94 protein-coding genes, 2 tRNA genes and 2 pseudogenes (1 of these 98 running past the window's edge) are annotated in these 115343 nt (G+C 31.5%); 61 read left to right on the forward strand and 37 right to left on the reverse strand.

The features are described 5' to 3' along the window. A partial coding sequence (locus LG649_RS00005) for a hypothetical protein (RefSeq protein WP_317197642.1) occupies nucleotides 1-203 on the forward strand: 203 nt, incomplete at its 5' end. Nucleotides 204-222: 19 nt separating this feature from the next. Here the strand turns inward: LG649_RS00005 and LG649_RS00010 are convergent. The 7 genes from LG649_RS00010 to LG649_RS00040 all read right to left on the reverse strand — a co-directional run bounded on the left by LG649_RS00010 (nucleotide 223) and on the right by LG649_RS00040 (nucleotide 8747). Then, entirely contained in the window at nucleotides 223-738 is a 516-nt protein-coding gene (locus LG649_RS00010) for a hypothetical protein (protein WP_226539454.1), read from the reverse strand. Next, a complete protein-coding gene (locus LG649_RS00015) occupies nucleotides 728-1939 on the reverse strand; it encodes a hypothetical protein (RefSeq protein ID WP_226539456.1) in 1212 nt (403 codons plus the stop codon). The genes LG649_RS00010 and LG649_RS00015 overlap by 11 nt, the downstream gene beginning before the upstream one ends. After that, nucleotides 1939-4137, reverse strand: a complete 2199-nt coding sequence (locus LG649_RS00020; protein WP_226539458.1) for a type II secretion system protein GspD — start codon at nucleotides 4135-4137, stop codon at nucleotides 1939-1941. The genes LG649_RS00015 and LG649_RS00020 overlap by 1 nt, the downstream gene beginning before the upstream one ends. A gap of 20 nt (nucleotides 4138-4157) precedes the next feature. Continuing rightward, complete coding sequence (locus LG649_RS00025) at nucleotides 4158-5228, reverse strand: tail fiber protein (protein ID WP_226539460.1); 1071 nt, start codon at nucleotides 5226-5228, stop codon at nucleotides 4158-4160. Nucleotides 5229-5237: 9 nt separating this feature from the next. Beyond that, nucleotides 5238-6422 (reverse strand): hypothetical protein, encoded by a 1185-nt coding sequence (locus LG649_RS00030; protein ID WP_226539462.1) that lies wholly within the window; start codon nucleotides 6420-6422, stop codon nucleotides 5238-5240. A gap of 4 nt (nucleotides 6423-6426) precedes the next feature. After that, complete coding sequence (locus tag LG649_RS00035) at nucleotides 6427-7836, reverse strand: GspE/PulE family protein (protein ID WP_226539464.1); 1410 nt, start codon at nucleotides 7834-7836, stop codon at nucleotides 6427-6429. 491 nt (nucleotides 7837-8327) lie between these two features. Beyond that, nucleotides 8328-8747 (reverse strand): type IV pilin-like G/H family protein, encoded by a 420-nt coding sequence (locus tag LG649_RS00040; protein ID WP_226539473.1) that lies wholly within the window; start codon nucleotides 8745-8747, stop codon nucleotides 8328-8330. A 220-nt stretch (nucleotides 8748-8967) separates the two neighbouring features. Between LG649_RS00040 and LG649_RS00045 the strand changes: the two genes are divergently transcribed. The 6 genes and pseudogenes from LG649_RS00045 to LG649_RS00070 all read left to right on the forward strand — a co-directional run bounded on the left by LG649_RS00045 (nucleotide 8968) and on the right by LG649_RS00070 (nucleotide 19536). After that, nucleotides 8968-12081 carry an RHS repeat domain-containing protein gene (locus LG649_RS00045; RefSeq protein ID WP_226539475.1) on the forward strand — a complete coding sequence of 1038 codons (3114 nt, stop codon included), beginning with the start codon at nucleotides 8968-8970 and terminating at the stop codon, nucleotides 12079-12081. Between the two features lie 218 nt (nucleotides 12082-12299). After that, complete coding sequence (locus LG649_RS00050; RefSeq protein WP_226539478.1) at nucleotides 12300-17015, forward strand: DUF6443 domain-containing protein; 4716 nt, start codon at nucleotides 12300-12302, stop codon at nucleotides 17013-17015. A gap of 2 nt (nucleotides 17016-17017) precedes the next feature. After that, nucleotides 17018-17527 (forward strand): hypothetical protein, encoded by a 510-nt coding sequence (locus LG649_RS00055; RefSeq protein ID WP_226539480.1) that lies wholly within the window; start codon nucleotides 17018-17020, stop codon nucleotides 17525-17527. Nucleotides 17528-17911: 384 nt separating this feature from the next. Beyond that, nucleotides 17912-18514 carry an REP-associated tyrosine transposase gene (locus tag LG649_RS00060; protein ID WP_226539482.1) on the forward strand — a complete coding sequence of 201 codons (603 nt, stop codon included), beginning with the start codon at nucleotides 17912-17914 and terminating at the stop codon, nucleotides 18512-18514. Nucleotides 18515-18738: 224 nt separating this feature from the next. Next, nucleotides 18739-19320 (forward strand): annotated as a pseudogene (locus tag LG649_RS00065) (transposase). Nucleotides 19321-19338: 18 nt separating this feature from the next. Beyond that, the gene (locus tag LG649_RS00070; RefSeq protein WP_226539484.1) at nucleotides 19339-19536 is read left to right on the forward strand and encodes a hypothetical protein; all 198 of its coding nucleotides are present in this window, start codon (nucleotides 19339-19341) and stop codon (nucleotides 19534-19536) included. Nucleotides 19537-20020: 484 nt separating this feature from the next. Here LG649_RS00070 and LG649_RS00075 read toward each other — a convergent pair whose 3' ends face one another. Then, nucleotides 20021-20695, reverse strand: coding sequence for a response regulator (locus LG649_RS00075; RefSeq protein ID WP_226539486.1), 675 nt, complete (start codon nucleotides 20693-20695; stop codon nucleotides 20021-20023). A 226-nt stretch (nucleotides 20696-20921) separates the two neighbouring features. Between LG649_RS00075 and LG649_RS00080 the strand changes: the two genes are divergently transcribed. From LG649_RS00080 to LG649_RS00215, 28 genes and pseudogenes are all read left to right on the forward strand, one after another. After that, complete coding sequence (locus tag LG649_RS00080) at nucleotides 20922-21746, forward strand: hypothetical protein (RefSeq protein ID WP_226539488.1); 825 nt, start codon at nucleotides 20922-20924, stop codon at nucleotides 21744-21746. A gap of 18 nt (nucleotides 21747-21764) precedes the next feature. Further along, on the forward strand, nucleotides 21765-22298 hold the full coding sequence (locus LG649_RS00085) for an OmpH family outer membrane protein (RefSeq protein ID WP_226539489.1): 534 nt from the start codon (nucleotides 21765-21767) through the stop codon (nucleotides 22296-22298). 4 nt (nucleotides 22299-22302) lie between these two features. After that, nucleotides 22303-22920 (forward strand): hypothetical protein, encoded by a 618-nt coding sequence (locus tag LG649_RS00090; RefSeq protein WP_226539491.1) that lies wholly within the window; start codon nucleotides 22303-22305, stop codon nucleotides 22918-22920. 54 nt (nucleotides 22921-22974) lie between these two features. Beyond that, nucleotides 22975-27972 (forward strand): hypothetical protein, encoded by a 4998-nt coding sequence (locus tag LG649_RS00095; protein ID WP_226539493.1) that lies wholly within the window; start codon nucleotides 22975-22977, stop codon nucleotides 27970-27972. 2 nt (nucleotides 27973-27974) lie between these two features. Beyond that, nucleotides 27975-32561, forward strand: a complete 4587-nt coding sequence (locus tag LG649_RS00100; protein ID WP_226539502.1) for an RHS repeat-associated core domain-containing protein — start codon at nucleotides 27975-27977, stop codon at nucleotides 32559-32561. A 106-nt stretch (nucleotides 32562-32667) separates the two neighbouring features. Next, on the forward strand, nucleotides 32668-33144 hold the full coding sequence (locus LG649_RS00105) for a hypothetical protein (RefSeq protein WP_226539504.1): 477 nt from the start codon (nucleotides 32668-32670) through the stop codon (nucleotides 33142-33144). Nucleotides 33145-33414: 270 nt separating this feature from the next. After that, nucleotides 33415-33996: pseudogene (locus LG649_RS00110) on the forward strand (transposase). A gap of 229 nt (nucleotides 33997-34225) precedes the next feature. Further along, nucleotides 34226-34957, forward strand: a complete 732-nt coding sequence (locus LG649_RS00115) for a hypothetical protein (RefSeq protein WP_226539506.1) — start codon at nucleotides 34226-34228, stop codon at nucleotides 34955-34957. A 7-nt stretch (nucleotides 34958-34964) separates the two neighbouring features. After that, nucleotides 34965-35627, forward strand: coding sequence for a fibronectin type III domain-containing protein (locus LG649_RS00120; protein WP_226539508.1), 663 nt, complete (start codon nucleotides 34965-34967; stop codon nucleotides 35625-35627). An 11-nt stretch (nucleotides 35628-35638) separates the two neighbouring features. Then, on the forward strand, nucleotides 35639-36886 hold the full coding sequence (locus LG649_RS00125; protein ID WP_226539510.1) for a hypothetical protein: 1248 nt from the start codon (nucleotides 35639-35641) through the stop codon (nucleotides 36884-36886). 2 nt (nucleotides 36887-36888) lie between these two features. Then, nucleotides 36889-37890, forward strand: a complete 1002-nt coding sequence (locus LG649_RS00130) for a tail fiber protein (protein ID WP_226539512.1) — start codon at nucleotides 36889-36891, stop codon at nucleotides 37888-37890. 18 nt (nucleotides 37891-37908) lie between these two features. Beyond that, entirely contained in the window at nucleotides 37909-38667 is a 759-nt protein-coding gene (locus LG649_RS00135) for a hypothetical protein (protein WP_226539513.1), read from the forward strand. A gap of 3 nt (nucleotides 38668-38670) precedes the next feature. Then, nucleotides 38671-39504, forward strand: a complete 834-nt coding sequence (locus LG649_RS00140; RefSeq protein WP_226539514.1) for a tail fiber protein — start codon at nucleotides 38671-38673, stop codon at nucleotides 39502-39504. After that, a complete protein-coding gene (locus tag LG649_RS00145; protein WP_226539515.1) occupies nucleotides 39497-39955 on the forward strand; it encodes a hypothetical protein in 459 nt (152 codons plus the stop codon). Before LG649_RS00140 ends, LG649_RS00145 begins: the two co-directional genes overlap by 8 nt. Further along, nucleotides 39952-41217 carry a hypothetical protein gene (locus LG649_RS00150; protein ID WP_226539517.1) on the forward strand — a complete coding sequence of 422 codons (1266 nt, stop codon included), beginning with the start codon at nucleotides 39952-39954 and terminating at the stop codon, nucleotides 41215-41217. Before LG649_RS00145 ends, LG649_RS00150 begins: the two co-directional genes overlap by 4 nt. Beyond that, nucleotides 41205-41546: a hypothetical protein gene (locus LG649_RS00155; RefSeq protein ID WP_226539526.1), complete on the forward strand. Its 342-nt coding sequence runs from the start codon at nucleotides 41205-41207 to the stop codon at nucleotides 41544-41546. The genes LG649_RS00150 and LG649_RS00155 overlap by 13 nt, the downstream gene beginning before the upstream one ends. Continuing rightward, nucleotides 41527-41994, forward strand: coding sequence for a PulJ/GspJ family protein (locus tag LG649_RS00160; protein ID WP_226539528.1), 468 nt, complete (start codon nucleotides 41527-41529; stop codon nucleotides 41992-41994). The genes LG649_RS00155 and LG649_RS00160 overlap by 20 nt, the downstream gene beginning before the upstream one ends. Further along, nucleotides 41994-43127 carry a type II secretion system F family protein gene (locus LG649_RS00165; protein WP_226539530.1) on the forward strand — a complete coding sequence of 378 codons (1134 nt, stop codon included), beginning with the start codon at nucleotides 41994-41996 and terminating at the stop codon, nucleotides 43125-43127. Before LG649_RS00160 ends, LG649_RS00165 begins: the two co-directional genes overlap by 1 nt. Nucleotides 43128-43582: 455 nt before the next feature. Next, a complete protein-coding gene (locus LG649_RS00170) occupies nucleotides 43583-44395 on the forward strand; it encodes an SDR family oxidoreductase (RefSeq protein WP_226539532.1) in 813 nt (270 codons plus the stop codon). A gap of 20 nt (nucleotides 44396-44415) precedes the next feature. Further along, the gene (gene uxuA / locus LG649_RS00175) at nucleotides 44416-45573 is read left to right on the forward strand and encodes a mannonate dehydratase (RefSeq protein ID WP_226539534.1); all 1158 of its coding nucleotides are present in this window, start codon (nucleotides 44416-44418) and stop codon (nucleotides 45571-45573) included. Nucleotides 45574-45812: 239 nt separating this feature from the next. Then, the gene (locus LG649_RS00180; protein WP_226539536.1) at nucleotides 45813-46850 is read left to right on the forward strand and encodes a polysaccharide lyase family 7 protein; all 1038 of its coding nucleotides are present in this window, start codon (nucleotides 45813-45815) and stop codon (nucleotides 46848-46850) included. 11 nt (nucleotides 46851-46861) lie between these two features. Then, nucleotides 46862-47347 carry a gluconokinase gene (locus LG649_RS00185; protein WP_226539538.1) on the forward strand — a complete coding sequence of 162 codons (486 nt, stop codon included), beginning with the start codon at nucleotides 46862-46864 and terminating at the stop codon, nucleotides 47345-47347. Nucleotides 47348-47442: 95 nt separating this feature from the next. Continuing rightward, entirely contained in the window at nucleotides 47443-48720 is a 1278-nt protein-coding gene (locus LG649_RS00190) for an Nramp family divalent metal transporter (RefSeq protein WP_226539539.1), read from the forward strand. Between the two features lie 8 nt (nucleotides 48721-48728). Continuing rightward, nucleotides 48729-51077, forward strand: a complete 2349-nt coding sequence (locus tag LG649_RS00195; protein ID WP_226539541.1) for a chondroitinase-B domain-containing protein — start codon at nucleotides 48729-48731, stop codon at nucleotides 51075-51077. Between the two features lie 401 nt (nucleotides 51078-51478). Continuing rightward, on the forward strand, nucleotides 51479-54661 hold the full coding sequence (locus tag LG649_RS00200) for a SusC/RagA family TonB-linked outer membrane protein (RefSeq protein WP_226539543.1): 3183 nt from the start codon (nucleotides 51479-51481) through the stop codon (nucleotides 54659-54661). 11 nt (nucleotides 54662-54672) lie between these two features. Then, nucleotides 54673-56016 carry a RagB/SusD family nutrient uptake outer membrane protein gene (locus LG649_RS00205; protein WP_226539545.1) on the forward strand — a complete coding sequence of 448 codons (1344 nt, stop codon included), beginning with the start codon at nucleotides 54673-54675 and terminating at the stop codon, nucleotides 56014-56016. A 166-nt stretch (nucleotides 56017-56182) separates the two neighbouring features. Continuing rightward, nucleotides 56183-56893 (forward strand): FadR/GntR family transcriptional regulator, encoded by a 711-nt coding sequence (locus LG649_RS00210; protein ID WP_226539547.1) that lies wholly within the window; start codon nucleotides 56183-56185, stop codon nucleotides 56891-56893. A 44-nt stretch (nucleotides 56894-56937) separates the two neighbouring features. Beyond that, nucleotides 56938-57693 (forward strand): SDR family NAD(P)-dependent oxidoreductase, encoded by a 756-nt coding sequence (locus tag LG649_RS00215; RefSeq protein ID WP_226539555.1) that lies wholly within the window; start codon nucleotides 56938-56940, stop codon nucleotides 57691-57693. Between the two features lie 63 nt (nucleotides 57694-57756). Here LG649_RS00215 and LG649_RS00220 read toward each other — a convergent pair whose 3' ends face one another. The 4 genes from LG649_RS00220 to LG649_RS00235 are packed head-to-tail and all read right to left on the reverse strand — an operon-like array spanning nucleotide 57757 to nucleotide 61838. Further along, the gene (locus LG649_RS00220) at nucleotides 57757-58785 is read right to left on the reverse strand and encodes a UDP-glucose--hexose-1-phosphate uridylyltransferase (protein ID WP_226539557.1); all 1029 of its coding nucleotides are present in this window, start codon (nucleotides 58783-58785) and stop codon (nucleotides 57757-57759) included. Nucleotides 58786-58796: 11 nt separating this feature from the next. After that, nucleotides 58797-59954 carry a galactokinase gene (galK, locus tag LG649_RS00225; protein ID WP_226539559.1) on the reverse strand — a complete coding sequence of 386 codons (1158 nt, stop codon included), beginning with the start codon at nucleotides 59952-59954 and terminating at the stop codon, nucleotides 58797-58799. Nucleotides 59955-59964: 10 nt separating this feature from the next. Then, nucleotides 59965-60846, reverse strand: coding sequence for an aldose 1-epimerase (locus LG649_RS00230; RefSeq protein WP_226539561.1), 882 nt, complete (start codon nucleotides 60844-60846; stop codon nucleotides 59965-59967). Then, the gene (locus tag LG649_RS00235; protein ID WP_226539562.1) at nucleotides 60846-61838 is read right to left on the reverse strand and encodes a GntR family transcriptional regulator; all 993 of its coding nucleotides are present in this window, start codon (nucleotides 61836-61838) and stop codon (nucleotides 60846-60848) included. Before LG649_RS00235 ends, LG649_RS00230 begins: the two co-directional genes overlap by 1 nt. Nucleotides 61839-62025: 187 nt before the next feature. Here LG649_RS00235 and LG649_RS00240 point away from each other — a divergent pair, with 187 nt between their 5' ends. Further along, nucleotides 62026-63621: an alpha-L-fucosidase gene (locus LG649_RS00240; protein ID WP_226539564.1), complete on the forward strand. Its 1596-nt coding sequence runs from the start codon at nucleotides 62026-62028 to the stop codon at nucleotides 63619-63621. A gap of 2 nt (nucleotides 63622-63623) precedes the next feature. Here LG649_RS00240 and LG649_RS00245 read toward each other — a convergent pair whose 3' ends face one another. Continuing rightward, nucleotides 63624-64535 carry a GYDIA family GHMP kinase gene (locus LG649_RS00245; protein WP_226539572.1) on the reverse strand — a complete coding sequence of 304 codons (912 nt, stop codon included), beginning with the start codon at nucleotides 64533-64535 and terminating at the stop codon, nucleotides 63624-63626. Between the two features lie 2 nt (nucleotides 64536-64537). Continuing rightward, a complete protein-coding gene (locus LG649_RS00250; RefSeq protein ID WP_226539581.1) occupies nucleotides 64538-65857 on the reverse strand; it encodes a hydroxymethylglutaryl-CoA reductase, degradative in 1320 nt (439 codons plus the stop codon). Nucleotides 65858-66009: 152 nt separating this feature from the next. On the opposite strand from LG649_RS00250, the gene LG649_RS00255 reads away from it, so the two are divergent. From LG649_RS00255 to LG649_RS00275, 5 genes are all read left to right on the forward strand, one after another. Continuing rightward, entirely contained in the window at nucleotides 66010-68247 is a 2238-nt protein-coding gene (locus tag LG649_RS00255) for a S9 family peptidase (RefSeq protein ID WP_226539597.1), read from the forward strand. Nucleotides 68248-68274: 27 nt separating this feature from the next. Continuing rightward, on the forward strand, nucleotides 68275-69828 hold the full coding sequence (locus LG649_RS00260; protein ID WP_226539599.1) for a peptide MFS transporter: 1554 nt from the start codon (nucleotides 68275-68277) through the stop codon (nucleotides 69826-69828). Between the two features lie 10 nt (nucleotides 69829-69838). Then, nucleotides 69839-71371: a peptide MFS transporter gene (locus LG649_RS00265; RefSeq protein ID WP_226539601.1), complete on the forward strand. Its 1533-nt coding sequence runs from the start codon at nucleotides 69839-69841 to the stop codon at nucleotides 71369-71371. Between the two features lie 91 nt (nucleotides 71372-71462). Further along, nucleotides 71463-72011 (forward strand): thioredoxin family protein, encoded by a 549-nt coding sequence (locus tag LG649_RS00270; RefSeq protein WP_226539603.1) that lies wholly within the window; start codon nucleotides 71463-71465, stop codon nucleotides 72009-72011. A gap of 13 nt (nucleotides 72012-72024) precedes the next feature. Then, the gene (locus LG649_RS00275) at nucleotides 72025-72501 is read left to right on the forward strand and encodes a thioredoxin family protein (RefSeq protein WP_226539614.1); all 477 of its coding nucleotides are present in this window, start codon (nucleotides 72025-72027) and stop codon (nucleotides 72499-72501) included. Between the two features lie 4 nt (nucleotides 72502-72505). On the opposite strand, the gene LG649_RS00280 is transcribed toward LG649_RS00275, so the two are convergent. The 5 genes from LG649_RS00280 to surE are packed head-to-tail and all read right to left on the reverse strand — an operon-like array spanning nucleotide 72506 to nucleotide 77281. Then, complete coding sequence (locus LG649_RS00280; RefSeq protein ID WP_226539616.1) at nucleotides 72506-74545, reverse strand: ComEC/Rec2 family competence protein; 2040 nt, start codon at nucleotides 74543-74545, stop codon at nucleotides 72506-72508. Nucleotides 74546-74592: 47 nt separating this feature from the next. Beyond that, nucleotides 74593-75102 (reverse strand): C40 family peptidase, encoded by a 510-nt coding sequence (locus LG649_RS00285; protein ID WP_226539625.1) that lies wholly within the window; start codon nucleotides 75100-75102, stop codon nucleotides 74593-74595. Nucleotides 75103-75107: 5 nt separating this feature from the next. After that, a complete protein-coding gene (gene lpxB / locus LG649_RS00290) occupies nucleotides 75108-76220 on the reverse strand; it encodes a lipid-A-disaccharide synthase (protein WP_226539626.1) in 1113 nt (370 codons plus the stop codon). A 7-nt stretch (nucleotides 76221-76227) separates the two neighbouring features. Beyond that, complete coding sequence (locus LG649_RS00295; protein WP_262904459.1) at nucleotides 76228-76512, reverse strand: hypothetical protein; 285 nt, start codon at nucleotides 76510-76512, stop codon at nucleotides 76228-76230. After that, complete coding sequence (gene surE / locus LG649_RS00300; RefSeq protein ID WP_226539628.1) at nucleotides 76505-77281, reverse strand: 5'/3'-nucleotidase SurE; 777 nt, start codon at nucleotides 77279-77281, stop codon at nucleotides 76505-76507. Before surE ends, LG649_RS00295 begins: the two co-directional genes overlap by 8 nt. Before the next feature lie 179 nt (nucleotides 77282-77460). Between surE and LG649_RS00305 the strand changes: the two genes are divergently transcribed. Further along, nucleotides 77461-79596 carry a carboxy terminal-processing peptidase gene (locus LG649_RS00305; protein ID WP_226539630.1) on the forward strand — a complete coding sequence of 712 codons (2136 nt, stop codon included), beginning with the start codon at nucleotides 77461-77463 and terminating at the stop codon, nucleotides 79594-79596. A 7-nt stretch (nucleotides 79597-79603) separates the two neighbouring features. Further along, entirely contained in the window at nucleotides 79604-80698 is a 1095-nt protein-coding gene (locus LG649_RS00310) for an ABC transporter permease (protein ID WP_226539632.1), read from the forward strand. A gap of 82 nt (nucleotides 80699-80780) precedes the next feature. Here the strand turns inward: LG649_RS00310 and LG649_RS00315 are convergent, their stop codons facing one another. From LG649_RS00315 to LG649_RS00340, 6 genes are all read right to left on the reverse strand, one after another. Next, complete coding sequence (locus LG649_RS00315) at nucleotides 80781-81485, reverse strand: cupin domain-containing protein (protein ID WP_226539634.1); 705 nt, start codon at nucleotides 81483-81485, stop codon at nucleotides 80781-80783. A 103-nt stretch (nucleotides 81486-81588) separates the two neighbouring features. After that, nucleotides 81589-81810: a membrane protein insertion efficiency factor YidD gene (yidD, locus tag LG649_RS00320; RefSeq protein WP_226539636.1), complete on the reverse strand. Its 222-nt coding sequence runs from the start codon at nucleotides 81808-81810 to the stop codon at nucleotides 81589-81591. Between the two features lie 87 nt (nucleotides 81811-81897). Further along, a complete protein-coding gene (cysS, locus tag LG649_RS00325; RefSeq protein ID WP_226539638.1) occupies nucleotides 81898-83382 on the reverse strand; it encodes a cysteine--tRNA ligase in 1485 nt (494 codons plus the stop codon). 66 nt (nucleotides 83383-83448) lie between these two features. Further along, nucleotides 83449-84126, reverse strand: a complete 678-nt coding sequence (gene folE / locus LG649_RS00330; protein ID WP_226539640.1) for a GTP cyclohydrolase I FolE — start codon at nucleotides 84124-84126, stop codon at nucleotides 83449-83451. A 160-nt stretch (nucleotides 84127-84286) separates the two neighbouring features. Continuing rightward, on the reverse strand, nucleotides 84287-85885 hold the full coding sequence (locus LG649_RS00335) for an OmpP1/FadL family transporter (RefSeq protein WP_226541072.1): 1599 nt from the start codon (nucleotides 85883-85885) through the stop codon (nucleotides 84287-84289). Nucleotides 85886-85907: 22 nt separating this feature from the next. Continuing rightward, nucleotides 85908-86990, reverse strand: a complete 1083-nt coding sequence (locus LG649_RS00340) for a hypothetical protein (protein ID WP_226539642.1) — start codon at nucleotides 86988-86990, stop codon at nucleotides 85908-85910. 100 nt (nucleotides 86991-87090) lie between these two features. Here LG649_RS00340 and proS point away from each other — a divergent pair, with 100 nt between their 5' ends. From proS to rpsT (LG649_RS00365), 5 genes are all read left to right on the forward strand, one after another. Continuing rightward, nucleotides 87091-88569: a proline--tRNA ligase gene (gene proS, locus LG649_RS00345; protein ID WP_226539644.1), complete on the forward strand. Its 1479-nt coding sequence runs from the start codon at nucleotides 87091-87093 to the stop codon at nucleotides 88567-88569. Nucleotides 88570-88682: 113 nt separating this feature from the next. Then, nucleotides 88683-88754: transfer RNA gene (locus LG649_RS00350), tRNA-Glu, on the forward strand. Nucleotides 88755-88787: 33 nt separating this feature from the next. Next, complete coding sequence (rpsT, locus tag LG649_RS00355; protein WP_226539646.1) at nucleotides 88788-89039, forward strand: 30S ribosomal protein S20; 252 nt, start codon at nucleotides 88788-88790, stop codon at nucleotides 89037-89039. A 108-nt stretch (nucleotides 89040-89147) separates the two neighbouring features. Further along, a tRNA-Glu gene (locus LG649_RS00360) sits at nucleotides 89148-89219 on the forward strand. A gap of 30 nt (nucleotides 89220-89249) precedes the next feature. Continuing rightward, nucleotides 89250-89501, forward strand: coding sequence for a 30S ribosomal protein S20 (gene rpsT, locus LG649_RS00365; protein ID WP_226539648.1), 252 nt, complete (start codon nucleotides 89250-89252; stop codon nucleotides 89499-89501). Nucleotides 89502-89613: 112 nt separating this feature from the next. Here the strand turns inward: rpsT (LG649_RS00365) and LG649_RS00370 are convergent, their stop codons facing one another. Next, nucleotides 89614-90330 carry a LytR/AlgR family response regulator transcription factor gene (locus LG649_RS00370; RefSeq protein ID WP_226539650.1) on the reverse strand — a complete coding sequence of 239 codons (717 nt, stop codon included), beginning with the start codon at nucleotides 90328-90330 and terminating at the stop codon, nucleotides 89614-89616. Next, nucleotides 90327-91376 carry a sensor histidine kinase gene (locus tag LG649_RS00375; RefSeq protein WP_226539652.1) on the reverse strand — a complete coding sequence of 350 codons (1050 nt, stop codon included), beginning with the start codon at nucleotides 91374-91376 and terminating at the stop codon, nucleotides 90327-90329. The genes LG649_RS00370 and LG649_RS00375 overlap by 4 nt, the downstream gene beginning before the upstream one ends. 185 nt (nucleotides 91377-91561) lie before the next feature. On the opposite strand from LG649_RS00375, the gene LG649_RS16290 reads away from it, so the two are divergent. Then, nucleotides 91562-91993, forward strand: a complete 432-nt coding sequence (locus LG649_RS16290) for a MotA/TolQ/ExbB proton channel family protein (protein ID WP_394371883.1) — start codon at nucleotides 91562-91564, stop codon at nucleotides 91991-91993. Nucleotides 91994-92141: 148 nt separating this feature from the next. Next, nucleotides 92142-93008 carry a YihY/virulence factor BrkB family protein gene (locus LG649_RS00385; RefSeq protein WP_226539654.1) on the forward strand — a complete coding sequence of 289 codons (867 nt, stop codon included), beginning with the start codon at nucleotides 92142-92144 and terminating at the stop codon, nucleotides 93006-93008. Here LG649_RS00385 and LG649_RS00390 read toward each other — a convergent pair. Beyond that, complete coding sequence (locus LG649_RS00390; protein ID WP_226539656.1) at nucleotides 93000-94619, reverse strand: acetolactate synthase large subunit; 1620 nt, start codon at nucleotides 94617-94619, stop codon at nucleotides 93000-93002. The two genes, LG649_RS00385 and LG649_RS00390, sit on opposite strands and share 9 nt — an antisense overlap. Before the next feature lie 178 nt (nucleotides 94620-94797). Between LG649_RS00390 and LG649_RS00395 the strand changes: the two genes are divergently transcribed. Continuing rightward, nucleotides 94798-95307, forward strand: coding sequence for a peroxiredoxin-like family protein (locus LG649_RS00395; protein WP_226539666.1), 510 nt, complete (start codon nucleotides 94798-94800; stop codon nucleotides 95305-95307). A 44-nt stretch (nucleotides 95308-95351) separates the two neighbouring features. Here LG649_RS00395 and LG649_RS00400 read toward each other — a convergent pair whose 3' ends face one another. Continuing rightward, complete coding sequence (locus tag LG649_RS00400; protein ID WP_226539668.1) at nucleotides 95352-96134, reverse strand: S1/P1 nuclease; 783 nt, start codon at nucleotides 96132-96134, stop codon at nucleotides 95352-95354. Nucleotides 96135-96340: 206 nt separating this feature from the next. Here LG649_RS00400 and LG649_RS00405 point away from each other — a divergent pair, with 206 nt between their 5' ends. Together LG649_RS00405 and LG649_RS00410 are read left to right on the forward strand one after the other, a co-directional pair. Further along, nucleotides 96341-96514 (forward strand): hypothetical protein, encoded by a 174-nt coding sequence (locus LG649_RS00405; RefSeq protein WP_226539670.1) that lies wholly within the window; start codon nucleotides 96341-96343, stop codon nucleotides 96512-96514. A 208-nt stretch (nucleotides 96515-96722) separates the two neighbouring features. Then, nucleotides 96723-97268, forward strand: coding sequence for an RNA polymerase sigma factor (locus tag LG649_RS00410; protein ID WP_226539672.1), 546 nt, complete (start codon nucleotides 96723-96725; stop codon nucleotides 97266-97268). A gap of 6 nt (nucleotides 97269-97274) precedes the next feature. On the opposite strand, the gene LG649_RS00415 is transcribed toward LG649_RS00410, so the two are convergent. The 6 genes from LG649_RS00415 to LG649_RS00440 all read right to left on the reverse strand — a co-directional run bounded on the left by LG649_RS00415 (nucleotide 97275) and on the right by LG649_RS00440 (nucleotide 102832). After that, on the reverse strand, nucleotides 97275-98786 hold the full coding sequence (locus LG649_RS00415; RefSeq protein ID WP_226539674.1) for an ATP-binding response regulator: 1512 nt from the start codon (nucleotides 98784-98786) through the stop codon (nucleotides 97275-97277). Then, nucleotides 98787-99281 carry a Rab family GTPase gene (locus LG649_RS00420; RefSeq protein WP_226539676.1) on the reverse strand — a complete coding sequence of 165 codons (495 nt, stop codon included), beginning with the start codon at nucleotides 99279-99281 and terminating at the stop codon, nucleotides 98787-98789. Beyond that, a complete protein-coding gene (locus tag LG649_RS00425; RefSeq protein ID WP_226539677.1) occupies nucleotides 99268-100086 on the reverse strand; it encodes a cell envelope biogenesis protein OmpA in 819 nt (272 codons plus the stop codon). The genes LG649_RS00420 and LG649_RS00425 overlap by 14 nt, the downstream gene beginning before the upstream one ends. A 14-nt stretch (nucleotides 100087-100100) precedes the next feature. After that, nucleotides 100101-100457 carry a fructose 1,6-bisphosphatase gene (locus LG649_RS00430; RefSeq protein ID WP_226539679.1) on the reverse strand — a complete coding sequence of 119 codons (357 nt, stop codon included), beginning with the start codon at nucleotides 100455-100457 and terminating at the stop codon, nucleotides 100101-100103. Nucleotides 100458-100546: 89 nt separating this feature from the next. Continuing rightward, the gene (locus LG649_RS00435) at nucleotides 100547-101899 is read right to left on the reverse strand and encodes a DEAD/DEAH box helicase (RefSeq protein ID WP_226541074.1); all 1353 of its coding nucleotides are present in this window, start codon (nucleotides 101897-101899) and stop codon (nucleotides 100547-100549) included. A 42-nt stretch (nucleotides 101900-101941) separates the two neighbouring features. Next, nucleotides 101942-102832 (reverse strand): aldose 1-epimerase family protein, encoded by an 891-nt coding sequence (locus LG649_RS00440; protein ID WP_226539681.1) that lies wholly within the window; start codon nucleotides 102830-102832, stop codon nucleotides 101942-101944. A gap of 83 nt (nucleotides 102833-102915) precedes the next feature. On the opposite strand from LG649_RS00440, the gene LG649_RS00445 reads away from it, so the two are divergent. The 7 genes from LG649_RS00445 to LG649_RS00475 all read left to right on the forward strand — a co-directional run bounded on the left by LG649_RS00445 (nucleotide 102916) and on the right by LG649_RS00475 (nucleotide 112623). After that, nucleotides 102916-104214 carry an anthranilate synthase component I family protein gene (locus LG649_RS00445; protein WP_226539683.1) on the forward strand — a complete coding sequence of 433 codons (1299 nt, stop codon included), beginning with the start codon at nucleotides 102916-102918 and terminating at the stop codon, nucleotides 104212-104214. A 154-nt stretch (nucleotides 104215-104368) separates the two neighbouring features. Further along, nucleotides 104369-105691: a tRNA lysidine(34) synthetase TilS gene (gene tilS, locus LG649_RS00450; RefSeq protein WP_226539685.1), complete on the forward strand. Its 1323-nt coding sequence runs from the start codon at nucleotides 104369-104371 to the stop codon at nucleotides 105689-105691. A 95-nt stretch (nucleotides 105692-105786) separates the two neighbouring features. After that, nucleotides 105787-107406 carry an adenine deaminase gene (ade, locus tag LG649_RS00455; protein WP_226539687.1) on the forward strand — a complete coding sequence of 540 codons (1620 nt, stop codon included), beginning with the start codon at nucleotides 105787-105789 and terminating at the stop codon, nucleotides 107404-107406. Nucleotides 107407-107423: 17 nt separating this feature from the next. After that, nucleotides 107424-108380 (forward strand): YheT family hydrolase, encoded by a 957-nt coding sequence (locus LG649_RS00460; RefSeq protein ID WP_226539696.1) that lies wholly within the window; start codon nucleotides 107424-107426, stop codon nucleotides 108378-108380. Between the two features lie 118 nt (nucleotides 108381-108498). Continuing rightward, the gene (locus LG649_RS00465) at nucleotides 108499-109191 is read left to right on the forward strand and encodes a carboxypeptidase-like regulatory domain-containing protein (RefSeq protein ID WP_226539698.1); all 693 of its coding nucleotides are present in this window, start codon (nucleotides 108499-108501) and stop codon (nucleotides 109189-109191) included. A 3-nt stretch (nucleotides 109192-109194) separates the two neighbouring features. Next, nucleotides 109195-110220, forward strand: coding sequence for a transglutaminase domain-containing protein (locus LG649_RS00470; RefSeq protein WP_226539700.1), 1026 nt, complete (start codon nucleotides 109195-109197; stop codon nucleotides 110218-110220). 108 nt (nucleotides 110221-110328) lie between these two features. Continuing rightward, nucleotides 110329-112623 carry an FdhF/YdeP family oxidoreductase gene (locus LG649_RS00475; RefSeq protein WP_226539702.1) on the forward strand — a complete coding sequence of 765 codons (2295 nt, stop codon included), beginning with the start codon at nucleotides 110329-110331 and terminating at the stop codon, nucleotides 112621-112623. On the opposite strand, the gene LG649_RS00480 is transcribed toward LG649_RS00475, so the two are convergent. After that, nucleotides 112604-113644, reverse strand: a complete 1041-nt coding sequence (locus LG649_RS00480; RefSeq protein WP_226539704.1) for a hypothetical protein — start codon at nucleotides 113642-113644, stop codon at nucleotides 112604-112606. The genes LG649_RS00475 and LG649_RS00480 overlap by 20 nt on opposite strands. Nucleotides 113645-113851: 207 nt before the next feature. Here LG649_RS00480 and LG649_RS00485 point away from each other — a divergent pair, with 207 nt between their 5' ends. Beyond that, nucleotides 113852-114772 (forward strand): YHYH protein, encoded by a 921-nt coding sequence (locus tag LG649_RS00485; RefSeq protein ID WP_226539706.1) that lies wholly within the window; start codon nucleotides 113852-113854, stop codon nucleotides 114770-114772. A 62-nt stretch (nucleotides 114773-114834) separates the two neighbouring features. On the opposite strand, the gene LG649_RS00490 is transcribed toward LG649_RS00485, so the two are convergent. Further along, nucleotides 114835-115343 carry the 3' portion of a response regulator transcription factor gene (locus tag LG649_RS00490; RefSeq protein WP_226539708.1) on the reverse strand. Its footprint extends 133 nt past the window's final position, so 509 of the gene's 642 nt are visible here — the last part of the coding sequence; its start codon lies beyond the right edge, outside the window; its stop codon occupies nucleotides 114835-114837.

Below are 115343 nucleotides of genomic sequence, written 5' to 3' on the forward strand. Positions count from 1 at the left end.
CACCCTTGAAGTTAGAACGCGCCTGCATATACCCCAAAGATATCCAACGAATAACCGGTCGAACAGAACGCTACGGCCGTAAGTTATTATCTAAAATTAAGCAGCACTTTAATAAGGAGCCACATCAGTTTATTACCATCAAAGAGTTCGCCGAGTATAGTGGTATTAATGAAGACGTAATAAAAGAATATATAATGGATTAAAATATAGTAAATACTTTAATCAACGTTCAAAGGTTTTTAATAAAACGTGTGCAAGTAAATACTTTTGTCCAGTCCTGAAATTTTTCTTTACTTCAAAATGTATATTTATAACTTCTCCTAATTTGGTATGCTGTTCTATATTATAAATCAATGTCATAATCGAGTTATAATTACCGTTTAAAGTAAATTTAAATACTTTAACAGTTAAATTGTTGTCTCGTGTAATATGAGGTTCATTAAACTCTACAATAGAAAATTCGTGACTATCAGCATATCTGTTAATGGTGTTCAAAAGGCTATGTTGTATAGAATGCTCATTAAGTTGATATTTGGTTAATAAAGAATCATAATACTTTTGTTTCTGTTTTAACAAAAATATTTGATGGGGTGTATTCTCAAATAGGGTTTCACTTTGTACTAATTTTTCATGAGTATAAACTAAGTTTATGGTTTTAGAAAAGGCAAATTTATAACATAAAAACAGGGTTATAATAAACCCCGAAACGGCTAATATGATTCTGTTTCTATTTGTCATTAATTAGTATTTTGATACCAAATGAAGAATGGTTTTTATTTTGATCACTGTAATGAAGTATCTCTAATTGTTTTACCCATTCTAAATTTTCTAAAGTGTTTATCCATTGGGAAAAGGCATTGCTAGAATGCGAGTCTCCAAAAACCAAAACAGACCCATAGTGAACCGCTATAGGTCGATTTACTTTGATAGTTTTTTGTAAGGGTTGATAATTGAGTTCCCTTAATAGAATACTTGAAGGCAAACTTGTAGTAATAGCATTTATATAAAATGAACTTTTTGAGACTTTACTTTTTAAAACATCATCTATCATGACTTTAGATTTTTCTACTTGTGCATTTAGTTCTAGTAATTTGGTTTTGCTAGCTTCATTAACTTGTAATGTTTGTTCTAAATGATTGTTTTTTTGGAAATAATGATTAAAAATTAAAAAGTTGAGTAATAAGCTTAAGAGAATAAACCCTAAACTAGATTTTAAAAATACGTTTAAAAACCGCTCTCTGCTAAAACGATTATACAATGTAGAATTAAGAACTGTTAGATTTGATAAAACATCATGAAGCCCTAGATACAAATGTAAAGCACTAAACAAGGAGAGTATGTGTTTGCTAGAGCTGCTTAAGCCATTAATGTTATAAGAATAGGCCTTAGAAGGATTTGATGTTATTTCTAATAAAGGCGAAGTGTGAAGATTAATTTTAGAATTCGAAGTATAAATAAAAGGATCTTCAATAAATTCACTGTAATTAATTAAATGCGTATGTCCTAAGGATACACTAAAAGGGTGAAGGTTTAAAGATGTAAGCTCGTTTATAATATCGTTTACGTAGGTTTTTCTGCATATAGAAACAAGAGCGTGTTGTAAATGTTTTGGTTGTGAGATCTCATAGTAAAAAGACTCCAAATCAATATTAGGAAATACTTGGTGTATGAGTTCTTCAGCGTTTAAATGTTTACCATGAGTTATGGGTTTAGTAAGTACTTGTTTAGTATTTATAACTAAATAAAAGGGCTTTTTAAAAATACCAGCGGTGTTTAACTCTTCCTTGGTATTACAAGTCCCTGTGTTTACAATGTCTAAAGTGTTCTTTACTTTTTTTAAAACACTAAAATGGTAGATATCCTTATGGGTATTGGTTGTTAATTCAATGCCAATAAATCTTTTTTTAAAAAGTATTAATGTTTTTAGTTGTTGTATCATTAATATATAACCGTAGGTTTTATTAATACGGTTAATTTTGCTTTCGAGTCGGTGCGACTACGTTCACTAAATAACCATTTTATTATAGGTATTCTTGCTAAAAATGGAACGCCTGATCCGGCGTCATTTTTTTCACGTTCTTCTAAACCGCCTAAAACGACTATGTCCTGGTCTTTAACACGAATAATAGAGGTAAACTCTCTAGAGTTTAAGTCAGGCGGAGCATCTTCTGCAACGCGAGTACCAAAACTAGATTGTACTACAAATATCTCTAATGTAACTTGTCCGTCTCCAGAAACCATAGGCTTAATGGTTAAACCTAATTCAGCGTCTATGGGTTGATAGTTCGTAATTTCGGAAGTTTGAGGATTATCAATACCATAAATATTTGTTTGGGTTACCGCATAGTAGGAGGTTTGGCCATTACTGAATGTAGCACGATGCCCATTTAATGTAGATAATTTGGGAGTTGAGCGTACTTTAATGTTTCCATTACTTTCCATGGCCTTTATGGTTGCTGAGAAATTAGGGACAACACTTCCTATATTTACAAGCCCAAAACCATCAAAACCATTTAAAATTTTATTGATAGTTGTCGACCCCAAAGTTAAATTGGCATTAGGGAAGAGGCTGCCTTGAGTTTCAGTTGCACTTTCTCCTATATTCCAACTCACACCAGTTTCTAAGGTAGCCGTTTTATTTACTTCTATTATCATAACCTCAATTAAAATTACAGGTACTGGCTTGTCTATTTTATTTATGAATGCTTTTAAACGCTCAATTTTGCCACTTGGACCGTTAACGTAAAAGCTATTTAATTCAAAATCAACTTTTATATCTAAATCTGCCGTAATTTCATCAGGAAGAACACTAAGTAAGGCTTCTGCTTTACTTGATGCATTGTTGAAAGTATTAGTATTAACATTTAAAGTACGCCGACTATTGTTGCTTAAGTTATTACTGTTTGTATATAGGTTAGAATTGTTATTAGTATTAAAAGAGTTACTATTAGCAGAACTATAGCCATTAGTGTAATTGTTATAAGTGCTTTGACTATTTGTTCTCCCAGCTGTTCTGTTTGTAGATGAAGCCCCATCGGGATTACTTAGCAATTCTACTGAACGATGTTGTAAATGTATAATATCTACAGATCTTACACTCAACTGATTTTCTGTTCCAAAAAAATAGGTGTCATTTTCTTTCTTAAAGGTGAAGGCTGCATTAGAAACGTCCGCATTGGAGGTGGTAGGATTGTTTTTATTATTACCACGGGTGCTTTTAGTTGGTGTATTATTTTGATGAGCCTGTGTTTCAAAAATTTTAACCAATAAATCATCAAAAGTAATAGATTTTGTTTTAAAGGTAATATTACCAGCGTGTTTTAAAGGAGTTGCTGTAAATACATTAAGATTTAATGCTTTACTCAAGTTGTTTATAATACGGCTAATAGGTGTATTATTAAAGTTAACTTCTAAAAGTTTAGTATAAGAATTTAGAATTTTGTATTCATTTTCGTTTTTATTAAAATGATTTGATAAATTGTTATTGGCTGCCTCTGTACTTTCAAATACATAAAAGTTGTCTTTAGTTTTTGTAACAATTAATGTATTTGCTAAAGCTAAGTTTTCCATGGCAACATCAAACGGCATATCTTTTATGTAGCTCGTAATAGTTTTATTTTCTAAACCAGGAGTAAAGACTAGGTTTTTACCAGATTCGTCTGTAATACGCTTAAAAACATCATAAAGTTTATCATTTTTTGCATCAATACTAAGCGTTGAAGTACTAGGGGTATACGTAACAGGAATAATATGTTTTTGCGGTGGTAAGGCTTCCGGAACATACTTTTTGATGGATAATATATTTCCGGTAAAATCAATGGTGAGATTATACTCTTTACATAAAAAAAGTAATAAGTCTGCTACGGTTACATTAGAGAAATTGTTTACAATAGAAATTTGATTAAGTTCTGGTGTTAAATTTAAATTGACTTTATGAACATTTGAAATGCCTAATAAAAAATTGGATAACGATACATTAGCTACGTTTATCTCTGATTTAACAGACTCATTTAACCCCGAGTTATCGACAGCCAAAGCGTCTAGTTGATTTTTTATAGTATGTAAACGAGCCTGATTATGTTGTGAAAAACAAGATCCTATTATTAAAAAAAATAAAAATTGCAGTAACTGCTTCATAAATGGAGTTAAGTAGGTTTTTAATTGCTTTTTTGTATAATTAAATTTAGTTTTTGTTCTAAAGCTTCAATTCTTATGGTGTTTGTTTTTAATGTTTTATTTTCAGTTTCTAATTCTTTAATACGTTTTTCTTGCTCTATGGTGTAAAGTGTAAGTTCTTCTATTTTCTGTAGTAGTTTTGTGCTTATTTCTGCGACTAGCATACCGTTAATTTGCATTTCCTTAGCAGAAGGGATTTCAGGTAAATGTTTGTATTCTTTTATAAAAAGTTCTAAATTTTTAAGAGAGCGTAAATGATAATCATTATCAAAAACAAAATCGGCTCCCGCAGTGGCTGTAACTTTTACTTCTTGAGCATGGATAAGTCCTTTTACAGTTAATGGGGAATCTGGTGATATTGTGCCTATACCAACATAACCATTATCACCTGGGGTTAATATAATATTCCCAGAATTGTTTGCTGAAGCATCAATTTTAATTTGATTTACCATAGCATTACTACTAATATCAAAAGTCCTTTTGTAATCATTGTAATTGGAATGAATGCTACCATAAAAAGATTCACTATTATCAAAACCATAAACTCTTAATTCACTTCTATTTCCATTATTTGATGCTCCAGATCCTAAATATAAGTTTCCTGAATCGATATCTAACGATACACTTGGTGTAGTAGTACCTATACCAATATAGCCTGTTATACTACTTATAAACATTCTAGAGGTAGTGGCATCAGAGAAAGTAGAGAGTCTGTCTGTTCTAAAATCTAGACCATAATTGTATGAATATTTTGATTGACCAACATAAGCACAATCATAATTTGTGTTACTTCCTAACCACCTATGAAATTTTATTCCGGCGGTACCATGTTCACTCCATGATCCAAATTGAGCTCCTATTTTATGTGTTGTACTATAGTTATAAACAGTATTAGCAACAGATATAGATTCATCAGTGCCTTGTAAGGCAAATAATGTTGCAGGATTAGTAGTTCCTATACCAACATTACCATTATCTGGAAACGTATTTTGAGCGGATATTAAAAATGGAACTAAAATTGTTAATACGGTTTGTGTAATTTTTAATTTCATAATATAAAATTATTGGTTTAATAAAGCTTCTAATTTTAATAATCGTGCTTCTAAATCTTTATTAATATTTTGTTGTTTTACCAGTTCTTTTTTTAGAGATAATGTTTGTTTGTCTTGTTCTATGGCGTAAAGTGTTAGCTCTTCTATTTTTTGTAAAAGTTTAGCATCCATTTCTCCTAAAAGTATACCGTTTTTTGCAACTTCTATGGCACTTGGTATATCTTTTAAATGTCCTTTTTCTTTAATATGTTGCTCTACTTGTTTTAAAGTTGGTAGGTTATAGTTTTCATAAAAAACAAAATCGCTCCAGGTTAATGATGAATTTTCAACCTTTACTTCTTGGGCGCCAATTGTACCTTTTACAGCTAATTTATAATTATTGGGATTGTTTGAAAGATCTGTACCAATACCTAGATTACCATTGGTAAGAGCCATTTGAATGTCAGAAGTATTACCCCAATATTGACTTCCAGAATGAGGATCTCTTTCCCACCATGTTTTTGTGTTTATTCCTGGTGACATAAAAGAATTATCTACACTTAAACCATTATGATGCCTTGCAGTTAACCAATCAGATCCATTAGCATCTCTTACAAACCATTCATTTCTCATGACATGATTACTAATAGTACTAATACTATTAATTGTTAAAATTTGAGAGTCTCCTTGACTTGCTCCCAAAGAATTTGATTCATGAATATTTAGTTTTGCATTAGGGTTACCCGTACCAATCCCTATATTTCCTGAGTTTTTGATAAATAAATGTGATTGAGTTGTTGTGCTAGTTTCATCCGTTGAAGTGGAAAAAGCCCAACCATCAGAATCTGTATAAGCTATTAGATTGCCATAATATTCGTTGTTAAGTCCTCTTTTTTGTATAAAGAAGGAACCAATTCCATCTGGTGTTTCAGTTTGAAATATTTGAGTTTGAAAATGATTACCAATACTTACGTCAGGAGATTTCATTCTAATTACTGATCCATCGTATGAGCTTTCCGTACTACTCCCATCTAATTCTAATATTGCTTGTCCGGCATTTGTGATTTTTATAATCCCACCATTAACATGAAGTTTTGCGTTTGGGGTTAAAGTGCCAATACCTACATTGTCATTATCAGGAAAAGTATTTGTTTGGGCATAAAAAAAGCTTGTAATTAGCGCTAAGATTAAAATTAATAAGTTGTTCCTTTTCATAATGTTAGTTAATTAATAATGAGTAAACTTCTTCTATAGAGGTAACACCTTGTTCAATTAACATTAAGGCGTTTTTTTGTAAGGTTGTTATATTATATGTATTCAAATAAGGATCTATTTCTAAATCATTGTTCTTTATATGTGGTATTAATGTCTTGGTAACAGGTATAATTTCATAAATAGCTTTTCTGCCCTTATAGCCTGTATAGTGGCAATGGCTACAGCCCATTGCTGTATAATGCTTGGTTAAGGTTTTTGGTATATTAAAATGTTGGGGAAAGGCTGCTTGAGTTACCGTGGTTTCTTGTTTGCAATCCTCGCATAATTTTCTAACCAAACGTTGGGCGACACTAACGTTTAAAGTGCTTGCAATTAAAAAAGGGGGAATACCCATATCTATTAAACGAGACACAGTAGCCCATGCCGAATTTGTGTGTATGGTAGATAAAACTAAATGTCCTGTTAATGCAGCACGAATGGCCATGTTTGCAGTTTTAACATCCCGAATTTCACCAACCATAATTACATCGGGGTCTTGTCTTAAAAACGTACGTAATGTACTAGCAAAATCTAAGCCTATATTTTCTTTTAGTTGTACTTGATTTATACCTTCTAAAGTATATTCAATGGGATCTTCAATGGTTAGTATATTGGTTTGGTCGTCATTTAGTAGTTTTAAAGTAGCATATAGGGTGGTGGTTTTTCCAGAGCCTGTTGGGCCAGATATTAAAACTATGCCATTGGGTTTTTTTATACTTTCGGTATAAGCATTAAGTTCTTGTTTTGTAAAGCCTAAACCTTTTAAATCAATATGATCTGCATCCTTGCTTAAAATACGTAATACTATTTTTTCGCCATGTAAGGTGGGTAATGTTGAAACACGAATATCAAAAGCTTCATTAAGGTTTTTAAAACTTATTCTTCCATCTTGAGGCAAGCGTTTTTCAGAAATATCTAAATGAGCTTTAATCTTTAATTTATTAATAATTACTGGATATTCTGAGGCGTTAATTATAAATTGTGCTTTTAGTTTTCCGTCAATACGGTAGCGCACCCTACATGTGTTTTCAAAAGGTTCAAAATGAATATCACTACTACCAATTTGTTTGGCTTTTAAAAGCAATTTTTCTAAAAAATCTGTGGTAAAGTGTAGGTTTTCTTCTTTGGTATCTTTTTTTACCCTAAAATTGGTAGCTAGGTATTGTTTTACAAGTTCGGTATCTTCAAGTTCTAATTGTACGTTTTTACCTAAAATAATTTCCAATTCCTGTTGCAACGAACTGTTAACATAATCGGTTTTAAAAATTATGGTATCATTTTTAAGGGCAGAGGGAACAATATTATAGGCGTACGCTTGCTCACTACTTATTAGCTGAGTTAAATGGGTGTCAATATTAAAATTTGGAGTGCTCATAATCCTAATATTGATATAAATTATTAATGATTCCACCCCAAAAGGCTAAGAAAGTAAAATTATAAAACAAACTCATGTAACCTGCTAAAGGTACATTCTTATGCTTTTGATGCTTTGAAGCAAAAAGATGTAAAGTCAAAGAAAATACTAGAGAACTAGTAAATAAAACGATAAACGAAATAGAAGCACTACTAGTACAAAGGGCAAAAAAGATTAAAATATCACCAAGACCAATAACATCTTTAAAGTTACGTTTTAATTTTAGTTTAGTATATAGAAAAATGACGCCTAGAAGAATAAATACTACTAGCAAATTAAGAAATACTGCACTAAAAAAAAGTTCAGCTAGGGTGCTGGTATAAAATATAATACCAAAGCAAATGCCAACTACAGGAAATAAGAACCAATATACTAATCTCGTTTTTAAATCTTGGTAAGTTATACACGTAAGTGTTAGTAGTAATATTAATTTTATAAAGATCATTAAAAATTTAGTCTTTTACAGTTTGTTTAGGGGTGCCGTTTTCATCAATTTCCCAGACATTAAAAATACCGTCTCCATCAAAATCGGTAATGGCAGTAGCTCTAACTTTAAAGCTGTTATTGTCTGCATTTATAATATCGTAATTATAGTTGCTTGTTCCATTCTCGTTTACAGTTTTTGGGGGAGTAAAGTCAATTTCATTTAGGTCTGTAGCATATTTACTGTACATAAACCTATAACTAGTTTGCGAGTTGTAAATGTATTTTAACTGCGTTTGGGCTTCAATACTTTTAGCTTTACTTATTAAGGGCATTAAATTGGGTAAAGCAAGTAATAATAGTATACCAATAATTACCAGTACAATAAGCACTTCTTGTAAATTATAGCTGGGTATTTTAACTAAAAGTGATTTATGCTTTAAGCTCATATTTATAAAATTTATAGGCAGAAAAATAGTAGTAATCTTAATAAATCAAATGTATTTATATGTAACTGAACCCAGCTAAGGTTTAAGCTTATTTTCAGTAAGGTTTATAATGGGGTTTATTTTAAGAATCTAAAAGTTTATCCTTATTAAATTAACGGTATAGCCTTAGTGAGGCGTGTTAAGTTTTTTAGAAATTTACCCTAGAATAAAATGTGTTTTTATGAATTCTAAATTATTACTAGTCCTAATTATTTTAGTTGGTAAAATTGTGATGGCTCAGGATTTGCCTGAAATTGTGCCACCATCCCCTAGAGCTGAGACATTTCATATATATGGAGATGTTCCAGTAAGTTATAATACAGGTGTGCCAGATATTTCTATTCCACTATATACTATTGAATCTGATGGTATTACAGTTCCTATTGTTTTAAGATACCATATCAGTTCTATTAAACCTGGTGCAGATAATAGCAATATAGCTTTTGGTTGGACTCTAGATGTAGGTGGTAGAATTTCTAGAACTGTAAATCAATGGCCTGATGAATATGTTCCAAGACCTAACACATTTAAACTCACAAATGACTTAGACGTTTTAGATGAAAATGATTTTAGTTATTTACATCTAGCATCCGGGAATAATGGGCCTGTTTTTGATACCCAATATGATATGTTTACTTATTCTTTTTTAGGTGAGCACGGTAACTTTATAATGAATAATCAAGAAGATATAAATGGTAATAGTAACATAACTATACATCAATTAATAGAAAGTCCAAAAAAAGTATCATTAAATATGGCATCGAATACAGATTTTCCTGCCGCGGGTAATAATACATCTATTGATTACTTTAAAATTGTTAAAGGTACAGGTCAAACATATTATTTTGGCGAAAATAAAAACTATGAGGTGGTCGAGTTGGGCAGTGAATGGGGTAGGTCTCCTTCTAGTTGGCTTCTTACGCGTGTTATATCGGCAGATAAATCAAGTACTATTGATTTTACATATGATACCGTTCCACTATATTATGTAAGTTCCTATGTCTGGGCAGATATAGGAAGTGCCTCTCCTAATGATGACCGTCACAAGCTTAATAACCATTATGCACAAGCTTTAGATGCTTATTGTAGTTCTGATTATATTAATGACAATTCAATTAGTTACGAAGTAAAAACTATAAAAGAAATTAGTTTTAATAAAGGAAGAGTTGTTTTTAATCTGTCTACAGACAAAAAAAGGATTAATAGTATTGAAGTTAGAGATAATGATAATGTGTTAATTAAAACAGTGAGTTTTACCCGTTCCTATTTTTCGAGTCAAAACGCATATGAAAGATTAGATAAGGTAGATATAAATAATCAAAATGGTTTAGGAATTAAGACTTATGAATTTGAGTACTTCGACTATGGGTTGCCTAAGGAGAACCAAACAGATTTTTGGGGTCATTTTAATGGAAAAGATAATTTTTCTTACGATAGAGAAATAAGGAATTATCCTAATGAATATGGAAGTCAGTTTTTCTGTCAAACAGCATCTAACGAAAAAGATGCTTCGTTAAATCATTCCAAATCTTATGTACTAAACAAAATTATTTATCCTACTGGAGGGGTAACAGAGTTTGATTATGAATTGAATGAATTTATAGGAACAACAGGGCTAATACCTTTGACTTCATCAACAATAAAAGGAGGGGGATTGCGTGTTAAAAGTATCATTAATAAAACAGACGAAACTTCTCAAAACATAGTTAAAACTTATGAGTATACCCCAAGAGTTTTTAATACTCAAACACCAAAAAGTCCTTTAAACCCCTATAATTATACTACAACTAGTTATTTTATGCATGAGGTTCCAGTATCTGATTATGCTTCTTATTATGATAGGTATAGAAGTCGCAGATTTTCACATAATTTTAATAGTGGTTTAGATACCCAAATTAATTACGAAGAGATAACAGAATATCAAGGAAGTACTTTTTTGGATTCAAACATAGGTAAAACGGTTTACAATTATGAATATAGTATAGAAAATCAATATCTAAATAAAAATGTCTTAGATGATAGTTATGGCTGGTCTTTTGGTTCTGATCTAACAAATCAATTGGGTCTAGGTAGAAATAAGTTATGGTATCTATATGGTGCTTCGGGGGGCAAGTTAAAATCTACAGAATACTTTAAAAGTGATGGAAACTCTTATATTCCAATTAAAAAAGTAACTAACACTTATAATTACCTTCCAATAATAAATAGTTTCAAGAATTTAAATGTTGTATTGGTTTGTTCTTATGCACAAGCCGTTACTTCCTTAACAGGAGGGGCTCCTGATAGTTACTTAGATCAGTTTTATGCCAGAAAGAATGGAGAAGCTTTTTTTCGAGGAGATTCGGATCTCTTACCTGTTTTAGGCTGTTACGACAGTTTTATTTGCCAAAGCAGTGCAAATTTAATAAAACAAGAAGTTATAGAGTATCAAGATACAGACACTCCACTTATCACTACAACAGAGTATGCATATAATGATAAAGGCTTAGTAACAGAGCAAAGTACGGTTACAAGTAGAGGCGAAACACAAAAAACTAAAACAATTTACCCCGATGCAATACAAACAGCTTCTATCTTGAGTGATGGCAGCTCTATAGCTGGTGGAAATTTAACTACTTCGGCATATACAGCAGCTATAGGCATGCAGAAAGGTGGAGTATACCATCAACCAGCAACACCTATCCAAATAGAAACTTATAAAAAGGACGAGACTACAGAAACGCTATTATCAGTTCAACGAACAAATTTTAAAGTATGGGATCTAGATCAAGATAATATAATAAATGACATAGATGATGCTGTTTTACCAGAGTTCATAGAAACTTCTAAAGGAGAAAATGTATTGGAAGAAAGAATTGTATTTAAAGATTACTATGAAAACGGGAATGTAAAAGAGGTACACAAAACTGATGGTACTCACGTAGTTTATATATGGGGTTATAACCAAACCCAACCTATTGCAAAAATAGAAAATGTAACTTATGATGATATACAAAGTTATGTGGCTAACTTACAAAGCTTATCAGACGCCGATAACGATAATTGTTTAGATACAGAAAATTGTAATGAATCTGTTTTAAGGGAAGCCTTATCAGTTTTAAGAGCAAACCTCCCTGATACTGCGATGATGACTAGTTATACTTACAACCCTCTTATAGGCATAACTAGCACTACCGATGCCCGTGGCTATACAACATATTATGAGTATGACGATTTTAATCGTTTAGAGCAGGTAAAAGATGCCGAAGGTAATATCATCTCTAAAAGTGAATACCATTATAAAGGGCAACAATAAAATACCATACAGAAGCTGAATTTATGGGTTACTTGTAATAACCGAAAGTAGCATTTAACAGTAATAAATCATTAATACAAAAAAATAATAGGAGAAGAACTAAGTGGTTTTTAAAATAGAAGAAGTTACTCCTTTATCTCCAATAGTCCATCATTTAAAAGAATGTAGTAAACAGTTTAGAGTATTTTTTTAGTTGATTTTTAAATAAAATAGAAATTATGAGCATTAATAACTTAAATAAACACATACAAATTTTATTGGTATTTCTAATTCTAATAAATTTAAGTAATAAAATAGAAGCTCAAAATATAGTAGGTTCTAGTGAAGTAGAAATAGGAGAAACTACATTATACACTTTTCAAGATGCTAATGGAAATGCTTTTGATGGATATGATTTTGAGTGGTACATAGATGAGGGAGGAACAATAGTAGAGTCAGGTAATGAATATTATTATGATTTTAATGATCCGGATATTTCGGTAACTTGGAATACTACAGGAGTAAAATATTTACAGTTAGTTGTTTATGATAATTCTGGTAATTCTTATTACGATGAATTTCTTGTTATGGTAAATGAAGTTGCTATAGAACCCGACACCCCAACAGCGCCAACGGTGCAAAGCGTCAGTTGTGGAAGTACGGTTTTACAACGCGGTACACCCCCCACAGGGGTAACTTGGTATTGGCAAAGTTCAGCTACAGGTACAAGTACATCTAATTCGGCTAGTACTATTTCTCGTAGTACAGGAAATGTATATTACCTACGCGCAAAAAATACAGCTAATGATATCTGGAGTGAGTCCTCAAGCAGTATAACTTACACCGTAAATGCAAACCCAAGTACACCTAATACTCCAATAATAACTAAAAATTGTAACGAAACAGTATTAACTAAAGGCGAAGAACCCACTGGAATAACCTGGTTTTGGCAAAGTACTTCTACAGGAACAAGTACTTCAAATTCAGAGACATCCATTACCCTTACTAGTGGCACAGTATATTACTTAAGAGCACGAAATAATAGCACATTATGTTGGAGTAGTAATTCAAGAGAAATTAATTATACTATAGAGTCTAATACACAAATTTGGTATGCAGATTTTGATGAAGATGGTTTGGGAGACCCTAATAATTCCATTTCAAATTGTAGTCAACCTGAATATTATGTAGCAAATAATACCGACCAATGTCCAACACAATATGGCTCATCGGCTAATAATGGTTGTTTAGATTGTGATAATTTAAGTGATGAAAACTACGTTTATACCATTACACCAACCGAAGCGACTACAACAGTGTCTTCTTTATCAACTAATCAAAAAATTGAGGCGGTAGCATATTTTGATGGTTTAGGCAGACCTATTCAGAATATCGCAATTCGTGCGGGAGGGAATAGTGAAGATATTGTTACCCCAATAAGTTATGACAATTATGGTAGGCAAGATAAAGATTACCTGCCATACGCCAATACCAATAGTTGTTTGTCATATCAAGTCAATGCAGAAACCGATAGTAAGGCTTACTACTACAACGCCACCCGTTACGCAGACGATTTTACAGAATTAACCCTAGAGAGCATCAACCCATACTCCGAAAAACATTTAGAATCCTCGCCATTAAGCAGAGTATTAGAGCAAGCCGCTCCAGGCACCGATTGGGCATTAGATAAAGACACCGATTTAGACCATACCATAAAGTTTGAATACCAAGCCAATACCCACGATACCGCAAACCCAACCGATGCCGCAAACGATAACGTACGCTTATACGAGGTTAATTTTATAAACGATGAAACCGATAACCCAGAATTGGTGTTAAGTAGCACCAATAGCGGCTATTATTTAGAGGGCGAATTGTATAAAACCATTACAAAAGACGAAAACTGGACAAGCGGGAACAACCACACCACCGAAGAATTTAAAAACAAACAAGGTCAAGTGGTATTAAAACGAACATATAATGAAGCTATAGCTCACGACACCTATTACGTGTACGACGACTTTGGTAACCTCACCTATGTATTACCCCCAAAAGCCGAAGCCCAAACCGCATTACCCAGTACTACAGAGCAAGCAGAACTATGCTACCAATACAAATACGACCACAGAAACCGACTCATAGAAAAGAAAATACCAGGCAAAGACTGGGAATATATTGTTTACGATACTCTAGATAGGCCAGTACTAACCCAAGATGCCAATTTACGAGCCAGCTACCAATGGTTATTCACTAAGTACGATGTGTTTGGCAGAGTGGCTTACACGGGTATTTACACACATTCAAGTGAAAAAACTCAAGGCGAAATGCAAGACATTTTAAATGCCTTTTATACCACAAATACCAGTAATAATTTATACGAAAGCAAGCAAACACCCCAAGGCAGTTACCACTACTACAGTAGCCAAAGCTTTCCAAATACAAGTACAGAGCTATTAACAGTAAATTACTACGACGATTATAATTTTAATATCCCAACCCAAATAACCATGCCTACAGCGGTCTGGGAAACAGGCGATATAACCAGTAATACCAAAAGCTTAGCCACAGGAAGTAAAGTAAAAGTATTAGATACCAATACTTGGATAACCACCGTAACAGCCTACGATGCAAAAGCACGCCCAATATGGGTAGGTAGCCATAACGAATACCTAGAAACCACCGATATAGTAAAAAGCCAACTAGACTTTGTAGGTAAGCTAACCCAAAGTGTAAGCATCCATCGAAAAACTGGAGAAGACGATATTGTAGTAGAAGATAATTTCACCTACGACCACCAAGGGCGCCTACTAAGCCAAACGCAAAACCTGCGCGATACCGAGTTTGATTCGGCAACCAATTTAATATTAAACGATACCGCCACCAACAACCAAACCAGTTATACGGCAAGTAATAGCATAACCTTAATGCCAGGGTTTACCGCCTTACCAGGATTTACAGCAAAAATAGAAAGCACCACAGGAGTAAGCCCCGAGCTTATAGTATTAAACAGCTACGACGAGCTAGGGCAACTAGAAAACAAAAAAGTAGGAGGCGAGGCCGCAACCATAGTAGCAAACTCAACAGGATTACAAACCGCAGATTATGCTTATAATATACGCGGCTGGTTAAAGCAAATAAATAACCCTACAACATTAGGAACCGATTTGTTTGCCTTTAAAATTGGGTATAACGAAGGCGCAAATGCCCTTTATAATGGTAATATAAGCACTACCCAATGGAAAACAGCCAATACAGACAATAGTTTAAAAACCTATAATTACAGTTACGATGCTTTAAACAGAATAACAGGAGCTAAAGACGATACAGACCATTACAACTTAGGAGGATTTAGTGAAAATGGTACGTTAACAAACCCTGTAACTTATGATAAGAATGGTAACATACAATCTCTTATTAGAACAGGGCATGAAGATGAGTTAAACCCAACAACGTTTAATACTATAGACAATTTAAGTTATTACTATTACGGTAACCAACTACATGGGGTAACAGATGCTACAAGTTTTACTACAGGGTTTAAAGATGGCAATGCCTCAGATACTGTATTTAATAATGGTAACGACGATTATGAGTATGATGACAATGGTAACATGACCCAAGATTTAAACAAAGGCATAACCAACATAACTTACAACCATTTAAACTTACCAACCCAAGTAATAATTAACGATGGAAGTACTAATGTGGGCACAATTTTGTATTTTTACGATGCCACAGGCGTAAAACTAAAAAAAGAAGTGAGTACAGGAACAGCTACCGAATATGCAGGAAATTATATTTATGAAGATACCGGCTCGGGCAGTACCTTAAAATTCTTTAACCACCCCGAAGGGTATATAGAACCTAAAAACCCTAGCGATATATCGCAAGGATTTAATTATATTTACCAATACAAAGACCATTTAGGTAATATAAGGTTAAGCTACCAAGATACTGATGCCAACGGAAGTGTAACAAGTTCTGAAATATTAGAAGAAAACAACTACTATCCTTTTGGACTTGAACACAAAGGATACAATAATGTAGTGAATGGCACGGAACATCCTTACAAATTCGGAGGAAAAGAACACAATCAAGAACTTGGTTTAGATTGGTATGATTTTGGAGCAAGAAATTACGATGCAAGTTTAGGACGTTGGATGAATCTTGACCCATTAGCGGAGCAAATGAGAAGACATAGTCCATATAATTATGCTTTTAATAATCCTTTAGTTTTTACTGACCCAGACGGAATGGCGCCTTTTACGGATTTATTTGATAAAAATGGCACTAAAATTGGAGATGATGGAGTTGATAATGGAGTTAACGTAGTAGTGAATAATGAAGAACTAGTAGACCAAGTAAAAGATGTTTACAAAAAAGATGGGAAAGTAGATTTATTAGATGACCAATTCTCTTTTACAGGTTCTGATATTAGTTTCTTACCTAGTGATAAAGCTTTAGGAGAAGCTTTAAATGTGTTAGATAGGACGATTGAGAATGGAGGTTTAAGTGAGGAAAGCTCGTTAGTTTATAATAATGGACAAGTAGTGCAAGGTTCTCAAGGAGAAGCAATACAACTTGGAGTAGATAGTCACGCCAAAGCGAGTTTGCCAGGGCTTTTTCCAGGCACAACGCCAGCAGACGTAGAAGTGTCTATACATTCGCATCCAACAGAAGCAAAGGTGGTAGGTAATCAAGTTTTTGGAGGTAATGCCACAGTTGCTACGCAAGGACAAGGAGCAGACTCGGAAACCTTTGCTCAATATAGGACAAATATAATAGTTGGACCTTTAGGGCAAGCAACCGCTACTCAAGGAATTGACAAACAAACTGGTAGAAATGCTACAACCATTAATAAACCCAAAAACGGTGTGGTAATATATAATAATGGAGGAACAACACCATCTTTCCAATTTAGCCGTAGAACTGTGAATAAAATTATAGGTAATTAGGAATGAAAGAGATAAAGAGAATAATATTGTTTTTCTGTATTGTAAATGCTTCTATAGCGTATTCACAGAATAAAGATTTTAATTTTATCATATCAGTAGATAATGATTTAAGAAATATTTATGTAGATAAGTTTGTTGTAACTGACAAAGAAGGCAATAACCAGTCTGTAAGAGTTAATTATGTACAAGGTAATCTTTCTATCAAAGAGAGTGATTATAAAAAATTGACTTCTGATAACGTCACAAATATAAATTTGAATACTCGTTACGTCAAACAATGCGGAGATAATACAGAAACTTTTAATTATGACATAGAAAACTTTAAATTACCTTGGTTAACTAAAGGGAATCACTTTGTTTTATATATCTATGATACCACAAATAAGAAGTATAAAAAAATCTACGACCCTTTACCTGATAAGGATTTTACGTTTGAATATGATTGGAGCGAAGGCTCAATGCGTAGAGTTCAAAAGAAGTTGACGAAAGAACAAAAAAGATGTAATAAATAGTAATCTAAACCACCTTTAACGAGGTGGTTTTTTATTTATAAGCCTGTTGTGTTTTGTAGTCACGCAGACACATATCAATAAAATCAAAAATATACTTCTTCTTATCTTCCGAGAGATTAGAAATATCTTCGACACCCCCGCTCTGCGAAGTCTGTGACTTCGTAGCAATAAAATATAAAATGATAGATAAAAGCTTTTACAGGATGTAGAAGCTTTTTTATCCAGCTCTTCGAAGTTTGCAACTTCGAAGCATATATAATAAAAAGAATAGTAAATTTAATTAAGCTACATTTCAAGAAAGTGTAGTTTTATATTTTTTGTGGTTTTGAAATGATGAGAAGTTTTAAACTTCGCATAGCAACTATTATTTTTATATATTTAAATATGGAAACAGATGGTTACAAAATACGAGACCAAAGTAAACCGCATTATGTAACATTTACAGTTGTAAATTGGGTAGATGTATTTACGAGACAAGTTTATAAATATATTTTAATAGAAAACTTAAACTATTGCATTAAAGAAAAGGGAATGATTGTTTTTGGTTATGTTATAATGAGTAACCACCTTCATTTAATTGTTCAAAGCAGTATGAATGATTTATCTGGAGTTATTCGTGATTTTAAAAAGTATACAGCCAAAGCAATTATAAATAAAATAAAAGTAGATAGGGAAAGCAGACGCGAATGGATGCTGGAGTTATTTTCAAAAGCAACAGAAAGTCATGGTAGAAACAAAGCCTATCAATTTTGGAGATATGGTAATCATCCTGAAGAAATTTACAGTCAAAAATTTCTATGGTCTAAGTTAGATTATATGCATTTAAACCCAGTGCGAGCAGGATTGGTTGAAAAAGCGTCTCATTATAAATATTCAAGCGCATCAAACTATGTTTTTGGCGAAGGAGAATTAGACGTTTCACTCGTTGATAGTCCCGTTATTGATGTGCATAGCAACTCTAAATTCTGGAAAAGTATTGTTTGGTAATTGAAATCAAAATAAACATATTAAAAAACTAGGTTAAAAGGCACCCCCCCCGCTAGCGCTAGTTTATAACTAGTGCCGTCAAAGCTAGGTAAAGAACAGTAGCTACTTTAAAGACAGCATAGCATAAAGTTAAGAATAAACTACATTAGCTTTAGCATCACACAAAGAAGATAAAAAAACAAAAAGCTATGCCATTAAAGTATAGCTTTTTGTATGTTGTGATTATGAGCAGGAAATACAAGTTTAATAACAAGAGCGGTTTATATTTTATAAGTTTTGCCACAGTAAATTGGATAGACGTATTTACAAGGCAAGTATATTTTAATGTATTAACAGACAGTATAAATTATTGTAGAAAAGAAAAGGGAATGGAGTTCTATTGCTATTGTTTTATGCCAAGTCAAGCCTTTCCTGAGCGAAGTCGAAGGGTACATTTTATATTTCGGTCATCTAGAAACCAGCCATCAGAATTAATTCGTGATTTTAAAAGGCATATAGCTAAAAAAGTAATAGAAGCCATAGAGAGTAATCCACAAGAAAGCAGAAAAGAATGGCTGTTATGGATGTTTGAACGCGCAAGAAAAAAGAATGCAACAACAAGTAAATATCAATTTTGGCAACACCACAACAAACCCATTGAATTATGAAGCGAAAAAGTAATTAAACAAAAAATAGAATACATACATAATAATCCTGTAGCTAGTGGTTTTGTTACAAATGAAGTAGATTGGAAATATTCAAGTGCCAGAAATTTTCAAGAAGATCATACCATAATAGAAATAGATAATATTGGATTTTTGGCATAGATTAATAATAATATGAAGATGAAATTATCAGATAAATTTAGTTATAGTTTAATTGGATTAATGGCTTTGATTATTGGATATTATAAGATGAATACAGCTTTTGATAAGCCTGGTTATGAAGATTCCCGCAATTTTTTGTTAAATAGCTTTTACAAAGGTGTGGTAGAGGGAAAGGATTATGATAAAAAAATCATAATAACCCAACAATATATTTAAATAATGGGGTAAAGGTTATAACTAATGATTTTTGGAATATTATCAATTTAAAAGATTCTTTAGTCAAGAAAAAAGGTGAATTAATTATTCATGTTTATAGAGGTAAATCAGAGTTCATTCTTGATTATAAACCTGTTTTAAATGCTTTAAAAAACCTTAAAATAATGAATTAAATAGTCATTAATATTATCACACGCTAGCGCTAGTTTATAAATAGTGCTGTCAAAGCTTAATAACTTTCTACTCGCGCTATAGAGCAAAGGCTACGGCTAGTTTTCAACTAATAGCGTTATGAGTTAGAAAAAGAAATGTAATTAAATATTTTACAACTCTGTATGAACAAAAACAATTTTAAAAACTGTACAAGTACATTACCATAACAACTAAATTATTTGTTACTTAAAATAATTTATACTTGTACAGAATAAAACGGTTTTACTTAAAATGTAGTAGAACACATGTTTTTTAAATACGTAAATAAATTTTAAACAAAGCCTTTTTGTTTAGCACATTCAATTAACGCTCTATCGTCTTTTTTTGGCGTGTTAAAAATATCACGAAGTTGCCTTTTACGGCGCTCTATACCAGCAAGCGAAAGGTTAATTAATTTGGGCAAATCTTTCATTTTAGCCCCAACCGATAGGTGATAAAGTATATCTCTATCAATTTTATCTAAAACAATCTGGCTCGACATGTGGTTTCTAATAAGTTTAGTAACGGTTTTGCTGTAATAGGGAGTGTCGTTTAAAACATCGGTAATGGCTTTAATTAAATCTTGATTGTCAATATCGCTTTTAATTAAAAAAGCATCAGGATTTAAAGTTTTAAAAATATTATACAGCACATGGTTATCGTTAAGAGAGGTCATTACTATAATTTTAACATCTTGGTTTATAGCTTTAATTTTTAGGCCAATGTCTTCTCCAGAAAGCAATTTAGCATTTTGAGAGGGCGGTATACTAATATCTAAAATGGCTAAATCAAAAGGGTTAATAATAGCAGCATTATTAATTTTTAATTCAGCAGTATCACCATCATTAGCAGTTTGAATATTAAAAGAAACATTGAGCTTTAAAGCAACCTGTTGTAAGGTTAGTTTAAGAGCATTAACAATAATGGGATGATCGTCAAGAATCAAAGTATTAACTACGTTGTTCATATGATTTGGTTTGATATGTTATGGTTTGCAGGCTAACTTAAAAAAAAGTTAAAATTTAAAATAAGGAAAAACCATATTTTGACTAAGGTTATTGTGTTTTAACATAATTTTTAAGAAGAAATACCCTTCATTTGGTTGTATTTTGCCTTATTTAATGCAAGGCTAAACCTTACATGTTGCTCGATAGGTTGTACTAATTTTATGTTAAAATTTTAATACAATTATTATGCGGAAAATGTTATGTTTAGTAGGGGTGTTATTTTATTTAAATAGCAGCTATTCACAAAATTCTGGTAATGGAGAAACTTGGTACAAAATAAATACAAAAGGTGAGTTTGTAACTAAAATTACAGCAAGAGGTAGTTATGCAGAACACAATGTTATAGTACATATTGTTAATAAATACTGGAATACAGCCGAGGTACAATATATAAGTGAATTTAACTACAATCATACAAGAGTTAAATTGGAGTGGGGGTATGTTGGGTCTGGATCAGATAGATATCTAGCAGTAAAAAATACAGCAGTTACATCAACAAGTGCTGGGACTATAATATTAACAGATATTATAAATCCTGATTTAGATTACGTTTTAGAAGCAATAGACGAATCGTTAGTAACTCCCATCACTCCTAAAAAAATATTTCATGTAGATGAATGGAATGGCAATGTGGGTATTGGTACAGACTTATCATCAAACCCAAACAATTACAAGTTAGCCGTAAAAGGTACAATAGGAGCTCAAAAAGTTAAGGTTGAAAATTCATCCTTAACATGGAGCGACTTTGTTTTTTACAAAGACTATAATTTACCAACTCTTAAACAAGTAGAGCAGCACATTAAAGAAAAAGGTCACTTAAAAGATATTCCAAGTGCCAAAGAGGTAAAACAAAACGGCATATACTTAGCCGAAATGAATGCCAAACTTTTACAAAAAATTGAAGAATTAACACTTTATACAATTCAACAAGAGAAAAAAATACAATCTCAAGATAAAATTAATACAGAGCTTTTACAACGTGTATTAAAATTAGAACAAATATTAAATTAAAAACAGTTAAAAACTTTCATGAAAAAACTAGCATTACCATTAGCTATTATAGCTTTAGTACTATCTCTAATCTCCATTTTTTACTTTAAAACGGCATCACAACTTGTTTATGTCGATGTTAATAAACTAGTAGAAGGTTACAAACGTACAAAAATTGTAAGAGCAGAGTTTGAAGAAAAAGCAAAAACCTTAAACGCAAATGTAGATAGTTTGATGAGCGATTGGCAAAAAGAACTTAAGCTTTACGAAAAAGAACGTGCTAAAATGAGTAAAAAAGAGTTAGAGTTAAAGCAACAGCTCTTGGGTAATAAGCAACAACAAATAAACAATTACCAACAAGCCATACAAAAGCAAATACAAGAAGAAGATAAAAAATCTACCCAAACCGTAATAAACGATATTAACGATTTTATAAAAGAATACGGTAAAAAAAATAATCATGAAATTATTTTTGGAGCAAGCGGAGGCGGAAACATTATGTACGCTAGTGATGCAACCAATTTAACAGAAGATGTTTTAAAGGGTTTAAACTCAGAATTTGAAGCCAAATAAAACAATGCATAATTTATTTAAGTTAAAATATGCTGTTACGGCTATAGTAATGGTTGCTCTGTGTAGTTGTAAACAAAAAAGCTTTGATAATGAAACAGCATTGCTAGAATATTTACAAAACGAAACCAATGGGTATACACAGTATAAAACAGTAAATGGTGTAAATTATACTATAACCTATAGGCCTACAGATGCTTTAGTAAATCAAGAATTAGCTGGAAGTAAAAACACCCATAAAATAAAAGCATTACGCAACAAGTATAAAAAATACATGTACTTTAATTTAAGTATGAGTGCTAATAACCAAGAGTTGCTTAGTGTAGCTCCAAAAAACAGAAACGAATTCGGGGCTATGGTTAATCAACTGGCATTTGGCATGGGTGAGAAAGTGCATGTCTATACTCCAAATAAAGATACCCTAGAAATGGCAGATTTTATTTATCCGCGTATGTACGGCATGAGTAGAGCTACCACAATCATGTTTGTATACCCCAGAGATAAAAAAGCTATGAAAAGTGAGTATATAAACTTTACCATTGAAGATTTGGGTTTGTATACTGGCGAAGTAAAGTTTAAAATACCTATAAAGCGAATAATTAACGAACCAAAATTAAAACTATAATATTTTGTTATCTGCAATGCGTTTCAGGATAACATAAAAAACAAACGAGTTCTCATGATAAAACAAAAGCTCTCAAAACAAATACGTATTGTTTTTGCAATATTCATTATTAGTTTATTTACTAACAAAATAAATGCACAAGGGCCAAATGCACCAGAGGCAGCCAGTTTCGAGCCTGTTGATGCTACAGATATGGTAAATCTGGTAACGGGAGATTTAAGTTATGTATTACCTTTATTAAATGTGCCGTCTCCTGAGGGGGGATACCCTATTGCTTTGTCTTATCATGCTGGTATTGCGATGGAACAAGAAGCATCTTGGGTAGGATTAGGTTGGAATGTAAACCCTGGAGCAATAAATCGATCTGTTAATGGAGATCCAGATGATTGGAGAAATGGGAAGCAATTTAATTTTGTTTACTCTGATTTAGGTGAAGAGGAAGAAATAACAATTGGAATAGGAGCAACATTTAAAATATTTAATGTGGCAATTGACTATTCTTTTATTAATGGTAAAGCATCTGGTGGGACTATAGAATTTGGTATAGGTTTTAAAAATAGTAGCGGTTTTTCAGGACTTAATTCTTACAAGGCAGGTGTATCCGTTGGATATGGAGGTAAAAGCGGTGTGTCTTTTAATACTACAGTCAATAATGTTTCTGTTGGTATGAGTAGTAATGGAAACATAAGTTTAGGGGCTCAAAAAGGTTTTTTGCAAAACACTCTATCTTTTAATCAAAAAAGTGGATTGTCCTTTTCTCAACAAGGAAATGCTTTAGGTATTTCGCTGAGATCTGGTGGAATAGGTTATAGTTTAGGTCGTTATGGTTTTAATAGTATTGTTAGTAATCATATTACAGCTGGAGGTGTTTCGGTTAACAGAAAAGGGTTTATTTCTGCTATTCCCATAAGTAAAATTTTCCATGTAAAGTTCAGTTATTTTAAAACAACTGCTCATATTTTTGATTCAGAAAACAACTCTATTTATGGGGCTTTATATTCTAAAGAAGGTACATATTCATATTCTAATTCAATAGAAGCAGTTGAAAGAAGGCACATGGATGTTTTAGGTAGTTTTATGTCTGGAAACCATTCCCCAACAAATGTAAGTTATTCAGCAAATTTTGAAACTTTAAATTATGATGATTATGATGTATCAGGACAAGGTATTTCAGAAAAAATACAACCCTATGTATATGAATATGGATATTTAACAGGTAAAAGTCCTTCACAAGGTAAATATATTTATTTTGACAATCCATTTAGTAAAGAATTTGGAGATGAAAGTAATAATATCTATTTCTATTCAACTGTAAGTAATAATTCCTTTCTAAAAATTGACAACTCTACATGGAATATACCTCAAAGTATAGCAAATATAACAGATGTAACATCTAATGAAATATTAAATTATAATTTCAATAATCAATTAGGGTATAATAGTTCTTCAAAAAGAAAACGATCAGGAACCTTGGTAGAATCATATACTAATTTACAAATAAAATCTAATCCTAGTTTGATTTATGAAGCTACAAATTTTACAAGATACACAATAAACGGAGATGGTAGTATTGATTTTCATTATCCAAATAGAGGTATAGGAGCTTTTAAAGTAACAACTGAAGATGGTAAAACGTATCATTATTCTTTACCTGTGTATCAATATGAAAACATGACAAAAGGTTATGATAATATAAGAGGAAAAGAAAAAAGTTTTTCTGAAATACAAAGAGTTACTCCATATGCAACTCATTGGTTGTTAACGGCAATAACTGGACCTGATTACTTAGATAATAATTCAGATGGTAAGATAAATGATGATGACTATGGATATTGGGTAACTTTTGATTATGGAAAGTGGACAGATTCTTTTATGTGGTATAGAGAGGTTAAAGATGGTAAAAGACAAAGAGGAAGAATAGATGTTTTGGCAGATGAAAAAGAAAATATTGTAGAAAGCTGGGGGATAAGACAACTTTATTATTTAAATGCAATTAACACAAGAACACATTCTGCATTATTCTTAAAAAGTGTAAGGAATGATAATATGGGAACTCATTTAAGTAAATCTTGGACATATAATGATGTTAATAAAGGTATTGTACAAGATTATGCTAATCTAGCAACAGGACTTTATTTTCAGGATAATAAATATACGTATGATGCGAATATTTCCTCTTCCTCATCTTTAAAATTAGATAAAATTTTAATAATAAAACATAAAGACTTAGATAAGTTTAATTTAGTTCACTCTCAAACACCAAATATTAACCAAACATCAAATAGTATAGACTTAAACGTTTCGGGAGATAGATATAATGTTATTGGTCAATACTTAGGAGAAACTAACAAAACTTTACATCAAAGAACATGGTTGTCTGGTAATTATGAAGATAATGTTTATTTGAGTAATAAGTTTAATCAAACTTACATTAATGAATACGCATTAAGCTCAACAGATTTTGAATATTCATATGATTTAGCGAAAGAAACTAGTTCTAGTAATGGTAAGTTAACACTTGAGAAAGTTTTAAGTAATGGAAAAAATAATATTTCTTTAATACCACCGTATGAGTTTTTATATTACAATAATGGAGCAACTTATGATGAAGATAATTTTGATCTATGGGGATATTATAAGTCATATCCAGAAAATTGGAGTTTAAAACAAATCAAATCTCCTACAGGAAATGAATTAATGATTAAATATGAAAGAGATGATTTTAAAACGGTTTTATTAAATGGAAATGGGGAATCAAATTATGATATGACTCCTAAACCAAAAACTTTTTTAAGATTAAATAATGGATATAGTGGAAGTTTAGAATTGATTCATACTAACCCTTGTTATGAAATAGGTGAAATATATTCATGTATTACTATTAACAATAGTATCGATATTGAATTTAATGAAAGTGATTATAATGGAAGTACATCAACTGTAATTGGGGCAACCATTACAGGTGTATATAATGATTATATTACAGTAGATTTTGATACTCAAGTTCCCTCTAATTTTTCGGGAGATTTTTATGCAGATCATTTTAATGGTTGGTCAAATATTTATAATGTTACATTAGATGTTGAAGATTGTTTTAGTGAACAAGCAATTGGAAAATGTAATGATTCTAGAGGAGGTTTGAGAGTGTCTGAGATAGTAAATATATACGATAATAATTCTAATAGTACTTTTTATGAATATACTAATCCTACAACTGGTGAGTCATCTGGTATGACAGCTCAAACCCCATATGTAAACTTTTCTAGCTTAAAAAATTTAATTCCTGGTTCTGGTGTTATGTATGAATATGTTACTGTTTTAACAAAAGATGAAAATGATAACCATATTAATAAAGAAGTTTATAATTTTCATTCTTTATCTCCATTAAACTATAGTATTGGGCTTACCTATGGGCGTTTATCTAGCAGTGAAAATGTAATAGATCAAATAGATAATTATTTAAAAATAGAATACGACGAACAAATTGTAAATACTAACATAGTTAATAGTACTAGTGATGAAGATGAAATTAAATTAATGGATTTAAAAGTGTATAATAATTATTCTTTGCTCGGAACTTTGAAGTCTCGCAAAGAATATAATTCTAAAAATCAGATAATTAATTCATTACAATATGATTATGGGGATACCCCATTTGCAAATAAATTAGGAACAAGTGCTGAATCATTCAAATCATATTCAGTATATGAAAGTGATGGAGGAACTAGAGGAAATAGTATAAGTTATTATGACCTTACAAAAACCAGTTTTATAAAAAATCCATCAATTGTCAAAAGCACCACCACCACCCAAGGCGGTTTCACAACCACAACAACTTTTAATAAACATGATTTTCTTACAGGACAAGTACTAGAAACCACGACCACAGACAGCAAAGGCAACGAATTTAAAACCGAATTAATTCCAGCTTACACTATTGCAGAATATTCTGATGAATTAAGCGGTTACGGTATGGGAAGCAAAGTAGACAACCCTACAAATTACAATATGCTAACCCAAGAAGCCATGACAAAAACCTATTTAAAAGTAGGTAACGAATGGAAAGAAACAGGAGTTGGCATTACCACTTGGAATAACCAATGGGATTACACAGAATTTGACGGTAATAAAACGTTAAATTCAACAATTCCTAATGAAGAAAAAATATGGCGTAAGCACAAAAGTTTTGTTTGGGATGGTGGTTTAAATCCTGATGGCACATTACAAGGCTTCACAAATCCAAACCCGGAACAAGATGATGAAAGTTTCGACTGGACCGTTAATCCAACATTGGAACAACCTAATACCGATTGGAAAAACGTTTCAACCACCACTCAGTACAACCATTATTCTATGCCTTTAGAGGTTAGAGATATCAATAACAATTATGCCTCTACAAAAATGTGTGACGATAATACTAAAGTCTTGGCAGTAAGTAATGCCCAATACACCGAAATGTATTACTCTGGTGCAGAATATGTAACAGATAATACGTCTTATTTTGATGGCCAAGTAAAATCTGCAGGTCAAAACCAAACCACAGCACATACAGGAACACATTCCGTAACCGTGTCTTCAGGTGGTAAAGGTTTTGAGGTTAATATGATTGATAACCAACACCGTGCTGGTAAATATAAAGTTTCGGTTTGGGTAGAAAAATCAAATCATGCACAGGCCAGAATAAGTATTAACGGTAACACCAAGCCTTTTAATGGAGAAGAAGTATATGCGGGTAACTGGGTGCTAAAAACACATTATGAAGATTTAAGTACCGCTGCAGAAACCGTATATATAACCTCGGCTGGTAGCACTATTTATATAGACGATTTCCGCCTTCATCCTATAGCCTCATCCATGACCAGTTATGTCTATAACGAGTGGGACGAACTCTGGTATATTATAAGTAACAACGGTTTAGCCAGTAAGTTTGAATATGATGCTGCTGGTCGATTAATTACTACAGAAACAGAAGTTGCCGATTTTAATGGTGAAGGTACAGGAGGGTTTAAAACCATAAGTAAAAACAGTTATAATTATAAAAATAACCAGTAATTATGAAAAAAAGTATTTTAACATTATTGGTAGTGGCATTTACAGGCATAAGCTATGCGGGTTTTGCTCAAAACGAAGGAGAAATAATAGAAGATCCTAAAGATCCTGCTATTTCTATAATTGTAGAGCCTATTGAAACCCCTGTAGATCCAGTAGACCCGGAAGATCCTGGTAATTCAGATGAAATAATTGAAGATGGAAATGTTTTCTGCCCTCTTTATATATATCAAGATGCTCAAAAGGTACTTTCAATTAATGTATATAATGGTTCTAGCGTATTAAATTTAGTTGCAGAATTAGAAGGAAGTGGTTGTAAAATTTTGTCTCAAGTACAAAATAATGCAACTTGGCTAAGTTTAAGTCAGTTTATATTTTCTGCTAATACAAACTTTACCGTTACCATAGCGGCCAATAATACACCAAACACGAGAAGTGAAAGTATAGTATTTTATCAGCAATATAACGATGAAACATATCTGTCCGGTTCACTTACAATAGTGCAAGAGGGTAACCCTAATTATAAAGCATATTATGTGGATTCCGATGGCGATGGCTATGGCGATTATAATAGTAGTCCTAAATATGGAATAAACCCACCTACTGTTGGTAATTTTGTTGAGAATAATTTAGATTATTGTCCCAACGAATATAGTGTTATAAATAATGGTTGTATAGATTTATATACCGATAATAGTAATTATAATTGGATTAAATCATATTCATACAATATAAACAACGATTTAACAGGGGCTTCCAAAGCTTATTTTGATGAGTTAGGTAAAGCCATACAAACACAAACCTTAGATGTAAAAAAAGGACGAACATGGGCAACCCAAATATTATATGACAGTCAAGGAAGACCAGCGATAAATACCTTAAGTGCTCCGGTTAGAGACGAAAGCGCCTTCGGTTATAGCGATACCTTTATGCAAAATAAAAACGGCAATACTTATAGTGTTACCGATTTTGAAACCGACCCAAACACTCCAGAACCAGTTGGTAAAACAGCTAATACGTTAGGGTTTTATTACAGTGAAGATAATGAAACCGTTACCACCGACCCTGACCCTGTAAGACCAAAAGGTGATAGTTATCAAGACATTACAGAGTATCCCTTTTCCAGAACTGTTTACAGCCAACTTAACCCTGGCACTGTTTTAAAAACTATTGGGGGCAATAAAATAAATGGTGAATGGAAACAAGGCTATACCTTTAGTATGCCTGCTGGCGATGAGCTTACCCAATCGGTAGCCTTTGGTGATGCAAGTTATAAAGTAAGTAATACCAATACCAGAAAAATAATAAAAACAGTAAGCAGAGATGTACATAACAGGGAAGCCGTAATATTTACAGACACCGATGGTAAAACTCTAGCAGCAGCACGCGTTGGAGGTACTGTAGTTAGAGATACCGATATTACAATTAGCCAACAAGGTTTTGTAGATGTGCATGTACCTGCCGGAACAGTTGGTTTTAACATAAGCGGTGTAGCAGGAATAACAACCGAAGTTTATAATTTAATAACCGAAGTAAAGGAAACAGGAGCTACTACCTCTTTAAATCCTGGGTTTTACAGAGTTTCCATCACTAATTTAGAAAATTATAATCCAACAAATAGTTCTAATACCGTAACTGTTATCTGCAAAGAAAACTACTACGATTATAGCCTAAACGAATACGACGAAAAAGGACGTTTAATCGCATCCTATCAACCTGTTGGTACAACAAAAGCAGATAAACCAGTAAGCACCTTTCAATATAATGCATTGGGTCAACTAACCCATACTAGTAGCCCAGACGAAGGCGACGCTTGGTTTTTATACCGAAAAGATGGGCAAATACGCTTTTCAATAAATAGCAAACAATGGGAAAACTTAGAGTTTTCGTATACCAATTATGATAATTTGGGTAGACCTATAGAAAGTGGTGTGTATTCAGACACGTCAAGCTTTTTAAACAGCTATGTACTACCCGAAAATGTTACAAGTACAACAAATCCTTTTAAAACAGCTTTATTAAATATCGTAGATGATGTAGATGGTTTAAATGATGCTAATTGTTCTGAAGTTCAAAACACAGCATATGATTATATAAATGATTCAGATTGGGATTTTTTAAATGACTTGTGGCATGATTCTAATAATCAAGCTATCTATGGGAGTCCAACATTTTTAGCAGGAAATGTAGCTAAAACCCATAACGATAATACCACAACGTATTATAGTTACGATATTTATGGACGTGTAAAATGGATAGTACAAAATATAGCAGGATTAGGAACAACATGGTTGGGAAGCGTAAAAACCATAGATTACGAATACGACCCCATAACCAGCCAAGTCACTAAAGTAATTTATCAAAAAAATGAAGCTAACGAGCGTTTTATACATCGATATACTTATGATGCTATAGATAATAGCCTAATAACCGTAGAAACCAGTACAGACGATGTTAATTACACAACACAAGCAGAATATAAATACTACGAAACAGGCGCTTTAAAACGTGTAGAACTTGCACCACAAAGTGGTATACCATTACAAGCCATAGATTATGTGTATAATTTAAACGGCCAACTTAAAGCCATAAACCCAACAGGTGCAAAACAATCAAGCGATTTAAACGATTTGTTTAGTATGCAAATAGATTACCATAGTACAGACTATAACCGTACAGAAAATCCAGATATTATTACAGCTACCTATGGCGAAGACCAATTTAACGGTAATATAAAAGGCGTACGCTGGACTAATACAGAACTAGCAAACAACGAAGAAACCTACAGTTATTATTATAACAAAAACAACTGGCTTACAGATGCCATATATGGAACATATGCTAACTCTGGCGATACAACCTCTAAGGTAAGTATTGTAGATAGCGAAACCTATATAGGTGTAACTAAAAACTTAACAGCAACATCTAGTATAACCCTGCTACCAGGTTTTCATGCCCAACCTAATGAAGGTACAACAGTTACAGCAACTATTAGCGGAACAGCCAGTGCGTTTCAATCGGGCGAATATAATGTTTCTGATGTTACTTATGATGCCAACGGGAACATACGCACCCTAAACCGAAATAAAAATGGCGATGCTACTAGCAATGCTATGGACCAGCTAACCTATGCCTACAACCCCCAAAAACCCAACCAGTTATTACGAGTAGACGATGCTGTAGGCCAAGTTTTAGCAAATACAGATATTAACGACCAAGATGGCGAAAATTACGAGTACAACCAAATTGGGCAACTTATTAAAAATAATGAGGAAAATATTACTTATATTTACAACGCAAGTGGTTTAGTTACCGAGGTAAAACAAAGCGACTATACACGTGTTAAGTTCTTTTACAACGATAAAGGTTACCGTGTTAAAAAGGAAGCCTACGTAGCCAATAGTACAACACTAGATTATACCGAGCATTACATACGCGATGCCGCAGGTACAGCCTTAGCCATTTACCGTAATGGTGTCGCAAAAGAGCATACCATTTATGGGGCTAGCCGTTTAGGGGTGTTTAACCGCAATACTACGGGTACAAGTGGCTCTAGTGTGTACCAACTTACAGACCATTTAGGTAATGTACGTGCGGTAGTACAATGGTCTGGCACTAACGCAGCGGCTTTAGTAGCTACCGATTATTATCCTTTTGGTATGCCGATGCCTAACAGGAACTTGGAAGGGAATTACCGTTACAAGTATCAAGGGCAAGAAAAAGACCCGGAGACAGGTAAGGAAGCTTTTGAGTTAAGGCTTTGGGATAGCAGGATTGGACGTTGGTTGACGACCGACCCTGCGGGGCAATATGCTAGCCCTTATCTGGGTATGGGGAATAATCCTATTAATGGAGTTGATCCTGACGGAGCTTTTTGGAAACCTATATTAAATGATGATGGTACGACAACTTACGTAGCCGAAAAAGGAGATACTGTAGGAACTTTTGCCAAGCAATATGGAGTATCAAGATCTGAAGCTAGAGAGTTGATTGGATCCGAGGCTGTTACGGCAGGTGTTACTAAAGTGTCAGGACAAGATGTTTTTAATATGTTTGGTTCTGAGAAGTTGAAATTGGATTTAAATGGAGGGCAAGCAACAGATCAAAGAATTCTAGACCAATTTATTTATGCCATGCAGCATAGTTCGACTCAAGATGGTAAAACTCATTTTGTTGGATCAGAATATTTTTCGAATATTTTAAAATCTCAAGTTCAAATACCAGTAGATTATAATGGGACTTTCTCAACTATTGATGGAGATATACCTATTAGTATGAATATACAGTGGTATACCTCTCAAGGAAGTTTTTTCAAATCAAAGTCTAAGTATTATTATGCGATATTTTCAAATTCAAATATGAATCAACCTATTAACGCAAATGGTTCTATGCTTGGAGGAAGTAGAGAAATTGTTCATCAAAAAGTTCATTATTATTATAATATTCCAGGAGGAGCAGGAAAGAAAGGGAAATTTAACTTTACTTTTACTTCTCATAAAACGACTAGCAAGAATTTTGTTAAACAACTATTTACACCAAGACCTAAATACAACTATATCAATACAAATGTGCTCAATAGATTTCAAAACTAAATTTATACTTTCAAAACTTTGTTTAATGTGTTTTATTACTTTGACCTTTTCTTGTAAGAGTAATAAAAATTTTTTCAGTGATTTAGAGAAATGTACAAATAAAAATTTGAAGACAAGGTTAATATCTTCTAATAAGATTTCAAATGAAAAGGAAATACCTGAAATAAGTTTATTTGATTCTATTGCTAACTTTGAGGCCTTTTTATTAAAAAATAAATTTCTTTCTAGCAAAGAAAACAAAGACTATCTTTCTTTGATTAGAAATTTAGAGTCAAATAAACATTTAAAAAAAGAAATTTTGGATTCTATGGACTCATCATGTTCTTTTTTAAAATATGTAAATAATCTTGGTCATGTGATGCCACTTATTTATGATGGGTGTCCTGTTCAAGTTATAAATAGAAAAGCTCCTATTCCAGAGGAGTTAATAAAAATGAAAACTATATATGAGGAAATATTTGCCTTGACTTACCCCAAAACTGAACATTTGGAAAGGTTAATATTATTAGAGACAAATTTTGAGGACAAAATTTATAGATTGGGTATTTGTAATTTGATTATCATTAAGCTTTTGCTAGGGTAACATTGCCCGCCCGACCGAGTGATCGCTAGCGCTCCGTCTGTGACGAGTGTCGTATAGAGTGATCAGAAATAAAAACGAGAAAAAGCTTTTACAGAGATGTAGAGGCCCCCGCTAGGTTACCACATGTCGCTACTGCTAACTTGTAGTTAGTAGCGGTAAGAGTAAGCAAGAATAAATTATACAGAAAAGCTACTTGTTATGGTAGCTTTTTGTTTTACCACAAGCTACAAGCTTGCGGCAGCGTTAAGAAGTTTTACTATATTAGTCTTTATGAGTAGAAATTATAAGTTCCATAATAAACAAGGTCTATATTTTGTGTCATTTGCTACAGTAAATTGGTTAGATGTATTTACAAGACAGATATATTTTAACGTATTGGTAGAAAGTGTAAATTATTGCAGAAAAGAAAAAGGTATGGAATTGTATTGTTATTGTTTTATGTCTAGTCAAGCCTGTCCTGAGCGAAGTCGAAGGGTACATTTAATTTTTAGATCCAGCGTAGAAGATCAATGAGGCTTATTAAGGGATTTTAAAAGTTATACAGCTAAAAAAGTAATTTCATGTATTGAAAATAATCCACAAGAGAGTAGAAGAAAATATTTGCTATGGTTTTTTGAGCGAGCCGCTAAAAAGAAAAGCAATGGCTCTAAATATCAATTTTGGCAGCACCACAACAACCCCATAGAGTTATGGAGTGAAAAAGTTATAAAGCAGAAGATAGATTACATACATAATAATCCTGTGGCTAGTGGTTTTGTTACAAATGCAGTAGATTGGAAATATTCAAGTGCCAGAAATTTTCAAGAAGATCATACTATATTAAAAATAGATAATGTTGGGTTTTTAGCCTAATTAAATTAGTTTTTTTAGCTTTAGCATCAACAATCATGGTATTTATAGGTTTTACACAAAACAATTTGAATATTCCCTTACTTTATGTAAAAACTTGCAACGTCTGCACCTAATAAATAATAATATCATTTAAAAAACACCAACAAAAGCCTTATAAACTATAAGGTGTAACCTTAGTATAAATATTAAATTAAACCATAGTTTCGTTATTAATTTTTTAAAAAACAACATGGTTAAAAATGTAATACAGTTACTATGTTTAACAATTCTATTGGTGGGTTGTAAAACAACTACATTACAACAGTTCAATCAAAAAAAAACCACCCAACAAATTACTTTAGGCAGCATAGGTTTAAGTAAAGACTTTGTGTTACAACCTAATTACTACGGTGCAGCCATACCAAATTACATAGAACCGATAAAAGTAATGGTAAGCGCAATACCATTTACAAAACAAAATTACAAGCAATTTTTAAAAGCAAACAAAACACAAAAAACAAATGTAGAGGTGCATTATGTAGATAGTGTAAATATAAAACCCATCTATTTTAAAATACAAATAGCCGATAAAGTAGGGGTAATTAAAGCTTTAAACAATACAGCTAATAACGATGTAAAAACATATTTAAGCTACAATAAAAACGCAAACCTAATAAATGGGATTAGCATAGCCTTAACCAAAAAAGATACAGAACTATTACAAAAAGCCGATGCAGTTTTTTTAGAAATGAAAGCTCATAAAAGTATTGCATTACAATTATACACAGAAAACAAAACTAGCCATACTATTTGGCTGTCACAGGGTGTGGTTTTTGGTTTCGAGAGTTTAAGCTGTTGTTGGCAGCAAGACCAAAGACATAAATTAAACATTATAGATGTAATTAGTCCGTTTACTAATTGCCCAAAAAGTACTTACAAATCGGCAATTCGAGCAATGGATAACACTCAAATATCATATTAAAGCTAAGATGAAGTATAAAGTTTTAAATATCATCATCATTTTTGTATGCATAAGTTGCGACGATATAATTGAAGTTTCCGATATATCCAACCAAAGGGTTAATATTTTAGCCCCTAAAAGTGGTACAGTTATAGAAACGACAACTGTTAATTTTTCGTGGGAAGCTATTATTGAAGCAGAGAGCTACAATTTACAAATAGCTACACCAAGTTTTAGTAATGCCCAACAAATACTTTTAGATTCATTAGTAACAACCACAAGCTTTGAGCACCAATTAGATTATGGCGATTATCAATGGCGTGTTCGAGCAGAAAACTCAGCCTACCAAACGGCATATACCGAACAAAGTTTTAGCGTTGATGCCAATTTAGATACCGATATATCTGAAGAAGAAGTTGTGTTATTATCGCCTGCAGATAATGTAAGTTATGGTACAACAGATACTATAAACTTTAGTTGGGAAACTGTACAAGGCGCAGATGAATATGTATTTCAAATAGCCACACCAAATTTTGATAGTGCTACCGAAATTATAGAAAACCAAACCCAAACATCACTAAGTTTTACAGCTAGTAACTTAAGCGAAGGATCCTACCAATGGCGAGTTAAAGCTGTAAATACAGATTTTGAAACCCTTTATACAACATACAGTTTTACCATAGAAGATTAAATTTTAATAATATGAAACGTACATTTTTTTTGTTAATACTACTCTTGAGTACTAGTAGTATTTTTGCTCAGGCTATAACGGATACAGGAACTAAAGTAGGTATAGGGGATACAAATCCAGATGAAGCAATATCTGTTAATGGTAATATTGAAACAACAACAAATAATGGAAAAATAGGATTTAATGTAGATTCTTCTTTTCTTATTGATGGGGTAGATATAGCTAGATATGGGTTATCTACTTACGGATCAGCCAAAACAAGCTTGTCTGGTTATTTTGGTTTATCATTTATTACACATGATATTCAAAGAATGACTATTTTAAACAGTGGGCAAGTTGGTATAGGAACAACAGAACCTGATGTAAAATTAACTGTACAAGGACATGTAAATATTGGTGGAACAGGAAATTATCATTTAAAAACACGTTATATAGATGGTAAAGAAACCTCCTCCTCAAATATAGACGATTTATATTTAAATTATAATACAGGTAAACATGTTAGAGTAGGTTTTGGAGATCTAGATTCTAATATTTATGTAAGCGGCAAAATAGGTATAGGTACTACTAATCCCAGAGAAAAATTGGAAGTAAATGGCTTAATTAGAATTCCAGCAGCAACAAACGAGAATGATAATTCGCCTGGAATTACACTAAATAGTAATGATGATTTTTTATATGATGAAGAATACATTAACCAATATGGGCTTGGGTTTCATGGTTACCAAGATGGAACATCAACTTACTTAGCCCCTAATAATACATATCTATCAGGTCATTTTGGTTTAGATTTCTTTACGGGGAGCAAAAACAGAATGCGAATAAGCAAGTCTGGAGAAGTTACAATAGGCACAGTTAATATACAAAATGGGTTTAAACTGGCAGTAAATGGAAATATTAAAGCAAAAGAAATAAAAGTAGAAACTGGTTGGAGTGATTTTGTTTTCTATGATGACTACAACTTACCAACCTTAAAAGAAGTAGAACAACACATTAAAGAAAAAGGCCATTTAAAAGATATTCCAAGCGCTAAAGACGTTGAGCAAAACGGTATCTTTCTTGGGGAAATGGATGCTAAACTTCTTCAAAAAATTGAAGAGTTAACGCTTTATATTATTGAGCAAGAGAAAAAACTTCAAAATCAAAATATAAAAATTGAATCACAGAGTGATAAAATAAAAGAATTAGAGCATAAAAACGAGAACTTAAAATCAATTGAGGGGAGACTAAAGAAATTAGAAAAATTGTTAAAACTATAAGCATGAGAAAATTTGTATGGCTTTATTTAATATTACTAGGAAATAACGTTTTTTCACAAGACATATCCGCAAGTGCTTTTTGCAGCGGAGGAAATGTGGAACGTTGGGTTCAGCTTTCTGAAGAATTGGCAGGAACAGATTTTTTAGGGGGGAGCGAAAGAATAGAATTGGAAATTTCAGGAGGTAGCTATCAAATGTATGGGAAAGCGGTGTATTTAATAAGTTCTAGAGATGGTTTAAAAATTAGCGCTCATCAAGTAAATGGTGAATTGTCGTCGCATCATGAAGTTAAAATTTATGACAATGGTGCAGCTTCAAATTCTCAGGACAAATATATAATAGGTATTAAAATTCCTTCAGGGTGGCGCAATATTTGTATTCGTGCAAGAGCCTTAAAAAAACAGGAGTGGTTAAATGTAATTGAAACAACAGAACCCAGTTTAGCAGATGTTACACCAGAGATAAATTGGAGTTATAAATCTTCATATAGTAATGGGTTTATTGTAGAAGGAAATAATACTCCCATAAATTTAAGACCAAGTGCACCAAACGATTGGCAGTATCATTCCATCTATAGTCATTTATCCGGAGGTATGGCAATTCAACCAAAATGGAAAACAGGTAGCGAGAATTTGTTACTAATGCCCTCTGGTACGGGTAATCTAGGTATAGGGACTACTACACCAGACGCTAAACTTACCGTTTCTGGAAAAATACACGCACAAGAAGTTAAAGTGACTATAGATGCTGGTGCCGATTTTGTATTTGGTAATAACTATATATTACCTAAACTTGAAGATGTTGAAAAATTTGTTAAAACAAATAAACATTTACCAGGAATTCAATCAGAAAAAGAAATGCAAGAAAATGGTTTACTTCTAGCAGAAATGAATATAAAGCTTCTTCAAAAAATTGAAGAGTTGACGCTTTATATAATTAAGCAACAGAAGGAAATTGACAATCTCAAATTTGAATTGCAACAAATCAAAGATCAAAGTAAATAATTTTTAAAAGATATTTTTATGAAAAATTTAGTATCAATATTATTCTTAATATTTACTTGTTTAACTTTTGGTCAGGCTATAACCGATACAGGAACTAAAGTAGGTATAGGAACAGATTCTCCGCTATCCGCATTACAATTAGGAAATACTGGGGCAAATAGTGAAAACTACATAACTTTTGGTAAGCGTATATCAACAATAGAAACTAATTTACCATTTATAGGTCATGATTCTTTTGTAGATAGAAATGATTTAGGATTAGGAACAAGAAGTACGGCAGGAGCAATAAATTTTTATACAGGCAATTCTACTGCCTTTGATTCTTCAAAAATAAGAATGCGAATTTTAAGTAATGGAAATATTGGCATAGGAACAGCTTTATCCAATAACCCCAATAATTATAAATTAGCTGTAAAAGGTACAATTGGTGCCCAAGAAGTAAAGGTTGAAAATTCATCCTTAACCTGGAGCGATTTTGTTTTTCATGATAATTATAACTTACCAACCTTAAAAGAAGTAGAACAACATATTAAAGAAAAAGGCCATTTAAAAGATATACCAAGCGCTAAAGACGTTGAGCAAAACGGTATCTTTCTTGGGGAAATGGATGCTAAACTTCTTCAAAAAATTGAAGAGTTGACGCTTTATATTATTGAGCAAGAAAAGAGAATAAAAAAAATAGAAGTCAAGAATAAAAGACTTGAAATTCAAAATCAAAATTTAAGTGTGCTATTGAAAAGATTAGAAATATTGGAAGATAAAATTATTAACAATTAGAATATGAAAAAGTTTATTATATTATTAATTATGATCTGTTGTAAAATGGTTTTTACACAAACAACAGTTATTCCAATACAAGATAACAATTTAGAAGGTGGCGAATTATTATTAATGAATAGTAATTCAAACTATAATAAATGGAGAATTGATAATTATGCTGGAAATCTTCGCTTTTTTCATGATGGAAAAACATATTTTTTTTTAAATTCATCTGGAAATTTAGGTATTGGGGCATATAATCCCTTGGCATTATTGCATGTCAATTCATCTACTCCTAATTCAGAATTAATAAGGCTTGATAATAATGGCTTACGAAGAACCTCTATTTTAAATTACTCAGATGGAACAACTGATAATGCTGGGTTACAATTTAAAAAGGAAAGTACAGTCGGGCAGTTCAAGTTTAGTAATTTAAATGGCGATTTGTTAACTATTTTATCAAATGGTAATGTAGGAATAGGTACAACACTTTCTTCAAACCCCAATAATTACAAATTAGCCGTAAAAGGTACAATTGGCGCCCAAGAAGTAAAGGTTGAAAATTCATCCTTAACCTGGAGCGATTTTGTTTTTCATGATAATTACAACTTACCAAGTTTAAAGGAAGTAGAACAGCACATAAAAGAAAAAGGCCATTTAAAAGATATTCCTAGTGCTAAAGACGTTGAGCAAAACGGTATCTTTCTTGGGGAAATGGATGCTAAACTTCTTCAAAAAATTGAAGAGTTGACGCTTTATATTATTGAGCAGGAAAAGCAATTACAGAAACAATCTTCAGAAATAAATGAATTAAAATCACTAGTTGATAAGTTACTTAATTTAAAAAGTGAATAAGAGGTTAAAAACATCCATTTTATTGGTTGCAGTAGTAATTGTTTGGGGTATTATTGCTTATAAATTTTTTACAACAATAAACCCCGAAACACCTACTTTAAAAGTAGATGCTAAAAGTATAGTGTTTAAACCTGAAACACACAAAATTGACACGTTTTCAATACAATCTTTAAATAAAGATCCGTTTTTAGGTACATACGCTAAAGTCCATAAAGTAGCTAAAATAAAACCTCGTATAACAAAAAAAACAAAACCTAGTATTAACATAACTTATCATGGTTTAATATCTCAACAAGAAGCGGACAATCATATTTATATTATAACCATTTCTGGAACACAGTATTTAATGAAGCTTAAGCAAACAGTACAAGGCGTTAAGTTATTAAAAGGAAATATGAATCAAGTCACTTTAAATTATAATGGCAGCAAAAAAGTAGTTAAGAAACAATGAAAAATTTAAGAGTAAAAGCAGGGGCTCTGCAATTAACAGTTTTTATAGTTGTTGTAGTGGCAGTTTTACTCGCAGGTTTTGTGTTATTAACGCACACACAAAAACAGTTTAAAATAAAAACGGCTTTTATTAAAGAAACTATCACTAATGCCAATAGTGGTATAAATTATATGTTAGCTAATACAATTGTTGAGAAGGATACAACGGAGTTACCTTTAAACGCTCCTGAGTTTAAAACACTAAAAGTGTACAAATCTTATTGGGGTATTTTTCAAAATATCACATCGGTGTCTCAAATTCATCATAATATATTTAAAAAAAGTGCTTTTGTAGGAGGTACTAAAAATAGTATAAACCAAGTAGCTCTGTTTTTAAAAGATAATAATAGGCCATTGGTTGTGGTGGCGAATACTAAAATTGAGGGACTAAGTTATATACCTAAACAAGGTGTGCGAACAGGTAATATTTCCGGACATTCTTACTATGGTAATCAATTAATTTATGGTACAACAAAAACCAGTAGTTCTAAACTACCCCAAATTTCCAATAGAGTTCTGGAAGAGATTAAAAATATTGATAATCAATTCAACAAGGTGGATACCGATCAATTTGTTAATCTAAAAACATCAAGAACACATTATAATTCTTTTTTTAAATCTTCAAAGCTTATCTATAGTGCAAGCCACTTAGTGTTGTCCAATGTTAAAATTAAAGGTAAATTTTTGGTACAATCTAATACTAAAATAACGGTTGAAGCTAATACAGAATTGAATGATATAATACTTATCGCACCAGAGATTGAGGTAAAGAGTAATACTAAAGGAAATTTTCAAGCTTTTGCCAGTAACTTCATAGAAATAGGTTCTAATTGTAAATTACAATATCCTACGGCTTTAATTTTGAATGATAAAAGTAAGGGATTAAATGTTACATCTCAAGATCAATCAAAAATTATAATAAACTCAGGAACCGAAATTAAAGGTGAAATACTGTATTTAGGCGAATCGGTTGGTTATAAACCCAATGTGGTTATTAATAGGAATACAACTGTTTATGGTGAGGTGTATTGCGAACAAAATATGGAGTTATTGGGCACTGTATACGGCAGTGTATTTACATCTAGTTTTGTTGCAAATCAATCAGGTTCATCCTATCAAAATCATTTATATAATGCACAAATAAGTGCCAGCAAATTGCCAGATGAGTATATTGGTGTATTATTTAATAACAGTGAAAAAGGCATAGCGAAATGGCTGTATTAAAAAAAATACCAGCATCAACACTTATGGAAACCTTAGTGGCTTCTGTGTTATTAGTTGTTGTTTTTATGATTGCAAGTATGATTTTAAACAATTTGTTTTCAAATACAATTAAAACAAATAGAAGGGGTATAGAGAGCTATATTAATGAATTACAATACCAATTTAAAAATAATAAAATACGAGTACCTTATACAGATGATTACAAAAAGTGGGAAATAGAAGTAACAAAGGAAGTTATAAATAACCAATTTAAAGTAATTTATCAAGCCATTAATATCGAAACGAAGCAGGAATTAATAAAAATAGATAATGCCCAGAGCAATAACTAAAATAAAAGCCTTTACATTAAGTGAAATGATTATTGTAATGATAATTACTAGTATTGTAGTTGCAATGGCGTTTTCGATATTGCATTTGGTTCAAAAACATATGAGTGTGATTCAAAATAATTTTGCTAATAACTCAGAAATTGATAAACTAGACCAATTACTTTGGTTAGATTTTAATAGGTATTCAACAATTTATAAAAACACATCAGAAGATATTGTTGTGTTCAAAAATGAAATAGATTCAGTAGTATATCAGTTTAATAAAAAATTTATTGTTAAAAATACAGATACAATAAAAGTGTCTTTAAAAACAAAATCTTTTTTTTTAAATGGAAATAAAGCAACAAATTCAATTATTGATGCCATAAAATTGGAAACTGATAGCATATCTCAAAATCAAGTTCTTTTTGTTTTTAAAGAAAATGATGCAACGCATTACATGAATTAATGGCTTTCCAAATAAACGAAATATCAAATTTTAAAACTTCTAATCATAAGGAAAGAAAACGAGCGTCTTTTTTACAGAAAGAAGTAACTTTTTTTAATTCAGTATTTGGAAATAAGGTTAAAGAAGACTTTTACACCGAATTAGGAGTTTTGTTAAAGGCAGGAATAACCTTAAGAGATGGTTTAGAGCTATTAGCTCAATCTATAAAGAAAAAACAAGATCAGAACATATTAAAACATATAATTGGTGATATAGTTTCGGGTAAAACCCTATCTGAAGCGTTATATTCTCAAAAAGAATTTACTAGGTACGAGTATTATTCTTTAAAAATAGGAGAGGAGACGGGAACCTTACCTTTAATTTCCGAGCAACTAGGCTATTTTTATACAAAAAAAAATGAACAACGTAGAAATTTAATAAGTGCCTTAACTTATCCAATTATAATTTTAAGTACAGCAATTTTAGTAGTGTTTTTTATGTTGCGTTATGTAGTGCCTATGTTCCAAGATATCTTTAAGCAACAAAATGTCGAGCTTCCTACCATTACAAAAATAATAATAAAGCTATCCGCTTTAATAGGTGACTATGGATTGTTATTTTTTATAATTTTTGCCATTTTATTTGTCTTAAATAGATTGTTTAAAAGTAATTTACGCTTATCTAAAATTAAGGATAGTATCATTTTTAAAACCCCATACATAGGTAATTTTATTAAAGTTATTTACTTATCACAATTTACCCAGGCAGTATCGCTTTTAACAACTTCTAAAGTACCCATGGTGCAAAGTATTCAATTGGTGAAACAAATGATAGATTTTTTTCCTTTGCAAGAGGCTTTAAGTAAAGTAGAGTTATCGCTTCTTAAAGGAAAATCTTTGAGTAGTAGTCTTAGTGAAAATAAATTGTTTGATAATAAAATGGTGGCGTTGGTTAAAGTTGCAGAAGAAACAAATAAAACAGAATTAATTTTCGATAGACTTAACATGCAATATCATACGCAAATGCAACAGCAATCTAAAATTTTATCTACAATAATGGAGCCCTTAATTATTTTATTAGTGGCTGTTTTAGTAGGTGTAATTTTAATAGCTATGTACTTACCAATGTTTAAACTAAGCAGCGCTATCGGTTAATTTTGCTATAATTTAATTATAAAATTTTATGTCATTGAATTATTAATAATTAATGAGAAGAATAGATAGCAATTCAAGAGTAATGAAAAATAAATTATTAGCATACTATAATGCATTTTATGTTGAATTAATGTTGGTTAAGTCTTAAATTTGTAGACAAGACGTTCTATTAAAACAAACTATTTCAAACTTTTTAAAGGGTTAACTATTCGGTTAACACGGATTGTCTAAACTTTTAAAAGTATTGATTTTACAAGGTATATTAAATTGGGGTGTCATCCTGCCACCCCGACAAAAAAAGCCAGAAACTTATGTTTCTGGCTTTTTTATTTCTATTCTAAAACCATATAATTATTACAAGAAGTTTTTAATCTATCATTAATTAAGTCGGTAATTTATTTAAAGCAGAGCTATAATTTTAATAAATTTGAAAGCAAAATTTTAATAAATTAATAATGAATTTATTCAATTTAGATAATAAAGTTATACTAGTTACTGGTGGAGGCGGTGTTTTAGGCGGTAGTATGGCAGAATACCTATTAACTCAAGGTGCAACCGTTTTAATATTACATTATAAAGAACAAACGGTAACAGATACGGTAATTCGATTACAAAAAGTAAGCACTAAAGTTGATGGCTTTGTATGTAATGTTGTAGATGAAGAAAGTATTAAACAAACCGCCGATAAAATACTTGAAAAATATAAGCAGATAGATGTTTTAATTAATGCAGCTGGTGGTAACATGCCAGGAGCAACTGTAGGGCCAAATCAAAGTGTTTTTGATATTGATATGGGAGATTTTAAAAAAGTGGTAGACTTAAACCTTTTTGGTAGTATAATTCCTTCTATCGTTTTTGGTAAAGCCATGGCAAATCAAAAACAAGGTGTTATAATTAATATGTCGTCTATGGCAGCCGACAGAACCATAACTCGTGTTGCTGGTTATTCAGCTTCAAAAGCAGCAATAGATAATTATACAAAATGGCTTGCTGTAGAATTAGCTTTAAAGTACGGAGATGGACTTAGAGTTAATGCTATAGCTCCAGGTTTTTTTATAGGAAATCAAAATAGAAAGCTTCTATTGAATGACGATGGTAGTTATACAGATAGAGGAAATACCATAATAAATAATACACCAATGAAACGTTTTGGTGATGCCAACGAATTGCACGGGGCATTACATTATTTATGTGCCGATGCTTCAAAATTTGTTACCGGCATTGTAATTCCAGTAGATGGTGGTTTCAGTGCATTTAGCGGGGTTTAATTAAATTTATACGTTTAAAAATGATAGAATCTTTTAGATGGTTTGGGGTTAAGGACTCTGTAAAATTATCAGATATAAAACAAGCCGGAGCAACAGGTGTTGTTACAGCCTTACATCATATTGCAAATGGTGAAATTTGGGAAATTAATGAAATTAATAAAGTAAAACATGAGATTGAAGCTCATGGATTAGAATGGACGTTTATTGAAAGTATTCCTATTCACGAAAATATTAAACTACGAAAAGGCGACTACAAAACACGTATTGAAAATTATAAACAAAGTCTTAAAAATGTAGCGGCCTGTGGTATAAAAAATGTATGTTACAATTTTATGCCAGTTTTAGATTGGACACGAACAGAACTTTTTTGGAAGTTAGATGATGGTAGTACAGCCTTACGCTTTGATAAAGTTGAAATGGCAGTTTTCGAAAAATTTATAATGCAACGCGAAGGAGTAGAAAACGATTATACACCCGAAATTTTAAAACAAGCTGAAAGTCGTTTTAATGCTATGTCGGCCAATGAAAAGCAACGTTTAGAAGACAGTGTATTAAAAGGGTTACCAGGCACTGTAGATGATTTAACCATTCCTGTATTTAAAGAAATGATTGCGCAATACGATGCAATTTCTCATACAGATTTAAAAGCTAATTTGTCATATTTTTTAAATGAAGTTATTCCTGTTTGCGAAGAACATGGAATTGTTATGGCCATTCATCCAGACGACCCACCTATGGATATTTTAGGATTACCTAGAATTATTAAATCTGAAGATGATTTAGATGATTTAATAAGTTTTGTAGATAGCCCTGCAAACGGTATTACATTTTGTACCGGTTCTCTAGGCGCTAATCCAGCAAATAATCTTCCTGAAATGATAAAAAAGTTTGCTAAACGCATTCACTTTTTTCATCTTAGAAATGTAAGGCGAGAAGAAGATGGTAGCTTTTATGAAGATAATCATTTAGATGGCTCTACAGATATGTACGAAGTTGTTAAGGCAGCATTACAGATTGAAAAAGATAGGAATTTGCAAATACCCATGCGTCCTGATCATGGGCATCAAATGCTAGATGATTTAAAAAATAATGATGCTTATGCAGGCTATACAGCCATTGGTAGATTAAGAGGTTTGGCCGAAATTAGAGGTTTAGCTTTGGGTATTTCAAAATCTTAAATACTTATTCAAACAATTAAATATCGGGTTCGCCCGATATTTTTTTTATCTTATTATAAATCAATTATATTTAAAAGGTTTTTTTGTTAAAAGAACCATTATTTCATATTTAATTTCGTTAAATAAATTATTTCGCTATATTTGGTACGCCAATTTGGTGTACCAATTTTTAAACTAACTAAAAACATTCTTTTTTAAAGAGAAAATTATAAATGATGAATAGTAAAAGGAATCTTAAAATGAATAAAATAATTGTTCTAGTTGTTCTATTTTCGAGCTTAAGTGGTTGCTTAAGTTCAAAAAAGAATAATACTAATGCTGTTGTTTCACAGAAAGAGAAAAAAGTATATCCAAGTAATGTAATTCCTTTTATGGATAAATGGAAGATTCTTCTTGGCGATGGCACAAAGTCTGATTCGTTAATAAATTTTGATAAAGAAGATTTTTTCTATGTAGAAAATGATGGAAAAACAAACTGGGTAGTTTATAAAACACCTAATTCAGGTATAACATCTAGAACTTCAAGTAATACAAGAACTGAATTAGGAGAGAAAAAACATTGGATTCCTGAAACAGGCGGAAAGTTAACAGGGACTTTAAAGGTTATGCATGTATCAACATCTGGTGATGCTCGAGTAGCAGCTTCTTACTCGGTAGTTGTTGGTCAAATTCATAGCGATGAAGGGCATGAAAACGAACCATTAAAAATATTTTATAAAAAGTTTCCAGGGCATAAAAAAGGTTCGGTTTACTGGAACTACGAAATTAATACTGATGGCGATAATTCTAAACGTTGGGATTTTTCTACAGCGGTATGGGGTAACGATATGTCTGTTGTCGGAGAAACACCAGATACCTATCCAGAGGAACCAGAAGAAGGTATTGAATTAGGAGAAACTTTTAGTTACGAGGTAAATGTTCATGAAGGTATAATGTATTTAACTTTTACAAGCAAAGGACATGAAACGGTTAAGTTTACAAAGAATTTACTGAAATCAGATTTTTCAACAAAAGCAAATATTCCAGAACAAATTTTAACCTTATATGCTCCAATAGAACGTGATGGTATTGAACGCGATTCGGCTTATGCAGGAGAAATTCAGTATTTTAAACAAGGGGCTTATAATCAAACCAATGGTAAAGATCCGGAGAAAAATATAGTTTGGAACACGGGCTCAGAAACTTATGGTGGAGATATAGCAAAACAATATGCCAATGGTTGTTATGCCGAAGTTTGGTTTAGCAAAGCAACAGTTGGACCAAGTGTTGCACCTTAATATATATAGTTATGAATACTGTGTTTTATGTTATGGGCGTGTCCGGTTCAGGAAAAAGTACTGTAGGTAAATTACTTGCAGAATCTTTGGAGATAGCATTTTTTGATGGTGACGATTTTCACCCTAAAGAAAATATTGTTAAAATGAGTAACGGTATAGCTTTAAATGATGAAGACCGACAAGGTTGGTTATTAACTTTAAATGATTTAGCCGTAAATCAATTAAAACAAAATAGTTGCGTAATTGTTTGTTCGGCTTTAAAAGAAAAATATCGAGAAACTTTAAGCCAAACTATTGAAACCAATGTGAAATGGATTCACTTAATCGGTTCATACAATCAAATTTTAGAACGCATTAAGAAAAGAGAAAATCATTTTATGCCATCTAAAATGCTTAAATCTCAATTTGATACGTTAGAAGATCCCAAAACTGCTATAAATATTGATATAAGTTTAAAACCAGAAAAAATTATAGAGCATATTTTAAATAACATTTAAAAATAAGGCGTAGTTATTTAGCAAAAACACCACATGAGCTAAATATTTTAAAGCGCCAATACCATACCATTTACCAACAAACTAATTAAACTAAAATGATTGAATCCTCTCAGAAAACATCATTATTAAAAAAAATAATAGCTGTTGTTTTAAGTTTTGGCCCAGGTATTTTCGCTATTGGTTATACCATAGGTACAGGAAGTGTAACTTCAATGATAGTAGCCGGAAGTAAGTACAATATGCAGTTACTTTGGGTGCTATTATTAAGTTGTATATTCTCTGGAATTTTAATGTTTGTTTATGGAAATTATGCTTTAATAACAAGTGAAACAGCGCTTTTTGGGTTTAAAAAGCGTTTAAAATACGGAAAAGCTTTAGCTATATTAATTATAATAGGCATTACTTTTGGACAATGGAATTCTTTAATGGGAATTCTAGGAATTTCATCCAATATAATTTTTGAAATTTTAGCTATTAATTTTGAAGGTTTACGTCAGTTACAATATGAAACGGTGTTAATAACCACGATAGTAATTATTGTAGCTTTTTATCTAATTATGTTGGTTGGTAAATACACTTTTTTTGAGAAAATATTAGTCATTTTTGTAACCTTAATGGGGCTATCTTTTGTGTTGTCTTTATGTTTAGTGCAACCATTACCGCTAGATGTTGTAAAAGGCTTAATACCTTCCATTCCTAATGTTCCTGACGGTAAAATGTTGGTAGCAGCATTTGTTGGAACAACAATGGCAGCGGCTACATTTTTATCACGCCCTTTATTTGTTAAGGGGAAAGGGTGGACAATAAACAATTTAAAAGATCAGAAAAAAGATTCTATTACTGCTGCTATTTTAATATTTGTAATTAGTGGCACTATTATGGCCGTAGCTGCAGGCGCACTATTTTATCAAGGTAAAGAAGTAACTCATGTATTAGATATGGCAAATACCTTAGAGCCAGTTGCAGGAAAATGGGCGGTTACTATTTTCTTTTTTGGGGCACTAAGTGCTGGATTGTCATCTATATTTCCATGTTTATTAATAGCACCTTTACTTGTTGCCGATTACCAATCTGGTGAGCTTGATACCAATTCAAAACAATTTAGAATAATAACAGCAATAGCATGTTTAGTGGCTTTAATTGGGCCTGCATTTGGTGCTAATCCTATTGAAATTCAAATTCTATCACAGGTTTTTAATGTATTTATTTTGCCATTGGTAGTTTTGGGTATTATTCTGCTTGTTAATAATAAAAAGGTGATGAAAGGGTATAAAACATCAGTGTTTATAAACATATGTTTATTTGCAGCTTTATTTTTCTCTTGCTTAGTGTCTTACACAGGTGTAGTTGGAATTTTAACTAAATATTTTTAAAAAACTAGATGAAAACTAAACTAAATTTTTCGATTTTAATGTTCGCTTTGTTTGTTTTAATGTCCTGCGATAAAAAGGGTGGTAAAGCAAATTCCAATGCATTATTGGTTAAGGATGTAACTGAATTTAACACAGCTGTAAAAAATGCCAAACCTGGAGATACAATAACTTTGGTTAATGGTGTTTGGAAAGATGTAGAACTAGTATTTGAAGGTAAAGGAACAAAAGAAAAACCTATTACTTTAACAGTGGAAACTAAGGGAGAAGTTACCTTAGAAGGCAATTCAAACTTACAACTTGTGGGCGAATATTTAATTGTAGATGGTTTGGTTTTTAAAAACGGATATACACCCACAAACGCTGTGATTTCTTTTAGAAAAAGCCGAGAGGAAATAGCAAACAACAGCCGATTAACAAATTGTGTTATCGATAATTATAACAATCCAGAACGCCAAGTACAAGATTATTGGATTACTATTTATGGTAAAAATAATCGAATAGACCATAACCATATTGTCGGTAAGAAAAACTTAGGTGTAACTATGATTGTTGGGTTAGATACTGAGAAAAGCAGAGCGAATCATCATAGAATAGATCATAATTATTTTGGTCCAAGGCCAACTTATGGAAATAACGGAGGCGAAACTTTAAGAATTGGTACGAGTCATCATGCTCTTGAAAATTCTAATACACTAGTAGAATCTAATTATTTTGATAGAACCAATGGCGAGCATGAAATTATTTCAAATAAAGCTTGCCAAAACACCTTTAAATATAATACTTTTTTTGAGTGTACAGGAACTTTAACCATGCGTCACGGAAACGAAACTTTAGTAGATGGTAACGTATTTATTGGTAACGGAAAACCAAGCACAGGTGGCGTTCGTGTAATAAACGAATCTCAAACCGTTATAAATAACTATCATATTGGATTAACAGGCTACCGTTTTAGAGGCGCTTTTGTAATGATGAATGGCGTGCCTAATTCGCCACCAAACCGTTATGTTCCGGTAATCAATTCTAAAGTTAATAATAACACATTTATAAACTGCGACCACATTCAATTATGTGCAGGTAGCGATGCCGAACGAAGCACTGCTCCAAAAACATCAGAAATTTCAGGAAATATTTTTTATCACGGCTCTAAAGCTGATTTGTTTACTGTTTACGATGACATAAGTGGAATAACCTTTAAAAATAATATTCTAGGAAATAATTTAAAACCACTTTTAAAAGACGGATTTACTAATACTGAAATTACTTTAGTAAAAAACGATCAAGGGTTTTTAATACCAACATCCAATGCTATAAAACCTATTTCAATAAGTCCTAAAATTGCAACAAAAGAAAATACAGGAGTTTCATGGTATTCAAAAGATGATGAGGATGTTACGTTAAATTCGGGAAGTATAATTAAGGTTAAACCCGGCATTAATACCTTATACGATATTGTCAAAACATCTAAACCTGGTGATATTATAGCATTAGAAGAAGGCGGAGAGTATTTAATCACTAAAACTGTCGCAGTAAATCATCCCTTAACTTTTAAAACCATAGGCGAGAAAAAAGCAACAGTTTTGTTTGAACGTATGATGGCTTTCGAAATTCAAAATGGTGGAAGTTTAGAATTAGAAAACGTGTCGTTCGACGGATCAAAATCACCTGACTATGCTGGTAATTCGGTAATAAGCACCAGTAAAAACTCGATGATTGAAAATTATAAACTTTTTATAAATAATTGTGAGTTTATAGATATGGTTGTCAATCACTCGTTCGATGTACTTCGTGTATCAAAAGGCACCTTTGCCGATACTATAAGCATTCAAAATTCTATCTTTAAAAATATTTCAGGTCATATCGCTGCTTTAGATAAAGAAACTGATGATATTGGTGCATATAACGTAGAGTATTTTATAATGAAAAACAATATAATTACAGATTTACAAGGAACTGCTTTAAGGTTGTATAGAGGTGGTAAAGATGAAAGTACATTTGGTCCTTTTCTTGAAGTAAACCACAATGTATTTAATAATGTAGGTTTTGGTAAAAAGAATAAATACGAAGCAGCAATGTCACTTTATGGTGTGCAAGTAAATACCATAGAAAACAATATTTTTAATAATACTAAGGCTTTAAATATGCATTTAGTGGTTGGTGAACCTATTGTAAATTTGTTTAATAATAATTTTTATAATTCCGAAGAACTTATTGTAACTGGCGACCAAGCTTATGTTGAAAAAAATAGATGGAATTATAATCCAAAGTTTATAAATAATTCTTTTAAATTAAGTAAAACATCACCTTTAATAGGGAAAGCTACTGATGGTTTTAATATAGGTGTTTTAGAAAATGAGTAGATAAAATTTTAGTTTAGTAATAGTAAAAGCCCTGAAGGTTAATTTTTTAATTCTTCAGGGCTTTTTTGTTTAATAAAATTTAAGTTGCTGAAATATAAATGATTACAAAAAGTGAAAATTTCATAAAAATATTTTGAAGCTATTTTTTAATATTATATATTTGGTACACCAATTTGGTACACCAATTGTGTTTCCAAATAAAAACAACTAAAACTAAATTTTATAAAGGCATTATGAAACAAATCTTCAGCTAAAGTTTTGCTTATTATTTATTAAGCTGTAACAACCAATTTAATTCCAATTTAATTCTCTTTTAAAACAATAAAATCAGTCTGCAAATTGAAATTAAATTTTTAAAACCGAACTAATTAAAAATTACTAACAACTAAACAAATTATTAAATGAATTTTAAATTGAAACTAAGCTTATGGCTAATTTTGGTATTTAATATATCATTATTTGCCCAAGAAGGATATCAAATATCCGGAGTGGTAAGGGATGAGGCAGGTATGCCAATTCCTGGAGTAAACGTAATCGTAGCAAACACAACAAAAGGCACTGCAACAGATTTTGATGGCCAATTTCAGCTAACAGTTACAAACGGAGACGTACTGAAGTTTTCCTATTTAGGCTACGTTGGTCAAAGCATAAATATTACAGGGCAAAAATCTATTGAAATTATATTACAAGAAGACGCAAGTACTTTAGATGAGGTGGTGGTTGTTGGTTATGGGGTTAGAAAAAAATCGCATTTAACAGGAGCTATTGCAAAAATAGGAGGAGAAGACGTGGCGGCAGTTCAAGTAGCTCGTGTAGACGAAGCTTTAGCAGGTAAATTACCCGGAGTTTTAATACAAAACCAAAGTGGAGAGCCTGGTGCCGATTTAAAAATACAAATTAGAGCAGCATCCTCTATATCTGGAGACTCAGGTCCTTTAATTGTTGTTGATGGATATCCTATTTCTGGCAATTTAGCAACAGTTAACCCGAACGATATAGAAAGTATGGAAGTTTTAAAAGATGCTGCATCTGCTGCAATTTATGGGTCTAGAGGTGCCAATGGCGTTATTTTGGTAACTACCAAAAAAGGAAAAACAGGAAAGCTTAATTTTAGTTACAACGCTTATACAAGTACATCTAGCAAATATGTAAGAGATATTGAAATGTTAAAAACAGCTTCAGAATGGGCTGCAGAAATACAAACAGGTGCTTACGATCTATCTGAAATAGACCCAGCACTGCTTTCTTACAGATTAGATGCTTACGAAAATGCTCCAGATGTAGTTAGTGTAGAGGATTGGCTATTTAGAAACGGAAACTCTACCAGTCATGATTTTAGTGTAAGTGGAGGTTCAGAAAATTTAAAAGGCTTTGCATCTTTAGGATATTTAAAAACAGATGGTATTGTTAGAGGTCAAGGTTTCGAGCGTATAAATGCACGCATGAATATAGATGCTAATTTAAACGATAAATTAAAAGCAGGAATGAGTATAAATGGGTATTATGGAAACCAAGATATAGTGCCATGGGATATGCGAGATCTTTTAAGAACATATAGTATTAGCCCGATATATCATACTGCAGAATCCATAGCGTTTGTGCAAGAATTAGATGCCAAAAGACAAGCCCTATACGAATCTGGTTTCACTGGAGCAAATGTAGATAGAAGCTTCGATCAAGATAGAAGAGGTATAGGTTTAGATCCTACAAGTATATATTTGTTACAGCCAGGTGACGTTGTACACGATTGGCATTATGGTAGAAACCAAAATGGTATTGGAGGTACAGGAGATGCTGGTGTAGCTGCTAAATTTGATAATTCAAGACGTTGGAAGAAAACATATTTTGCTAACATGAACTCTTATCTACAATACGCCATTTTAGAGGGTTTAAATATTAAGACTGTTTTCGGATCAGATATACAAGATACACAAAATTATTATTACAGAGGTATATTGTCTGATGGACAGCAACGTTCTACACAAACAAACTTAGATATTTCTAACATTAAAAAATCGACCATTTTAAGCGAAACTACTTTAAATTATGCTAAAGTATTTAATGATAAGCATGATGTTTCTGCAGTAGTAGGTTTAGAGTTTCAAAACACATACTTCAAAGGTATTGTAAACGATGGCACAAATGTTCCTTTTGGATTACCTCTAAACTATTCATTCTTTAGTGCAGAAGATGTAGTAACTTATGAAGTAGATGAAACACGATCAAGAAGAAGTATTTTTGGTAGAGTAAATTATGCTTTCGATGATAGGTATTTATTATCATTTTCATTAAGAAGAGATGGCGATTCTAGGTTTGGTGCAAATAAAAAATATGCAACATTTCCAGCGTATTCAATTGGCTGGAACATGCATAAAGAAGCCTTTTTAGCCGATAGTAAAGTTATAAGTTTATTAAAGCCACGTTTTAGTACAGGTTCATTAGGCACAGAATCTTTCCTTGGGTCGTACGATGCATTAAGTATATTAAGTACATCTCAAACAGCTTTTGGTACAGGTTTTTTAATTCCAGAAAACGTTGCAAATCCAGATTTAACTTGGCAAACAAATAAAGAAACAAACTATGGTATAGACACCGGTTTTTTAAATAATCGTATTAGACTTAGTGTAGATTATTATACCTCAGATATAGAAGATATGTTAATTAACCAGAGTGTGTCAGAGGTTTTAGGAACATCTTCAATTGTATTAAATCGAGGTGATGTAAAAAGCTCAGGACTTGAGTTTGAATTGAATGCAGGTATCATTCAAAAAGAGGATTTTAACTGGAGTATTAATGCTAACTTATCTACCGTAAAAACAGAAATTACAAGCTTAGGAGATTTAGATGCATTACCAACCCAAATATATGGTGGACCAAGCGGAAGAGGGCCAGAGTTTAGAAACTATGTTGGTGGAGAAATAGGTGAAATGTGGGGTTACCAAGTAACTGGTGAAGTAGAAACTATTCATATAGAAGATCCATCGAGAAATATAGGTTTTGGAAGTTCAGAATGGTATGTAGTAGATCAAAACGGAGATGGAGAAATAACTTATGAAGGAGATTACGTAAAATTAGGTTCAGCTAACCCAGATTTTTATTGGGGTTTATCAAGCTCAATGAATTATAAAAATTTCGATTTATCATTTCAATTTCAAGGATCACAAGGCGCAGAGGTTTATAACATAGATCCGTTGTATTGGAAATCACAGTTTGGAGGAAGACTAAGAGATAGCTTTGATGCCAATAACGATGGTATTGCAGATGCATCGGGTAAATTTTACGAAGAAACCAGAAACGCACACGGTTCAGGCATTCAAGATGCATCATACATAGCATTACGTAACTTAACTTTTGGTTATACTATAAATCCAGATTTTGTAAATAAAGTAGGTATAGGTTCTATGAGACTATATTTAGCCGCATCAAATTTATTATACATAATGGGAGATAATTATACATCTTTTAACCCTGAAGGTGTAGAAACAGAAAACTCGGGTTATGCGGGGCCAACTACTTACGGGTACCAAGAAGGTGCTAGCCCAATTACTAGAAGTTTTACGTTTGGAGTTAATGTGAATTTTTAAAAAAAAGAATAATGAAAAAAATAGAAATTATATACATACTGTTGTTGTCTGTGTTTTTTGTAACATCTTGTGACAATGATTTAGATCAAACACCACCAAAAGATTTGGAATCTAGTGCGTTAACAGAATATGAACCTGTACTATATGCAGCATATTATTACCAAACAGGAGCTTCTACACCCTTATTAATAATGGGAGATTTTAGAGCAGATAATATGTTAATGATAGAGGAACCTTACCCAGCATTTGATAGATTTAATTCCGATTTAGCTGGAGGCGATTTAGTAGAGCAATTTTTTCGTCCTTTTTACAGCAATTTATACAAAGCTATTTTAAGTGCAAACAATGTTATAGATAACTCTGCCGACGATACAGAAGTGTCTGAAGCTTACTTTTTAAGAGCTTTATCTTATTTTAAATTAGTTACCGTATTTGGAGATGTTACTATTAATTTATCTCCAACACCAAATACCTCAGATTTATCAATATTAGAAAGGCAACCCGCAGACGATGTTTATAACAACATTATTATTCCAGATTTACAAGCAGCTATCTCAGGTTTATCAAATTCAGAAATTAGCGAAGGTCGAGCATCACAATTAGCAGCACAAGCCCTTCTTGGTAAAGTTTACATGTACAGAGGTAATTATACTAGTGCATCGCCAATGTTGGCTGCAGTTGTTAATAATGCATCAGGAGCAGGAGTTACTCTAGAGTCTAATTTTGCAAATGTTGTAGTAGATGAAAACTCAGAAGTTATTTTCGCGACCAAATTTTCATCGTCTATTTCAGATGCTTACAGTTTTGCTTCAGAGTTTCCAATTTGGTTTTCAGGAGCAGATACAAAATCGCCATTACCACTAGATCCTGATTTAACAGCAGCTTTCAATGAAAGTAGTGCAAATGCAGGTACAACAGATTTAAGAAAAGATTTAACTATTGATGAAGTTAATAATACAGGAATAAAATATACTGGAGCCCTAGAGCAAGATCATATAGAAATGAGATTATCAGATTTCATTTTAATGTATGCCGAGGCTTTAAACGAAACAACAAATGCTACTGGAGCACAATCTGCTACAATTTTAGCTTTGTTAGATGATATTAGGTCAAGAGCAGGTTTGCCAAGTTTAGTAGGTACAGCAACTACTCAAGCCGAAGTAAGAACAGCTATAGCTAAAGAAAGACGCTTAGAGTTAGCATTAGAAGGACACCGATGGTTCGATTTGGTTAGAACCAATACTGTTGATGAAGAAATGGGCGAGGTAATTAATAGTAATTATTACATATTTCCAATCCCTACATCCGAAATCACAGCTACTAATGGTGTAATTACACAAAATGAAGGATATTAAAAATTTAGCTTAAATGTTAAATTTGAGTTAGTTTAGTTTTTTATGGGTTAGCCAACGCATCATAGATGTGGAGGTATGTGTTGGTTAACCTTTTTAATTTTATTTTGGTAAATAAAATTATTTGAATAGTTTTACCTACTTTAACTGGCGTACCAATTTTAACAAAATGAACTTAGATATTCTTTCTAAAAATGAAAATCAAGAAATAACAACTAGAGTAAATAATATAATTTCTCAAATTAGTGATTTAATAAAGGAAAAACATTTACAACCAGGAGATAAGCTTCCTGCAGAAAGAATTTTAGCAGAAAAATTTGATGTTAGTAGACGAACTATAAGAGTTGCAATTTTAAAATTAGAATCTTACGGTATTTTAAAAGCCATACCGCAAAGTGGTACTTTTATTGCAAATATTGGAGCTACAGCAATGCACGGTATGATTGAAGATATACTAAGCTTGGGAGTACCCGATTTTAAATCGTTAGTTGAAACAAGAATATTATTAGAACTTAAAGCTGTTAGGTTAGCAGCCTTAAGGCGCTCCGAAGAAGATTTAGTAAGAATTAAAAACGCCTTAAAAGCTCACGAAACTAAACTTAGTTCTGGCGAAGATGCAGTTCAAGAAGATTTATTGTTTCATTTAGCTATTGCTAAAGCAAGCGGAAATGTAACAATTAACCAAATTATGATTGGGATAACACCACAAATTATAGTAGATTTTAAAAAATATCATAAAGATTACAATTCGTTGGATGAACTAAGAATTTTAGAACATGCCGAAATTTATGAAGCTATAAAAGAACGAAATCCGCAATTGGCAAAAGAAAAAATGAAAAAGCATTTTAAAATGTTATATCAATATTGTTATGATATTTAAGAATTAAATGTAAAAAGAAACAATACAAACAAGAATAAACAAAAATGGGAAGATTAAAAGGAAAAATTGCAGTAGTAACTGGTGGGGCTAGAGATATAGGGCGTTCAATATGTGTTAAATTAGCAAAAGAAGGAGCAAAAGTTGTAGTAAATTATTTAAATAGTGAAAAAGATAGAGATACAACTTTAGAAGCTATTAAGGCCGTAGAAGGAGAAGCTATTGCAGTTTATGGAGATGTAACAAAACAAGCAGATATTGATGCCATGGTAGCCAAAACAAAAGAAGCTTTTGGCGATAAAATTGATATTCTTGTTAATAATGCAGGTGGTTTATTTGGAAGAAGAACAGCCGAAGAGCTAGATGAAGATTTTTACAACCTAGTTATGGGTGTTAATTTTAAAGGTGTTGTTTTTGTAACCCAAGCATTTAAAACTATGATGGGCGAAGGAGCATCAATTGTTAATTTAGCATCACAAGCTGGTCGCGATGGCGGCGGCGGCGGTTCTGTTTTATATGCTGCATCAAAAGGTGCTATAATGACACTAACTCGTAACTGGGCTAAAGAGTTTGGTCCACAAGGTATTCGCATAAATGCAGTTTGCCCAGGTTTAATAGGAACAAAATTTCACGATGATTTTACACAAGATGAGGTAAGAATAAAAGTAGCAGGATCAACTCCCTTAAGAAGAGAAGGACACCCAGATGAGGTGGCAGACTTGGTTGCTTATTTAGCCAGTGACGAAGCATCATTTATCACTGGAAATAACGTAGATATTAATGGCGGTCTAGCATTTAGTTAATTTCGGTTATTTACGTTATTTATTAACCCGATAACTTTAATAGTTATCGGGTTTCTTGTTTAATTAGTGCAGGGGTATAAAGTTTTTAATTGTTTTAGCTGCTTTCTCAGCTGTAATGTCTCGCTGTGGAGTACCAAACATTTCGTAGCCAACCATAAATTTTTTAACTGTGGCACTTCTTAATAATGGCGGATAAAAACTCATGTGCCAATGCCAATGGGTATTATCTTTATTATTAGTTGGGGCTTGATGTATACCACTTGAATAAGGAAACGACGTGTTAAAAATTTTATCGTAAGCTTTGGTTAATACCGAGATGGCTTCTGCGTAAAGCAAAGTTTCATCAGAGTTCATTTCTAAAATATTTTTTTGATGCTTTTTTGGAACAATCATAGCTTCAAAAGGCCAAATAGCCCAAAACGGAACCAAAATAACAAAGGCTTTGTTTTTATAAATAATACGTTCATTTTTTTCTAATTCTTGAATTAAATAATCTTTTAAAAGGCTAGTGTTTTTTTTTCTAAAATAATTTAGCTGTTGCGTATCTTTTTTTAAAACTTCATTTGGTAAAGTGGACTGACTCCAAATTTGTCCATGCGGATGCGGATTGCTACATCCCATAACGGCACCTTTATTTTCAAATATTTGTACGTAATTAATAAACGCCTTAGCACCAAGGGTTTTATATTCGTTTTGCCATGCTATAACTACTTTTTTTATTTCTTTTGGCGTCATATCTGCAAGACTTTTAGAGTGGTCGGGGCTAAAACAAATTACTTTACATATTCCTTTTTCGCTTTCGGCAATTAATAGTCCATCATTTAGCTTAAAGTCTGGAGCATCTTTTTGTAACGCAGCAAAATCGTTGGTAAACACAAACACATCTTTATAATCTGGGTTAATTTCTCCATTTATTCTGGTATTTCCAGCACATAAATAGCAGTTTTCATTGTAAGTTTCACGCTTTTTTTTTGATGTTTCTTCGTTTTGTCCTTGCCATGGGCGTTTTGCTCGATGTGGAGATACTAAAACCCATTCGCCAGTTAATATATTAAATCGTTTATGAGAGTAATCTTGTAATTGCGAGTTCATTTGTATTTAGTTTAAGTGGTTTGGCTTATTACATGCGTGCCATTTGTTAATTCTACGATATAAATGGAACAATCTAAATTAAACTTTGATTTATATGCTTGTGAAACTTTGGTTAAAACTTCTGTAGTGTGATTTTTTTCAATTAAATTAATGGTACAACCTCCAAAGCCACCACCCATCATTCTTGCGCCAATAACATAATTGCTTGCTTTAGCTTCATCAACTAAAAAATCTAATTCATTACAGCTAACTTTATATTGTTTTGTAAGGCCTTCATGCGATTTATACATTAAGTTTCCTAAACCTATTAAATCTTTGTTTAGCATTGCTGCAGACGCTTTTTGCACACGATTGTTTTCTTGAATTATAAATAATGCTTTTTGATAATTTTCTGGAGTTAAATCGTTTTCAATTCGTTTCAAATCACCTTCAGTAGCATCTCTTAAGGCTTTGATTTTTAGTGTTTTTGAAATGCTTTCGCAAACAGACCGCCTGTTATTGTATGCACTATCCGATAGGCTATGTTTTACATTGGTGTTAATTAATACTAATTGATAATTCTCAAAATCTATTTTAAAAGGTTTAGCTTTAATAGATCGGCAGTCTAAAAGTAAGGCATAATTTTTTTTACCAAACATACTGGCGTATTGATCCATAATACCGCACTTAACACCAACATAATTATGTTCTGCCTTTTGTGAAATAAATATCATTTCTGTTTTTGTAAGTTTAAGGTTGAAAAGGTTATTTAAACCAAAAACTACACTGTTTTCTAGAGCTGCAGAAGAAGACATTCCTGCACCGGCGGGAATATCGCCTTTAAAAACAAAATTGAAATTACCTATAGGTTTATTTAATTTTAGTAGTTCGGCAACCACGCCAAGTATGTAATTTTCCCAGCTACCTTCAGGCAAAGCGGTTATACTTTTTAAGTTAAATTGAAAACTACTTTTTTTATCTAATGCATAAATAGTTGATTTTGAATGGTTGGTTTTTTCAATAGCTGCATAAATTCCTTTATTTACAGCACCTGGAAAAACAAAACCTTCATTATAATCGGTGTGTTCGCCAATAATATTAATTCTTCCTGGAGAGAAAATTAAGAGCGGTTTTACCTTAAATGTGTTGGTAAACGCTTTTGTTATTTCATTAATTATTAGTTGGTTCATATTAAGTGCTTTAATCTATATCTATAGTCCAGGTTATATTATAGAGTTTATTAGGATTTAATATTTGCAAACCTATTTTGTTATTAAAACTATCGGAAACACCTGTAGTAGGTTCTATGGCCATAATATTAGCTTTTGGAGGCGTGTATAATTGTAAAAAATTTTGCTTTGCTGTACTACTGAATTTGAGACTATAAGTAGGTGTTTTAAATAACACTTCATCGGAATTCAAAATCCAACAATCGTCTAGTTTTTTATCTGAAATTTTAAATTCGTTTTCGGTAATTGTTTTTGTGCCAGTAGTTATATTTCTTTTATCCAGTTTAATTTTTCTTGAGCTATTAAAACGTATTATACTTTCAGATAAATTTTTACTAGAAAAATAAGGATGCCAACCTAAAGTGAAGGGAAAGGCTTTATTACTTGTGTTTTTTATCTTTAGTTGTAATGAAACACGGGTTTCTGTAAAAATATATTCTACTTGTAAATTATAAGTAAAGGGAAAGCCCACAAATGGTTCAATCTCTTTATACTCTAAAACAATTTTAGCTGTATTCTGCTCGGTTTCTGTTTCAATAATATTGAATGTTTTATTAAATATTAAACCATGTAGCGCATTATTGTTGGCTGGTTCGTTGATGTTGAAATTAAAAGTTTTACCATCAAAAATATATTCACCATCTTTTATACGATTGGCAAATGGAAATAGAATAGATGAAGCATAAGTAGTATTATATTTTAAAGGCGATAAATCTTTTATTATCTCATGTCCTTGTAGCGTAAGTTGTTGCAAGCTTGCACCATCGTTTAAATATATTTTGGCAGATGTTTTTGTGTTAGAGTGGGTTACCTCTATAATATTTAGCTTTTTATTGTGTTGAAGTTTGTACATTATATAGAGTTTCTTAAAATTAGTTTACTAGGGTTTTCAATTTGTTGCTGTTGGTTTTTTAAAATCATTTTGGCTAAACGTTTTCCCATATCATTAAAATCTGTTGAAATTGTAGTAATACCACCTTCTACAATTTCTTTTAATAAGGTGTCGTTGTAAGAAATTATTCCAATGTTGTTGGCAAGAATTAGTTTATTGGTTTTTATCTTTTTTAAAATCCGTAATAAGTTTTCATCATCAGGAATAATAAATAGCTCGCCTTTTTTTGGTGATTTTTCAATTAAATTTTTTTCAATAGAATAGTTTATATTATGGCTTTCACAGAAATTGGTGAATCCTTTAATCATTCCCACGGGTTGTTTAAAATCTGTATTTACCAAAATAAAGTGATTGTATTTTGCTACTAGTGTTTTCAATTCATTTAAATGATTGAAAATTGCTTTCTCAAAATTTTGATAAATAGCAGAGTAGTTATTTAAATCGTTGTGAATTTGATCTAAAATAAAGACTTTATCATTAGGTAAATGGGTTAAAGTATTATTCGTGTTTTTAAAATTTGCTGGCATAATAACGTAATAATTGTAGTCGCCAGCTTTATCTTGAATTAATTTATTAAAAACCGATTGGTTAAAGTGATGAAAATAAATATCTACTTCAATGGTGTTACCAAGTTGTGTTATAAAAGCATTGTATAAATTTTCTTTAAACGAATTAAGTTCATCAAACAACAAAAATACTCTTTGTTTAATATGTACATTTTCACTTAAAACATAATAACCTTTACCTACTACAGATTGAATAACGCCTCTGTTTTTTAATTCGTTAAAGGCCATTAAAACGGTGTCTCGAGAAAGTAAATTATCGGTTTTAATTTTATTAATAGATGGTATTTTATCACCTTTTTTAAGTTTTCCTGCAACTATTAATTCTTCAATGGCATTAATAATTTGCTTATACTTTGGTACTCCTATTTTCTTTTTAATCTTAATCATATAATTAGTAGTAAAATTATAAAAATTTAATTAAAAAACCTACTAGACCCTACTAGTTGTTTTTGTTATTTAATACTAATGTTTATTTTGCTTTAGGTAATTTTAAAATTCACTTTATAATACATGGTTTTTATTGTATGTTTAAGCCTTTGTATAATTATTTTTAATTAAGAAGTGATAAATGAGAATGCCAGAAATCCTTAAAAGTATATGTTTAAGCCTGCTTTTTATAGGTTGTAACTCATCAGATTCAACAAAAAATAAATTTAATGTTGTTAATAAACGATATGATGGAAGTTGGGAAGCTCTTCAAAAAATGCCAGTTCCAGATTGGTTTAACGATGGTAAAATAGGAATATTTATTCATTGGGGACCATATAGTGCTATTGGGCACAGAAAAGGCGGAAGTGGGTATGCCGAACATGTTCCAAAGCTTATTTATAAAGATTCTGCTTATTACTATCCTTATTTAAGAAAACGTTGGGGTGCAGCCCCACCTGAGTTAGGTTATAAAGATATTATTGAAGAGTTTAAAGCTGAAAATTGGAATCCGGAAGAATGGGCAAAATTGTTTGCAAAAGTAGGTGCAAAATATGTAGTGTTAACAGCCGAACATCATGATGGTTGGGCTAATTGGGATTCTGATTTAACACCCTGGAATGCCATGGATAAAGGGCCTAAACGTGATTTGGTGGGCGATTTAGGTAAAGCTGTTAGAGCGCAAGGTTTAAAATATGCACCATCGTACCACAGAGAGCGACATACCAGTTTTTTTACCACAGAGCAATACAAGGTTAATGCTATTGCCCAAAACGATATTTTAGAAGAAATTAAAAGAAATCCTGAAGCAAAATCTTTATACGGGCCTTTTGGATTTAGTAAAGAGGCCGTAGATGAGTATGTGGCCAGATGGAAGGAAATTCAGGATAAATATAATCCTGACTTTTTGTGGATTGATGATATTCCAATTTTTACAAGAGATGGAAATAATACGCAAGTTGAGCCCAAAGTATTTAAACCAGAAATTCAATATTATTATGACCAATGTAGATTGATGATTACAGATTTCATGAATAATGGAATAAAGAATAAAAAGGAAGTCTATGTAAATAATAAAGGTAAAAACAGAAACTGGCCAGATGGAATTGGGTGTTTAGAAAAAGATAACTTAAAACTAAAAGTAATTGGTCCTAAATGGCAAAGTTGTACAACATTTGGTACTTCTTTTGGGTATTTAGAAAATGATAAATATAAATCTGCTAATACTATTATTGATGAAATGATAGAAGTCGTTGCTAGAAACGGAAACTTTTTGGTAAACATTGGTCCTAAACCAGATGGAACCATACCAGAAGAGCAAATAGACCTACTAAACAAAATGGGAGATTGGTTAGCTATAAATGCAGATGCTATTTATGGAACTCGTTATTGGAAAGAAAATCACCAAGAAAACGGAAATTTAGCTTTTACTACCAAAGGAACAAAATTATTTGCCATTGCTTTGGATGAGCCAATACATGCAATTTTAATAGAAGCAACTAAAGATTGGACAAATAACGATGTAAAATCTGTTAAATTGTTAGGATCAGAAGCTGATGTGTCTTGGGAAATGACAGCTCAAGGTTTAAAAATTATTCCTCCAGAAAACTTAGGAAAAAGTAACTATGCATGGACTTTTGAAATTGAAACTAATAAAAACCAGCACACACCAAATGTTATTCAAACCGACCCAACAAAAGCATTAAAAGGTACAAAAAAAGTAGATTTAGATGGTGAGCATTAGTCTTACAAAATCATATCATTATAGTTTATTACCGTTTTAAATCCTTTGTTTTTAAAATATTTGCTAGGGTTATTTTCTGATGCTACCAAAACAAAATCGCCACCCCAAGCTCCTAAACTTTTAATACTTCCGTTAAAATCAGAAAAAAGTCTTTCTTTAACAGGAGTTTGGTTTGTAATTTCTGCAATTAATGTTTCATGCTCATTAATAAGTTTAAAAAAGTCATTTAATGTTTTACAAGAAATAATTTTAAGGGTTATTACGTTAATTTTGGCTATAATTTCAGTAACGTTATTTCTGTTGTTTTTGTAGTGTTTTATACCATCTCGACTGTTTTGTTTTTGGTTTAAATGCACAAAGTATAAGTGCTTTTTAAATTCAGGAAGAAAAGAAACAGCTTCAACAATAGGTGTTTTGTTTTGTAAACAATAAGTTATTGGTGTATTGTGTTGTGCACAAGCAATGTCGTAACCACTGCCGCCAAAAGTAAATTTCAACAACTTAAAAGCATCAATATTAGCCCATTGCGCTATGTTATTTATTAAGGTTGATGAGGTGCCAAGTCCCCAATTATTTGGAAAATTTAGTTTTGTGCTCACTTTAAAGCCTTCTTTTTTATTTAAAAAATCAGGGTTTAATTGCTTGGCGGCATTTAAAATTTCTATTAATCTGGTAGAAATAGCATTGTTAGTGCTTTCATGTATTATAAAGCCTTCATTTATATGTATTTCATCAGTAAACCAAAGCTCATTTTCACTGTTAAAACTTTGCCACAATAGAGTTCCTTGGTTGAAGGGTTCAATTTCTAAAGTTTGGCCATATTTTGTAGGTACAGCTAAAGCGTTTGCACCATCGAGCACAACATATTCACCTGTAATTAAAAGTTTGCCGTTACTATAAAAGCGTTGTTTCAAAATTAATTATTTGCTCTTAGGTTAGTAATAGCTTCAACCACTGCGCTGTGGGAAACTGTTTGGTTTTCAAATTGTTTGCTTAGGATTTCTTTTTCGGTTTTAGTAGCTTCAAACTGATTTAAAATATTCATTAAATGCATTTTCATGTGCCCTTGCTGAATACCTGTAGTTGTAAGCGAACGTAAAGCGGCAAAATTTTGTGCTAAACCTGCAACAGCAACAATTTGCATTAATTCTTTAGCCGATGGTTTTCCTAACATTTCTAAGGCTAATTTTACTAAAGGGTGTAAGCCTGTTAATCCGCCAACGGTACCTAAAGCCAAAGGGATTTCCATCCAAAAGGTGAAAACACCATCTTCAATTTTGGCATGAGATAAACTACTATATGTACCGTTTTTACAAGCATAGGCATGCACACCAGCTTCAATGGCTCTAAAATCGTTTCCCGTAGCCAGTACTACGGCGTCAATACCATTCATGATACCTTTATTGTGTGTAACTGCCCGGTATGGTTCTACTTCGGCTATGTTTACTGCTTGTACAAATTTTTCCGCGAAAGCGTTACCTTCAATATTTTTTTCAGTTAAATCGTCTACTTTACAACTAACTTCTGCGCGAACCAAGCATTCTGGAACATAGTTAGATAGAATACTCATTACAATTTCAATTTGTTTTTCTTCTTCAGAAAATAAATCAAAATTTAAAGCTTCAGTTTTTAGGGTTTTTGCAAATTGCTCAAGGCAGGAATTTATAAAATTAGCACCCATAGCGTCTAACGTTTCAAACGAAACGTGAAGCTGATAGTAGTTTGCTAAACTTTCGGTTTTATCGCGTAATTCTATATCTAAAATACCACCACCACGCTTTTCCATATTTTGCGTAATGCTTTTGGCATCTATTAAAAGTTGAGGTTTTACTATTTTAAAAAACTGTTTAAGTTTTTGTTTATCACCTTTATAATTAAAATGAACTTGACCAATTTTTGTGGTTGAAATTACTTTGGTTTTAAATCCGCCTCTTTCCATCCAAAATTTTGCAGCTTTACTTGCGGCCGCCACCACCGAGCTTTCCTCGATAGCCATTGGTATGGTATAAATTTTATTGTTTATAGAAAAATTAGGGGCGACACCAAGGGGTAAATAATAGTTTGTAATGGTGTTTTCTATAAATTCATCATGCAATTGTTGAAGCTTTTCATCGCTATTCCAGTATTGTGTTAGTACGTTTTTAGCATTTTCAGAATCAGAAAAATAGGTGTTAACAATCCAATCAATTTTTTGTGTTTTCGATAGTTTCGAAAAACCAGAAATAGTTTTACTCATAAGGTATTAAGTTGCAGCGCAAAGATACTATTCTTCATTTAGTTTTAAATAACCAATTAATACAAGCTTCTTATTAAAGTGTTAATTTTAGGTAGTTTTTGCATAATTTTTAGTAAACTTGGGCACATTTTGAAAAATAAATATCTTTTTTAATGAATAACCTAAAATTATCCTTTTTGTTTTGCCTTTTTATATCTTCAATAAGTATAGCGCAAACAAAAGAAATTACCCTAGAAGACATTTGGAAAAACAGAACCTTTAGCACAGAACATATGGATGTGTTGCATTCCATGGCTAATGGGCAACAATATTCTGTATTAAATTTTAATAGAGCAGAAAGAAGCACTTCAATAGATATTTACGATTATAAAACACTAGAGAAGGTTAAAACTTTGGTTAGTTCTGCTAATTTAGATGAAATACCGTACTTTACAAATTACACATTTAGTGAAGATGAAACTATGGTTTTACTTGCAACAGAAGAAGAAGCTATATTTCGTCGTTCATCTTTAGGAAAGTATTTTGTGTATAATGTTAAATCAAAAACTTTACAAAGTGTAAGCGATTTTAAAATACAAGAACCTACGTTTTCACCTAACGGGAAATTTATAGCCTACGGTTATCAAAACAATTTATATTATAAAAATTTAGAAACTAATGAAGTTACACAAATAACTTTTGATGGTAAGAAAAATGAAATTATAAACGGTATTACAGATTGGGTTTACGAAGAAGAATTTAGCTTTGTTCGTGCTTTCGATTGGAATTCAGGAAGTAACAAAATTGCATTTATTCGTTTTGACGAAACTAACGTTCCAGAATTTTCAATGGATGTTTATGGTAATGCGCTTTACCAAACTCAACATGTTTTTAAATATCCAAAAGCAGGAGAAGCTAACGCTTTAGTTTCATTACATATTTTTGATGCTGAAACTGGTAAAACAGAAGAAGTAAAGGTAGATAAGGCTTACAATGATTTTTATATTCCTAGAATAAAATGGACAAATAATCCAGATGTTTTAAGTGCACAATACATGAACAGACACCAAAATGAACTAGATTTATGGTTTGTAAATGCAGCAAAAAATACATCAAACTTAGTTTTAGCCGAAACCGATAAAGCTTATATTGACGTAACGTTTAACTTAACCTTTTTAAAGGATAATAGTTTTATCTGGACTAGTGAAAAAGATGGATACAACCACATTTATCACTACGATAAAACAGGGAAATTAATTAACCAAGTTACAAAAGGAAATTGGGAAGTAACCGATTATTATGGGTTCGATGAAAAAACAAAAACTATTTTTTATCAATCTGTAGAAAATGGTTCTATTAATAGAGATGTTTATTCTATTAAATTAAACGGAAGAAATAAAAAGCGCTTAACTAAAACCGAAGGAACAAATCAAGCTGCTTTTAGTGCCGACTTTTCATATTTTATAAATACTTTTTCAAGTGCAACTACTCCTTACGAGTATACTTTAAATAGTGCCTCATCAGGGAATTTAATAAAGAGTATAAAAGATAACGATAAATTATCGCAAAAACTTGCAGATTATAAAACATCAAAAAAAGAGTTTAGTACCATACATGTAAACGGTAACGATTTAAATATGTGGATGATTAAACCTGCCGATTTTGATGAAACTAAAAAATATCCGCTTTTTATGTATCAATATTCTGGTCCTGGTTCGCAGCAAGTGGCTAATAAATGGAACAGTTCTAACGATTATTGGTACCAAATGTTAGCCCAAAAAGGTTATATAATTGTTTGTGTAGATGGCAGAGGAACAGGTTTTAAAGGAGCCAATTTTAAAAAGGTTACACAAAATGAACTTGGAAAATATGAAGTTGAAGACCAAATAGCCGCAGCTAAAAAACTTAGAGAATTACCATATATTGATGCTAACAGAATAGGAATTTGGGGCTGGAGTTTTGGTGGTTTTATGAGTAGTAATTGCTTGTTTAAAGGAAACGATGTGTTTAAAATGGCTATTGCGGTTGCTCCAGTAACTAGCTGGCGTTTTTACGATACCATTTACACAGAACGTTATATGACAACTCCACAGGAAAACCCAACTGGTTACGACGAAAATTCACCAATAAATCACGTAGATAAGTTAAAAGGCGATTTTCTTTTAGTTCATGGTACTGCCGATGATAATGTACACGCCCAAAACGCTATGCGATTAACAGAAGCTTTAATTCAAGCGAATAAACAATTCGATTGGGCTATGTATCCAGATAAAAACCATGGCATTTACGGTGGAAATACAAGACTGCATTTGTATACTAAAATGAGCAATTTTATCGATGAAAACTTAGGCGATAAAATAATATCCGAAAAGCAAGAAGAAACAAAAACCAAATCAAATATTAAAGGATAATAATTAACTAACTATCAAAATATATTTATGACTAACTCTAACACAGAAGCATATAAGCGAGAACTTTTTGGGCAGCCAATAGGTTTGTATATTCTATTTTTAACTGAAATGTGGGAGCGATTTTCCTATTACGGAATGCGTGCACTTTTGGTACTTTATATGACTACTTCTTCTTCAGGAGAAGACCCGAGAGGAGCTGGTTTAGACTGGACAAGTAAAGAAGCACTTGCTCTTTATGGTTGGTATACAATGCTGGTATATGTAATGTCTATTCCAGGTGGTATGATAGCGGATAAAGTTATTGGACAAAAAAAAGCAGTTTTATACGGAGCTGTTGTTTTATGTTTAGGGCATGGTGTTCTAGTTTTAACTGATGTTTGGGCTTTTTACACTGGCTTAGCTTTAGTTATTTTAGGAGTTGGGTTATTAAAACCTAATATATCTACTATGGTTGGGGGATTATATAAACAAGGTGATATAAGACGTGATAAAGGATTTAGTATTTTTTACATTGGTATTAACTTAGGTTCTTTATTAGCAACATTAACTGTTGGTTTAGTAGTAGCTAAGTGGGGTTGGCATGCTGGTTTTGGTCTTGCAGGTATAGTTATGGTATTAGGTTTAATAAATTATATTATCGGACAAAAATACTTAACTCATGTTGGTAACTTGAGTAAAAAAGAAAATAATCAAGAGGTTTCATATGGAAAACTATACGGAAAATTAGCGTCTTCAAGAAAACAATTAATTATTACATTAGCTTTATTGGTCTTGTCCATATTTGGATGGTATAAAATGGGATGGGGTTATGGTATGTTGTTTATGTTTTTAACAGCTATAACTTCTTTATTAATGATGATATATAAAGATCTAAATTCAAATATATATAAAGATAGGTTTGTAGTTCTTTTATTATCATTTATAATGGTTATAATATTTTGGGGAGCGTTCGAGCAAGCAGGAGGTTTAATGAATCTTTATACAGATACCAAAACAGATCGAGTATTATTCGGTTGGACTATACCAACCGTTATGTTTCAAAGTTTAAACGCTGGTTTTATAATTATATTTGCAACAATAGTTGCTGGGTTTTGGGCAAAAAGGAAATTAAAAGGTAAGGAAGCCTCTTCACTTTTTAAAATGGCTTTAGGGATTATTATTATGGGATTTGGATTTCTTTTTATGGTATTTGCTGCAATGGAATATGAAAAATCGGGAAGCTCTAGTATGATTTGGCTTGTTTTAGCTTATTTATTTCATACGTTGGGGGAGCTTTGTATATCTCCAGTTGCATTATCTTTTATTACAAAATTAGCCCCGGTTAAATATGCTTCTTTAATGATGGGGGTTTATTTCGCAGCAACGGGTTTAGGTAATAAAGTAGCTGGAATTGTTGGTGAATCAGCTTCAAAATATGGTGAGTATACTATATTTACAGGAATATTAATTTTTACAGTTATTATAGGTGTTCTTTTTATTGCAATACTTAAACCTTTAAAACGACTTACTCACAAAGCAGAAGATAACGAGCGCAAAATTGGCATAGACGAAGCAGAAGGCTTTGAGTTAGCAGATAATTAAAATTATTTTCATGAATTCAACCGAAAACACTGCAGAATTTAGTCTGTTAGGTCACAAACCGGCTTTATTTGTTTTATTTTTTACCGAAATGTGGGAGCGTTTTTCATATTACGGTATGCGCGCCATATTTGTACTATTCTTGGTAAAAAGCTGGGATTGGAGTAATGAACGCGCCGTAGGATTATTAGCTATTTATACAAGTACGGTATATTTAACACCATTGGTTGGTGGAATTATAGCCGATAAATTATTAGGTTACCAAAAAGCAGTTGCTTTAGGTGCTTTAGCCATGACGTTGGGGCATGCCTCCATGGCTTTAGAAACCGAAATGACATTGTACATAGGTATAGCCTGTTTAATAATAGGAAATGGTTTATTTAAGCCTAATGTAACATCAATAGTTAGTGGTTTATATGAGAAATATCCAGATAGAAAAGATGGGGCATTTACTATTTTTTATATGGGGGTTAACGCTGGAGGCTTTTTAGGAGTTTTACTATGTGGTTTTTTAGCTAGTAACTTAAGTTATTCTTGGGGATTTGGTTTAGCTGGAATTTTTATGTTTTTAGGAACATTACAATTTTGGTTTGGTAGATCTATTTTTGAAAATGTTGGAACAGAACCAAACAAGAAATCAGATATAGAAAAGATAGGAGTTTCAGAAGTTGTTAATGAAGAATTAACGCCAAAAAATATACAACGAGATCGTTATATTGTTGTTGCGCTTTTAGCTTTTTTTACAGTGTTTTTCTGGACAGCTTTCGAGCAAGCCAGTGGTTCTATGACTATTTTTGCTAGTGATTACACGCAAAGAAACTTACAAGGCAATTCAGCACTAATTTTCAAAGTTGTAGATGTATTAGTTTCCACAGTTCCGTTACTTATTATTTCATGGGTACTTTTAAAATTATTTGGGCAAACCTTTAAAAAAATATCATTGTCTAATATTGTTTTAGGTATTAGTTTTTTAAGTATTTGGGCAATTGTAATCTGGAAATTAAGTATAATAATACCAAAAGAAAATGCAGAAATAGAGCCGTCATGGTTTCTAATTTTAAACTCATTATTTATTATTTTCTTAGCACCTTTATTCTCAAAGTGGTGGGAAAGTAAATATAATCCGTCAGCAGCTGTTAAGTTTGGTGTAGGTATGTTGCTTTTAGGTATAGGTTTTGGAGCATTGGCTTATGGTTCTAGCGGAATTCCACAAGGCGCAAAATCGGCATCAGTAAGTTTAATTTGGTTAGTTATTGCTTACTTGTTTCATACTATGGGTGAGTTATGTGTTTCGCCTACTGGTTTATCCTATGTATCCAAATTAGTGCCAGCTAAAAAAATAGGAATGATGTTTGGTATATGGTATTTAGTAAATTTCTTAGGAAACTTAACAGCAGGAACAGTAGGTAAATATATAGATACTATTGTAGAGCAATATTCAATGTCTCATTTTTTCTTAATATTTACGGTTATACCTGGAATTGTGGGTGGTATTTTCTTAATTCTAAACCCATTAATTAAAAAACTTATGCACGGTATTCGATAAATAGCAATAAAACATAAAAAAATATTACAAAATGCTCCTTTTAAGGGGCATTTTTTGTAAGTTCGGAACAACTTTTGTTACTTAAGTAATTATGAAAAAGATACTTTATACATTAATAGTAATTTTAGCTTTTAGCTTTAATTGTAAAGCTCAAGACATAAATTGGTTGAGTTTAAACGAAGCTTTAGAGCTTCAAAAAACAGCACCTAAAAAAATACTCATGGATGTTTACACAACTTGGTGTGGACCATGTAAAATGTTAGATAAAAATACCTTTCAAAACGAAGACGTTTCAGCTTATATAAACGAGCATTATTATGCGGTTAAATTTAATGGAGAAGGTAATGAAGAGTTAATTTATAACGAACAAACTTTTGGTAATGCAGAGTATGATGCCTCAAAGGCTAATTCGAGAAACTCACCTCATGATTTTGCTAGGTATTTACAAATTAGCGCATATCCAACAATTGTGTTTTTTGATGAAAAAGGTAATTTAATAACGCCGTTAAGAGGTTATCAAACCCCGGCACAGATCGAAATTTACTTAAAAATGTTTAAAAACGATCATCATAAAACCATAACATCTCAAGAAGAATTTAATACTTATTACGAGAATTTTAAACCAGAATTTAAGGGTTAAAAAATGAAATGCTATGAAAAAAAATCTACTTATAATTTTTATTACAATTGGTTTTTCTTTTGTAAGTAAAGCTCAAGAAGAAGCATTAACTTGGCATACAGATATGAATAAAGCCTTTGAAAAGGCTAGCTTAGAAAACAAACCGTTGATGATTTTTTTTACCGGATCAGATTGGTGCGGATGGTGTATTAGGTTACAAAACGAAGTTTTTAAAACGCCAGATTTTAAAACCTGGGCAAAAAATAATGTTATTTTAGTAGAGTTAGATTTTCCTAGAAAAAAACAATTAGAACGTGAGCAACTTATGCAAAACTATCAGCTTCAAAAAATGTTTAAAGTAACAGGGTATCCGTCAGTTCATTTTGCATTAGCAAGTTCTACACAAGACGGTAATAAAAATTTAAACAGTTTAGGAAAAACAGGTTATGTTCGTGGTGGCGCAGTAAAATGGTTAGAAATAGCCAATAATATTGTTAATCAAGCCAATTAAAAACTTAATAATTTATAATAAAAGCGCCCTTTTTACTGGTTTGGTGAAAAGGGATTTCTTTTTTTAAACAAATGCGTTCCCAATGTGCTATGTAGCTTTTATAGTTACTTCCATCTGCAATAATCTGTTTAGGTTTAAGCGAATCAATCAATCGGTTTAAATTAATTTTTGGTGATTGCCGCAGTAATACATAATCTGGTTTTACGGATTTATAATTATAAATTCCCAGGCTATCAATAACTAAAACATATTTATCCTTTAGCTTAAATAGCGTTTTTAAATTTTCTTTTTCAACAGATTTAATATGGTTTCCTACGGTATAATCTTTTATAATTTTATTGTTATTTTTTAATAAGCTATCTAAATCATCAAAAACAATAATATTATCATTTTTCACATCTGCAAGTAAACTATATCTACTTTTATGAAATACAATAAATGTATTTGTTGGTTTCTTAAACTTGGTATAAAAAATAGCAAGTTGTACAACTATTATTGAAATTAGAAAAAACTTAAAAGAAGCAACGTGTTTTTTTATTAAAAACCATACTAATGTTATTATAAAAATATATGAAGCAAAAACATACCAAATATTAAAGGGAATGTCTTTAAATATAAAGGCTTCTTGGTAAGATACCCAACTTATAAAATTATTCATTAAGCGTATAATGTACCCAAATGTTGAAGCTACAAAATTGTACGGAATGTTGCATATTGCTAGCAAGATTACTAAAATTCCTAATGCTAAAACAATACCTAATAACGGAATTACAACAAGATTTGAAATAAAAAATAAACCAGGAAATTGATGAAAATAACATAAACTAATAGGTATAATACCTAGTTGTGCAGAAATGGTTATTGTAAAAGTATGCCAATATTTATCTAGAATCCAGTTTTTGGGCTGCCAAATTTTATACAAAAAAGGATCTATTGTTACTATTGAAAATACAGCCAAATAACTTAATTGGAAGCCAACATCAAACAAAAACATGGGTTTAATTAATAAAAGAACAAAAACCGATATAGCCAACGTATTAAATATATTGGTTGGGCGTTTTATGTTCATAGCTATGGCCACAATACTAAACATAGTTACAGCTCGTGTTACAGAAGCCGATAAACCGGCAATAACAGCAAAGCACCACAGTATAAATACCAGAAGAATAGTTTTTAAAATGCTGCCATATTTTAATTGCGTTATAGGTTTTAAAATAAAATTTAATATTATTAAAATAATACCCACATGTAATCCTGAAACGGCTAAAATATGTATTGCTCCAGCATTAGTGTAATTTGTGTAAACAGCTTTACTTATATCTTGACGTTGACCTAAAAATAAAGCATTAATTATTGCCAATTCATCGGTTTTAAAATTGTAAGCCTCCAACTTTTTATTAATAAAAATCCTAATATTATCAGCAAGACCAAGTAAGCTGATTTTTTTTGAGCCACTATAATAAAGCGCATTGTTAGTAGTAAATACTTGATGATAAATGTATTGTTTCTCTAAATACTTTTTATAGTCAAATTGATGAGGGTTTAAAGGATGAATTAAATCTTTAAATTGTAATTTACTAATGTATATATCATCAACTTTTAAAAGATTGTAGGTTGTGTCCTTTTCAATATTTATAAGAATTTTGCCTTTAGTGGTTTCATCCTCAAGACTAAGTATATCAACAATGTATTTATCATAATAATTTCCAGGTTTTAAAACCTCACGCACTTTAAACTTAATAGTATGGGTTGATGTATTGTTTAGCGAGACTTTTTGCGTGTAATGGTTTTTAAAATTAATTGGATTATGAAGCTTTACAGTTAAAGCACCAATAATAATCATAGAAATAAAGGTAAATAAGCCAAACCAAACAGATTGTTTAAACTTATTTTTATTTATTATGTAAATAATAAATAATATAAAAATAAAAACAAAAGCAATTACAAGTAAAAGAGTCAAGTTTATAGAAGTGAAGTAGCCTAATAATATTCCTGTAATTAAGCAAATAGTTAATTTAATTATGGTAAAACTAAGCAACTTCATAGGTCTGTAAGTTAATAAAAATCTTACAGATTTGTGGCTTTCCGAATTTAAAGTATGCTTCGAGCTTCAACAAAAGCATTTAGCCAATACTTCTCATTTAAACCAGAAACAATAACACCTTTACTAGTTGTGGCGTGAATAAATTTAATATCATTATTTCTTATATCAACTATAAGTCCTACATGGTTAATAGTACTACGTTTATTTTTTCCTGTTTTAAAAAATAATAAATCACCTTTATGCACATTTTTTAAACTAATTTTTGTGCCACGTTTAGCCATGTCTCTAGATATTCGTGGTATTTGTACATTGTTAGCTGTAAAAGAGGTGTAAATTAAGCCAGAGCAATCCATTCCTTTTTTTGTAGTGCCACCCCATTTATATTTTACACCTTTAAATTGAGTAGCGTAATTAATAATATTTTGAGCTTTAGAGCTACTTTTAGTAGATTTTGTAACTGTTTTTTTTGTAGATGATTTTGTGCTTTTTGCAGTTTTTGAAGATTTACAGTTGCTAAATGAAATGGTTAAAATAAGTAGGAAAATAATTTTTTTCATGTAGGTTATGAGGTTATAGATTGGTATATAAGTTTGGCTGTTTTTTCGCTTGCACCTTTGCCGCCTAATGTTTTTTCAAGCTCGTAATAGTTTAAAAACATTTTTTTTCTGTTCTCTGTATCTAATATTTTATCAAGCTCTAGTTTTAGTTTTTTAGTATTAAAATCGTTTTGTATAAGTTCGGTAACAACTTCTTTATCCATAACCAAATTTACTAATGATATATATTTAAGTGTAATTATACGTTTAGCTATTTGGTATGAAATATTACTAGCCTTGTAGCAAACAACTTGCGGAATTTTAAATAGGGCAGTTTCTAAAGTTGCGGTGCCAGAAGTTACCAACGCAGCTGTAGATATACTTAGTAAATCATAAGTTTTATTACTTATAAATTTTACATTTTTTGAGCTTATAAAGGTTTCGTAAAAACTATAATCTTGACTTGGAGCACCAGCTATAACGAATTGATAATTTGGGTAATCATCAATTAAACTTAACATTACTGTAAGCATTTTAGTTATTTCTTGTTTGCGGCTTCCTGGTAAAAGGGCTATGATGGGTTTATTTCCTAAGTTATAGGTTACTCTAAACTGTTTTTCTTCAATTTGAGTTCTATCTGCGATGGCATCTATTAGTGGGTGGCCAACAAAGTTTACTTTATAATTATATTTTTTATAAAATTCTTCAACAAAAGGTAAAATAACGTACATGGCATCAATATCACGTTTTATGTCGTGTACACGTTTTGCACGAGAGGCCCAAACTTGTGGTGAAATATAGTAGTTGGTTTTAAAACCTTCTTGTTTAGCCCATTTAGCTATGCGTAAATTAAATCCTGAATTATCTATAAAGATAATTACATCTGGCATAAAGGCTTTAATGTCTTCTTTACAAAAAGTAATAAGTTTAAAAATTTTATTTAGGTTTAAAATAACTTCAATAAAGCCCATAAAAGCACGCTCTTTGTAATGTTTCACTAAAGTGCCCCCAACATTTTGCATAGCATCTCCTCCCCAAAATCTAATGTTAGCATTGGGGTCCTCTTTATATAAAGCCTTCATGAGGTTTGAGCCATGTAAGTCGCCTGAAGCTTCGCCTGCAAGAATGTAATATTTCATTTTAAAATTAAAAGAGTTTAAACACAAAGGTACAAACGGCTAAAATAACTGTAATTAACAGTACGCCTCTTGCTCTGTAATCTTTACGTTTTTTTATAAAAACGAAAAAAGCAATAAGGTTTAAAACGGCACCCAAACTTATTAGTTTTCCTAAAAAACCTTCTTTAGCTGCGGCTTTTATAACTGTTGTAAAATCGTCGCCACCCCCAAGTAAGGTTGCGGCAAGAATTAAACCAATGCTATTTGCAATAAGGCCAACAAGAATACCTATAAAAATATCTTTTTTAATCATTTAAATTCCATGTTTTTAATTCATTTATAAATTTATGTGCAGTTAAATCGAACTGCACAGGAACTACCGAAATATAATTGTTTTCAAGAGCCCACTCATCGGTATCTTTTCCTTCATCTAAATTAACAAATTTACCAGTTAGCCAATAATAGTTTTTGCCTTGTGGGGTTTGCCTTTTATCAAATTCTTCAACCCAATTAGATCGTGCCTGTCTTGAAATTTTTATACCCTTTATACTTTTATAGTTTACATTAGGAATGTTAACATTTAAAACAATGCCTTCTGGCAAACCATGTTTTATAACCTGTTGCGCTATGGTTTTTACAAAAGGTTTAGCTGGTTCAAAATTGGCATTATTACTATAATCTAAAAGTGAAAAACCAATGGCAGGTATGCCTTCTATACCGGCCTCAATAGCAGCACTCATTGTACCAGAATAAATAACGTTTATAGCAGAGTTTGATCCGTGGTTAATGCCAGATACACATAAGTCTGGTGTTCTATCTAAAATTTCTCTTATTGCAATTTTTACGCAATCGGCAGGAGTACCCGAACAGCTATATTCTTTTTGTGGTCCGTTATCAATTTTTACAGGGTCGGCAAATAGTGTAGAATAGAGGGTTATGGCGTGTCCCATGCCACTTTGTGGACTGTCTGGCGCAACAACAACTACATCACCAATAGTATTCATAACAGCTATCAGTGCACGAATACCTGGAGCATTTACACCATCATCATTAGTTACTAAAATTAACGGTTTTTTTGCCATAATTTATGTTTGGTTATTAACTGCTAAAATACATAAATTACACATCAAACAATCAAATTACTCCCTTTAACAAAAAATTAGTAGCAAATGCTTATATTGGCATACTTTTTTCTACTATTTTAGTAAAAAAAGAATGTTATACTTTTTAGGGCGATTAAATTAAATAGATGAGAAATATTATGAAAAGGAATTATAAAGTAGTGCTTTTAGTGTTGTTATTAGCGTTTGCTTCGTGCAGTTTTACCACAAAAAAATTCGATAATCCAAACAAAGACAAGTTACTTATACAGATTATAACCTTTGTTTTAGAACAAGGACATTTTGATCCTATTGAATTTGATGATACATTCTCAGAGGATTTTTTTAATGATTATATAGCAATAACCGATCCTTTTAAACGCTATTTTTACGAATCTGATATCAAAGAATTTGAAAAATTTAAATTAACTATCGACGATCAGTTAAGAGCCACAGATATTACATTTTTTAATGTAGTTAATCAGCGCATGTTGCAACGTATTCAAGAATCAAAAGAAATTTATAAGTCAGTTTTATCAGAACCTTTTGATTATACGTTAAACGAATCTTACGATACAGATATGGAAAATGCTAGTTTTCCTAAAAGTAAAAAAGAAATGAAAAATCGTTGGAGAAAACAATTAAAGTTTTCTTCTATATCAAACTACGATGATTTAAAAGCTGAAGAAAAACAAAAGAAGGAAAAAGACGCCTCTTACACAATGAAAACCGATGCCCAGATTGAAAAAGAAGCTCGAGAAGCTACTTTAAAATCACTTAACATCATTTTTGAAGACTATATAGATGATCAAACTCGTGAAGATTGGTTTGCTGTTTATGTAAATACAATAGTTGAAGAGTTTGACCCACATACCTATTATTTAGCTCCAAAAAGTAAGGAAGATTTCGACCAACGTATGTCTGGTAAATTAGAAGGAATTGGTGCGCGTTTACAAAAAAGAATGGATTATATTAAAGTTGTAGAGCTAATTTCTGGAGGTCCAGCCTGGAAAGGAGAGGAGTTAGAGGTAGAAGATGTAATTTTAAAAGTAAAGCAAGAAGATGAAGACTTACCAGTTGATATTGTAGGTATGCGTATTAATGATGCGATTAACTACATAAAAGGACCTAAAGGAACTAAAGTAACTTTAACAGTAAAAAAAGTAGATGGAACAATAAAAGATATAACCATTACTAGAGATATTGTTGAAATTTTAGATACTTACGCCAAAGCCTCTGTAGTTGAAAAAGAAGGTCAAAAATTTGGTATTATAAACCTACCTGCTTTTTATGCAGATTTTGATGATTATAAAAATGTTAATGCCGCTAAAGACGTTAAAAATGAAATTGAAAATTTAAAAACAGAAGGCATTGAAGGTTTAGTGTTAGATTTAAGAAACAATGGAGGTGGATCTTTACCAACTGTGGTAGATATGGCGGGCTTGTTCATTAAAGATGGACCTATTGTGCAAGTACGTTCAACAGGAGAAGCTAAGGAAGTTTTAAAAGATAGAGATAAATCTATTTCTTGGGATGGCCCATTAGTTATTTTAGTTAACGAAATCTCAGCTTCGGCATCAGAAATCATGTCTGCAGCAATGCAAGATTATAAAAGAGCTATCATAATTGGAAGTAAACAAACTTACGGAAAAGGTACGGTGCAAAATGTTATGAATTTAAATAGCATGTTACGAAACAATGCTGTTGGTGATTTAGGTGCTTTAGCTTTAACTACACAAAAATATTATCGTATTAATGGGGGGTCTGTACAACTTGAAGGTGTTAAAAGTGATGTTACTGTTCCAGGACGTTTTAGCTATATTAATGTTGGAGAAAAAGACAAAGATAACCCATTGCCATGGGATGAAATTGACGCAGCCATTTATACGCCTTGGGAAAATTATTTTGATTATGATGCTACCATAGCTAAAAGTAAATCACGTATGCACAATAACATGCAAATAAAGTTGATAGATGAAAATGCTAAATGGGTAAAAAGTAAAATAGATGAAACTGTATTTTCTTTAAATTATGATGAATATGTTAAGCAAAACGAAAAAAACGAATTAGAAGCTAAAAAGTTTGATGCTATAGATGATTACAAAAACAATTTAAACTTCTATTCAACTACTTACGAAAAATCGTTATTTGAAACAGATTCAACAGACTTAAAAGAGAAAAGAGAACGTTGGCATAATAGCTTAACAAAAGATGTTTACGTAGAAGAAGCTTTAAATGTTTTACAAGATATAAAAACATCTTACCCTATTGAAAAGGTTGCTACAGTAAAAAATTAACTTTTTTATGGTAAAAAAATCAAATTCATTAAAACAATTAGCGCTCCAAAAATTTAAGAAGAATTTTTGGGGCGTTTTTTGCTTTATTTATATTGTAATTGTAGGGTTAATTTCTGTTTTTGCTTATGCCTTAGCACCCGATAATTCACAATACGCCAATCAAATGCATTTGGCAATACATTCAAAAAAACCAGGTTTCACTGTAAAAGTTTTAACCTTGCCATCCGAGTTAAAAACCAATCAAAGTTTAATAGATAAATTATTTTTTGGAAAAATAAATGCTAATACTGAAGTTCCAATATCTAGTTACAAAATAGAAAATGATACATTAAGATATACTGAGTATTCATCAGATGGCTTAACAGGTAATGAAAAGTTACTAAGCTTGAATGTTTTTCCTAAAAATACAGCAGAAGCCTTTATTACCACAAAAAAATTTATTTTAGGAACCGATAAGTACGGACGCGATTTATTAAGTCGTGTGTTAGTTGGAGCAAGAATCTCCTTTTTTATAGGTTTTGTAGCTGTTTTTATTTCGTTAATTATAGGTGTTTTTATGGGTAGTATTGCGGGGTATTTTGGTGGCAAAATTGATGCTGCAATAATGTGGATTATTAATGTTACCTGGTCTATTCCAACTCTACTTTTAGTAATAGCAATAACATTGGCTTTAGGTAAAGGGTTTTGGCAAGTATTTATAGCAGTAGGTTTAACAATGTGGGTGGAAGTAGCTCGTGTGGTGCGTGGACAAATAATATCGGTTAAAGAAATGCAATATGTAACAGCTGCAAAAGCTCTGGGTTATAGTCATTTCAGGATAATAACAAAGCATATATTACCCAATATTATGGCACCGGTAATTGTAATATCTGCAGCCAATTTTGCATCGGCTATTTTAATAGAAAGCGGGTTAAGTTTTTTAGGTATTGGGGCACAACCACCAATGTCTAGTTGGGGAGCCATGATAAAAGATCATTACAATTATATTATTTTAGGAAAACCTTATTTAGCAATTATTCCTGGACTATGTATTATGAGTTTAGTTATGGCTTTTATGCTTATAGGTAATGCTTTGAGAGATGCTTTAGATGTTAAAAATTAATAACTTTTATTAAACAATAATTTTATAAAAAAGCACATAAATTATAATTTATGTGCTTTTTTACTACTATAAAATACTGTTTCTAATTCATTTTAGGATCCGATCTTAAAACACCAGAATTGGTGTGTACATTTCCAACTTCTGTAATAACAGCTCCTTCTGGACCTGCCATTTGCCAATGAGACGATTCAACTTCTTTTAAATAAGCAAAATCCCCTTCGTTAGCTTCAATAATATGATTTGTGTTTACTTTACCGTCCCAATGGTCTTTTGGTACAACAACTTCTGGAAATTTATCACGATTGTTTTCTCCAACACCCACTATATAACTTTTACCATGCCTTACAAGCCAACCTTCCAATTTAGCAGGATTACCATCGGCTGCAAAGTGTTGGTGTTCACCAAGCATTTGCCCTGGTAATAAAAAGATATCCATAAGCATATATTGGTCTTCTTCATTATTAACAAACATTACAGAGGCTAAACCTAATTTTGCGTAATTACCTTTATTATAATCTGTTAGCCATATTTTTTCTCTTAAGCCATCAAAAATAGGGTAGTTGTGGTATTCTAACATTTCAATTAATGCATCTTTAGCTTTTTCTTCCAGAAAGTTACCTTCACTATCGTAAAATTGATCGTTAGTAAATTTTAATTCCTTGTTTTCTTGTTTTAAAGCAATTTCTTGTGCAGGAACTTCAGTTTTGTTGGGTTTTTCAGTTTTGTTAGCGCAGCTATTTAATAGCATGGTGGTGGCTAAAATTGAAGTTAAGAATACTTTTTTCATACAAGTTAAATTTTAGTGTACTCCAAAAGTAGTATTCAATAATTTGTTTTGTAAACTTTTTCTGTTATAATTTTTTTAAAGTTTTTTAATGTATCGTATAGTTTTAAGGAACTGGGTCGTAACCAGAACCACCCCATGGATGACAACGGGATATACGTTTAATAGCTAACCAGCCACCTTTAATTAAGCCATGTTTTTTTAATGCTTTTACTGTATAGTGTGAACAAGTGGGCTGAAACTTACAAGTAGCAGGAGTTAAAGGCGAAATTAGTATTTGATAAACCTTAATTATAAATAAAAATGGTGCTATTAAAATTTTTTTCATCCTTTGTAAGCTTACCTGAAATTTAAAGGAGGTGTTCTATATTTCAGGGTGTTATGAATCTTAATTTTGTAAACTAAATTAGTGAAATTAATTTACACTAAAAGTTGTTCCATCTTTACCGTCTTTAAGCTGTATACCTGCCGATGCTAATTCATCACGAATTTTATCGGATAAAGCAAAATCTTTATTTGCCCGCGCTTCCTGTCTTAGTTTTATTAAAACATCAACAGCTGCTGCTAGTTTGTCGCCTCCAGATTGGTTAGATTCACTTTCTTTTAAAAGCCCTAAAACATCAAAAGTAAAACTGTTTAATGTATCGGTTAATAATTTTAAATCGGTTTCGTTTAAGGTTTGGCTACCTTCTTTTACTTGATTTATAATTTTAGCACCTTCAAATAAATGCGCAATTAGTATAGGTGTGTTAAAATCGTCGTTCATGGCAGCGTAACACTTTTTTTGCCATTCTTCTATATTTATTGAAGAAGTTTTACCTGCTTTTAGGCTGGGTAAAAGCGAAAGGGCTTCCATTAAACGATTGTATCCTTTTTCACTGGCTTTTAGGCCTTCATCTGTTAAATCTAAAACACTTCTGTATGACGATTGCGCCATAAAAAACCTAATAACACTTGGTGAGTAAGCTTTACTCATTTTATCATTATCTCCTGATAATAATTCGTGTGGGTTAATAGTGTTTCCTGTACTTTTAGACATGCGTTGCCCGTTTAGTTCTAGCATGTTTGCGTGCATCCAATAATTAACAGGAGATTTGCCTAAAGCAGCTTCATTTTGTGCAATTTCGCATTCATGATGTGGGAATTTTAAATCCATTCCGCCACCATGAATATCGAAGGTTTCACCTAAATATTTTGTACTCATGGCTGTACACTCTAGGTGCCAACCAGGGAAACCATCTCCCCAAGGCGAAGGCCATCTCATAATGTGTTCTGGTTCAGCTTTTTTCCATAGTGCAAAATCTTGAGGATTTTTTTTGTCGCTTTGACCATCAAGCGTTCTGGTATTGTGAATTAAATCTTCTAACTTACGTTTACTAAGTTTTCCGTATTCATTAGATTCGTCAAACTTATGAACATCAAAATAAACAGATCCGTTAACTTCGTAAGCAAATCCGTTATCAATTATTTTACCAATTAATTCAATTTGCTCAATAATATGGCCGGTTGCTGTAGGCTCGATACTTGGGGGTAAAAAATTTAAGGTGTTTAAAATGTTATGAAAATCTACGGTATATCGTTGTACAACTTCCATAGGTTCAATTTGTTCTAAACGCGCCTTTTTTGTTATTTTATCTTCACCAACATCGGCATCGTTTTCTAAATGTCCGGCATCTGTAATGTTTCGTACGTAGCGAACTTTATATCCTAAATGTTTTAAATACCTAAAAATAACATCAAAAGACATAAATGTGCGCACATTACCTAAATGTACATTACTGTAAACTGTTGGGCCGCAAACATACATGCCAACATAGCCATCATTAATTGGTTTAAAAATTTCTTTTTGTCCGTTAAGAGAATTGTAAATTTTTATTTGGTTATGCTGGTAAAGTTGCATTGTGTTTTGTTGTTTGTTGATGATGTGTTTGTTTAAAATAAAACGCAAACACGTTAATAAAACATATTAAAATTTAGTGTCTAATTGAATGTAGTCTAAAAATTCGCGTCTAACCGTTTTTTCTTTAAACTTACCTCCGAATTCAGATGTTACGGTGCTACTTTCTATATCGCGAATTCCTCTTGAATTTACACATAAATGCTTTGCATCAATAACGCAAGCTACATCTTCTGTATTTAAAACTTCTTGTAATTCTTTTACAATTTGTATGGTTAAACGCTCTTGTACTTGAGGGCGTTTTGCAAAATAATCAACAATTCTATTCATTTTTGACAAGCCAACAACGGTACCGTTAGATATATATGCAATATGTGCTCTACCAACTATTGGCAATAAATGGTGCTCGCAAGTTGAATATAAAGTGATGTTTTTTTCAACAAGCATTTCACCGTATTTGTATTTGTTATCAAAAGTTGAGGCGCTTGGTTTTGTTTTTGGATTTAAGCCACCAAAAATTTCTTTTACAAACATTTTGGCAACACGATTTGGTGTGCCTTTTAAGCTATCGTCTGTTAAATCTAAGCCTAATGTTTCCATAATATGGCGAACATCGTCTTTAATTATTTCAATTTTTTCTTCGTTGGAAAGCTTAAAGGCGTCTGAGCGAAGTGGAGTGTTTGATGAAGTTCCAATGTGGTCTTCTCCTAAGGTATCATGTTCCTCAATGTTATTGTCAATTTTCATCAGTAAACTTTTTTAGTTTGCAAAGATAAACAATTCCCTTTTTTTATATTTCATACTTTATAAACAAATATTTCAATAGTATAATAGGTTTTGCCTATGCGATATAAAAAAACCTGAATTTTATTTAATTCAGGTTTTTATTATAAGTTTTTTGTATAAATTATATGTTGAAAGCAAGAGATAAAGTTAGGTTTGAGTTTTTCCTGTTAATTGAAGCGGTATCAATTAAACCTAAGTTATACAGCGGCGTTGCGTAAGAACGCTCCCATTGGTCGTAAGTTAAATCTAATTTTGTTTTTCCAAAGCTAATACCTAAACCAAGAGAATAACCTTCTAAATCTCCAACAGTAATGCCGTCTTCGTATGGGCTTTCTTCAAAACGATAACCACCTCTAAAGCTAAATTGTTTATGTTTTAGTTCTCCACCAATTCTGTAGGTTGAAGAGCTTGTAAAAACATTGCTCATAATTTCGTTTTGTTCTTGGTAAAACGCATCATTTGTTGGTTGAAACTCTGTTTTACTATAGTCTTTATTAGAATAATCGAAACTAATTAAACCACGGTTTCCAAAAACGTAAGCTAAACTTCCGGTAATTTTTGATGGGGTTTTTAATTTGTAACGTGGGTAAACGTTAACAATAGTAGAGATGAAACCAATATCGTTAGGAGCATTATTGGAATTTATGTATTGTGTGGTTTCCTCTTCAATGGTATACCAAGTTGGTGAATCGTATGTTAACCCAATACGAAACTCTGGTGTAAGTTTGTAAATTCCGCCAACTTGAAATGAAAAACCATTTCCTGTAGTAGATAATGTGTTGTCAAAATCTATAGCAGTTATAGCCCCACCATTGTCGTTATCTTCTAGTAACGACGTTGTACGATCGTAATTTATAAAATGCGAATTTAAATTTATACCTAAGTAAAGGTTATCCTCATATTGAGTAGCAAAATTAAAAGCTATTTTACCATTATAACCTGTTGAAGTATATAAATAATCGTGTGTGAAATTACCTGTTCCTACATTAGCGATATATTCTGTGTTTTCATCTGTATCTTCAACTGGATCTAAAATATAGGCTTGATATCCTAAGAAAGCTTGTTGAACTCCATAATTTTCAACTTCTCCTAAAAATTGATATCCTAGTTCATAATATAAATGAGGATTGTTGTCAAAGAATTGCTCGGGGTCATTTTGTGCTTGTGAATTGTTAATATAAAAGTAGTCAACAAGTTCTTGGCCACTTGGGGTAAAAATGTATTTTTCTAAACCATCGGTATAATCATAAAAATAACTTGCAATAGAATTGCTAAAGTTTCCATCATCATTCGTATTAACGCCAATAGCATTCCATGAATTATTATAATCGTTCGTTTTATCGTAAGCAATACCTAAAGTTAGTTTTTTCCATGGTGAGTTTGATCGACTTGAAAAAACAAAAGCAGCACCGCCTTGGTTAACATCAAAAGTAGATTCGTTTGTTTTTACATTATTTCCAAAATAATCAGTATTGTTTTTTGCGTTTAAATTAGAAAGCGTAAACGAGAAATGACTACGAGTAAAAACAGCAGAACTTGCAGGGTTAATACTTACAGCACTCATGTCGCCACCTAATGCTCCAAAAGCACCGCTTAATGCTCTAAAGCGAGCAGTACCTTGGATTTCACTTTGTGAATAAAGTAGAGCATCCGATATTTCTTGGGCGTAACTAAAAGCCATAGAGAATAATCCTATGGCTAATAAACTTATCTTTTTCATATATAATTTTGTTTTTTTATTGTTATCTTCTTCTGCTACCACTTGAAGATGAGCGGCTAGAGCTACTACTCCTTGTACCAGATGATGAAGATGATCTTGAAGTTGTACCTCTAGAATAGCTTCTTGAAGACGATGATCTTGATGTTGTGCTTGGTGTATAACTTCTTGAGCTTGATCTTCGTGTATTGTAAGAGCTATTACCAGATCTAGAGGTGTTACTGTTGTAATTTCTACTGGTAGTTGATGTTCTAGATGTAGTACTAGCACTAGGTGTAGCAGTATTAGATGATCGTCTTACAGTTGATGATGTTCTTGTTCCGTTTGAGTTATAAGTGCTGTTTCTTGAAGCTGCAGACACATTATTTGTGCTATAGCTACTTCGTCTAGTAACTGTATTATATTTAGATGTTGTACTTCTTGACGTAGCAGTTGTTCCTGTGTTTACTCGAGTTGCATAGCCTCTTCTTGAAGCGCTATATGAAGCTCTTCTGTTGTAAATACCTGTAGAATATCTGTTATAATAAGGTCTGTTATAAGCCCAACCCCGGTAGTAACCACCACCATAAACATAAGGAGAGTAACCATACCAACCCCAGTTGTTGTACCAACCATTCCAACCATAATTCCAACCGGCGTTCCAACCCCAGTTGTTCCAACGGTTATAACGCCAATTATTCCAGCCCCAACCAAAACCAGCATTCCAGCCCCAATTATTCCAGCCGTTATCTATATAATTTATGGTAACATTATCTGTGGTTTGTCCCCATCCAGCGTAACCTTCGTAATCATTAACAATAGAGTCATTTTCAACAAAATTATCACTTTCGTAGGTATCTATATCTGTGAAAATTTCAGAATCCATTGAAAGGTTTTCAGATTCAATAGATTTTGTTTTGAAATAATTTGTGTAGTAATTATTGTTTGTGTTATTAGAAGAAACATCAGTAACAGGCTCTTCATATTCTGCAGGTGTGCTCGCAGTACCATAAATGCCATCACTATCTCCTCCAACATATTGATAAGACCCGCAAGATACTATGCCAAATAACAAACCAAACAGGCTTATTTTTGATGCATAAGTAAATATGTAGTTTTTAAATTGCATAACTCTTTCTTTTTTATTGTTGAACATCACAAAAATAGTTAGTTTTGCTGAACTATTTTTTTATTTAACATAGTCACAATTTTTGTGCCAAAATATAGATATGAGTAAAAAACTTACAAGTAGAGCAGAAGATTATTCAAAATGGTATAATGAATTGGTTGTGAAGGCTGATTTAGCAGAGAATTCTGCAGTTCGAGGTTGTATGGTAATAAAACCTTATGGATATGCAATTTGGGAAAAAATGCAAGCAGAATTAGATAGAATGTTTAAAGAAACAGGCCATCAAAATGCATATTTCCCATTATTTGTACCTAAAAGTTTGTTTGAAGCAGAGGAGAAAAATGCAGAAGGCTTTGCAAAAGAATGTGCGGTTGTTACACATTATAGATTACAAAACGATCCGGATAAGCCAGGAAAACTTCGTGTAGACCCAAACGCTAAACTTGAAGAAGAATTAGTTGTAAGGCCTACCAGTGAAGCTATTATTTGGAATACATATAGAAATTGGATTCAATCTTATCGCGATTTGCCTATTTTAGTTAATCAATGGGCAAATGTAGTGCGATGGGAAATGCGAACACGATTGTTTTTAAGAACTGCTGAGTTTTTATGGCAAGAAGGGCATACTGCTCATGCCACTAAAGCTGAAGCTTTAGCTGAAGCAGAACAAATGAATAATGTATATGCTACTTTTGTTGAAAATTTTATGGCTATACCAGTAATTCAAGGTTTAAAAACGGAAAGCGAACGTTTTGCAGGAGCAGAAGAAACCTACTGTATTGAGGCTTTAATGCAAGATGGTAAAGCATTACAAGCTGGAACATCACACTTTTTAGGACAAAATTTTGCTAAAGCATTTGATGTTAAGTTTGCTAATAAGGAAGGGAAGCAAGACTATGTTTGGGCTACCTCATGGGGTGTTTCTACTCGTTTAATGGGGGCTTTAATTATGACCCATAGTGATGATAACGGATTAGTATTGCCACCAAATTTAGCACCAAATCAAGTAGTTATTGTACCTATTTATAAAAATGAAGAGCAATTAAATGCTATCACAGAAGTTGTAAATAGTATAATAACAGATTTAAGAGGGAAGAATATATCGGTTAAGTTTGATAACAGAGACACACTACGCCCTGGAGCTAAATTTGCACAACACGAATTACAAGGTGTGCCATTACGTATTGCCATAGGAGCTCGCGATTTAGAAAATGGAACTGTAGAGCTTGCAAGACGAGATACTTTAACTAAGGAAGTTGTAAGTTTAGACGGTTTAATTGATAGAGTAGAAGGTTTAATGACTGAAATTCAAGAATCGTTATTTGAAAAAGCCTTAAATTTTAGAAACGAGCATATCACAGAGGTAAATTCGTTTGAAGAATTCAAAACTGTTTTAGAAAATAAAACCGGATTTATATCTGCGCATTGGGATGGTACAGCAGAAACTGAAAACAAAATAAAAGATTTAACAAAAGCTACAATTAGATGTATTCCTTTAGAAAATAATTCTGAATCAGGGGGTTGTGTTTACACAGGGGCACCTTCAAAGCAAAGAGTTTTATTTGCAAAAGCTTACTAATTAATTTTTTTTACAAAAAAATAAAAAAAGTGTTGTAGCATTTAAAAAGAGTTGTATATTTGCATCCGCAATCACGAATTGCTTAGTTCATTAAATAATGAAATAACCTAAATGGCCCGTTCGTCTATCGGCTAGGACGCCAGGTTTTCATCCTGGTAAGAGGGGTTCGATTCCCCTACGGGCTACAATTTTTATTAAATAAAAATATTATAAGTAAAATGGCAAATCATAAGTCAGCATTAAAAAGAATAAGAAGTAACGAAGCTAAGAGAGTGTTGAATAAATACCAACACAAAACTACTCGTAATGCTATAAAAAAGTTACGTGAGTTAACAGATAAGAAAGAAGCTGAAGCTTTATTTCCTTCTGTTGTTTCTATGCTAGATAAATTAGCCAAGAAAAACATTATACATGCAAACAAAGCTGCTAACCTTAAATCTGGTTTAGCTAAGCATGTTGCTTCTTTATAAGAAGAGGTTTTTAAAAATATATAAACCTCTCAGAAATGAGAGGTTTTTTTATTTTATAACTCTAGATGGTTTTTAGAGTTTAAAGATAAGTGAAAGAATAAGCTAAATGGCCCGTTCGTCTATCGGCTAGGACGCCAGGTTTTCATCCTGGTAAGAGGGGTTCGATTCCCCTACGGGCTACAATTTTTTAAAGAAAAATTAATAAAAGAAATGGCAAATCATAAGTCAGCATTAAAAAGAATTAGAAGTAACGAGGCAAAAAGAGTGTTGAATAAATACCAACACAAAACAACTCGTAATGCTATTAAAAAATTACGTGAGTTAACAGATAAGAAAGAAGCTGAATCTTTATTTCCATCTGTAGTTTCAATGTTAGACAAATTAGCCAAGAAAAATATTATACATGTAAATAAAGCGGCTAATTTAAAATCTGGTTTAGCTAAGCATGTAGCATCGTTATAAGCGCCAAAGAAAAATAACAAAAAAGCCTTTCATAAATGAAAGGCTTTTTTGTTATAAATAATATTTAATAATTTTTATTAAAACTAGATACTTTACTTTAAAGCGCTAAGCTTTAAAATTTTTCTAGTCGTTGTAAAACTTCTTTTTTGTAGCTTCTACTTATTGATAATGCTTTGTTATTTACTGTTATATGTTCGTTGGTAAATGAGTTTATATTAGCAATAGATATAATGTATGAACGATGAATTCTAATAAATTTAGTATTAGGTAATTTAGCTTCAATAGCAGTAATAGTTTCTCGAGTTATAATTGTTTTTTTAGTAGTATGAATTTTTAGATAATCGCTAAAACTTTCAATGTAAATTATATTTTCAAAATCTATTTTAATCATTTTTCTTTCCGAACGAACAAAAATAAATTCGTGTGCTTCAATAGAAGATTTAATTTTATTTTCAGCGTTTTGGTAGGTTTCAAAGTAGCAATTTACAGCATCAAGCAGTCTGTTGTATGCAATAGGCTTTAAAAGATAGTCTACCGCTTTAAGTTCAAAACCTTCAACAGCATAATCTCTGTAAGCTGTTGTAAATATTACTTTTATGTTTTTGTTTATGGATTTTGCAAACGATATACCTGAAATTTCGGGCATATTTATATCTAAAAATACAAGATCAATTGTTTGATTGTTTATATGTTTAAAGGCTTCAATAGCACTGTTACAGCTTGCTACTACGGTAATGTTGTTAATTTTAGATAAATGGGTAGCAATTACTTCACGTGCTATAACTTCATCATCAACAATTAAACAGTTTATATTGGTATTATATTTCATGAGTGCAAAATAAGTTCTACTTTGTATAGTTCGTTTGTTTTATTTATTGTTAAACTATGTTGTTTAGGGTATAACAAGTCTAAGCGTTTTTTTATGTTTTCTAATCCAATACCTTTGGCTGTTTTGGCTTGTTTTTTATAAGAATTTGTTATAATGAATATAATTTTATCAGTATCACTTTCTAGTGTCATAATAACGTTTAAAACCCCATTTATTAAAGCGCCATGTTTAAAACTGTTTTCAACAAATGGAAGTAAAAGCATGGGAGCAATAGTTTTAGTTTCAGTGTTGTAAATCTTATCGAAATTTATATTTAAAGTATCATTAAATCTCATGTTTTCTAAAGCAATATAGTCTTCAATATGATTAATTTCTTCAGACAATAAAACAAAAGGCTTATCTGCTTGATAAAGAAGGTAATCTAATAAGTTAGAAAGTTTTAATATCATTTCTGGGGTTTCATCTGCTTTTTTTAAGGCGAAACCATACATGGTATTTAGTGTGTTAAATAAAAAATGCGGATGAATTTGCATTTTTAAATAGTTAAGCTCTTGCTCTTTTAATTTAAGTTGAGTATTTAATATTTTGGTTTTTAGTTTGTTGTTTTGCTCTGCGTTTTTAAGATTTAGTTTTAATAGTTTAAAGCCACTTACAACAAAAGGTACGATGTAAACTGCTGTTATAACAAATAGCATATTTTTTGTTGCAGTAGGCATTAAATTATAATCGAATTTTGAAATGTAAATAAGACTAAAAAAAATAGAAAGCATTACTAAATATGCCGAAATAATAAAGGTATATATGCTGTATATACTAAATAGAAAGTATTGTTTTTTTATTAAATAATCTGGAATTAACTTGTAAATGCATACATATGAAACTGCAATGGTTACAGGCATTAAAAATAAGGAAAACAATAATGTGTCGTTAAAGTTATCGTTATCTGCCCCAAATAAAAAAGTATAAAATGCTAATACCGCTAACCAAAAAAATAGGTGTAGAAAGCCACGACCGAGTAAGTTTAAAAAAAATGTATTCGTTCTCATTTTTATAAAATTACAATAATAGTATAATTTTATAGTCCTTTTTTGTTTTGTAGACGAACTACAGTTTTTGTTCCCGATATAACATTTTAGTAAATTCGCTTACTAAATAAGTTACTCATCGCATTTTAAATTAACGCCCATATTTAGGTGTTAAGTTTGAAGAAATTATTAAAAACAATATTATTATGAGTTATTTTCTAGTTACTTTTTTAACAAAAAAACTAATTATGCCGTTACAAATTGCTGACAGGTTTGTTGAGGGTGGTTCGTTATTTATGTCGTTAATATTAATATGTTTACTATTATCTATGGGTTTTGTTTTTGCTGGATTTTTTAATCTGAAGAGAAACCCTAATCGATCTAAAAAGTATATTAAATTAACAACAGATGCTAGTTTACTTGGTTTAGTGTTAGGTTTTTTAGGTTCTGTTATTGGCTTAATAACGGCTTTCGATACTATTGAGGCAATAGGAAGCCCAAGCCCAGAAATTTTTGCAGGTGGACTTAAAGTGTCTTTATTAACTGCAACTTTTGGACTCTTTACTTTTGTAATTGCACGTATAGGTATTTTAATTTTAAGATGGTTAAATAAGCCCGATAAAGCTGTAAGTTTATAAAAAAAAAATTAAGTGCCTTTCAGTAATGAAAGGCTTTTTTATACACGCTTTTAAAATGTTATTTTCAAGTTAATTGTTTAAAAAAAATGGGTTAGAAAAATATTTATATTAAATTAAAGATTAAGATTTAAGGCTTAAACATAATAGTATGAATAGCGAAAACAGGTTTCATTTTAAACATTTACCAAAATTATTAATAGATACTTCTAAAAATTGGCTGGATAGTAATCCGTTTCAATTAAGTGCTATAGTTGCTTATTACGCTATTTTATCTTTACCAGCGCTCTTGGTTTTAATTTTAAATATTGTTGGTAATGCTTGGGGTAAAGATATTGTACAAGGAGAACTACTAGATGAAATTACCAATTCTATTGGTATTGAAGCGGCAGAATTTGTAAGGAAAATGATGTTAGACAGGGGAGATGAATCGGTTTCTATATTTACAACTATAGTTGGTGTTTTAACCTTGCTTTATGGAGCAACAGGTGTATTTTATCAATTACAAGAGGTTTTTGACAAAATCTGGGAAGTTAAAGTTCAATCTAACTTAAATAGTATTTTACAAACTATATTAGATCGCTTGAAGAGTTTTGGATTTATTTTAATCATTGCTTTTCTGTTACTAATTAGTTTTGTTATTACTTCATTAATCAGTGCTTTTAGTAAGCGTATTGAAGATTTTTTACCAGAAAACCTTTTTGATTTAGTTTATATTTTTGATGTTATAATTTCGAGTTTATTTATATATGTTTTGTTTGCTGCAATGTTTAAGTATTTACCTAGTAAAAAAATTAAATGGAAAGCTGTTAGGGTAGGAGCAGCACTAACCGCATTGTTGTTTGTGCTAGGTAAGTTTTTATTAGCGTGGTATTTTAAAGAAATGAACCCCGCATCTACTTACGGAGCTGCGGGGTCTGTGGTGTTAATTATGTTATGGGTTTCGTACTCTAGTTTAATTTTATTTTTTGGTGCTAATTTTACAAAAGTGTTTTCTGATAGATATTTGTTAACCTAAGAGCTTTTCGTTTAAAGAATAATCTATGGCTAAATCTATGACATGAACTCCTTTTTCATTTATAACTTTTTCAAAAATACTTTTAAAAGCTTCAACTGAATTAGGTTTATAACCATTAGCTCCAAAACTTTCGGCATATTTTATAAAATCTGGGTTTTTGTATTTTAATCCATAATCTTTAAAACCTTCTTTGTTTTGTTTCCACTCTATCATACCATATGCGCTATCATTTAAAATAATAACAACCAAATCTAAATTTAATCTTACGGCGGTTTCCAATTCCTGAGAGTTCATCATAAAACCACCATCACCATTTATTGAAACTACTTTTTTGCTTGGATGCAATAATTTGGTCATTATAGCCGAAGCAAAACCAGCTCCCATAGTAGCTAAAGCATTATCTAATAATAATGTGTTTAGGCTGTATGTTGGGTAGTTTCTAGAAAACCATAGTTTATAAATACCATTATCTAAAGTAATAATACCATCTTCTGGTATAATGTTTCGGGCTAATTTAACTAGATTTTGTGGTAAGATAGGGAAACGATTATCGTCTGCATAAGGTTGGTTTTCTTCAATAATTTTATTTTTTATATCTAAAAAATATTCATTTTTAGTTTTTAAGTCATTTTTTAAAACTTTGGTTAGTTCTGTTACTGTTGTAGCAATATCTCCTATTAAATTTAAATGCGGAAAATAAACCTCGTTAATTTCGGCTTCAAAAAAATTGATGTGTATAACTTTTGTATCATCATTATGGCTCATTACAAAAGGTGGTTTCTCAATAGTATCATGGCCTACATTAATAATTAAATCGGCATAATCTATAGCTTTATGCACTATGTCGTTTGCGCTTAAGACGGCTGTACCTATGTATAAATCATTTCGTTCATCAATAATACCTTTAGCCATTTGTGTGTCTATAAAAGGTATTTTTAAAGTGTTTACCAATTTAGTTAATGCGTTACAACATCTTTTTCTGTTAGCATCTGCACCGATAAGTAAAAGTGGATGTTTTGCGTTTAGAATGAGTTGTTTCGCATCGCTTAAATTGTCGTGATTTACTGTTGGAATTTTATTGGATATGACATCAAAAATTGTAAAATCTTTCACATCTTCTTTAGCAACATCTTCAGGAATTTCTAAATGCACAACTCCTGGACGTTCTTCTTCAGATTTTCTAAAAAGCTCTCGAATTGTAGATGTTGCATTTTCACCGTAGGTTAATTGTTTAGATGTTTTTGTTAGCGGTTGAAGCATTTTTACAACATCTATTATTTGAAAATTACCTTGTTTTCTGTCTTTTAAAGGTTTTTGGCCTGTAAGCATTAGCATAGGCATTGCTCCTAATTGGGCATATGCTGCTGGATTAAATAAATTTAAAGCACCAGGGCCTAAAGTTGCCATACATACACCAGCTTTTCCTGTTAAGCGCCCATAGGTTGCAGCCATATATCCGGCACCTTGTTCATGCCTCACTGTAATCATTTTAATTTGGTCAGATTTTCTAATGGATTCTAAAAGGTCTAAATTTTCTTCTCCTGGTAATCCAAAAATATATTCTACACCTTCGTTTTCTAAGGCTTTAACAATTAAATCTGATGTTTTCATAACGTTTTTCTTTTTTACTTAAACTACAAATAATAAGCTTGTTAGCTCTTATGTTTTTATATAAATAAACGTTAAGGTTTTAGTAAATATGTTATAGTTTGTTAAGTAGTTGGCTATTAAATAATATGGTGTTAGTTTATATGGAGATTTTAAGTTTAATAAAAATTGAAATAGAAAAATGATAAAACCAAGAGAGAAAACACCAGATTTGAAAGTTAATTTAGTAAACGGAAGTACATGGGAGTTAAGTGATCAAAATCCAGATAATTTTACACTAGTTTTATTTTATCGTGGAAAACATTGTCCAGTTTGTAAAATGCAACTTGAAGAGTTAGAGAATAAATTATCTGAATTTAAAGAAAGAGGAATTAACGTACTTGCTGTAAGCGCAAATACTGAAGATTTAGCAAAAGAAACATACGAAGAGTGGAATATTAAAAACATTCCGTTGGGTTATGGTTTACCAATAGAAGAAGCAAGAGCGTGGGGACTTTTTATTTCGGAAGCTATTTCTGATAAAGAACCTGAACATTTTTTTGAACCAGGTTTGTTTTTAATTGATAAAGACCAAAAAGTTTACTGGGAATCTATACAATCGATGCCTTTTGGTAGGCCAAGTTTTAAAGATGTAATTAATGGAATTGATTATATTTTAAAGCAAGGCTATCCTGCAAGAGGTGAAGCTTAATAGTGTAAAACAAAAAACTCTCAATTTTATTGAGAGTTTTTTGTTTAAAATAAATCGTTTAAAATTTTAGCAAGCCTAATTCCAGCAATTTGTAATTGTTTTCTAACGGTTGTAAAATTGTTATAAGAATATCTGTATCTTAAATTCTCATTAAGTTCTGCAGACTTGTATACTATTTTAGCTAATTCGTGGGTTTCGTTTACCCAATCAACTACAGAGCCCTCTTGTAAATTTTTAATATCAGTTTTGTTTAATAATTCTGCATTATCAGCCAGTTCATCATAACTCATATTAAATTCCTCAATCATGTCAGAATCCCAAACACGGTGTAGGTTCGAGTCTTTATAATGCCATTGCACCTTAATATCGTTACCACCTTTATCTTCCTTTAAACCAACATGCATTGGCTGGTGTAAATCGCCAACTAAATGTATTAATAGTTTTAGGTAAAAAGCTTTATCGTTATTACTAGAGTTTTCATCTTTAATTACAGAAATACATTTATTTATTCCTGTTACTAAATCGCCATCAGGATTTTTAATAGCTGTTTCGTAGCTTTCTTCAAAGGGCATGTTAATATAATGCCAAGAATAAAATTTATTATATTTTTTATCCGATTTAATTTCATCTGCATAAGTAGATACAAATGCAAGTGATTGATTTTTTAAAAGTTTGTTTATTTTTCGTTTAGCTTTTCTAGAAAGATGCTTTTCTGCAATTTCTCCAACAACACGATGTCCTGTAGGCCCCCAAAACTCATTATAAGCCAAAGATTGTTTTGATATTAACAGTGTAAATAATAAGATAATAATTATTAAGTATTTCATAAATTATATTTTATGCTAATTTATAAATATAGCAGATTAATTATTGTATTTAAAGAAGTTTTAACGAACGCTTTTTTTATTTTTTTTGTAAAAAATGTGACTATTTAAATAAAAGTGTTTCAAATACAGACAACTAGCACACACATAAAAACTTTATCTTTTAAAATAGAGGGTAATTATTATGATTAAGTGCAAACTAATAGTTTATGGAAGACTCTTATAACCCAGACGAAAAGCCTTTAAAAAAAGTGCCAGAGGATTTAAAACCCAAGGTTATGGAAGATATCGCATCAGCAAATCAATTAAAGGATATTTTGAATAAGTTTCCTAATAAAGTTGCAGATATATTTAATATTATTAGAGGTAAAAAAAATACTTAATAGTTATCTTTTACAATCTTTTTCAGCATTACTAAATCCACTTATAACATTCAAAAATATTTAAAATAAGTTTTTTCTTACCTCTTAAATGTTGTTTAATCGATTTTATTTGGTTTTAATCGATTTTATTATCCGGGTTCTTTATAAAACTTCGAACTGTTCTTCAATCTATAATATTGTCATATCATTAACCGAAAACCAATTAATTTTGAAAGACGAAGCCATTATCTCAAGAATTTTAGATTTAAACGAAACGCATTATTTTGAAACTATTTACGATAGATATTCAACTCATATTTATAATAAATGTTTCTCTTTTGTAAAGAATGAAGCTGAGGCAAAAGATTTAACTCAAGATATTTTTTTAAAGTTATATTTAAAATTATCTAGTTTTCAAGGGAGGTCTAAGTTTTCAACTTGGGTTTATTCATTCACATATAATTATTGTATAAACTATGTAAATAGAAATGCAAAAAGAAAATATGAAATGCGATTGAATGAGGATTTCGATTTAGAAAATGTTGGAGAATGCATAGATACAACTTTAACTAAACAAGTACAGGCAGAAGAACAACTTATAAAAGCAATGGAACAATTGCCTGTTAAAGACAAAATGATTTTAGAATTAAAATACTTGCAAAAGCTTAGTGTAAAAGATATTGAAACTAAATTAAACTTAGGGTCTAGTGCCGTTAAAATGAGAATAAAAAGAGCTAAAGAACGCTTAGCAGATACTTATGCAACAGTGGCTTAAGTAAAATTATTTTAAGTGTTTTTTAATGCTTTCTAGAAGTTTATGTTTATCAAAAGGTTTTACCAAAACATCATTAATGCCATTTTTCTTATAACGCTTTATATCGTCTTTATAGCCTTGTGTAGATAAAACAATAATTGGTGTTTTTTTGTATTCTTTTGATAGACTTCTAATAGAAGCAGATATATTAGAGGCAGAATACCCTTGAATAGTATTTGATAGTAGTATTAAATCGACCTTTTGGTCTACTAGATTAGGAATAACTGCTTCACCATCAGAAATTATATTAATGAAAAATAAACCTGTAGATGCCAAAATTTTTAAAATCGATAATTGAATTATCTCAGAATCCTCAACTAATAAAATATTATATTTTTGCTTCAATTCTGGAAGCTGGTTATTTAATAGTTCTTCTTTTTGATCTTGAGTATAGTTTGATGTTTTAAAGCTAACATTGAATATAAAAGTAGATCCTTTGTCTATTTTACTTTCAACTTTAATATTTCCTTGCATTTCAGAAATTAGGTATTTTACAATAGCTAATCCTAGGCCAACGCCGGTTTGTTCTTCACCTGTTTCAATTTTAGTAAATCTATCAAAAATAGATTCTAGGTTTTCTTCTGCTATACCACATCCAGTGTCTTCAACTTCAAAATGTAAATTAACTTTGTTTGCTCTAGAGTGGTTATGCGAAACTTTAATGTGTAAATGCCCCTTGCTTGTATAGCTTAAAGCATTGGTTAATAAGTTTGCTAAAATTTGTTTTAATCTATATTGATCGCCCTCAATAAAAGTTGGCACTTTTTCTCCTATTTCTAATTTAAAAGATAACCCTTTTTTACTTGCTAAGTAGTTATAAATAACTTCAATATTTTTTAGCAATTCTTTTAAATTAAAAACTTTACTAACCAAAATTAGTTTGCCAGATTCAATTTTGCTTATATCTAAAATGTCTTCAATGCGTTGTTTTAAATCTTTATTTGCCGATTGAATTATTTCTAGATAATTTTTTTGCTCGTCGTTTAAGTTGCTATTTATTAATAAATCGCTAAATATTGTTGATGCTGTTATTGGGTTACGTAACTGGTGACTAAAATTGGCTATAAAATTATTTTTAAAAGTTTCTTTTTCAAGCAAATATTCGTTTTTAAGTACAAGAATTTGTGAGTTTATTATAGATTCGTTTCTGGTTTGTGCTGTAAGTTGGTAATTATTATAATGCTTGGTTAGGTTTTCAATAATTACCAAGTTATTGTTGTTGTGGGTTTTTAATGTAACATCAACAACTAAAGGTTCTTGATTATTAAAATCTAGATTTATACACGAAAACTCAAAACTTTCATTTACTGTAGTGAGTAAATGCGTTAATATCTCGAAAAAAGGATGAATATCTTGAATTTTTTCGCCAATTATTGTTGGTAAAATAGGATGATCTTGTTCTAAAACAACACCTAAATCGTCAACTAAAATGTATTGAAAATTATTTTTGTGATATTTATCTTTTAATTCTTTAAGCATTTATTTTTGTATTAAATCTTGGGCTAGTTTGGCAAAGAGTTTTTCAACTCTGCTTCCTGTTTTAGCACTAACAAAATAATCTACAACATTATCAAACTGTTCGCTATGCTCTTTTAAATATATTTTATTTACTAAATCTACTTTGTTGCCAACTACTTTAACAGGAACGGTTGAGAAGTTTTCTTTTAAAAAGGCTAATTCATCATTAAGATGCTCGAAAGTTACTGGTCTGGTTAAATCGAAAACATATATAAAACCGTTGGTACCCAGTAGGTAAGAAGGTCTGGTTTTTTTTATATCGTCTTGTCCTTCTAAATCCCAGATAATTAATGAAATATCTTCATTTTCAGAAATATTTATAGTTCTTTTAGAAATATGTACGCCAATGGTAACTTTGTAGTCTTCGGTAAAGGTGTTTTCAACAAAACGTCTTATTAAAGAGGTTTTACCAACACCAAAGTGCCCAATTAAAACAATTTTCTTAGATATCGTCATTCTTAAAAAATTCTTCTAGTTTTTTTGATAATAATGGTTTGTTTTGTAGTAGCTTAGCTATTTTATGTTTGTCTGCAAATTCTAAAAGTTCATCTTCTAAATCGTCTTTAAAAATAACATTATACACTCCAGAAATTACTACGGCTATATAAAATGAAGAAAAATTTTGAATATGTATATGGTATAAATCGTACTCTATATATTGTAAACTTTGGTCTTCTTTTATAAAGGCATCTTCAACAAAACTTTTAATGGCTGTTAGCATACCAGCAACCATATCTTCATCGGCCATTTTGTTTTTAGAATATTCTGCAAGCAATAGTCCGGATCCTTTTTCAATAACTATAATTTGTTCAATTTTTGCATTATTGTGGTCTTGTAAAATTAAATCGGATTCGCTTACCCCAGCTGCTTTAGACTTTGCTCTTCTGAAAAAACGTTTAAAAGAAAAGGTTTTATTTACCTGATTATTTATTTTTTCGGAAAGCATTTTCATTTCATGTTGTACATAGCGTTTAATCATTTTACCCATAATAGGGAAAAGTGCTTCTACAACAGCATCTTGTGAGTTTTTAATTTCAGCTTTTAAAGTACTGGTTATGGTTGGGCCGAGGGTTTCGGGAATGTCTTTAACGAAATTATTTAGTTTTGAGTCGATTATAGGATTAACTTTTTCAGATAATTCCTTTTGTTTGTTAATTGTGTTTTCTAGAATTTGTATTTTTTTTTCAATAGATGAGACAAACTCCCGCTCGTCGGTAAGTAAAATATCCTTAATAATATTTAGTTTCTCGTCTTGGTTCATCTATTAAATTAAAACTACTCAGCAATTTTTTCACCTAATTTAATAAAAAGCTCGCTCAGTAATTTTCTGTCGGCTTTTTTATCTCCTAAGTCGTCTAACTTATCGTTTACTGTATTTTCTAATTCGGTTACGCGAATGTTAATATCGGTACTAAGTGAATCAATACTTTGTAATAATTCAGATTCTACGGTACTAATTAACTCTTGTAATTCTTGTTTTTTATTAAGAATATCTTTTTTAAGTGTTTCGAACTCTTCGTTATATTCTTGAATATTTTCACCGAAAATAAGCTCTTTTATAGCATCAATTTTAGATGCATTACTTTTTTCTGAACCGTTTACATTTTTAGTAATGTCTTCGTTATTCTTCATTTTAATAGATAGTTTGCTAGGTATAAGAAATAAAATTAACTATAAGTTTTAAATAAACAATATTTTTTGTTTAAATAGTTGTATGAATTTTATTTCTTTTTATTGCGTTTGTTATAGTTTTTATCGCCTCTAGTTTTAGGTTTTTTGTATTTTTTTGCGATCTTAAATTTATAAGATCCACCTAAGTTTTCTTTTTGATTTTTAGCCTTTTTTTCATGAAAGGCTGGTCCTGGCGCATCTTCATCTCGTTGTTTGTGAGGGTTATTACGCTCTTTAATTTGTGGGCGTTCTTCAGGAATTAATTCTGTAGAAACTTCAACAGCTTCAGGTAATTCTGCTAAAGGAATTTCCATTTGCATTAAGCTCTCAATGGCTTCAATGGCTTCGTATTCTTTTTCGGTTGAAAACACTAAAGCTTCACCTTTACGTTCTGCACGACCTGTTCTACCAATGCGATGCATGTAGTTTTCTGGGTATTCTGGAGTATCAAAATTTATAACATGGCTAACATTATCAATATCTAAACCACGCGCCATAACATCTGTTGCAACTAAAATGCGGTTTACGCCTTCGCGGAATTGCTCAATACTGCGTAAACGATAGTTTTGGGTTTTGTTGGAGTGAATAACACACAACTCTTCTTTAAAATATTCGTCTAATTTTTCGAATAATCTATCTGCCATTCGCTTATAAGCCACAAAAACAATAACTTTATTAAAGGTTTCTTGGTCTTTAAGTAAATGTACCAATAAATTAACCTTTGTATAAAAGTTAGGAACTTTGTATTTGGTTTGTGTAATATTTTCAAGAGGTGTACCCGAAACAGCAATAGATATTTGCTCTGGTCTAATAAAGAAATCGTTAATTAAAAGCTCAACATCTTGCGTCATTGTGGCCGAAAACATAATGTTTTGGCGCTTTTGCGGAAGAATATCAAATATATTAATAAGCTGATGCCTAAACCCTAAATCTAGCATAACATCAACTTCATCTATAACTAATTTCTGAATCGATTTTAATTGCAACGTTCTACTTAAAGCTAAATCGTAAAGTCTACCGGGTGTGGCCACTAAAATATCTAAACCTTCGGCTACAGCTTGTTTTTGGGTATTAATGTTTGTTCCACCGTATACACCTAAAACACGATTGTTAATGTATTTTGATAGTTTTTCAATTTCATCAACTACTTGTACTACCAGTTCCCGGGTAGGTACCAGTACCAAAACTCTAGGGTTGTCTTGTTTCGAGAACTTTAAATTTTTTAAAATGGGCAGCATATAGGCAAAGGTTTTACCAGTACCTGTTTGTGCTATACCAACCATATCTTTTCCCGAAGCAACCACATTAAAAGCTTCTGCTTGAATGGGAGTTGGGGTTGTAAAGCCTAAATCGTTTATGGCGTTATATAGCGGTGTGTTTAAATTTAAATCTTCAAAAGTCAAAACTACTGTATTTTGCGGCAAAGGTAAGGTTTATTCTTAAGTTTAAACTAAATGCTTGTCTTCAATCTCAATACTGTAACTAGCTTCAAATGCGCTACCTGCTTTTAAACTTAAAATGCCTTCTTTTTCTTTTAAATTTCCACTTGCGTTTACACTATCTGCAATACCAAGCCAAGGTTCAATACATACATAATCGCCGTTTGGTTTTGCCCAAATGCCCATATAATTAAATTTAGGGTAGCTTACCGTTAATATTTTACCATGATTTTTACTGTTAATACTTATTTTTCGAGACTTTAAGTCTTTAAAAACAAGCGCATCAACATCAAAAAGTTCGTGTTTTAAAGGTAAAATGTTGTCGTTATTAAAAACGGGTTCGGTTTCGTTTAAAATAAGTCCGCTTCCTAATTCAATTAAATAGCGACTAGAGTTTTCTTTATGTTCAAACTCTAAAAAATAGTCGTCGTAAGCTTCGTTTTCAAAAACCGGACATTTAAATGCAGGATGCCCACCAAGAGAAAAATACATGGTTTTTGTATCGGTATTTTTTACGGTATGCGAAACATTAAGTGTATTATTTGTTAATGTAAATGTAATTAAAAACTCAAATTTAAAAGGGTATATTTTAAGTAATTCAGCATTGCTTTTTAATTTAAAAGTTAAGCTGTTATCTGTTTTGTTATAAAGCGTAATGTCTTTGCTATGTCTTATAAAACCATGTCTTGGTGTGTTATAAGTTTCACCTTCAAAGGTTAGTGAACCGTTTTTTAAAGCACCAATTACAGGAAATAAATTAGGAGCAAAACTACCCCAAACATCTGGGTTTGCATCCCACATAAATTGAGTGTTATGTTTTACTGAAGAAATTTCGCAAAGTTCGGCACCAATATTTTCAATGGCTATTTTAAGTTTATCGTTTTTTAAAGTATGCATGTTTTTTTTGTTTGAAACTGTTTTTACAATTTTGAAATAAATTTAAGTATTCTAACTAAATTTGCAGTATAATTCTGTTTTATTTGAGAACAACTTTTACTTACAGCAAAAAAAACATAGCACAATTTAAAATTAAATTATTGCAATGGGCACAACAGTTTGACGATGTGGTTTGGTTAGATTCTAACAATAAAAAAAACACGCAAACATATAAAAGTTACGATGCCGTTTTAGCAGTTGATGCTTTTACAAGTATAAAAACAGATTATTTTGATGCTTTTTCTAAGTTAAATGATTACCAAAAAACGACTAACGATTGGATTTTTGGCTACCTAACTTACGATTTGAAAAACGATGTAGAGCCATTAAAATCTAATAATTTTGATGGTTTAAAATTCCCAGATTTATACTTTTTTCAGCCAAAAAAACTATTTTTAATTAAAGATAATATCGTTGAAATTCAATATTTAAAAGCGGTTGATGATGAAATTGATGCCGATTCAATTGAAATTAATAATACCGAAGAAGATTTTAATACAAAACCTTCAAACGACATAAAAATTCATTTGCGTATTCATAAAGACGCTTATTTTAATAAAGTAAATAAAATGTTAGCGCATGTGCACCACGGCAGTATTTATGAAGCTAATTTTTGTCAAGAGTTTTATGCCGAAAACACAGAAATAAATCCTTTAGAAACCTATAAAAAGCTAAATGACATTTCCAACCCGCCATTTGCTACATATTTTAAAAGTTTCGATAAATATTTGCTTTCTGCATCGCCCGAGCGTTACATAAAAAAGGAAGGCAATAAAATTATATCGCAACCCATAAAAGGAACCGCAAAACGATCTAAAAATAAAGTTGAAGACGAGCAACTTAAACACAACTTATCGGAAGACCAAAAAGAACGTAGCGAGAATATTATGATTGTAGATTTGGTACGAAACGATTTATCGAAAACCGCTGTAAAAAATTCGGTAAACGTGGAAGAGTTGTGTAAGATTTACACCTTCGATCAAGTACACCAAATGATATCGACCATTACATCAAAAATAAACGATGACACCAACCCGGTTGATGTTTTAAAAACCACATTCCCTATGGGAAGCATGACGGGTGCTCCAAAAATTTCGGCAATGCAAATTATTGAAGATTTAGAGGAAACTAAACGCGGACTCTACTCTGGCGCTGTTGGGTATTTTACACCAAATGGCGATTTCGATTTTAATGTGGTAATTCGTAGTATTTTATATAACGAAACAAAAAAATACGTGTCCTTTTCGGTAGGAAGTGCCATTACAGCAAAAAGCAATCCGTTAAACGAATATGAAGAATGCTTGGTAAAGGCAAAGGCCATGCGTGAAGTGCTGGAAAACTAGTTTTTTACCCAGAAACATAAAAATTAATTATTCAAGTTGGTATATTTGAGTAGTACAATTATCAAAATTATAGATTGGAATTACTATTAATTGTCAGATCGAGCGCAGTCGAGATCCAGTTATATTGAAAAATAATCCGTGAATCGGTGGAAAAATGACCCAAGAATTATTCAAAAAACATATTACTAAAAATCTAAACTTTTTAACCAAAAACAAAGTAATTATTGCTATTTCTGGCGGTATAGATAGTGTGGTTTTAACACATTTATGCCACAAAATAGGTTTAAATGTAGCTTTAGCGCATTGCAATTTTAATTTACGCGGAAACGAAAGTGATGCCGATGAAACTTTTGTTGAAACCTTAGCCGAAAGTTTAGGTTTAGAGGTGTTTATTCAAAATTTTGACACCTCATTATATGCTAAAGAACACAAGCGTTCTATACAAATGGCAGCACGCGAATTACGCTATAATTGGTTCGACGAATTGTCGTCACAATTAAAGTTCGATTATATTTTAACAGCGCATCATGCCGATGATAACTTAGAAACTTTTTTAATCAATTTTACACGTGGCACAGGTATAGAAGGTTTAACCGGAATTCCAGAAATTAACGGGAAGTTTGTACGTCCGCTATTACCTTTTTCAAGTGATGATATTGAATTGTATGCCAATGCAAACAGTATAAAATGGCGTGACGATAGTAGTAACAAATCGGTTAAATATTTACGCAATAAACTACGCCACGAGGTTATTCCTATTTTAAAAGAAATAAATCCAAGTTTGTTACAAAGTTTTCAATCCACTTTAAATAATTTGCAAGATTCATCAACTATAATAAACGATAAAATTGATGAGTTTTTAAATAAAACTATAGAAAGAATAAGCGACAACGAGGTACGTTTTAAAATTTCAGAATTCAAAAAAGCAAAGCATCCAAAAGCGTATTTATTTGAAGCTTTAAAAGAATTTGGTTTTACAGAATGGGACGATATTGTAAGTTTATTAGATGCTCAACCAGGAAAACAAGTGTTTTCTAACGAATTTAGGCTCATAAAAGATCGCGACTATTTATTATTAACTAAAAAGGAAGTTGAACAGTTTTCAGAAATTATTATTTCAAGTATAACCGATAAAGTTGAAACACCGTTTGGCACTTTAAGCTTTGCAGAAATTGATGCTGTTGAAACCAACATAAAAACTGCAAAAAATAGTATTTGCGTCGATAAAAACACGCTTGAATTTCCTTTAACCATAAGAAAAAAGGAGGAAGGCGATGTGTTTTTCCCAATAGGAATGCAAGGTAAAAAGAAGCTGAGTAAATATTTTAAAGATGAGAAGTTTTCGCTTCTCGATAAGGAAAATACGTTGTTGTTATGCTCTAAAAATCAAATTGTTTGGATTGTAAATAACCGCGCCGACGATAGATTTAAAGTAACTAAAACCACAAAGCAAATTTTAAAAATAGAATTAAAATAAAGGTCATTTTAAAAATGATAAATTGGTTATAATAATATTTAATCTAAATTTATTTCAGAATTAACAGAACTGAAAAAGACTAACAAAAGGAGAATATGAAAGTAAAAGGTCAAATTGTAGATATACAAAATCAGCGCATTTTTAAAGGAGAAATAACGGTTGAAAATGATAAAATTGTAGCTATTACAGAACAAAATCATGATGTAGATCACTATATTTTACCCGGTTTTATAGATGCTCATATTCATATTGAAAGCTCTATGTTAGTTCCTAGCGAATTTGCAAAACTAGCTGTAAAACATGGTACGGTTGGTACAGTTTCAGATCCGCATGAAATAGCCAACGTTTTAGGTGTTGAAGGTGTTGAATTTATGATTGAAAACGGTAAAAAAGTACCTTTTAAATTCAATTTTGGAGCGCCTTCTTGCGTGCCTGCAACTACTTTCGAGTCGGCCGGAGCAGTTATAGATTCCGACGATATAAAAAAACTGCTAGAAAACCCAGATATTAAATACTTAGCAGAAATGATGAATTACCCTGGAGTTATTTTTGACGATGAAGAAGTTCTTAAAAAAATAGCTTGGGCAAAACATTATAACAAACCAGTTGATGGGCATGCACCTGGAGTTATTGGCGACGATATTACTAAATATATTAGTGCTGGCATTTACACAGACCATGAATGTTTTACTTATAACGAAGCACTTGAAAAGCTTGAAAAAGGCATGAAAATTTTAATTCGTGAGGGTAGTGCTGCCAAAAATTTTGAAGCTTTAATTGATTTACTGCCAGAACATTTTGAAAACATGATGTTTTGTAGCGACGATAAACATCCAGACGATTTACTTTTACATCATATTAATAAATTATGTGCTAGAGCAATTGCTAAAGGAATCGATTTGTTTAAAGTCCTTCAGGCAGCTTGTATAAACCCGGTAAAGCACTATGGTTTAGACGTTGGCTTGTTACAAGAGGGAGACTTTGCAGATTTTATTGTAGTAGAAGATTTAAAAACATTTAAAACGCTTCAAACTTATGTAAACGGTGCGTTGGTTTATAATGAAGATGAAAGTTTAATAACATCTGTAGCTTTTAAAAACCTGAATAATTTTAATTGCGATAAAAAAGATATTTCAGAATTTAAAATTGAGGCAGCAGCAAAACAAATTCGCGTAATTGAAGCATTAGAAGGGCAGTTAGTAACCAACGAACTTATTGAAGAAGCGACTGTAAAAAACGGATTTTTAGAATCGAATACCAATAAAGATATATTAAAAATGGCAGTTGTAAACCGCTATAAAAACGATACACCTGCTTTAGCTTTTATTAAAAATTTCGGTTTAAAAGAAGGCGCTATTGCCAGTTCTGTTGGTCACGATTCTCATAATATTATTGCGGTAGGAACTACAGATGAAGCTATTTGTAAAGCCGTGAATTTAATTATAGAAAATAAAGGTGGCATTTGTGCAGTAAGTGCTTCCGAAGAAAAAATAGTACCACTTCCAGTAGCTGGAATTATTAGCGACCAAGACGGTGAAACTATAGGTAAACAATATGCCGAACTCGATAAAATGGCAAAAGCATTGGGTTCGAACTTGCATGCACCTTACATGACGTTATCTTTTATGGCGCTTTTAGTTATACCTTCGTTAAAATTAAGCGATAAAGGGTTATTTAATGGTAAAGATTTTAAATTTACAGACTTGCAATTATAGAAAATTACAACAAACTTATGCCCGTAATAGAATCAACCTACAAGCCAGCATTTTATTTCAAAAATGGATTTGTATCAACTGTTTATTCTGGTTTAGTACGCCGCGTAAAATTAAATCAAGAACGCGAACGTATTACTTTAAAAGATAAGGACTTTCTAGATTTAGACTGGAGTTATTCAACAGAGAAAACTAATAAAATAATCATTTTGCTTCATGGTTTAGAGGGGAATTCTAAACGTCCTTATATAACCGGAACAGCTAAATTGTTTAACCAAAACGGTGTTGATGCTTTGGCGGTTAATTTTAGAGGTTGTAGCGAAGAGGATAACTTGAGTTATCACACCTATCATTCTGGTTTTACTACAGATTTGCAAGAGGTGATTAATCATGTTTTATCTAAAAACAAGTATGACGAAATATATATTAAAGGCATTAGTTTAGGAGCTAATCTCTTACTAAAATATTTAGGAGAAACTCAAAATGTTCCTAAAGAAATAAAAAAAGCCATTGCGGTTTCTGCACCTTGCGATTTGTATGGATCATGTAAAGAAATAAGTAAGCTAAAAAACAAACCTTATCACGATAGGTTTTTAAAAAGTTTATTAGTTGCACTAGCTAAAAAACAAGAAAAATTTCCAGATAAATTAACTGTTGAAGCTGTGAAATCGATTAAAAATTTACAAGATTTTGATAATGTTTACACCTCAAAAGCACATGGTTTTATTGATGCTGTTGATTATTATACAAAATGCAGTGCGTTACAATTTTTACCAAATATTAAAGTGCCTACTTTAATTATAAATGCTTTAAACGATTCATTTTTGTCGCCAGAATGTTATCCTGTTAAAGAAGCCAAACAAAACCCGGAATTATATTTAGAAATGCCAAACCATGGCGGACATGTTGGTTTTATAGATAAGAAAAATGTGTACTACAATGAGAGGCGCGCTTTAGAGTTTGTAACGTCTTCTTAAAACTTAAACTCATTAAAAGCTATAGTTAACTCATTTAATTATCCTGTTAACTAAATGTGGGTTTTTAAGAACAAATTAAGCTGATAATTTAGAGCTGTTAACCATTAATATTTAAATTATGAAACAGCAAATTACGTTATCAATAGCAAAGCCTTGTGCGGAAAAGTTTAACTCTTTTAAAAACACTAGTGCTGGCGGTTTTTGTAGTTCTTGCAAAAAAGAAGTTATTGACTTTAGAGCTTTAAGTGATAAAGAAATTCATCAATTTTTTAAAAATAATACACAAAACACTTGTGGTTATTTTAAAACACATCAATTAAAAACTTATAAAGAGAAATCTTCAGTTAAACGAAGCAATTTGTTCAAGGTAGCAAGTTTTGCTTTAATTTCTGCTATGTCTTTACATCATATTCAAGCCCAAATGAAGAATCAAAATGTAGAAATTGTTGCTCAAGATTCAATAAATAATGCTAAAAAAGAAAAGAATACAGAAAAAGCACTATTAAAAGGAGTTATTTCAGATGAGTCAACTCCATTGCCTGGTGTAAATATTCTTTTAAAAGGAACAACCATTGGTACAACAACAAATTTTGATGGCGAATTTACATTTCCTAAACAGTTAAAAGCCGGAGATATTTTAGTAATTAGTTATATAGGTTTTAAGTCTAAAGAAATAATAATTGAAGATCAACAAAAAGAATTAGCATTAACTCTAGACGAAAGCGATTATGTTTTAATGGGAGAAGTTGCAGTAAATGAAACTTACAGAAGTAAACGTAATTTATGGCAAAAAATAAAAGGTATATTTTAAAATATGAAGTATTATAAAATAGCTTTTTTAATACTTTTTATAAGTGTTTTTAGTCATTCTCAAAAATCTGATTTTAAATCTGTTAATTTTAAAATAGCGGACAGTATTGCAGACTCTTATCAAGGTTTTAGGTTGCATAATATGCCTTTGTTAAGCTGTTTTTTAACTAAAGACTTAGCCACAGATATTGAAAAATTTAGAGCCATTTACATGTGGGTTTGTAATAACATTGAAAGCGACCATTATTTTGGTGAAAAAACAATCAGGAAACGTAAAAAATTTAAAAACGATAGCACAGCTTTTTCTGTTTGGAACAAATTATCCAGAGAAAAATTCTTTTCAAGGTTACTTAATCATAAGCAAACTATTTGTACAGGATATGCTTACATACTTAAAGAATTGTGTAACCTAGCAGGTCTAGAATGTGAAATTATAAACGGTTATAGTCGTACAGTTTATACTAATGTAAATCAAATTGATATTCCAAATCACTCTTGGAATACAGTAAAAATTTGCAATAAATGGTATTTGGCTGATGCTACATTGGCAAGTGGTTTTTTTTATGTAAATGAAAATATTTTTATAAGAAATTATAATGATGGCTATTTTTTAACCTCACCCGAACTATTTTTAAAAACGCATTACCCTTTAGAAGAAAAATGGGTTTTATGTGATAATGATTTAACCTTAAATCAGTTTGTAGAACAACCTTTAATTTATGGCAGCACCTACAAATACAATGTTATTCCTGTAGAACCATCAGTTTTAAAAAATGAAGTTGTTGAAGGAGAAAAGATATCTTTTTCTGTTAAATTACCTTCAAATTTTAATATCGATAGTTTGCAATTATTAATAGATGGTAGATTTAAGCAAGAATATATTAAAGCTACAGCAAATAATGTCTCAGAAAATATCTTAACATTAGGGTACGTTTTTAACAAAAAAGGCATTTACGATGTGCAAATTACGGTAGATGATAAAGTTGTAATTAGTTATACCGTTTTAGTAAAAAGAGGAAAGTTTATTTAATTGAGAATTTTATAATCAGTTATTATTTAGTTAAAATTAAAGCTTCATATCAGGTTAATTTGGTTAGTTTATACTTAAACAATAGATTTACTTTATAAATTAAATTTCATGAGTAATTCTAAACTAAATAAAGCATTAACACCAGAAAAATTCACAGATATAAGTGTTAAAAAACCTTATGAAAATAGTGCTGGTTTTCAATCTATTAAGTCTGCAATTACTCAAATTTCAAAATATACTCGTGTAAAAGATGGTGTAAAACTATCATTAAAAATAAATCAAAAAGGCGGATTCGATTGTCCGGGTTGCGCATGGCCAGATCCAGACGATGAGCGTTCAAGCATAGGTGAATACTGCGAAAATGGAATAAAAGCAATTGCAGAAGAAGCCCAAAAAAACACTATTGATAACACATTTTTTAAAAAACATTCTGTTGAAGAATTAGCCACTTGGACAGACTTTGAAATTGGTAAATCTGGCCGTTTGGCAGAACCTATGTTTTTAGCAGAAGGAGCAACACATTATCAACCTATTTCATGGGAAGATGCTTTTAGTAAAGTAGGAACACACCTTAATGCACTTAATAATCCGGATGAAGCTATTTTTTATACTTCAGGAAGAACCACTAACGAAGCAGCGTTTTTATATCAATTATTTGTTCGCGAATTTGGTACAGCAAATTTGCCAGATTGTTCCAATATGTGCCACGAAGCGAGTGGAAGTGCTTTGTCTGAAACTTTAGGCATTGGTAAAGGTTCTGTTACATTAGACGATTTATATAAAGCCGAAGTAGTTATGGTTATTGGGCAGAATCCAGCAACTAACCACCCAAGAATGTTGTCGGCATTAGAAAAGTGTAAGAAAAACGGAGGTAAAATTATAGCAGTTAATCCGTTGCCAGAAGCCGGACTTTTAAAGTTTACAAATCCGCAAGATCCTATTAAAATGCTAACAGGTGGTACACAAATAGCCGATGTTTTTGCACAAGTTACTATTAATGGCGATGTTGCTTTATTTAAAGCGATTCTTTTAAAACTATTAGAAAAAGAAGAAGAAACAGCTCATGTTTTTGATAAAGACTTTATTGAAAAACACACTTATGGTTATGAAGCATTTATAGCAGATTTAAAAACTTATAATTTTAACGATTGTTTAAAGGCTTCAGGAATAGATGAAGATACTTTTAATGCCATTTTTAATTTAATTCTTAACCATAATAAAATTATAATTTGTTGGGCTATGGGCTTAACACAACACCAAAACGCAGTGGATAATATTCGCGAGGTGGTAAATTTATTATTATTAAAAGGAAGCATAGGAAAAGAGGGCGCAGGTACTTGTCCTGTTCGTGGACACTCTAATGTGCAAGGTGATCGTACAGTGGGTATTTGGGAAGCTGCACCTCAAGCTTTTTTAGATAAAATTGAAGCAAAATACGGTTTTAAACCAACTACAAAACATGGTTATGCTGTAATTGATGCCATTAAAGCCATGTACGAAAACAAAGCTAAAGTGTTTTTTGGTTTAGGCGGGAATTTTATTTCTGCTGTTCCAGATACGGTTTACGCATCGCAAGCATTACAGAACTGTAATTTAACGGTTCATGTAAGTACAAAACTTAACAGGTCGCATTTGGTTACGGGTAAAGAAGCATTGATTTTACCGTGTTTAGGAAGGACAGAAAAAGATTACCAAAAAACGGGGTTACAAATACAAAGTGTAGAGAATTCTATGGGCATTGTGTCTGCAACCAAAGGTGTTTTAGAACCTTGTTCTAAAGATTTGTTAAGCGAAGTTGCTGTGGTTTGTGGTATAGCTAATGCCACTTTAAGTGCTAGAAGTAAAATTGATTGGTTAGCCTATAAAGACGATTATACTTTAGTTAGAAATGATATAGCCGAAGTAGTTTCGGGGTTTAAAGATTATAATACTAAGTTACAAAAGCCTTCAGGTTTTTATTTACCAAATGGCGCGCGCGAAAGGCAATTTAATACCAAAACCGGTAAAGCTAATTTTAGTATAAATAAAATGCCAACTTGGAAATTAAAAAACGACGAATTGGTGATGATGACTATTAGAAGTCACGATCAATTCAATACAACTATTTATGGATTAGACGATAGATATCGTGGTGTTTATAGCGAAAGACGCATCATTTTTATGAATAAAGATGATATGAAAGCTCGCGGATTAAAAGAATTACAAGTGGTTAATTTAAAATCGGAATTTAACGGCGTAACACGCTGTGCAAATAATTTTAAGGTGGTTGGTTATAACATTCCTAAAAATTGTTGTGCCACCTATTTTCCTGAGACTAACGTATTGGTGCCTTTAGATAATTTTGCACACACAGCAAAAACACCAGCATCAAAAAGTATTGTAATTACTCTACAGTATACCTAACAATTACTTCGTTATCTAAAATTACATTTGTAGACCAGATAAACTCTGCGTCGTTATTGTTATCATCAAATATATCTGTAAAATTGGTGTAAGAAGGTTTATTATTTACACCAATTTCGGTGTTTGTGTATGTTGAGGCACTAGGCCATTCAGAGTCATCAAAATTAGCGTTTGTCCAATCTGAAGGAATTTCCCAGTGTAAAGCATAATAACTTGTTCCGTCGGTAGATCCGGTGGTGTCACAATTATCAGTTAATCTAAGGTTATTTTCTTCACTTGGGCAAGATAAATCTTTAATTGGTGCTGTATAAAACGTTTGAGCTTTCCACTCGCTACCAGTTGTAGCAATTATATTTTCATCTGTATCTTTAAAAACAGCAACTACACCGCCGTCTCCGGGGTAATAGGTATATCCTTGATTTAGTTCTGAACCTACTCCTAAATTTTCTTCCCAATCAACCAAAAGCATAGCAATAGTAAAAGGTAGGTTTACTTTAAATTTAATTATATGAGAATTAAATTCTGTAAATGGTATAGCATCTTTTCCAACAGCTGTTCCGTTAATATAAAGTTCAAAATAATTATCAGCAAAAACATATGCTGTAATTAGGTCGCCATCAGCATCTATTTCTACAATATCATTGTCATCAAAATTGATTAATGCGTCTTCAGAAGAGCTGTTTTGTGTTCCATTTGGGTTGTATAAGTCGGGTGCAAACGGAAAAGCATCGTTTTCATAATTACCTTCGGCAGGAACTGTCCAAATAATATCATCGTAGGAAGTAATTGTTCCTAGACTAGCTACTCTCGTTCCGTCGGGATATAAATTTGTAACAGTTGTTGTGGCTAAACCTTGAGAAACAGAAGCTGTTCCTGAATAATTAGTAATATTAGATTCAAGAGAATCATCCGAAGTTTCTCCATCATTATTAGAATCTGAATTGCTACTACAGTTAAATAAGATAACAAATAATAGGAAATAAACAATTCTACTTTTAGCACGTATAACACTATTATTCATGGTTTATCTTTTTCCTTTTTAGATGTGCTATCTCAAAAAAACTTGCGTCTATTATTTTAAATTTTTAAATGTTGTGATTAAAAAATAGTAAAATTTATACCAGAGTATTTACTAGTATTTCTAAAATCTATGCAAAAAAAAACAACATGAGTAACAAGTTTTTGGTTAAGAATGCATCTAACTAATAAACTAATAAATATAGTTACCATGAGAAAATTATTTATAACTACCATTGCTTTATTAGCTATAATTTTAAATGCTTGTAGTGGCGATAGTAGTTCTTCAAGCAGCAGTATAGAAGAAACCGAAGGAGTGTCTGTAACTGCTGTAGTTCAAGAATATTTTAAAGATGCTAATGGCGTTACTGTAAGTGTTGATGAAGAAGCAGGAGTAATTACAATTACTAGTAGTACAGGTTTACCCGACCATAAAACGCCTTATTATGATGTTTATGAAAAGCAACATGAGTTGTATGAAGATTTTCCAACTTATTATGTTACAGACGGCATACTAGAAAATTTTTATATAGACCAAATAGCAGATAGAATATTTAGTTACGATGAAGATGGTAATTACATTATTACATATGCCGCAAATGATAACGATGAAATTGGAGCCATTAAATATGTTATGGAAATTCCAACAAATCCTACCGAAGCAGCAATAAAAGAAGAAACCGATTTAGCAGCTATAGGTATGGTATTAAATGGTGTGCCTTTTTTTAATAATTACAATCAATCTTCTGTTCCTTTGGGTGGAGCAGATGTAAGTACTTTAGATTCGGCCGGCGGACACCCAGGAGCTCTTGCAGATTATCATTATCATGTTGGTGCAAACCCTGGAATATATGCAGATGAAAATCCAGAGATAGAATATGGTACTTTAATAGATGAAAATCAATTAGTAGGGTTTATGAGAGATGGTTTTCCTCTGTACGGTCAACAAGACCAAGATGGAGAATACCCAGACGATTTAGATGAGTATGGTGGCCACTTTGGTGTAACCGAGCATTTTCCAGATGGTATATATCATTACCATGCAAGTACAGAAGATTACTTAGATGCGGGTTGGTATGTATTAAAGTCTGGAAAGTATTACGGTACGCCAGGTACTTTTACAAGTAACTAGTATGCTTAGTAAAATATTTTAAAAGAAAACGTTTAGTGAAAGTTCTAAACGTTTTTTGTTTATTAAATTTTAAAAATTCCATTTTTAATGGCGTATAGTACTAAACCTATACGGTTTTTAACTTCTAATTTTTGAAATAAATTATCACGATATCCATCTATGGTTTTTGGGCTTAAAAACATTTTTTCGGCAATTTGTTTATAGGTCATTTCAGAGCAGACATTTTTTAAAAATTCTATTTCGCGTTCTTTTAGTTTAACGTTTCCTTTGTTGCCTTCATTTAAAGAATTAATTAAAATATTTGATACATCTTTGGTGTGATAATAACCATGAGTAATCGTTTCAATTAGAGCAGTTTCTAAAATTTCTTTTTCAACATCTTTAAGTAAGTAGCCTTTTGCTCCGGCTTTTAGCATTTTTATTATGGTAGTTTCATTTTCTTCAACAGAAAGCGCTAACACTTTTAGGTTAGGATATTCGTTTTTTAGTATTTCGGTGGTTTCAATACCATTTAAAATGGGCATATTTACATCCATTAAAATAATTTCAGGAATGTTGGTAGGGGTTTTAA

The sequence above is a fragment of the Neotamlana laminarinivorans genome, assembly GCF_020523925.1.
Lineage (GTDB): Bacteria > Bacteroidota > Bacteroidia > Flavobacteriales > Flavobacteriaceae > Neotamlana > Neotamlana laminarinivorans.

What these genes read in the sequence shown, in the direction of transcription:
- LG649_RS00010 (WP_226539454.1), bottom strand. Translation starts at nt 738, where the DNA reads ATGACAAATAGAAACAGAATCATATTAGCCGTTTCGGGGTTTATTATA.
- LG649_RS00015 (WP_226539456.1), bottom strand. Translation starts at nt 1,939, where the DNA reads ATGATACAACAACTAAAAACATTAATACTTTTTAAAAAAAGATTTATT.
- LG649_RS00020 (WP_226539458.1), bottom strand. Translation starts at nt 4,137, where the DNA reads ATGAAGCAGTTACTGCAATTTTTATTTTTTTTAATAATAGGATCTTGT.
- LG649_RS00025 (WP_226539460.1), bottom strand. Translation starts at nt 5,228, where the DNA reads ATGAAATTAAAAATTACACAAACCGTATTAACAATTTTAGTTCCATTT.
- LG649_RS00030 (WP_226539462.1), bottom strand. Translation starts at nt 6,422, where the DNA reads ATGAAAAGGAACAACTTATTAATTTTAATCTTAGCGCTAATTACAAGC.
- LG649_RS00035 (WP_226539464.1), bottom strand. Translation starts at nt 7,836, where the DNA reads ATGAGCACTCCAAATTTTAATATTGACACCCATTTAACTCAGCTAATA.
- LG649_RS00040 (WP_226539473.1), bottom strand. Translation starts at nt 8,747, where the DNA reads ATGAGCTTAAAGCATAAATCACTTTTAGTTAAAATACCCAGCTATAAT.
- LG649_RS00045 (WP_226539475.1), top strand. Translation starts at nt 8,968, where the DNA reads ATGAATTCTAAATTATTACTAGTCCTAATTATTTTAGTTGGTAAAATT.
- LG649_RS00050 (WP_226539478.1), top strand. Translation starts at nt 12,300, where the DNA reads ATGAGCATTAATAACTTAAATAAACACATACAAATTTTATTGGTATTT.
- LG649_RS00055 (WP_226539480.1), top strand. Translation starts at nt 17,018, where the DNA reads ATGAAAGAGATAAAGAGAATAATATTGTTTTTCTGTATTGTAAATGCT.
- LG649_RS00060 (WP_226539482.1), top strand. Translation starts at nt 17,912, where the DNA reads ATGGAAACAGATGGTTACAAAATACGAGACCAAAGTAAACCGCATTAT.
- LG649_RS00070 (WP_226539484.1), top strand. Translation starts at nt 19,339, where the DNA reads ATGAAATTATCAGATAAATTTAGTTATAGTTTAATTGGATTAATGGCT.
- LG649_RS00075 (WP_226539486.1), bottom strand. Translation starts at nt 20,695, where the DNA reads ATGAACAACGTAGTTAATACTTTGATTCTTGACGATCATCCCATTATT.
- LG649_RS00080 (WP_226539488.1), top strand. Translation starts at nt 20,922, where the DNA reads ATGCGGAAAATGTTATGTTTAGTAGGGGTGTTATTTTATTTAAATAGC.
- LG649_RS00085 (WP_226539489.1), top strand. Translation starts at nt 21,765, where the DNA reads ATGAAAAAACTAGCATTACCATTAGCTATTATAGCTTTAGTACTATCT.
- LG649_RS00090 (WP_226539491.1), top strand. Translation starts at nt 22,303, where the DNA reads ATGCATAATTTATTTAAGTTAAAATATGCTGTTACGGCTATAGTAATG.
- LG649_RS00095 (WP_226539493.1), top strand. Translation starts at nt 22,975, where the DNA reads ATGATAAAACAAAAGCTCTCAAAACAAATACGTATTGTTTTTGCAATA.
- LG649_RS00100 (WP_226539502.1), top strand. Translation starts at nt 27,975, where the DNA reads ATGAAAAAAAGTATTTTAACATTATTGGTAGTGGCATTTACAGGCATA.
- LG649_RS00115 (WP_226539506.1), top strand. Translation starts at nt 34,226, where the DNA reads ATGGTTAAAAATGTAATACAGTTACTATGTTTAACAATTCTATTGGTG.
- LG649_RS00120 (WP_226539508.1), top strand. Translation starts at nt 34,965, where the DNA reads ATGAAGTATAAAGTTTTAAATATCATCATCATTTTTGTATGCATAAGT.
- LG649_RS00125 (WP_226539510.1), top strand. Translation starts at nt 35,639, where the DNA reads ATGAAACGTACATTTTTTTTGTTAATACTACTCTTGAGTACTAGTAGT.
- LG649_RS00130 (WP_226539512.1), top strand. Translation starts at nt 36,889, where the DNA reads ATGAGAAAATTTGTATGGCTTTATTTAATATTACTAGGAAATAACGTT.
- LG649_RS00135 (WP_226539513.1), top strand. Translation starts at nt 37,909, where the DNA reads ATGAAAAATTTAGTATCAATATTATTCTTAATATTTACTTGTTTAACT.
- LG649_RS00140 (WP_226539514.1), top strand. Translation starts at nt 38,671, where the DNA reads ATGAAAAAGTTTATTATATTATTAATTATGATCTGTTGTAAAATGGTT.
- LG649_RS00150 (WP_226539517.1), top strand. Translation starts at nt 39,952, where the DNA reads ATGAAAAATTTAAGAGTAAAAGCAGGGGCTCTGCAATTAACAGTTTTT.
- LG649_RS00155 (WP_226539526.1), top strand. Translation starts at nt 41,205, where the DNA reads ATGGCTGTATTAAAAAAAATACCAGCATCAACACTTATGGAAACCTTA.
- LG649_RS00160 (WP_226539528.1), top strand. Translation starts at nt 41,527, where the DNA reads ATGCCCAGAGCAATAACTAAAATAAAAGCCTTTACATTAAGTGAAATG.
- LG649_RS00165 (WP_226539530.1), top strand. Translation starts at nt 41,994, where the DNA reads ATGGCTTTCCAAATAAACGAAATATCAAATTTTAAAACTTCTAATCAT.
- LG649_RS00170 (WP_226539532.1), top strand. Translation starts at nt 43,583, where the DNA reads ATGAATTTATTCAATTTAGATAATAAAGTTATACTAGTTACTGGTGGA.
- uxuA (WP_226539534.1), top strand. Translation starts at nt 44,416, where the DNA reads ATGATAGAATCTTTTAGATGGTTTGGGGTTAAGGACTCTGTAAAATTA.
- LG649_RS00180 (WP_226539536.1), top strand. Translation starts at nt 45,813, where the DNA reads ATGAATAAAATAATTGTTCTAGTTGTTCTATTTTCGAGCTTAAGTGGT.
- LG649_RS00185 (WP_226539538.1), top strand. Translation starts at nt 46,862, where the DNA reads ATGAATACTGTGTTTTATGTTATGGGCGTGTCCGGTTCAGGAAAAAGT.
- LG649_RS00190 (WP_226539539.1), top strand. Translation starts at nt 47,443, where the DNA reads ATGATTGAATCCTCTCAGAAAACATCATTATTAAAAAAAATAATAGCT.
- LG649_RS00195 (WP_226539541.1), top strand. Translation starts at nt 48,729, where the DNA reads ATGAAAACTAAACTAAATTTTTCGATTTTAATGTTCGCTTTGTTTGTT.
- LG649_RS00200 (WP_226539543.1), top strand. Translation starts at nt 51,479, where the DNA reads ATGAATTTTAAATTGAAACTAAGCTTATGGCTAATTTTGGTATTTAAT.
- LG649_RS00205 (WP_226539545.1), top strand. Translation starts at nt 54,673, where the DNA reads ATGAAAAAAATAGAAATTATATACATACTGTTGTTGTCTGTGTTTTTT.
- LG649_RS00210 (WP_226539547.1), top strand. Translation starts at nt 56,183, where the DNA reads ATGAACTTAGATATTCTTTCTAAAAATGAAAATCAAGAAATAACAACT.
- LG649_RS00215 (WP_226539555.1), top strand. Translation starts at nt 56,938, where the DNA reads ATGGGAAGATTAAAAGGAAAAATTGCAGTAGTAACTGGTGGGGCTAGA.
- LG649_RS00220 (WP_226539557.1), bottom strand. Translation starts at nt 58,785, where the DNA reads ATGAACTCGCAATTACAAGATTACTCTCATAAACGATTTAATATATTA.
- galK (WP_226539559.1), bottom strand. Translation starts at nt 59,954, where the DNA reads ATGAACCAACTAATAATTAATGAAATAACAAAAGCGTTTACCAACACA.
- LG649_RS00230 (WP_226539561.1), bottom strand. Translation starts at nt 60,846, where the DNA reads ATGTACAAACTTCAACACAATAAAAAGCTAAATATTATAGAGGTAACC.
- LG649_RS00235 (WP_226539562.1), bottom strand. Translation starts at nt 61,838, where the DNA reads ATGATTAAGATTAAAAAGAAAATAGGAGTACCAAAGTATAAGCAAATT.
- LG649_RS00240 (WP_226539564.1), top strand. Translation starts at nt 62,026, where the DNA reads ATGCCAGAAATCCTTAAAAGTATATGTTTAAGCCTGCTTTTTATAGGT.
- LG649_RS00250 (WP_226539581.1), bottom strand. Translation starts at nt 65,857, where the DNA reads ATGAGTAAAACTATTTCTGGTTTTTCGAAACTATCGAAAACACAAAAA.
- LG649_RS00255 (WP_226539597.1), top strand. Translation starts at nt 66,010, where the DNA reads ATGAATAACCTAAAATTATCCTTTTTGTTTTGCCTTTTTATATCTTCA.
- LG649_RS00260 (WP_226539599.1), top strand. Translation starts at nt 68,275, where the DNA reads ATGACTAACTCTAACACAGAAGCATATAAGCGAGAACTTTTTGGGCAG.
- LG649_RS00265 (WP_226539601.1), top strand. Translation starts at nt 69,839, where the DNA reads ATGAATTCAACCGAAAACACTGCAGAATTTAGTCTGTTAGGTCACAAA.
- LG649_RS00270 (WP_226539603.1), top strand. Translation starts at nt 71,463, where the DNA reads ATGAAAAAGATACTTTATACATTAATAGTAATTTTAGCTTTTAGCTTT.
- LG649_RS00275 (WP_226539614.1), top strand. Translation starts at nt 72,025, where the DNA reads ATGAAAAAAAATCTACTTATAATTTTTATTACAATTGGTTTTTCTTTT.
- LG649_RS00280 (WP_226539616.1), bottom strand. Translation starts at nt 74,545, where the DNA reads ATGAAGTTGCTTAGTTTTACCATAATTAAATTAACTATTTGCTTAATT.
- LG649_RS00285 (WP_226539625.1), bottom strand. Translation starts at nt 75,102, where the DNA reads ATGAAAAAAATTATTTTCCTACTTATTTTAACCATTTCATTTAGCAAC.
- lpxB (WP_226539626.1), bottom strand. Translation starts at nt 76,220, where the DNA reads ATGAAATATTACATTCTTGCAGGCGAAGCTTCAGGCGACTTACATGGC.
- LG649_RS00295 (WP_262904459.1), bottom strand. Translation starts at nt 76,512, where the DNA reads ATGATTAAAAAAGATATTTTTATAGGTATTCTTGTTGGCCTTATTGCA.
- surE (WP_226539628.1), bottom strand. Translation starts at nt 77,281, where the DNA reads ATGGCAAAAAAACCGTTAATTTTAGTAACTAATGATGATGGTGTAAAT.
- LG649_RS00305 (WP_226539630.1), top strand. Translation starts at nt 77,461, where the DNA reads ATGAAAAGGAATTATAAAGTAGTGCTTTTAGTGTTGTTATTAGCGTTT.
- LG649_RS00310 (WP_226539632.1), top strand. Translation starts at nt 79,604, where the DNA reads ATGGTAAAAAAATCAAATTCATTAAAACAATTAGCGCTCCAAAAATTT.
- LG649_RS00315 (WP_226539634.1), bottom strand. Translation starts at nt 81,485, where the DNA reads ATGAAAAAAGTATTCTTAACTTCAATTTTAGCCACCACCATGCTATTA.
- yidD (WP_226539636.1), bottom strand. Translation starts at nt 81,810, where the DNA reads ATGAAAAAAATTTTAATAGCACCATTTTTATTTATAATTAAGGTTTAT.
- cysS (WP_226539638.1), bottom strand. Translation starts at nt 83,382, where the DNA reads ATGCAACTTTACCAGCATAACCAAATAAAAATTTACAATTCTCTTAAC.
- folE (WP_226539640.1), bottom strand. Translation starts at nt 84,126, where the DNA reads ATGAAAATTGACAATAACATTGAGGAACATGATACCTTAGGAGAAGAC.
- LG649_RS00335 (WP_226541072.1), bottom strand. Translation starts at nt 85,885, where the DNA reads ATGAAAAAGATAAGTTTATTAGCCATAGGATTATTCTCTATGGCTTTT.
- LG649_RS00340 (WP_226539642.1), bottom strand. Translation starts at nt 86,990, where the DNA reads ATGCAATTTAAAAACTACATATTTACTTATGCATCAAAAATAAGCCTG.
- proS (WP_226539644.1), top strand. Translation starts at nt 87,091, where the DNA reads ATGAGTAAAAAACTTACAAGTAGAGCAGAAGATTATTCAAAATGGTAT.
- rpsT (WP_226539646.1), top strand. Translation starts at nt 88,788, where the DNA reads ATGGCAAATCATAAGTCAGCATTAAAAAGAATAAGAAGTAACGAAGCT.
- rpsT (WP_226539648.1), top strand. Translation starts at nt 89,250, where the DNA reads ATGGCAAATCATAAGTCAGCATTAAAAAGAATTAGAAGTAACGAGGCA.
- LG649_RS00370 (WP_226539650.1), bottom strand. Translation starts at nt 90,330, where the DNA reads ATGAAATATAATACCAATATAAACTGTTTAATTGTTGATGATGAAGTT.
- LG649_RS00375 (WP_226539652.1), bottom strand. Translation starts at nt 91,376, where the DNA reads ATGAGAACGAATACATTTTTTTTAAACTTACTCGGTCGTGGCTTTCTA.
- LG649_RS16290 (WP_394371883.1), top strand. Translation starts at nt 91,562, where the DNA reads ATGAGTTATTTTCTAGTTACTTTTTTAACAAAAAAACTAATTATGCCG.
- LG649_RS00385 (WP_226539654.1), top strand. Translation starts at nt 92,142, where the DNA reads ATGAATAGCGAAAACAGGTTTCATTTTAAACATTTACCAAAATTATTA.
- LG649_RS00390 (WP_226539656.1), bottom strand. Translation starts at nt 94,619, where the DNA reads ATGAAAACATCAGATTTAATTGTTAAAGCCTTAGAAAACGAAGGTGTA.
- LG649_RS00395 (WP_226539666.1), top strand. Translation starts at nt 94,798, where the DNA reads ATGATAAAACCAAGAGAGAAAACACCAGATTTGAAAGTTAATTTAGTA.
- LG649_RS00400 (WP_226539668.1), bottom strand. Translation starts at nt 96,134, where the DNA reads ATGAAATACTTAATAATTATTATCTTATTATTTACACTGTTAATATCA.
- LG649_RS00405 (WP_226539670.1), top strand. Translation starts at nt 96,341, where the DNA reads ATGGAAGACTCTTATAACCCAGACGAAAAGCCTTTAAAAAAAGTGCCA.
- LG649_RS00415 (WP_226539674.1), bottom strand. Translation starts at nt 98,786, where the DNA reads ATGCTTAAAGAATTAAAAGATAAATATCACAAAAATAATTTTCAATAC.
- LG649_RS00420 (WP_226539676.1), bottom strand. Translation starts at nt 99,281, where the DNA reads ATGACGATATCTAAGAAAATTGTTTTAATTGGGCACTTTGGTGTTGGT.
- LG649_RS00425 (WP_226539677.1), bottom strand. Translation starts at nt 100,086, where the DNA reads ATGAACCAAGACGAGAAACTAAATATTATTAAGGATATTTTACTTACC.
- LG649_RS00430 (WP_226539679.1), bottom strand. Translation starts at nt 100,457, where the DNA reads ATGAAGAATAACGAAGACATTACTAAAAATGTAAACGGTTCAGAAAAA.
- LG649_RS00440 (WP_226539681.1), bottom strand. Translation starts at nt 102,832, where the DNA reads ATGCATACTTTAAAAAACGATAAACTTAAAATAGCCATTGAAAATATT.
- tilS (WP_226539685.1), top strand. Translation starts at nt 104,369, where the DNA reads ATGACCCAAGAATTATTCAAAAAACATATTACTAAAAATCTAAACTTT.
- ade (WP_226539687.1), top strand. Translation starts at nt 105,787, where the DNA reads ATGAAAGTAAAAGGTCAAATTGTAGATATACAAAATCAGCGCATTTTT.
- LG649_RS00460 (WP_226539696.1), top strand. Translation starts at nt 107,424, where the DNA reads ATGCCCGTAATAGAATCAACCTACAAGCCAGCATTTTATTTCAAAAAT.
- LG649_RS00465 (WP_226539698.1), top strand. Translation starts at nt 108,499, where the DNA reads ATGAAACAGCAAATTACGTTATCAATAGCAAAGCCTTGTGCGGAAAAG.
- LG649_RS00470 (WP_226539700.1), top strand. Translation starts at nt 109,195, where the DNA reads ATGAAGTATTATAAAATAGCTTTTTTAATACTTTTTATAAGTGTTTTT.
- LG649_RS00475 (WP_226539702.1), top strand. Translation starts at nt 110,329, where the DNA reads ATGAGTAATTCTAAACTAAATAAAGCATTAACACCAGAAAAATTCACA.
- LG649_RS00480 (WP_226539704.1), bottom strand. Translation starts at nt 113,644, where the DNA reads ATGAATAATAGTGTTATACGTGCTAAAAGTAGAATTGTTTATTTCCTA.
- LG649_RS00485 (WP_226539706.1), top strand. Translation starts at nt 113,852, where the DNA reads ATGAGAAAATTATTTATAACTACCATTGCTTTATTAGCTATAATTTTA.